We start from the raw sequence: 113,376 nt of genomic DNA, 5'->3' as shown, positions 1-113,376 counted from the left end.
TCAGCCGCCGAGGAATTCCAGCACCGCCGCGGCGAAGGCATCGGCGCGGGTGATGGGGAAGAAATGCCCGCCATCCGGCAGTGCATGCAGCCGCGCGCCTGGGATGCGCGCCGCCATCTCGCGCTGGTGGTGATGTGGGATGATGGCGTCGTCCATCGCGCCAATCACCAGCACTGGCGCGCCCGCGGCCCCGAGCAGCGGCGTGCCGTCATAGGCCAGCAGCGCTCCGATCCGCTCGGCCCAGAGCGCCTGCAACGCCGCCTCCTCGGCGCCCGGCGCCGACCCCGAGGGGCCGAAATCGCCCGTCTCGACCAGCCAGGCCGGCGGATAGGCGAGGAAGCGGCCGAAGCGTTCGTAGCCGGCGAAGTCGAGGCCCCGCAGCACCTCCAGCCGCAGCGTGAAAAGCGCGCGGACATAGGCATCGGCCCGCACCCAGCCGCCGCTCAGCACCAGGCCCGAGAGCGGCAGGCGGCCGCGCGCGGCAAGGGTCAGGGCGATGGCGGCGCCGGTCGAATGCCCGGCCAGCGCGAAACGCCCGAGATCGAGCGCGCCGGCCACCGCCTCCACATCCTCGGCAAGGCGCTCCACCGTGACCGGCAGGCTGCCGCGCGTGCTGGCGCCGATGCCGCGCTGGTCGAAGGTGATGACCTGGTGCCGCGCCGCCAATAGCGCTCCGCTCCGGCCCCAGAAACCCGCGGTGCCGCCAAGGCCGGAGACCAGCAGCAGCGGCGGGCCCTGACCCTCGATCCGCACTGCGATGCTGGCGCCATCCGGCAGTTCGACCTGCATGGCGCGGGCTACCGCAGGTGCAGGTGCATCGGCAGCCCATCCCGCTGGCAGGTACCGACGGGTTGGCCGAGCCTGCCCGGCCGGATGCGGCAGCCGCGCTCCCCGAGGATCATTTGCCCATTCCTTCAGCCGCGCTTGGTCACGGTGCCGAAAACCGTCTCGGCCTCGATCTGCAGCACATCGGCCGGGCGCGGGAAGGGCGCGGGCGGCGGCTCGCCGGCGCTGCGGGGGCGGCCGATGCGTTCGAAGAAGTTCTCCAGCCCGCCGGGCAGGATCAGCCAGAGGAAGGTCAGCGGAGCCTCGCCGGTATTGTGGAAGGCATGCGGCCGGCCGCGCGGGAAGAAGAAGCAGCCGCCGGGCGCCATGGGGTGGCGCGCGCCCTCGATCTCCGCCTCGCCCTGGCCGGACAGGACCAGGATCACTTCCTCGTTCGCGTCATGCACGTGTTCGCGCACATGGCAGCCGGGATCGACCGTCTGGGTGCCCATGGCGAAGGGCGTTTCGGCGCCGGTCATCGCCTGGTCCAGGATGCAGCGGACGAAGCCATTGGCGGGCACCGGCTGCCAGAAGCTGCGGCCTTCCTCGGGGGCGAGGATCACCAGCCGGGCGGGGCTTGGCAACGCGGCATCGGGCATCGCGGGGTCTTTGGCCATGGGGTGCGATTCCTGTCTCCCTCTGCCCGCGAGCTTGCTGGCGGCGGTGCTCCGCCAGGCAAGCCGCGATACCGGGGAGGCCTGCGGAACCTTGCCTTTCTTCCGCCGCGCATGGAAGCCTCGCGGTGTGAAAGGGGCGCGAGCAGACCGGCAGCCGGTCAGAGCCCGCCCAGGTTGCGCGGCAGCCAGAGCGCGATCTCCGGGAAGCCGACCACCAGGGCCAGTGCCACGAACATCGCCAGGATCATCCAGACCACCCAGGGGATGGTGCTTTCCATCGTCACCCCGGCGATCCGGCAGGAGACCATCAGGTTCACCGCGAGAGGCGGGGTGAACTGGCCGATCGCGATCTTCATGGTGAGGATCACGCCGAACCAGGTGAGGTCCCAGTGAAAGGCATTGGCGATGGGGATGAGCACCGGCAGCAGGATCAGGAAGGTGGAGACGCCGTCCAGGAACATGCCGATGACGATCAGCACCAGCATCAGCAGCGCGATGGTGCCGTATTCGCCGAGCCCCAGCCCGACGATCCAGGTGGCGATGGGCTGCACGATGCCGAGCGTCGAGGTGCTCCAGGCGAAGACCGAGGCCAGGGCGATGATGATGAGGATGACGGCGGAAAGCTCACCGGCCTCCACCAGCATCTCGTAGAGGTCGCGCAGGCTCAGCGTGCGATAGACCACGAAGCCGATGAAGAGCCCGTAGAACACCGCCATGACGGCGGCCTCCGTCGGGGTGAAGGCGCCGGTCCGCATGCCGCCCAGGATCACCACTGGTGCCAGTAAGCCCCAGAAGGCTTCCTTGAAGGTCCGCCAGACGGAAAGCGCCTCCCGCTCTGGCGACTTGCCGCCGAAATCCCGCAGCATGGAAATGACGACGATCGGCACGATGATGGCGATGCCGGCCAGGATCCCCGGGAACATCCCGGCCAGGAAGATCGCCGGCACCGAGACCCCCGGCACCAGCACCGCATAGACGATGAAGGCGATGGAGGGCGGGATCAGGATATCGGTCGCCGCCGCGGCGCCGACCGTCGCCGCGATGAAGGAACGGGGATAGCCGTCCCGCACCATGCTCCGCGTCACCACCTGGCCGACCGCCGCCGAGGTGGCCGGGCCGGAGCCCGAGATGCCGCCGATCACCATCGCCACCAGCACCGCCACCGAGGCCAGCGCGCCACGCCCCGCGCCGACGATGGCCGTCGCGAAGCGCACCAGGCGCAGCGCCACCCCGGTGCGGTCGAAGACGCTGCCCACCAGCACGAACATGGGGATGGCGATCAGCGGATACTTGGCGATGCCGGCATAGACATTGGTCGGCACCGCGACGATGGACTGGTCCGCCAGCCAGATCGCCAGCGTTCCCGCCAAGCCCAGCGCCACCCCAATCGGCACGCCGCCGAGCAGCATGGCCACGAAGGCGGCGAAGAGGATGCTGCCGGTCATCTAGCCATCCAGGCCCCGCGCCAGGCGCAGCATCCGGCCGAGCGCCCGGCCGATCACCGCGAGCGAGAGCAGCGGCAGCCAGATGGTGTACCACCATTGCGGCAGGTCCAGCCCGGCCGACATGATCTCGAAGCGGTATTCGTCCCAGGCGAGGCTGGCGCCCCAAAGGGCCAGGATGCCGAACATCAGCACCACCAGCGCCAGCGCCACCCCCTCCGCGATCCGCCGGCCCCTTGGCGGCAGCATCTCGGCGAAATAGCCGATGCGGATATGCCGCCCCGCCGCCGTCGCCAGGGAGGTGCCGAGCAGCGTCAGGATGACCATCAGCGCCACCGAATATTCCTCGGTGAAGGCGAGGCTGACATTCGAGAGATAGCGGATCGCCACATTGGCCGCGGTGATCAGCGCCATCGCCGCCATGGCGGCGGCGATGAGCAACTTCTCCAGCGTGAGCGGCACCCGGGTCGGCGGGTCCGGCGCCAATGCGCCGGGGTCGAGTTCCGCTGTCACGAGACCGCGCTGACCGCCGCCTCCGCCTTCCGCACCAGATCGGCGCCGACGGTGCCGGCCCATTTCTGGTAGACCGGCCGGGTGGCCTGGGCGAAGGCGCGCTTCTCCGCGGCGCTCAGCACCGTTGTCTCGACGCCGCGCCGGGCCAGTTCCTCCAGCGAGGACCGGTCGGCATCCTCCATGCCCAAACCCTTGCGGGTCAGCGCGATCTGCTGCCGCCCGGCCTCCTCGGCGCATTCCCGCACGAGTTGCTGGTCGGCGGCGGAGAAGCTGTTCCAGACCTGCTTCGAGAGGGCGAAGACCAGCGGGTCGTTCACGTAGTTCCAGATGGTGAGGTGCTTCTGCGCCAGCGTGTCCATGCGGAAGGCCAGGAACAGGTTGATCGGGTTCTCCTGCCCGTCCACCGCGCCGGTGGAGAGCGCCGGCTGCAGGTCGGCGAAGGACATCTGCACCGGATTGGCGCCCAATGCCTCGTAGATGTCCTTGAAGATGTTGCCGGCGGCGAAGCGGATCTTCATGCCGCGCAGGTCGGAGGGCGCGCGGATGGCCCGCTTGCTGTTGGAGATCTCGCGGAAGCCGTTCTCGCCCCAGGCCAGCGGCACCACCTCGCGGCGTTCGATCACGCTGAAGATGTCGCGCCCCGGCTCGCCGCGGATCACCGCATCGAAGGCGCGGTGGTCGGGCATCAGGAAGGGAAGCTGGAACAGGCTGGCCTCCCGCACCTGCGGCGAGATGTTGATGGTGGAGAGCACGGCGAAGTCGATCACGCCCTGGCGCATGGCCAGAAGCTCCCGCGTCTGGTCGCCGCCGACCAACTGGCTGCCGGGATAGACTTTTACTTGTATCCGGCCGCCGCTGCGCTGGGTGATCAGGTCCGCCCAGATAAAGGCGCCCTCGGCAAAGGGAATCGGCCGGTTACCGACCACCGAGAGCTTGTATTCCGCCCGGTAGCCCGCCTGCGCCCGCGCCACCACCGGGGCGGCCAAAGGGGCCACCAATCCGGCGAGCACCGCGCTCCGGCGCGTAATTGCTGTGTTCATTGGCCCCTCCCCGAATCGTGGCGATTGCCGGGCTGCACCCGCCCGCCCGGGATGCGATGATGCCCCACCTGGCGCAAGGGGGGAAACAATGGCCGAGAGGGTGCTGGCGATCACGGGCGGGGCCTCCGGCATCGGCCTGGCGGTGGCGGAGGCGGCGCTGGCCGAGGGCTGGCGCGTGGCGGTGGCCGATCGCGATCCGGCGGCGCTGGAAAGGGCACGCGACCTTCTGGACCCCGCCCGCTCCAGCATCACCGCGCTGGACGTGACGGATGAGTCGGCAGTGGAAGCCTGGATCACCGCCACCGCCGGGCAGGGCAGGCTGGCCGGCGCCGTCGCCGCGGCCGGCATCGCCGCCGATATTCCGGCGCTCGACACGCCGACCGAGCTGTTCCGCCGCATCCTCGATGTGAATGTCACCGGCAGTTTCCTGCTGGCCCGCTCGGCCGGGCGGGCGATGCGGGATTCGGGCGGCGGCTCCATCCTCTGCATCGCCTCGGTGACCGGACTGCGCGGGGCAAAGGGGCGGGTGGCCTATGGCGCCTCCAAGGCGGGGGTGATCAACCTGGCGCAGGTGATGGCGATCGACCTGGCGCCTTACGGCATCCGGGTGAACGCGCTCTGCCCCGGCCCGGTCGAGACGCCGCTGGTGGCGCGGCTGCATGGGCCGGAGATGCGCGCGCAGTGGCTGCGCCACCTGCCGCTCCGCCGCTATGCCACGCCGGAGGAGATCACGCCCATGGTGCTGTTCCTGCTGGACGAGGCGAAAAGCAGCTATCTCACCGGTCAGGCCATCGCGGTGGATGGCGGCTATGCCGGCGCCGGGCTGATGCCGCCGGGGAATTGAGAGGACAGCATGGGCCCCGCCACCGCCATGAATCTCGGCCGTCTGCTCACCCAGACGGCCCGCCGCCTGCCGGACCACATCGCCCTGGTCTGGGGCGACCGCCGCTGGACCTGGGCGGAACTGGACGCCCGGGTGGACCGGCTCTGCGCGGCGCTGCGGGTACGTGGCATCGGTAGGGGCGACCGGGTGCTGGTGCATTCCCGCAACACCAACGCCATGTTCGAAAGCATGTGGGCCAGCTTCAAGCTCGGCGCCGTCTGGGTGCCCACCAATTTCCGGCTGACCCCGCCCGAGGTCGCCTATCTCGCCGCCACCTCCCGCGCCCGGGCCATGCTGCGCGACCGCGGCTTCGCAGGGCATGCCGATGCGGTGCGGGGCGCCGGACCGTGGTGCGAATTCGTCCTGGCCACCGGCGATGCCCGTGCCGATGAGGTGGATTACGAAGCGGCGCTGGCTGCCGCCACGCCGCCGTCCCCGGACCATGAGGCGGATGTCGAATACGGCGACCCCGCCTGGTTCTTCTTCACGTCAGGCACCACTGGCCGGCCCAAGGCGGCGGTGCTGACGCATGGCCAGTTGGCCTTCGTCGTCACCAACCACCTGGCCGATCTCTTCCCCGGCGTCACCGAGCGGAGCGCCTCCCTGGTGGTGGCGCCACTCTCGCATGGCGCCGGCATCCACCAGCTCGGCCAAGTGGCGCGTGGCGCCCGCACCGTGCTGCTGCCGGCCGAGCGCCTGGACCCGGAGGAGGCCTGGCGCCTGGTGGAGGAACATCGCGTCGGGAACATGTTCACCGTGCCGACCATCCTGAACGCGCTGGTGGCCCACCCCGCGGCGGGCGAGCGCGACCATTCCTCGCTGCGCCACGTCATCTATGCCGGGGCGCCGATGTACCGCGCCGACCAGAAACGGGCGCTGGAGGTGCTCGGCCCCTGCCTGGTGCAGTATTTCGGCCTAGGCGAAGTGACGGGGAACATCACCGTCCTGCGGCCGGACCAGCACAGCCTGGCGGAGGACCCATCCTTCCCGCTCGGTTCCGTCGGCGCGCCCCGTACCGGCATGGACATTGCCATCCTGGACGAGGCCGGGCGCCGCCTGCCGCCGGGCACGACCGGCGAGATCTGCGTCCGCGGCCCCGCCGTCTTCGCCGGCTATTTCGAGAACCCAGAGGCCAACGCGAAAGCCTTTCGCTTCGGCTGGTTCCATACCGGTGACCTTGGGCATCTCGATGCGCGCGGCTTCCTGCATCTCACCGGCCGCGCCGGCGACATGTACATCTCGGGCGGCAGCAACGTCTATCCGCGCGAGGTGGAGGAGGCGATCCTCACCCATCCCGCCGTGCTGGAATGCGCGGTGGTCGGCCTGCTGCATCCAAAATGGGGCGAGGCGGGCATCGCCGCCGTGGTGCCGCGCCCCGGCGCCGCGGTGACGGAAGCGGAGGTGCTGGCGCATCTCGCCCCGCGCCTCGCCCGCTACAAGCAGCCGCTGCGTGTGCTGGTCTGGGAGGCGCTGCCGAAATCCGGCTATGGCAAGGTACCGAAAACCCTGGTGCGGCAGCGGATGGAGGCAGAGGGGGCGGGCTTCTGACCGCAGCCCCCGCCCTGGTCCGGTGCGGCGCCGGGTGATACCCAGCCGGCCATGCGTGGCATTTCCCTCAGCGTCATCATCCTCCTCGGTGCCCTGACCGCCATCGGGCCGATTTCGACCGATATCTACCTGCCCTCCTTCCCCGCCCTGGGCGCCGAGTTTGGTGCCAGCCCGGCGGCCGTGCAGCGGACCCTGGCCGCTTCCTTCCTCGGCATGGCGCTTGGCCAAGTGGTCTATGGGCCGCTCTCGGACCGCCTCGGGCGGCGGCTGCCGCTCTGCATCGGCATGGGGGTCTTCGCGCTGGCCTCGGTGGGCTGTGCGCTGGCGGATGGCATTCTCGGCCTCACTTGGCTGCGGCTGATGCAGGCGCTGGGGGGATGCGCCGGGCTGGTCATCGGCCGCGCCGTGGTGCGCGACCTGGCGGAGGGTGCCGCCATGCTGCGGCTGATGTCGCAGCTCATGCTGGTTTTTGCCCTGGCGCCCATCCTCGGGCCGCTGCTCGGCGGCTGGCTGGTGACGGAGTTCGGTTGGCGTTCGGTCTTCTGGCTGCTGGCGGGTTATGGAGTTGCCCTGGCGCTGGCCATCGCGCTGCTGCTGCCGGAAAGCCTGCCCCCGGAGCACCGCCAGCATGGCGGTCTGGCCGAGGCGCTGCGCATCTATCTTCGCCTGCTGCGCGACCGCCGCTTCCTCGGCAGCACCTTCAGCGGCACGCTGCCGATGGGCGGGCTGTTTGCCTATATTGCCGGCTCACCCTTCGTCTTCATGCAATTGCATGGCGTGCCGCCGGAACGCTACGGGTTGTTCTTCGGCGCCAATGCCATCGGTCTCATGGTGGTGTCGCAGGTGGTGGGGCGGCTGGCGCATCGGGTGCCGCCGGCGCGGATGCTGCCGGTGGCCCAGGCTGCCGCGGCCGTGGCCGGCGCGGCGCTGCTGCTGACGGCGACCACCGGCTGGGGCGGCTTCCCGGCGCTGGTCGCGACGCTCTTCGCCTTCATCGCCAGCCTTGGCGGCATCATGCCGATCGCTGCGGCGCTGGCCATGGGGCCGCAAGGGCGGGTGGCCGGCAGCGCCTCCGCCGTCATCGGCATGACGCAATTCGGGGTGGGCGCCCTGGCCAGCCTGCTGGTCGCCACCCTGCAGGACGGCACAGCGCTACCGATGGCGCTGGTGGTCGCGCTCAGCGGCGTGGGCGGGTTGATTGTCGGCCGGCTGACGCCGCGCTAGTGGTCCGATCCTGACACTTGGTTCCCAAGTGTCAGGTGGATCGGCCCACAAAATGAACGGCTAGTGGTGCGTGCCAGGCGGTAACAACCGTCTGGCACGCACCACTAGAGCAGATCGCCGCAGGGCGGAAGCGCCCGGAGGCGTGAATCTGCTCTACAAACAACAGGCTACAGCGGCGTGCCGAACCATCAATTCGGCACGCCGCTGTAGCTGGCCCGCACCTGCCCGCGCAGCATGTGCTTCTGGATCTTGCCGGTGCTGGTGCGCGGCACCTCGGTGAAGACCACCTGTTTCGGTGCCTTGAAGCCCGCCAGGTGCTGCCGGCAGAAGGCGATCAGCTCCGCCTCGCTCGCCGTGGCGCCGGGCTTCAGCTCGACAAAGGCGCAGGGCACCTCACCCCAGCGCTCATCCGGCTTCGCCACCACCGCGGCCACCGCCACCGCGGGGTGGCGATAGAGCGCCTCCTCCACCTCGATGCTGCTGATGTTCTCGCCGCCCGAGATGATGATGTCCTTGGAGCGGTCCTTCAGTTGCAGATAGCCGTCCGGGTATTTCACCGCGAGGTCTCCGGTATGGAACCAGCCGCCGGCGAAGGCGGCTGCCGTGGCGGCCTCGTCCTTCAGGTAGCCCTTCATCACCACATTGCCGCGCATCACCACCTCGCCAAGCGTGGCGCCATCCGCCGGCACCGGCCGCATCGCGGCCGGGTCCATCACCTCCAGTCCCTCCAGGGCCAGGTAGCGCACGCCCTGCCGCGCCATCAGCCGCGCCTGGTCGGCGGCTGGCAGCGCGTCCCATTCGGCATGCCATTCATTCACCACCGAGGGGCCGTAGCATTCGGTCAGCCCATAGACATGCAGCACGGCGAAGCCGGCCGCGCGCATCGCCGCCAGCACGGCCTCTGGCGGCGGCGCGCCGGCCACCACGAATTGCACCGGGGCGGGCAGGGCGCGCTTGGCCTCGGCGGGCGTGTCCAGCAAGGTCGCCATCACGACAGGCGCGCCGCACATATGCGTCACGCCATGCTCCGCCATGAGCTCCCACATCGTGGCTCCGCGCACCGCGCGCAGGCAGACATGCGTGCCCGCCACGGCGCAGACCGTCCAGGGGAAGCACCAGCCGTTGCAATGGAACATCGGCAGGGTCCAGAGATAGACGGGATGCCGCCCCATGCCGGAGGACAGCACATTCCCCGTGGCCAGAAGCTGCGCCCCCCGGTGGTGATAGACCACGCCCTTCGGCTGGCCCGTGGTGCCGGAGGTGTAGTTGAGCGTGATCGCATCCCACTCGTCCCGCGGCATCAGCCAGGCGAAACCGGGGTCGCCCCCCGCCAGCAGCGCCTCGTAATCGGTCCCGCCGAGCGTATTGCCGCGCGCGGAGTCCGGGGCCTCCGCATCATCCACCTCCACCACCAGCGGTGGCGACGGCATCTGCGCCAGCGCCACGCGCAGCACGGGCAGGAATTCGCGGTCGGCGATCACCAGCTTCGCCTCGCCATGGGTGAGGATATAGGCGATGGTGGCGGCATCCAGCCTGGTATTGATGGTGTTCAGCACGGCGCCCGCCATCGGCACGCCGTAATGGCATTCGACCATCTCCGGGATGTTCGGCAACAGCGCCGCCACCGTATCGCCGCGCCCGATGCCGCGCGCCGCCAGCGCCGAGGCCAACCGCACGCAGCGCTCGCGCAGGCTGCGATAGGGCCGGCGCAGCGCGCCATGCACCACCGCGATGTGGTCCGGGAAGACCGCGGCCGCGCGTTCCAGGAAGAGCAGCGGCGTCAGCGGCTGGAAATTCGCCGGGTTGCGCCCGAGCCCCGTCTCGAAATCCATCTCCGCCTCCGCTAGCGATGCCGCCATTCCGGTTGGCGCTTGCCGAGGAAGGCGCCGATCCCCTCGGCGGCATCCTCGGCCAGGAGATTCTCCACCATGACAGCGCCGGCCGCCGCATAGGCTTGCGGCAGGTCGAGGCCAAGCTGCCGATTGAAGCCCCGCTTGCCCATGCGCACCGCCACCGCCGAGCGCGCGGCGATGCGCCGTGCCAGATCCAGCGCCGTCTCCAGCACCGCATCCGGCGGCACCACCCGGTTGACCAGGCCGATGCGGTGCGCCTCCTCGGCCGGCACCATTTCGCCGAGCAGCAACATTTCCAGCGCCGGTTTGCGCGGCACGGCGCGGGAGAGCGCCACCGCCGGAGTCGAGCAGAAGAGCCCGATATCCACCCCGGGCGTGCAGAATTTGGCGGCCTCCGAGGCCACCGCCAGATCGCAGCTTGCCACCAATTGACAGCCAGCCGCGGTGGCGATGCCCTGCACGGCCGCGACCACCGGCTGCGGCAGTCCCACCACCGCCTGCATCACCGCGCCGCATTCGGCCATGCATTCGGCGAAGAAGGCCTCGCCGCCATCGGCATCGGCGCGATGCGCGGTCAGTTCCTTGAGGTCGTGCCCGGCGCTGAAGGCGAGGCCATTCGCCGTCAGCACCACCGCCCGCACGCCATCCTCGGCCGCCACCTCCGCCAACCGGGCGCGGAGCGCCGCCAGCATGGCGCGGGAGAGGCTGTTGCGGGCCGCCGGGCGGTTCAGGGTCAGGATCGCGACCGCCCCCTCATCCTGGCGGAGCACGAGTGGCGTATTGTCGCCCTGTGGGGCGGGGGAAATGGACATCGGGCCGGGCCTTCCTTCGCGTGCCGCCAATATGCCGCTGCCGTCCGCCAGGGCAAGCACCACGGCTGATCGGACCCGGGCCAAGCGAACCGCTGCCATTCTCAGCCGGCGGAGGTGGGTTCTGGAATGGCTTGCGGAAGGCGTAACGACCAGCCCCGTCAGGCTGGAGGGCTCCGGCAGTCCCGGCACCTGGCGCTGCCGTCTGGGCAATGGATCGGCATCGCCACGCCGACGGATTGTGGCGGAGGTGGCGCGCCGCATCACCCTTTGGATGCGGCGCGCCCTTTTCGGTGTCAGGCCGGGGTGAACATGGTTGCCGGCGGGCTGTCGCCCTGGGTCGGCTTGAACACCACCTTTACCTTCTGGCCGATGCGCAGCGCATCGAGGTCGCAATCGACGATGTTCGTGAAGACCCGCACGCCCTCATCGAGTTCGACATAGGCAACCGCATAGGGTTCCTTCGTGCGCATCACAGTATAGGTGTAGATCGTGCCGGTGCCCTTCGCCTCGACGAGTTCCACATTGTTGGAAAGCGTGAAGGGCGAACAGCCGCGCGGATACCAGAAATGCCGGCCGGTATCCTTGCAGAGCCCGATCAACAGCCTTCCCTCACGGGCAGCGTCGAAATAGGGCTTGTTGGTCGGATCGACCTGGATCACCGGCAAGGCCCGGTTGGAGGACATCGTTGCCATGGCGATTACTCCCGCTCCAGGATGACGGTTGCGCTGCCGTGCCGCGTGCCGAGCAGCCCGCCCGTGCCATGCGCCAGCGCGAGCGTGCAACCCGGCACCTGCACCTTCGGATGCGCTTCGCCACGCAACTGCCGCACTGCCTCGATCACCTTGGTCATGCCGCCGCGATTGGCTGGATGGTTGTTGCAGAGCCCACCGCCATCGGTGTTGAAGGGCAGCTTACCGACGCCCGAGATCAGGTTGCCGTCGGAGACGAACTTGCCGCCTTGGCCCTTCTCGCAGAAGCCCAGATCCTCAAGCTGCATCAGCACCGTGATGGTGAAGCTGTCATAGATGCTGGCATATTGGATGTCGGCAGGCTTTACCCCGGCTTCCTCAAAGGCACGCGGCCCCGAGAAGCGCGCGCCGGAATAGGTGAGGTCGGTATAGCCGGCATTCTGGTTCTTGGTCGCCTCGCCGGCGCCCTTCACCTTCACCAATGGCCGCTTCAGGCTGCGGGCGATCTCAGGCGTGGTGATGATCAGCGCGCCGCCGCCATCCGAGATCACGCAGCAATCCAGCCGGTGCAACGGGTCGGAGACCATGGGGCTGTTCACCACATCCTCGACCGTCACGACCTTGCGCAGCATCGCATGCTCGTTCCACTGCGCGTGGTGCGAGGCGGCGACCTTGATCCAGGCAAGCTGCTCGCTGGTGGTGCCGAATTCATGCATGTGCCGCATGGCGCATAGTGCATAGGCATTGGCGACGGTGCGGCCATAGGGGATCTCGAAGGGATCATCCGGGACATTCACGCCCCAGCTCCGCGGCGCCGTGCCCGTTGCCATCGCCTCGGCCCGCGGCCGCCCGGCCAGCGTCACCAGCGCGATGCTGCACTTGCCGAGCGCGATCGCCTCCGCCGCATGGCCCACATGCAGCACATAGGAGGAGCCGCCGACATCCGTGCTGTCGAGGTGCTTCAGCTTCGTCAGGCCAAGATAGTCCGCCATGTTCAACGGGCCAAGGCCAGGCGCCGCGCCGGTGCAGAAATACCCGTCGATGTCGTCCTTCTGCAGCCCGGCATCCTGCAGCGCGCCATAGGCGACCTCCGCATGGAGCTGCGCCACCGACTTGTCATCGGCCTTGCGCGTCGGATGCTCGAAGGCGCCGACGATATAGGCTTTTCCGTTGATGCTCATGGGCGCCTCGGCCCTCCCTTCTCAGTCATCAATTCCTCGCTTGCGGAACGCGGCGCAGGGTTCCCTCTCCCTGCCTCCGCGTCAAGCGGGGCGGGCCGTTACAGCATCGCCTCGCCCCTGAGCACGGGCACGCAGCCGCCGCCGACCGTCGCGCGGATCCCGTCGGACACGCGCCGTGCCGTGGCGTGGAGCAGGCTGGGCCGGCCCATCTCCACGCCCTGCAGGATGTCGAAGCGCGCCTCCGCATGACCCGAGAGCGACAGCAGCAGCGCCGCGAGGGGTGTCGCGGCGCTGCCGGTTGCCGGGTCCTCGAAGGTGCCGGAGAGCGGCGAGAACATGCGGGCACGGAGCTGCGCCCCGTCGCCGTCCCGTGCATAGAGATAAAGCGGAAGCCGACCGGGGCCCGGCGCCGGGAAGTCGGCGGCCGCCCGCCGGAACTGTGCAAGATCGGGGACTGCACGGGAAAGCGCCTCGGGCGCGACCTCCGCCACGACGAAGGAATTGCCGACCGAGGCCAGGACCGGCCGGTGCGCAGCCACGATGACGGCGTCGCGGTCCAGCCCGACGCAAGCCGCCAGTGCTTCCGCGGGCATCTCCGGCCCGAGCGACAGCGGCTGCGGCGCCGCGATGGTGGCTCCTGCCGGCGCGGCGCCCGCAGGGTCGCGCTCCACCCGCACCTCGACCAGCCCCGCGATCTCCTCGAACAGCAACACGCCGTCGCGGTCGCGGCCCTGCTGGGCCAAGACCCATCCGGTGCCGACATTCGGGTGCCCCGCGAAGGGCATCTCCGCCCTGCGGTTGAAGATGCGCACCCGCGCCGTATGGGCGGGATCCTCGGGTGGAAGGACGAAGGTGGTCTCGCTCAGGTTGAATTCGGCGGCGAGGGCCTGCATCTCGGCCTCCGACAAGCCGCGCGCATCCGGGAAGACGGCGAGCGGGTTGCCGCCGAAGCGGCGGCCGGTGAAGACGTCGACGGTGACGAAGGGATAGGTTCGCATCGCGCTTCCATCCGGTTGGAATCTCGGGGCCGCTGTCCGGGGGTGTGCCCGCTTCGGAATGAAGCAAAGCTCTTCCGGCCGCGAGTGACCGCAGCCTAGACCACGCTGGTCAGCCCGCCATCCACATAGAGCAGATGCCCATTGACATAGCTGGATGCCTCCGAGGCCAGGAAGATTGCCGCCCCCACCAGTTCCGGCAACTCGCCCCAGCGGCCGGCAGGGGTGCGGTTGCAGAGCCAGTCGTTGAAGGCGGGGTCGGCGCGGAGCGGCGCCGTCAACTCGGTGGAGAAATAGCCGGGCGCGATGCCATTGGCCTGGATGCCGTGCCGCGCCCAATCGGCGCACATCGCCTTGGTCAGCATCATCAGCGCGCCCTTGGTGGCGGTATAGGGGCCGGTGGTCGGCCGCCCCAGCATGCTCATCACCGAGCAGGTATTGATGATCTTGCCGCGGCCGCGCGGGATCATTCGCCGCGCCACCGAGCGGGCGCAGTAGAAGGCGCTGTCGAGATTGGTGGACATGACGGTGCGCCAGGTCTCGTCCGGCATCTGGTCCAGCTGGCCGCGCAGATTGACCCCGGCATTGTTGAACAGGATGTCGATCGGCCCCTGCTCGGCCTCGATTTGCGCCACCGCTGCCTCGACCGCCGCCGGGTCGGTCACGTCGAATGCGGCGGTGACGGCGGTGATCCCATCTTCCGCCAGCAGGGCCGCGGCCGCCGCCAGCCTGGCCGGGTCCCGCCCGTTCAGCACCACCGCCGCGCCGGCCTGCGCCACGCCGCGGGCGAGCGCCAGGCCGATCCCCTGGCTGGAGCCGGTGACCAGCGCGCGCCGTCCCTCCAGGCTGAAAAGCTTGAGCGACATCATCCCATCCCCTGCCACCGGCCGGAGGGTCGCAGGCTGCGGCGGCATGGACAAGCCGGGGTTTGACCCGCCACCAGGGCTGCCCCAATCTGGGTTTCCTGCGCCGGCAATAAGAAGGATGTTCCGCTATGCGTGCCCTCGTGCTCCGCCAGCATGGCGATCTCGACCAGTTGCGGCTGGAGACGGACTACCCGACGCCATCGGCCACCGAAGGGCATGTGGTCATCCGCGTCCGTGCCTCCTCCTTCAACTACCACGATGTCTTCACCGTGAAGGGCATGCCCGGCATCAAGGTGCCGATGCCCGTCGTCATCGGCCTCGACATGGCCGGCGAGATCGACCAGATCGGCCCCGGCGTCACCGGCTGGTCGAAGGGCGACCGCGTCCTGGTCAACCCCATCAATCCGAAAAAGGGGTTGATGGGCGAGATGCTGGATGGCGGCATGGCGGAATACTGCCTGGTCGCCGCCGACCAATTGATCCGCATGCCGGATGGCGTGAGCTTCGAGCAGGCGGCCTCGCTGCCGGTGGCTTATGGCACCGCGCACCGCATGATCGTGACGCACAAGACTATCAAGGCGGGCGACAAGGTGCTGGTGCTCGGCGCCTCGGGCGGCGTCGGCACCGGCTGCGTGCTGCTGGCGAAGCAGCTTGGCGCCCATGTGGTCGCCTGCGCCGGCTCCGAGGAGAAGTGCCAGCGCATGCTGGAGATCGGCGCCGACGAGGCGATCGACTACACCAAGGTCGATTTCTCCAAATGGGCGCAGGAACGCTTCGGCAAGCCGCAGCGCCGGTCCTATGAGGGCGGCGTCGATGTCGTGGTGAATTTCACGGGCGGCGATACCTGGGGGCCGACGCTCCGCTGCGTGAAGCGCGGCGGCAAGATCCTGGTCTGCGGCGCCACCGCCGGCTTCGATCCGAAGGAGGACCTCCGCTACATCTGGACCTTCGAGCTGCAGGTCATCGGCTCCAACAGCTTCTACAACGAGGATTTCCACGCCCTGCTCGGGATGATCCAGAAGCAGGAGATGGCGCCGCTGATCGACACCGTGCTGCCGCTGGACCGCGCACCGGAAGGTTTGGCGCTGATCCGCGACCGCAAGGTCATCGGCAAGGTGGTGATCACTCCATGAGCGACGCGAAGCCCGCACCGCTCACCGTCGAGCAATTGCAGGAACGCCTGCTGCGCGCACCCTTCCACCGCTGGCTCGGCCTCCAGGCCCTGGCGGTGGGGCAGGGCACGGTGGATATCCGCGCCACCTGGCGCGAGGAATGGATCGTCAACCCGGATCGCCGCTACACCCATGGCGGCATCCTCGCCGCGCTGGTGGATCTCGCCGCCGACTGGGCGCTGGGCGCCGCGCTCGGCCGCGGCCTGCCCACCATCGACATGCGGGTGGACTACCACCGCGTAGCGCTGCCGGGCGACCTGCTCTGCAAGGGGCGGATCGTGCGCCAGGGCAGCCAGTTCTCCGTGGCCGAGGCCGAGATCCTGGACGGCGACGGCAAGCTCTGCGCCTCCGGGCGTGGGGTCTATCTGACCGCAGCGCCGAAATAGGCAAATGGGCTTCGCCTTCCGCAATCTCGGCGCGCTGATCGACCGCGGCGCCGACCCGGCGAAACCGGCGCTGATCGATCTCTCCGGCAGCGCCACCCGGGTCGTCAGCTATGGCGAGCTCGGTGCGCTCTGCGATGCGGTGGCGCGCGGGTTGCTGAAACGCGGACTCACGCGCGGCGACCGTGTCGGAATTCTCGCGGCCAATTCCACGGAATTCCTGGCCACGCTTTATGGAGCGCAGCGGGCCGGGCTGGTGGCGGTGCCGGTGAATTGGCGCTTCCCGCCGCAGACTGTGGAGTATGTGCTGCACAACAGCGGCGCGCGGCTGGTGCTCTGCGATGAGGCCCGCCGCGGTGCCGTGCCGGCGGACCTGCCGGCCATCACCTTCGGCAGCGCCGAGTGGCAGGCGCTGCCCGACCCCGGCCCCTTCACCGCGATCACGCCGGAGGAGGCGGAGCCCGCGCTGTTCCTCTATACCTCCGGCTCCACCGGCCGGCCCAAGGGCGTGGTGTTGTCACACCAGTCGCATCTCTGGGTGGTGGAGCAGCGGCTTGCGGGGGCGGATATCAGCCAGGAGCGCGCGCTGGTCGCGGCACCGCTCTACCACATGAACGGGTTGGCTCTGGCGCAGCTTGCCTCCGCGGCGCATATCACCATCATCCTGCTGCCGCAATTCGAGGCGCGCGCCTATCTTCGCGCCATCGGCGAGCACCGCGCCACCTGGATCACCGGCGTGCCGCCGATGATGGCGATGCTGCTGCAGGAACGCGATCTGCTGGCGGCGACGGATACCAGCTCGGTCCGGCATGTCCGTTGCGGTTCCGCGCCGGTCTCCCCGGCATTGCTGGCGGCGATCCAGGCAGCCTTTCCGCAGGCGCGCTTCGTCAATGGCTATGGCACGACCGAGGCCGGCCCCGTGGTCTTCGGCCCGCATCCGCGCGGCCTTCCGACGCCGCCGCTTTCGGTGGGCTGCGCGCATCCGGCGGTGCAGCTGCGCCTCCGCGCCGCGGATGGCAGCCTGGGCGCGGAAGGCGTGCTGGAACAAAAATGCCCGGCCCAGATGAACGGCTACTGGAACCGCCCGGACCTCAAGCCGCCGCTGACCGAGGACGGGTTCTACATCACCGGCGATGTCTTCCGCCGCGATGCGGAGGGCTTCCACTACGTCATCGGCCGGGTGGACGACATGTTCATCTCGGGCGGCGAGAACATCTTCCCGAGCGAGGTGGAGAAGGTGCTGGAGACGCATCCGGCCGTCGAGCAATCCGCGGTGCTGCCGGTGCCGGATGCGATCAAGGGCACCAAGCCCGTCGCATTCGTGGTGCTGCGCGCCGGCATCGCTGCTGATGAAGCGGCTTTGCGCGCGCATGTGCTGGCCAATGCACCGGCCTATATGCATCCACGCCGCGTCTGGTTCCTGGATGCCCTGCCGCTGATGGGCACCAACAAGATCGACAAATCGATCCTGGCGGCCTGGGCGCGGGAACGGATGGGCGACGGCGAGGGCTAGCCCCGCCGCAGGTCCAGCGCCATCAACTCCTCGTCCAACCAGCGGTCGGGCCCGAGGCGCAGCGCCCGGCGCTCGATGCCATAGGTCTCGAACCCCGCCGCGGCATAGAGGCGGTGGGCCGCGGCATTCCCCTCCACGACGGTGAGGCGCAGCACCTCCAGCCGCGCCACCTCCCGCGCATGCAGGATCACCCGCTGCAACAGGGCCTGCGCCACGCCATGCCGCCTCGCTGCCGGCCGCACATACATGCCCCAGAGCGAGCCCTTGTGGCGCGTCTTGGCCGGCCGTTCCGCGAAGAACCCCGCCATTCCGCAGAGCGCGGGCACCGTCCCGGTGCCGAGGCCAGGCGCGGCCGCGCCGTCCAGGAAGGCGCCGAAGATCGCATCCGGCGGGCCTTCCGGAACCTGCGCGGCGAATTGCGCGGCACTCATCCGCTCGGCCTCCTCGAAGGAGGCGCCGAAAGCCTCCGGGTGCAGCCGCAGCGCCTCCAGCCGCAGGTCGCGCAAGGCTGCCGCCTCCCGCCGCAGCAGGGGGCGGATCAGCAGCGGGGCGGCCTGTTGCGGCATGGGACCTCCGGCGTGGCGTGATTTGGATTTAACCGGGGCGGCCGGCCCGGCGCCGTTCAGGCAGCCCCGCCCGCCTCCATCTCGCGCCGCACCCGCACCGCCTCCGACGCCGGATCGAAGGCGACATCCGCCCAGCCCAGCGTCTCGCCCTGCCGCACCGCCTGCTTGAGCGCGAAGCCATGCGCCAGGCCGATCGGCAGCGCACCGAGCGCCAGCGAGCGGGCCGCGGGCACGCAGCGGCCCCAGACCATGGCGCCGCCCTCGCCATCCAGCACCTCGCCGGAGGCAAGGTCGCGCTTGGCGGTCGCCACCACATCGCCGCGCCAGGCTTCGGCGGCGCCGGTCGGCTCGCGACGCAGCGCGGCGGAGGCGACCGAGACGGCGAGTTCCAGCCCGATCAGGTGATAGGGCCGCCACAACGCGGCATACCGGCCGGAAGGGTCGCTATGCACGCCGTATTCGGAGAAGCAGCGGCGGATATAGTCGGTCTCGCCCTCGAAGACCGCATAGACGCCCCAGCGCAGGTCGCCCACCACCTGCCGCCCGTCGCGCTCGAGCGAGGAGACCACCTCCACTTGGCCGCGCGCCTCCAGGATGCCGCCAGCCTCGCGCGGCCGCAGCACCAGGGGCAGGTCCTGCGTGCCGCAGGGCGGGAAATGCAGCCCGTCCGGCGGCGGCGCCAAGCCGGTGGCATTGGCGATGGCCGCCATCTCGATACCGGATTTGGTGCCGTCCAGGAAGGAGTTGAACATCTGCGGGTTCATGCCGCCCTGGCGCGCCGCCTCCGGCGTCAGGCCGTAGAAGCCCCAGACGGTCTCCGGCGTGCTGGCGTGGAAATGCGGCAGGTATTTCGTGCCCTTGCCGGCGGCGACCACCGGAAAGCCCATGGTGCGGATGGTGTCCACCAACTCGCAGACCAGGGCCGGCTGGTCGCCATAGGCCATGGAATAGACCACCCCGGCAGCGCGGGCACGGGCGGCGAGCAGCGGCCCGGCCAGCACATCCGCCTCCACATTCACCATGACGACATGCTTGCCATGCCCGATGGCGGCGAGCGCATGGCGGATGCCGGGGGCGGGAAGGCCGGTGCATTCCACGATCACCTCGATGCGCGGCTCGGCCAGCAGCGCCATGGCGTCCTCGACTAGATGCGTGCCACCGGAGGCGAGCGCGGCATCGAAGGAGGCGGCGGCATGTTGCGCTTCCGGCCAGCCGACGCGGGCCAGCGCCTGGCGGGCGCGGGGAATCGAGAGGTCGGCGATGCCCGCCACCTGAATCCCCGGTGTCCGCGCCGCCATGGCGAGGAACATGGAGCCGAGTTTCCCGGCGCCGATCACGCCCACGGTGATCGGCCGCCCCTCGGCGGCGCGGGCGCGCAGCATGCGGTGCAGGTTCATTCGGGCTCCTTCCCTCCGGTGGCGCCGCTGTAGCGCAACCGGCGCAGCGCGGCCATGCCGGCTTGACGCCGCCGCGCCCGGGCAGAAGCCTTGGAGCAGCTATGGTGCAAGGAGGAGGGACAGCATGCGCGTCGGCGTCATCGGACTGGGCAGCATGGGCATGGGCGCTGCGCTCAACCTGCTGCAGGCACCAGGGATGGAGGTCGTGGGCGTGGACCCGCGGGAGGCGGCGCGGGCGGAATTCACCGCCGCTGGCGGCACTGCCATCCCGCGCGCCGCGGAGATGGCCGAGGGCACTGAAGCCGTGCTGGTGCTGGTGGTGAATGCCGCCCAGGCGGAAGCCGCGCTGTTCGGCGCCGAGGGCTGCGCGCCGCGCCTCGCCGCCGGCGCCGTCATCATCACCTCCGCCACCATGGCGCCGGAGGATGCCCGAAGGCTGGCGGCGCAGGCGGAGGCGAGGGGCCTGCCCTACCTGGATGCGCCGGTCTCCGGTGGGGCCGCCGGCGCGCGGGCCGGGACGATGACGGTCATGGCCTCCGGCCCAGCCACCGCCATGGCGAAGGCGCAGCCGATTCTGGAGGCGATCGCGAAGAAGGTCTGGCTGCTGGGCGAGGCGCCCGGCCTCGGCAGCACCATGAAGGTGGTGCACCAGTTGCTGGCCGGCGTGCATATCGCGGCGGCGGCGGAGGCCATGGCGCTCGGCATCCGGGCCGGGGTGGAGGCGCGGACGCTCTACGAGATCGTCACCAGTGCGGCCGGCAATTCCTGGATGTTCGAGAACCGCATGCCGCATGTGCTGGAGGGCGATGAGACGCCGCGCTCGGCGGTGGATATCTTCGTGAAGGATCTCGGGCTGGTCGGCGACCTGGCTCGAGCGGTGTCCTTCCCGACGCCGCTGGCGGCGCAGGCGCATCAGCTATTCGTGGCGGCGCGGGCGCAGGGGCATGGCGGCAAGGACGACGCCTTCGTGATCCGTGCCTATCAGGCCCTGAGCGGTATCCGCCTGCCTGGCGAGGGCTGACAAGCCGTCGCCGGCGCAACCCGGGGCTTGGGATTCGGGCTTGCATTGATGTTCTTGATTTGTTCATATCTCGCCATGGAGACGCACCGCACCGCCACCGGCTTTCTCACCATCCCGCCGCCTCCCCGGGCCAAGCGAAGGCCACGCGAGCTCACGGGCTGGGACGCCCTGCGGGAAGCCAGTCTGGCTGGCATGCTGGCGCTGGCCGCAGCCTGGACCCTTGCGGAACTGGTGGTGGCGGTGACCACCCCTTAGCGGTCTGAATTCCATAAGCCATTGAATTGTAATCGGAAGCAGCAGGGCCGGCCCGAAAAGGGCCGGCCCTTTCTGCATCCAGTGCGGGAATATCACGTAATATGATGTAATCTAGGGTTGTTCACGAAAGCGCGAGTAGGCATTAAGACGATATGCGATCACGAGCTCGTGATCGTTGCCGCCTACCCCGCCTTTCCGAGGCAGCAACCCGCGAGGTTTCCAATGGACGTGAACATTCTGCTCCGCGGCCAGTCCAACGCCCTGCTCTTTGCGGACCGCGGCGGATTGGACGCGCTGGAGCAAAAGCTGGAAGCCGCGACGGGAGCCGATATCCACATCCTGTCCGAGTACGGGACCGACACCAGCACGATCTACAGCGGCACGGCTTTCCTCGACTGGGATACCGACGGCGAGCAGGCCGGGCTTCTCACCTACCTGTCGCATCAATCGGCCGATATCCGCGACAACCCGACCGTGACGCTCTGGCTGCACAACGAGTACGAGCAGAAGGGCAGCGGCACCAAGGACCAGTGGCTGCGGGAAGTCCGTGCCGATGCCGAACTCGTCCGTGACGTGCTGCATCAGGGGGCCGAAACCACTCCCTACCTGTTCACGCCGGTCCCCTACAATTACGGCCAGAACTGGTCCTGGTACGATGGGATGCTGACGCTCTCCGCGGACGGCTCCTTCAATGCCTCGATGAGCAATGCCTTCGATGGCGCGGCCATGGATGGTGACGGCTACCAGAACAGCAGCCATATGGGTGACGGTGACGTGCGGATGGTCGCGGCCGCGCTGGCCGAGGACCTGCTGCCGATCCTGGCGCCGCTGATGGGCAGCACGTCCATCCCAGCCCCCACGCCCACGCCCACGCCCACGCCCACGCCGAGCGCGCCGGTCTCGCTGACCGCCGGCAAGGGTGCGGACAGCCTGGTGCTGAAGATCAGCCAGGATGCCTATCAGGGCAGTGCCCAGTACACCGTGACGGTGGATGGCAAGCAGGTCGGCGGCACCTTCACCGCCAGTGCGCTGCATGGCTCCGGCCAGTCCGACACCCTGACCCTGAAGGGCGACTGGGCGGCCGGCGCGCACAAGGTGGCGGTGCAGTTCCTGAATGATGCCTGGGGCGGCAGCGCCGCCACCGACCGCAACCTGCATGTCGACAGCGCCAGCTACAACGGCGCGGCGGTCTCCGGCGCGGCACAGGCGATCGAGACGGATACAAAGGCCGGCAGCTTCAGCTTCACCGAGGCCGCCGCGCCGGCCCCCACGCCCGCCCCGGTGCCGACGCCGGTGCCCACGCCGAGCGCGCCGGTCTCGCTGACCGCCGGCAAGGGTGCGGACAGCCTGGTGCTGAAGATCAGCCAGGATGCCTATCAGGGCAGTGCCCAGTACACCGTGACGGTGGATGGCAAGCAGGTCGGCGGCACCTTCACCGCCAGTGCGCTGCATGGCTTTGGCCAGTCCGACACCCTGACCCTGAAGGGCGACTGGGCGGCCGGCGCGCACAAGGTGGCGGTGCAGTTCCTGAACGATGCCTGGGGCGGCAGCGCCGCCACCGACCGCAACCTGCATGTCGACAGCGCCAGCTACAACGGCGCGGCGGTCTCCGGCGCGGCACAGGCGATTGAGACGGATACAAAGGCCGGCAGCTTCAGCTTCACCGAGGCCGCCGCGCCGGCCCCCACGCCCACCCCGGTGCCCACGCCGACGCCGACGCCGAGCGCGCCGGTCTCGCTGGCCGCCGGCAGCGGCGCGGACAGCCTGGTGCTGAAGATCAGCCAGGATGCCTATCAGGGCAGTGCCCAGTACACCGTGACGGTGGATGGCAAGCAGGTCGGCGGCACCTTCACCGCCAGTGCGCTGCATGGCTTTGGCCAGTCCGACACCCTGACCCTGAAGGGCGACTGGGCGGCCGGCGCGCACAAGGTGGCGGTGCAGTTCCTGAACGATGCCTGGGGCGGCAGCGCCGCCACCGACCGCAACCTGCATGTCGACAGCGCCAGCTACAACGGCGCGGCGGTCTCCGGCGCGGCACAGGCGATCGAGACGGATACAAAGGCCGGCAGCTTCAGCTTCACCGAGGCCGCCGCGCCGGCCCCCACGCCCATCCCGGTGCCCACGCCGACGCCGACGCCGAGCGCGCCAGCCCATGGCGATTACAGCGTCGTCCTGGCTGACGATTTCTCCCAGGGATACAAGTGGGAGAATTGGGGCGCACCCTTCGGCGGCGGCGTCTACTGGAACGGCGCCTGGTCCTGGAACCAGGACGATGTGAATGTCCGCGCCGGCGAGATGCAGGTCACCATGACCCGGCACGAGGATGGCTGGTGGACCGGCGGTGGCTTCAACAGCTTCTCCGCTGGCAAGAGCATCACCTATGGCACGGTGGAATTCGATGCCAAGGTTGAGGAGGCGCAGGGCACGCAGGCCGCCATCCTGATGTGGCCGGCTTCGAATGATGTCTGGCCGCCGGAGATCGACATCCTGGAAACGCCCGGCCATGACGTGATGCACACGCTGCATTGGGCCGGCCCGCAAGGCCAGGACGAGTACGATGCCGTGCGGAACCAGAGCTACGACCCCGCGCAGTGGCACAGCTACAAGATGACCTGGCTGCCGGATTTGCTGAAGATCGAGGTGGATGGCAAGACGGTCGCCGAATGGACCGACCCGGACCTCATCCCCGACATCGCCATGGGTTTCGGCGTCATGGGCTATGTCGGCGCGCCGGGCGACTGGATCGGCGGCGCCCCGGATGCTTCCACCCCGGATGTGGTGACGGTGCACATCGACAACGTGGTGATGTCGCAGTGGAATGGCATCGGCTGAATTGAAGGGCGAGGCGGGGATCTTCGCCATTCGCTAACCCGCCAGGGGCAGACTCCCTGCAAACGCAGGAATCTTGCCCTTGGACCTTGCCCCCGGTCTTGAAACCGCCTCCGGTCTCGAACCGGCCATGACCGGCGCGGAGCAGGAACTGCTCCGCGCCGCGCTCGCCGGGCGCTGCGCCGGCCTTGGAATTCGGCTGTGGCGGCAGCACCGGCCTGATGCTGGAAGCGGGGCTTCCCCGCCTCCTTTCAGCCGATACGGATGCCACCTGGCTTGCCCGCGTGGCCGCCGATCCACGCTGCGGCCCGGCCCGTGCGGAGGGGCGGCTGCGGCTGCTGCATATTGACCTGGGCCCGATTGGTGCCTGGGGCTGGCCCGCCGATTCCAACAGCCTGGCCCATTGGCCAGGCTATTGGCGCGACCCTTGGGAGGCGGCGGGGATGGTCGACCTGGTCCTGGTCGATGGCCGCTTCCGCGTCGCCTGCGCGCTGTATGGTGCAGCCCGGCTGGCCCCGGGGGCGATGCTGCTGGTGCATGATTTCTGGCCGCGGGCCGCCTATCAGGCGCCCCTGCTGCGGCATTTCGACCTCTTGGGCAGCGCCGGCACCCTGGCGCTCCTTGCAGCGCGCCGGCCGCTCGATGCGGCGCTGCTGGCCGCCGATCTCGCCGCGCATGGCTTCGATCCGCGCTGAGGTGGATTTTCCGCGGAATCCCGCTTCGTCTTAACGCCGGTTTCACTTCCGCATCGGAGACTGAGCTCGTGGACCCGGATGACCCGGGGCCCGGGAACGGAGGAAAACCCCGATGCCGTTGAATTCCGTGAACACCAATGCCGGCGCCATGGTGGCGTTGCAGTCGCTGAACCGCACCTCCGACGAGCTGACGGCGACCCAGAAGCGCATCTCCACCGGCTACCGCGTGGCGGATGCCAAGGATGACGGCGCCGCCTTCGCGGTGGCCGAGCGGGTGCGCGGCGAGGTGGCGGCCACCACCTCGGCGAATGAGCAGTTGGGCGGGGCGAAGGGCCTGCTCGACGTCACCCAGGCGAGTCTTGAGAACGTCTCGAAGTCCCTGTCCAAGCTGAAGGAGGTGGCGGTCAAGCTGGCCGATGGCACCATCACCGCGGAACAGCGCACCCAGTACCAGTCGCAGGCGAAGGAACTAACCAACAACATCCAGTCCTTCATCAAGGATGCCACCTATAACGGCACCAATGTCCTGAACGACCCGGCGACGCTCGCCAACAAGGTGGTCCGCAATGGGGCCGGCGACACCTATACCTTCAACGGCTCCAAGGCGGCGACCAACATCTTCAACGCGGTTTCGGGCGCCAATGCCTGGACCCGCGGCGATGCCTCCGCCGCGCTCACCAAGACCGGCGCGCTCGGCAAGGCCATCACCAGCACGCTGACGACGATGAACAACTTCGGCAGCTATTCGAACTATGTCGACAGTCAGATCACCTACAACAAGTCGAAGATCGACGCTCAGGAAGGTGGCCTTGGCGCGCTTGTCGATGCCGACCTGGCGAAGGAATCGGCGAAGCTGCAATCCCTGCAGATCCGCCAGCAACTCGGCACCCAGGCGCTGAGCATCGCCAACCAGGCGCCGCAGACCCTGCTCAGCCTATTCCGCTGAGCCAGGCGGCAGGGACGGCAGGATGCCGCCCCGTGCCCTTGCCCCGACGCCGTTCCGCCGCATCCGCGCGTCGCGCCGCGCCGGCGCGCTCCGTTCAGAGTCGCGCCGCGCCGGCGCGCCCCGTCCAGAAAGGCCAGATGCCCATGATGCTCGAACCCAATCCCGCCGCGCAGGGTGCCGCCGCCTATCGCCGCCGCCTGACGCCGAAGCAGATGGAGGCGGAGGTCTTCGCCCGCGCCACCCGCGCCATCCATGCGGCCGGGGAGGGCGAGCCCCTGACCCGCGCCCGCGCCGTGGCCGACAACCGCCGGCTCTGGGATACGGTGCATGCCAGCGTGCTCGATCCTGCCAATGCGCTGCCGGTGGACCTCCGCGCCCGTATCGCCGGGGTTGCCATGGCGGTGATCCGTGAATGCGAGGCGGAAACCCCTGATCTCGGCTTCGTCGCCGAGATGAACGACCAATCCGCCGCCGGCCTTTGGCGCTGAGAGGGCCGATCCACCATGCAGATGGATACCGGCTTCCCGATGGCTCCCGGATCGCTGCCCCCCGCCGCACCGGCGGATGCCGGGCTGGCCGAACGCCTGCTGGACCGTGCCCGCCTGCTGCTGCAGGGGCGGCGCCCGCTGGAGGCGCTGCCGATGCTCGACCGGCTGGACCGATTGCCCGGTCTTGAGGGCGCCGTCGCCATACTGCGGGCAGAGGCGCTGTTCGGCCTCGCCCGGCTGGAGGAGGCCGCGGCGGCGGCCGATACGGCGATTGCGGAAGGTCCCGGCGACCCGCATCGGCTGCAACTCCGCGCCCGGATACGCTTGGCCCGCGGCGAGCGGCCTGGCGCCATCGATGACGCCGCCGCGGCAGTCATGGCGGTGCCCTCCGATCCCGGCGCCAAGGCGGTGCTCGGCGCCGCCCTGCTGGAGGATCGGCGCTTCGACGAGGCTGTCTATTTCCTGGGCAAGGCATTCCGGGCCGATCCCGCCAACCCCATGAGCCAGGCCAGACTCGGCCAGGCCTTCATGCTGGCCGGACGGCATGAGGCGGCAGCCGAGATCATGGCGCATTGTGAACTCCATGCCCCGGCCATGCCCGGCATCGCCGCGCTGCGGGCGCAGAACGCATTGCTCGCCGGCGATGCGGCCCTTGCCGCAACACTGGCGGGGGCGGCACTGGCGCGTGGCGTGGCGGAGGCGTCGGTGCACAGCACCTTGGCGCATGCGCTGGTGGCGGCGGGCCGGCTGATGGATGCCGCGCCGCATTTCACCGCCGCCGCGCGGCTGGCGCCACAGGATCATTACCTCGCCCATCTCGCTGCCGCCGCTTCCGGGACCGCCTCGGACCGTGCGACCGATGGCTATGTGGCTGCGCTGTTCGACGGCTATGCGCCGAGGTTCGAGGGTGCGCTGCTCTCGCTCGGCTATCGCGTGCCCGGGCTGTTCCGGCGCGCGGTGGAGCGGCTGTTGCCGGCTGTCGCAGCCGGGGAGGCGCGGCTTGGCCCGGTGCTGGACCTGGGCTGCGGAACGGGCTTGGTGGGGGTGGCGCTGTCCGACCTGCTGGGCGATCCGCTGGTCGGGGTGGATCTGTCCCGCGGCATGCTGGAGCAGGCCGCCGCGAAGGGGCTCTATGCCGAGCTGCGCCTGGCCGAGATTGGCGCCGCACTGCGGCAGGACACGGGCGCGCATGCGCTGATCGCCGCCGGGGACGTCTTCTGCTATCTTGGGCGATTGGAGGAGGTGCTGGATCTCTGCCGGCAACGGCTGGCACCGGGCGGGCTGCTGCTGTTCAGCGTGGAGCGGGGGCCGCAGGGCAGCGCCTGGCAGCTCGGCCAATCCGGCCGCTACGCGCATGCCCCGGACTATCTGGAAACCTGCCTCGCCGCGGCCGGCCTGGCCGCGCTGGAATGGCGGGAGGAGGACATCCGCCTGGACGCCGGGGGGGCCGGTGCCGGGCCTGATGGTGGCCGCCCGTGCCGCCGGCCACTGAGGTGGCGCTCGCCAAGGGCGCCGGCCTGGCGGCTGGCCAAGGATGCTACCGCCAGGCCATCGCGGCCCTGGCCGCGGGCCAGGCGGAGCAGGCGGTGCCACTGCTGCTGCGAGCCGCAGCCGAGGGCGACGGCGGGGCCTGGTCCGGGCTCAATCTGGGCCTTGCCCTGGCACAATTGGGCCGGCTGGTGGAGGCGGTGCCGCATCTGGAACGCGCCGCGCACGAACTGCCCGAGCTGGCGGAGCCGCATGTCCGGCTCGGTACCATCGCCGGGTTGCGGCGTGAACCGGAACGCGCCGCAACCGCCTTTCGCTCGGCACTGGCGCGCGACCCGGGCCATGTTCCGGCCCTGGCCGCCCTCGCGGCCATCGAGGAGGAAGCCGGGCGCTTCACCGAAGCGGCGGCGCTGATCGCGCGCGCGCGCGCCTTCGATCCGATGGAGCCGGGAATTGGAATTCGCTGCCGCCCGCCTGGCGCTGCATCGTGGCGAGGCCGCCTCCGCCCTGGAAGGCGCGGCAACGGTCCTGACGCAACGCCCGGCCCATGCTGGCGCGGCGCGGTTGCTGGCCGAGGCGCTGCTGGCGCTGCACGAGCCTACTGCGGCACTGGCGGAGGTGGCGGTGCGCGCCAAGGCCGACCCCTTTGTCGCCGGCTGGCCTCTCGCTGCGGCCCAGCTGCATGAAATCGCTGGAGACCCGGCTGCTGCCATCGCCGAACTCCGCACTGCCGAGATGCTCGCCCCCGGCGAGGCGGAGATCCAGGCGGCGCTTGGCCGCATGCTGGCCGCCGCCGGTCGCGGCGCGGAGGCGGAGGCGGTGCTGCGGACCGCCATCATCCATCGCCCGACCGACCTCGATCTGCGTAACCTGCTGGCGACGGTGCTGTGGAAAGCTAACCGCCTGGGAGCAATGCTGGAGATGCTGGATTCGGCCATTGCCGAATTCGGGCTGCATCCCACCCTGCTGATGAATCGTGCCCTGGCCCTGAATGCCCGCGGCGAACAGGATGCGGCGCTTGCGGCGGCGGATGCCGCCGTCGCCGGATCGGAGGGCGGGACAGCCGCCCTGGTCAACCGCATGGCAGTGCTGCCCTATCACCCGGGGCAGGGCCATGCGGCGGTGCTGCTGGCTGCGGGGCAGGACATCGCCGCAGAACTGGGCCCCGTACCGCCGCCGCTGCACCGGCGCCCGCGCGCCCGAAGGGGGCGACTGCGGATCGGGCTGCTCTCCGGCGGACTGGGCGTGCATCCCGTGGGCTGGCTGACCTTGGCCGGGCTGGAGGCGCTGCCAGAGGCCGAATTCGAGCTCGCCGCCTATGTCCTGAAATCCCGGCAGGACCAGCTTGCCGCCCGCTTCCGGGCCCGCTGCGCGATCTGGCGCGAGATGGGTGAGGCGGAGGATGCCACCATTGCCGCCGCCATCGCGGCGGATGGAGTTGACGTGTTGGTCGACCTCGGCGGCTATGGCGAGGGTGGGCGCCCCTTCGTGCTGCACCATCGGCCAGCGCCGGTGCAGGTGAAATGGGTGGGCGCGCAATTCTCGACCACCGGCCTGCCCTGCATCGACTGGATGCTGACCGACCGCTGGGAAACCCCGCCGGAGCATGACTGCTTCTACACCGAGCGGTCGCTGCGCCTGCCCGATGGCTATGTCTGCTACACGCCGCCGCCCTATGCGCCCCCGGTTGCTCCTCTGCCGGCATCGGCGCGGGGCGCAGTGACATTCGGCTGCTTCAACAACCTGGCGAAGGTAACGCCGGCGGTGCTGGCGGCTTGGGCGCGCATCCTGGCGGATCTGCCGGGGTCGCGGCTGGTGTTGCGCACGCCCGTCCTCGGCGAGGCGGCGACGCGGGAGGCGCTGCGCCACCGCCTGGCCGCTGCCGGGCTGCCGCCGGGCCGGGTTCTGCTGGAAGGCGGCCTGCCACATCGCGACCTCCTCGCTGCCTACGGCGGCATTGACATCGCGCTCGACCCTTTTCCCTATACCGGCGGCCTCACGGTCTGCGAGGCGCTGTGGATGGGCGTGCCGGTGGTGGCATTGGCCGGCGACAGTTTCTGCGCCCGGCACGCGCTGAGCCATCTGAGCAATGTCGGCCTACCCGATTGGGTGGCGACGACGCCGGAAAGCTATGCGGCGCTGGCCGTGGCGCGTGCCCGGGACCTGCCGGCACTCGCGGCGCTACGCGAGGGGTTGCGGCCACGCATGCAAGCCTCGCCCCTTTGCGATGCGCCGCGCTTCGCACGGGGATTGGCGCAGGCGCTGCGTTCGGCTTGGCAGGACTGGTGCGATGGGGCGGATCAGGCCGACAGCAGGGCAGGGGCCTCGGCGCGAGCGGCCATCCAGCCCGGCGTATCCCGCATCAGCCCGAGCGAAGCCAGTTGTGCCGGTCCGGCATAGCGCAGGCTGCGCGACGAGTGCAGCCGGAAGGCCGGGTCCGCGTGCAGCGCCGCCAGGTAGCGCCGATACTCGCGCGACCCATCATAATGCGCGCCGCGTGCCACCGCGTCCTCGGCGCGGGCGTGGAAATCCTGCAGGAACTTGAAATGCAGCAGCACGCCGCTGGGTTGTTCGGGCGCCAAGGCCATCGGCGCGAGCATATGGGTGGAGGAGATCAGCCGCGCACCCTCACGCCACCGCACCAGCGGCACCTTCGTCAGGTTGGGCGAGCGTTTCGGCGCCAGCGCCCGGAACCAGGCCGCCGCACGCAAAGGCGGCAGGCGCCAGCCCAGATTGAAAAGCCGCTGGTGCACCTGCCGGGCGGGACGCCGTGGATCGGCTTCCGGGAAGAACAGCCGCTCACGCAGGCCGCCGAATTCCTGGCGGTAGGGGAAGTGCTCGCTCCGCTCCCGCCGCAATTCCCGGCCGTTCGAACCAGGGCGCGACGGCCAGCAGGTCATCGCCGGATGCGAAATCGAGGTCCCGCAGGGGCTGCTCCGGAAAACAGTCGAGCAGCACCGTCGGCAGCGCCTCGGAGCCGATCGCATCGAGATGCGCGCAGAGCGGCCTGAGCCCAGCCTGGTCACTGCCGGGAAACACTAGCAGTTCATCGGCATCGACCACCAGCACCCAATGGCCCCGTGCGTAGCGGTCGAGCAGCGCGTTGGTCCAGTCCACGCCGAAATTCGACCCGGCGTAGCTGCCCGGCGCATCGATCAGATGCACCGAGGGGTCGCGGGCCGCGATCTCCCGCGTGTCATCGCTCGATCGGTTGTCCACCAGGATCGTGCGATCGACGCCGAGTGCCCGCAGATGCTGCAGCGCGGCCGGCAGGCGCAACGCCTCGTTCCGCGTGACCATCAGGGCCAGGATCTCGCCCGACCGTGGTGCTGGCGGTTGGCCGATCGGGGAAAGGCCGTCGGGCAGAGGGGCTGGCTCCGAACGCCGCGCCTCGCCCTCCCCGGCGAGCGCGACGCGCACCGCGTCCGGTTGGGTCCGCAGGTCGAACTTCCGGGCGAAGGGCCGCAGGCTGGCCCGCGCCGCGTCCAGGCCGGGCAGATCGATCACGGCCGGACTGAAATCCTCCATCCGCTGCCAGGAACAAGGGTTCGCCCACCTGCTCCGCGTGGCGGGAGCCGCCGAGCAGGGTCTGGAAGAAGCTCTCATCGGGGATGCGGACCCGGTGGAAGAAGGTCGTGTACCAGGGATTGGCATCCAGGAAGCGCAGCATCTCGCAGGCACAGTCGGCGGTCATGTGCCACCATTGGCTGCCGACCATCGGCGTCAGGCCGCGCAGCCCGCGTGCCAGGTCGCGACGGCCCAGCAGCCAGGCATTGCGGTTCACGCTGCGCCGCAGCCGGGAATGCTGCTCGCGCCCCGGCAGGCCCGGATGCCAGAAGCGGCGCAGGCTCTCGCGCTCCGGCGGCTCCGCGGCGGCGAGGCGGAGATCGATGTGCTGCCGGCCGTCGAACAGGAAGGCGGCGATGCGGGCGGCCGGCTGCACTGGCAAATGCGTGCCGGACAGCAGGCAGACATGCTGCGTCGCTGGATTCCGCAGGGCTTGGCGCAGCAGCAGCAGGCTGGCCTCGATCATGCCGAAACCGCCCCAGGCGATGCGGCGGCTCTCCGCCTCCGGCGCCAGCCAGACGCCTGGCGGCAGTCCTGGCAACAGGGCCTGCCGGACCGCGCGGGCGCGGGCATCGAGATGCAGATAGCAGGCAGCGCCATCATCGCTCAGGCGTTGTAGCAGCAGTGCCAGTTGCGGTGCGTCGTCATGCGCCAGGACAAGGCAGGCGAGGCCCTCAAGGGGAGCGGGCGGCGTCATGCAGCGCGAACCTTGGGGGGAGTATTGGCCATCTCGTCCTTTTCCCATTGGGCCCAATAGGCGGCGATGGAGCTGCGGCCTTCGCCGGTAGCGCGGATGCCGCGGCCGAGCAGCGCAGCGAGCAGGCTCGGCCCGACCCGCTCCGATGCCACCTCGGCATGCGCCACCACCAAGCGGCGTGCCGCCTCGATGAGCCGTCGGCGGGCCAGGGTGAGAAGCCCGGCGAGCGGCAGCCCGGACTCCGCCAGGACCTGCAGGCGGGCCAGCGCGCGGATGCGGGAGGCCGGCAGCAATGCTTCCCAGGCGGTGCCCGGCGACAGATCGAGGCAGCCGGTGCCCCAGGGCTGCTGATCCAGCAGCCCCCAGAGCGCATGGGCCGGATCAGGCAGCAGCGCCCCCCGGATCCCGGCCTTCCGCACCAGGGTGAGCCTGCCAGCCTCGGCGACACAGAGCACCGCGTCACCGGTCGCCTGTGCCGCAATGGCGGAGAGCCGGCTCGCCGGGCAATCCGCCTCGGGCCAGAGCAGCAGGGGCGACCCTAGCCGCGGTGGCTCACCCGTGCCCAGCCAGATGCCGGGACCAGTATCGACCCTCGCCCTGCATGCAACGGTGATGCCCTGGCTGGCCAGCAGGCAGAGCAGCCCCTCCAGCCGCAACTGCCCATCGAGGTCAGCGGCCTCCGGTAGCCCGTGCAGGGTGACGCAACGCACCCGAACAGCCGGGTCCAATCGTAGGAGCTTCGGCACATCCAGCAGGCGCCGCTTGGCCTGTTCCATTCGGCGGGGCAGAGGTGTCCATGGGGTCGGGGATGGGGCCAAGAGGGTTCGTTCCGTGTTGCCGGCGACGAACGCGGTCACGCCGGCGTGGTTCCTGTCATGGCAGCAAAGGCCAGGCACCTCCGCAACGGATGCCATGGCGCCGAATCACGTCGGCCGGAGCCTATGCGGCTTCGGCAGCTTCGGGGTTTCGCCGCAGCCTATGGTGCTTGCGGTCCGGTGCGCCGAACCCGTCGCTGCGTCAAGCGGCCGAGCAGATCGCGGCGGGTGCGACCCAGATCGGCGCGCAGGTCGCGCAGGGCCTGCCGCAATTCCGCCCGTGGCCAGAATGGCTTCACCGGATGCCACAGCATGTTCGGCCGGCTGCCCGGCCGGTAGAGCGGCGGCTTGAACATCAGCGTACCAGGGGCCAGGCCGACATCCTGCATCGAACTGCTGTAGAAGCGTTGCCGCAGCTCCGGAGGCGTGAAGGGACCTTCGCCACCCGGATCGGCGAGGCGGAGCCCGGCCGCGGCGATGGCGCTGGGCCATACCGCCTCCGAATGCCCAGTCCAGCCGTCGCGCCAGGCGGCATCCACCGCACGGATGCCGGCCTGGCTGGCGCGGTAGATCGGCATGAAGGCACAGAGCTGCGCCTCAGGCGGCAGCGGCACGGCCGGAACGAAGCCGGTCCACCAGGCCCAGCCCGGCTGGTCAACCCGCCGCCGCAGGATGGGCGAGAGGAAATCCGCATCCACTGCTTCCAACGGGCCGAAGAAACGGCGCCAGTTGCCACTGAAACGGACATCGTATTCCACCATCCAGTAGTGGTCGTAATCCGGATGGGTCCGGAAGAAATGCAGCATGATCAAGTCGGTATGGCCGCCGTTCCAGATATTCCAATCGGCGCCGCCGCATTTCGAGGTGTAGGGCGCGTAGCGCAGTTCCGGCGTGCGGACCACATGATGTGGGATTTTTTTTAACCGTGCCGGGAGCGGCGCGTCAGGGGCCAAGTGAATCAGGACGCGAGCATCGAATTCCGGCGGCAGTTCGCGCCGCAGCCTGTCGAAGACCCGGGCGCTGCCGCTGTCGAAGAAATGCGTCTGGAATAGAATCGCGGTGCGGCGGGCCATGATGCTCGTTTGCTGCGTAGGTGGATGAAATCTGGATCGGATTGGTCCCGCGCGCCGCTCAAACCCGCGCGAACAGGCATTACGGCGCGAGACGCAGGGGCAACCCTTATGTGATGGAACCGTAGCGAGACGGCGATGCTTGTGCCTTTCGTTTCGTATTCGGCAATGGGAGTCCGGAACCGGTGGGAGAAATGCAAGCTGTGCGCAAGGCAGTGATATTGGCCGGTGGCTTCGGCACCCGATTGATGGAAGAAACCGAGGCTCGGCCAAAACCCATGGTTGAGATCGGCGGTCGGCCCATGCTTTGGCATATCATGAAGCTCTATTCAGACTGCGGCATACAGGATTTCGTCATTCCGCTCGGCTACAAAGGATTCATGATAAAGGAGTTCTTTGCCAATTACCGGCTGCACATGAGCGATGTGACCTTCGACTACGGCCGCAACGATGAAGGCCGCATGACAACCCATGCCGGCCGGGCGGAGGCCTGGAAGGTAACCCTGGTGGATACCGGCCTGCAGACTATGACTGGCGGCCGCCTGCGCCGCCTCCGGGACCATATCGGCGACGCACCTTTCTGTATGACCTATGGCGATGGCGTGGCCAAGCTGGATATCCAGAAGGTGATCGCTTTCCACAAGGCGCATGGCCGTCTTGCAACGGTCACCGCCGTGCACCCGCCCTCCCGCTTCGGCACGCTGGAAATGCAGGGCGAGCAGGTGGCGGCCTTCCGCGAGAAGCCGCAGGGCGGAGACAACTGGATCAATGGCGGCTTCTTCGTCCTGTCGCCTGAGGTGCTCGACTACATCGAGGGCGACCAGACGGTCTTCGAGAAGGAGCCGATGGAGCGGCTCGCCGCCGATGGGCAGCTCATGGCCTATCGCCACGACGGATTCTGGTTCTCCATGGATACCTTGCGTGACAAGAAGCAGCTTGAGGAGATGTGGGCCACCGGCAATCCGCCCTGGGGCATGGGCTGAGATGCGCGGCCCGGCGTCCGAATCCAGGACCGTTCCGGCCCGCCGCGAGCCGGCCGGCTGGCGGGCCCGCGCCGCCGCCGCCTGCCGCTGCTGCGGCGCGCCGCTGACTGAGAGTTTCGCCGATCTCGGCATGACGCCCCTCGCAGATTCCTGCGTCGCGCCGGAGGATGCAGGGCGGATGGAGCCCTTCTATCCGCTGCATGCCATGGTCTGCTCGGATTGCCGCCTGGTGCAATTGCCGGAATCGGAAAGGCCGCAGACGGGCTTCGCCGAGTATCTCTACTACTCCTCGGTATCGGAAGCCTGGCTTCGTCATGCAGGAGCCTATGCGGAGCGGATGGTGGCACTCCATCGGCTCGGCCCGCAGACGCCGGTGGTGGAGGTGGGGAGCAATGATGGCTACCTCCTGCAGTACTTCGCCCGGCGCGGCATTCCGGTGCTGGGGATCGATCCGGCGGTGAACGTGGCGCAATCCGCCATTGCCCGCGGCATTCCGACCGAGGTGATCTGTTTCGGCGCCGCCACGGCGCGCCGGCTGCGGGCCACCCGCGCCGCGCCGGTGCTGATGGCGGCAAACAACGTGCTGGCGCATGTGCCGGATCTGCACGATTTCGTGGAGGGGTTCCGTCTGCTATTGGCCCCTGGCGGGGTTGCCACATTCGAATTTCCGCATCTGCTGCGGCTGATGCAGGGCAATGAATTCGATACCATCCACCACGAGCATTTCTCCTACCTGTCGCTGCTGGTGGTGGAACTGATCTTCGGCCAGCATGGGCTGGTCGTGTACGACGCCGAGGAATTGCCGACGCATGGCGGCTCGCTGCGCTGCTTCGTCCGCCATGTCGAGGATGCCGCGAAGCCGGTGACTGCGGCGGTGGAACGGCTGCGGGCGATCGAACGGGCGGCGGGGCTGGAGGGGCCGGAGGCCTATCGCCGCTTCTCGGAAAGCGTGATCGGGACCAAATGCGCGCTTCTCGACTTCCTGGTTGGCGCCCGCCGTGCCGGGCAAAAGGTGGCGGCCTATGGTGCGCCGGCGAAGGGCAATACGCTGCTGAATTACTGCGGTGTGGGACGTGAATTGCTGCCCTTCACGGTCGACCGCAATCCGCACAAGCAGGGGTTGATGCTGCCTGGCAGCCGCATCCCGATCCGTGCTCCCGAGGCAATCCTGGAGGAGCGGCCGGACTTCGTGCTGATCCTGCCCTGGAACCTGCGGGAAGAGGTGGCGGCGCAGATGTCCGCCATTCGCGGCTGGGGCGGCCGCTTCGTGGTGCCGATCCCAACGGTGCAGGTGTTCTGAGCCTGCCTATTCCGCCGCGGCGGCCATTGGTGGCATCGGGTGCAGGGCACGCGGCATGCGGCGGCCGAGCGCCAGCCAGGCCACCGCGGCGAAGACCAGCGCCCCCCCCCGCCGCCGCCATCACCAATTCCGCCAATGGCGGCACCCGCAGTTCCGCACGCAGCAGCATGACGGCCAGGCTCATGGTGCCGGTCGCCGCCAGCGCCGGGGCGATATGGCGCAGCAGCCAGAGCGGCGATTTCCGCAGCTCATGCAGCACCAGCCAGAATAGCCATGGCGCGATGGCGACTGTGCTGGCGGCCCAGCAGATTGCTACGCCCACCGGCGTTTCGGGCCGCGCTGCCAGAAGCGCCGTCAGTGGCACCACCATGGTGATGGTGGAGACCAGCAGGTTGCGCCGGGTCTTGCCCAGGGCCACGAACAGGCTTCCCGCATCGCCCCAGGTGAAGGAAAAGACCGCCACCCAGGCCACTACCTGAGCCGCCGCCGCCGCTTCGCTCCAGACAGGGCCGAGCAGGGCCTGCACCATGTCGGGTGCCGTCAGCGCAACGCCAGCGGCGATCGGCATGCCGATCAGCGCCTGCAACTGCGCGATCTCGCCATAGGCCTCGGCCAGCCCGGCACGGTCCTTCTGCAGCATCGAGAATCGCGGCAGTGCAAGGCGGGAGGTCGAGCCCCAGACCACGCCGAGCGCCGAATCGACCAAGCGGAAGGCGACGTTGCAAACCGCCACCACAGCCTCCGCCGTCACGATGCCGAGCGCCAGCACGAACAACCGGTAGCGTCCCGCGAGCACGACCACCGACAGGATCTGCGGCCCGGCGACCGGCCAGAGATCAGCGATGGCGCCGCGCGAGAGGCGCGGCCGCAGGACCTGCCGGGAGAAGAGCAGCAGGAGCAGGAATGTGGCCAGCGTCGCGCCTGCCTGCTGCGCCACCATCGCCCAGGCCCCGAGCCCCGCATGTGCCGTCAGCAGCCCGGCCAGCAGGCCGAGCGGCTGGCCCACCAATACCCGCAGCGCGAGAAGCCGATACCGCTGCTGCCGCAGCACCAGCCCGGCGGTGGCCCCCGAGAAGGCCGAGAAAGGCAGCAGCGCCGCCAGCGCGAGTGTCAGCGGCAGCACCAGCGGCGCCTGGGCACTAGCGGCCAGCCCCGGTGCCAGCAGCGCCAGCAGGCCCGCGCCCAGCAACCCGACCAGCACCTGCACGGTGACGGCGCTGCGGGCATGCCGGCCGGTCAAGGCCATCCGCTGCACCAGCGCATCCGTGAACAGCGAGGCGCAGGCGATATCGGCCAGCAGGAAGCCCGCGATCGCCACCGCTCCGGTACCCGCTGCTTCCGGCCCGATCACCCGCGCGATCAGCATCAAGGAGAAGAAGGAGAAGATAGCGGAGGTCGCGGTTTCGGCGAGCACCCAGGCGGACGAGGAGGCGGCAGGAAGACGCAGACGCACCGTATGGAAATTCCTTGGGTTTGGTCGGCACAGGAAGCAGCCGCCGGCTGGCACGGCCCAACATCAGGGTCTCGGGCTATGGCCGCAGCACAAAACTCCGTGGTCAGCCCACCGGTTCCAGCATGAACGGCCTTTCAGCCGCAACTTCACGGAACCGCCAGCACCGGCATGCCTTTCGTTGAAGCGGGACGACACATGCCCATAATCAAGCTGGCGGCGCGCCAAATCTCTAGGCGCTTGGCCGCATCCGCACGATGTTTTGGTCATATTGCGCCGGCGCGGCACATGGTTCGCGCCGGGACCTGCCCCGGCCCCGATACGGCGGAGCAGCGATGAAAGGGGACCGAAACCACGCATGAATGCCATCGATCCCGGCGCCGGAAGGCGTATGTTCCGGCCGCTCGCGCTGCGCTACCGGCAAATTCGGGCAAGGACCGAGGCCCTGGCGGCGCCGCTCTCGCCGGAGGACCAGGCGGTGCAGTCCATGCCGGACGCGAGCCCGGCCAAATGGCACCGCGCCCATACCACCTGGTTCTTCGAAACCTTCCTGCTGTTGCCGCATCGGCCCGGCTACCGGCGCTTCCGCGAGGAATTCGGCTATCTGTTCAACTCCTATTACGAATCCGCCGGACCGCGCCATGCGCGGCCGAAGCGGGGCATGCTGACCCGCCCCTCGACCGCGGAGATCGGCGACTACCGCGCCCATGTGGATGCCGCAATGGCGGAGCTGCTGCGCGACCCGCCCCAGCCGGTGCTGCCGCTGATCGAGCTCGGCCTGCAGCATGAGGAGCAGCATCAGGAATTGCTGCTGACCGACATCCTGCACGCCCTGGCGCAGAACCCGCTGTATCCGCCCTATGATCCCGGCTGGCGCGATCCCGCCGCGGCAGCCGGACCGGCTTCCTACCTGGAGGGGCCGGAAGGGCTGGTCGAGATCGGCTGGGCGGGCGAGGGCTTCGCCTTCGACAATGAGGCGCCGCGGCACCAGGTTTTTCTCACGCCCTACCGGATCACCGACCGGCTGGTGAGCAACGCCGAATGGCTCGATTTCATGGCGGCGGGCGGCTACCGCACGCCCGGGCTTTGGATGAGCGATGGCTGGGCCGCCTGCCAGGCCGAGGACTGGGAGGCGCCGCTGCACTGGCAGCCGGGTGAGGGCGGCTGGCGGCAATTCACCCTCGCCGGGCTGCGGCCGGTCGATCCCGCCGCCCCGGTCCGGCACATCTCCTGGTACGAAGCCGAGGCCTTCGCCCGCTGGGCCGGTCGACGCCTGCCGACCGAGGCGGAATGGGAAGCCGCCTCCGGCCTGCCGGGATTCCGGGATGCCGGGGGGGCTGGCCTGGCAATGGACCGGCAGCGCCTATCGTCCCTATCCCGGCTTCCGCCCCTGGGAGGGTGCGGTCGGCGAGTACAACGGCAAATTCATGGTGGGGCAGATGGTGCTGCGCGGCGGCTCGCTGGCCACCCCGCCCGGCCATGCGCGACGGAGCTACCGCAACTTCTTCCCGCCGGGCGCGCGCTGGCAATTCGCCGGGCTGCGGCTGGCGGAGGACGCGGCATGAGCCAGGCCCTTCTCCGCGGCGCCGCGACGGCCCAGCGGTCCGCGCTGCTCGCCGATGCGCTGGCGGGGCTTTCCGCCGCCCGCAAGACCCTGCCCTGCAAATGGCTCTACGATGCCGAAGGGGCACGGCTCTTTGAGGCGATCACGCGGCTGCCGGAATACTACCCGACCCGCACCGAAACCCGCATCCTCAGGGACCAGGCTCCGGCCATCGCCGAGGCTGTCGGCCCCGGTGCCGCGGTGGTGGAATTCGGCCCGGGTGACGGCGCGAAGGCGGCACTGCTGCTGCCGGGGCTCGCCGCACCCGCCGCCTATGTGCCGGTGGATATCGCCCCGGAATGGCTGGAGGGTGCCGCCTCCCGGGTGGCGGCAGCGCTGCCCGACCTGCCGGTGCTGCCGGTGGTGGCGGATTTTACCCTGCCCTTCGCCCTGCCGCCGGGGCTGGGCAGGGCCCCGAGGCTCGGCTTCTTTCCCGGCTCCACCATCGGCAATTTCGAGCCGGAGGAGGCAGTGGCCTTCCTCCGCCGTGCCCGGACCACGCTCGGGCGCGGGGCGCGGCTGCTGCTGGGCGCCGATCTGGTGAAGGACCCGGCGGTGCTGGAAGCCGCCTATGACGATGCCGCCGGCGTCACCGCGGCCTTCAACCTCAACCTGCTGCACCGGCTGAATCGGGAGGTGGGCGCTGATTTCGACGTGTCCGCCTTCCACCATCGGGCGATCTGGAACGCAGCGCTGGAGCGGGTGGAGATGCATCTGGTGTCGCTCTGGGCGCAGCAGGTGCGGCTGGCGGGGCGGGTGATCCGCTTTGAGGTCGGCGAGACCATCCATACCGAGAGCAGCCACAAATACCGGCCGGAGCGGCTGGCCAGCCTGGCGGAGGCGGCAGGCTGGCGGGCGGTGGCGGCCTGGACCGATCCGGAGCGGCTGTTTTCCGTCTGGCTTCTGGAAGCGGGCTGACGCGGCACCCGGCCGCGGTCAGGATGGGGCCGGAACCGCAGGAATCGCCATGCCCCGCACCGAGATCGCCAGCCATCGCGGCGGCGCCTTCCTCTGGCCTGAGAATAGCCGGATGGCTTTCCGCCAGGCCCTCGCCCTGCCGGCGGAGCAGCTTGAACTGGATGTGCATCTCTCGGCCGATGACAAGGTGGTGGTGATCCACGACGCCACGCTCGACCGCACCACGGACACAACCGGCCCCGTGCGCGGCCGGACCCTCGCGGAATTGCGGCAGGTGCGGCTGCGCGGCACGGGCGGGGAGGGGGTGCCGAGCCTTGCCGAGGTGGCGGCGATGGTCCGCGAGGCGGGCCGGGTGCTGCGGCTGGAGGTCAAGGCGGATACGGCGGGCCGGCTCTATCCCGGCATCGTGCCGCGCTGCCTCGCAGTGCTGGATGCCGCCGGGATGCGCGGCCGGACCGTGCTGATGAGCTTCCAGCCGCTGACGGTGGCGGAGGCGGCCGCCACCGGCGGCCTTGCCCGGCTGGTGCTGCTGCTGGAGGCGAAGCCCTGGCGCGGCATGGGCACGGCCGGCGCCACCGCGCTCTGCCATGCCTGCGGGGCGGAGGAGCTTGGTCTGCCGATCAACGAATGCGATGCGGCGGTCGTGGCGGCGCTGCGGGAGGCCGGGCTCGGCGCCAGCGCCTGGGGCGCGAATGACGCGGCGACAATCCAACAGGCCCTGGCGCTTGGCCTTGATGCCCTGGCCACCGATGATCCACCCTTGGCCTTGCGCCTCAGGGTGTGACCCCATTGCGGATTCCCGGCGCATAGACTGGGGCAACATGTTACGAATACGGCGGGAGCCGTACGAAACGGGGAGAAGGTCCGGGTGGCGGAAGCGGTGCCGATGCTGGAAGCCGTGGGGGTGTCGCTGCGCTTCGGTGGCGTGCGCGCCCTGACCGATGTCTCCTTCCAGGTCCGGCAGGGCGAGATCTTCTCCATCATCGGCCCGAACGGCGCCGGCAAGACCTCCATGGTGAATTGCATCTCCGGGCGCTACCGGCCGACCGAGGGGCAGATCCGCTTCGAGGGCCAGGACATCACCCGGCTGCGCACCAGCCGCCGCGCCGCCATCGGCATCGGCCGCACCTTCCAGAACCTGGCGCTGTTCGGGCACATGACCGTGCTCGACAACATCATGGTGGGCCGCCACCACCTGCTGCACCGCGGCTTCCTGCCCGGCATGCTCTGGTGGGTGGGTGGCGCCGCGCGGGAGGAGATCGCGCATCGACGGGAGGTCGAGGAGATCATCGACTTCCTGGAAATCCAGCATGTCCGCAAGGCGGTGGCTGGGACGCTGCCCTATGGCCTGCGGAAGCGCGTTGAACTTGCCCGTGCCGTGGCGCTGAAGCCGAAGCTGATCCTGCTCGACGAGCCGATGGCGGGGATGAACCTCGAGGAAAAGGAGGACATGGCCCGCTTCATCCTCGACCTCAACGAGGAATGGGGCATGACCGTGCTGATGATCGAGCACGACATGGGCGTGGTCATGGACATCTCGAACCGGGTCATGGTGCTGGATTTCGGCCGCCGCATCGCCGCGGGCACGCCGGACCAGGTGCTGGCCGATGAGCATGTGCGGCGCGCCTATCTCGGCGAGTCCGATGAGGCGGTGCCGGAAGCGCAGGAGGCAGTGCCGACATGAGCGACTTGGCTGACACGCTGCCGAAGCTGCTGCTCCGCAACGCGCGCCTGCATGGCGGTGAAGTGGCGTTGCGGGAGAAGGAATTCGGTATCTGGCGCAGCATCACCTGGGCGGAATACGAGGCAAGAAGCCGGGCCTTCGCCCTGGGACTTCGCGCGCTCGGCCTCGGCATCGGCGACGTGGTGGGGCTGATCGGCGACAACCGGCCCGATTGGGTGATGGGCGAGATCGCGGCGCATGCCATCGGCGCGCGGTCGCTTGGCATCTATCGCGACGCGCTGGACGACGAGGTGGCCTATCTGCTGGAGCATAGCGGCACGAAAGCGGTGTTTGCCGAGGATGAGGAGCAGGTGGACAAGCTGCTCAATATCTCGGGTCGCGTGCCGGGGCTGCGGCACATCATCTATTCCGACCCGCGCGGCATGCGGAAATACGCCGATCCGCGCCTGCTGCCCGCCTCTGAGTTGGTGCAGCGCGGGGAGGCGGCGCATCAGGCGGACCCCGGCGCCTGGGCCGGGCTGGTCGAGGCGACGCGGGGCGAGGAGGTGGCGATCCTCTGCACCACTTCCGGCACCACGGCGCGACCGAAGCTGGCGATGCTCACTGGCGGTGCGCTGATTCGCCATTGCGAGAGCTACCTGAAGGCCGATCCCAAGGGGCCGGAGGATGAATACGTCTCGGTCCTGCCGCTGCCCTGGATCATGGAGCAGATCTACGCCCTCGGTTGGGGCCTGATCGCCCGGATGAAGATCAATTTCGTCGAGGAGCCGGAGACGATGATGGCCGATTTCCGGGAGATCGGCCCCACATTCGTGCTCTTCGCGCCACGCGTCTGGGAGGCGCTGGCGGCGGATGTGCGCGCCCGCGTCATGGATGCCTCGCCGCTCAAGCGCCGCATGTTCGATCTCGGGATGCGCCTCGGGCTGGAGGCGCTGGACCGCGGCGGGCGCTCGGCGCTGGCGGACCAGTTGCTGTTCCGCGCGCTGCGGGACCGGCTCGGCTTCACCAGGCTGACCTCGGCGGCGACCGGCGGTGCGGCGCTCGGGCCGGACACCTTCCGCTTCTTTATGGCGATGGGCGTGCCGCTGCGGCAGCTCTATGGCCAGACCGAATTGCTGGGCGCCTATACGGTGCACCGGCCGGGTGATGTGGATTTCGACACGGTGGGCGTGGCTTTCGACGAGACGATCGAGATGCGCATCCACGAGCCGGACCATAATGGCGTCGGCGAGATCGTGACCCGCCACCCCAACATGTTCTCCGGCTATCTCGGCCTGGCCGAGGCCGCCGATCTGCGCGAGGGCTGGCTGCATACCGGGGATGCCGGCTATTTCGACAAGGCGGGGCATCTGGTGGTGATCGACCGCATCAAGGACATCGCCACCACCAGCCGTGGCGACCGGTTCTCGCCGCAGTATATCGAGAACAAGCTGAAATTCTCGCCCTATGTGGCGGAGGCGGTGGTGCTCGGCGATGGCCGCCCGCATCTGGCCGCCATGATCTGCATCCGGTTCCCGATCGTCAGCAAATGGGCGGAGCGCAACCGCATCGCCTTCACCACCTATACCGATCTCTCGGCGAGGGACCAGGTGCTGGAATTGCTGCGGACGGAGGTTGGCAAGGTGAACGCAACCCTGCCTGAGCCACAGCGCATCCGCAACTTCGTGCTGCTCTACAAGGAACTGGACGCCGACGACGATGAGCTCACCCGCACCCGCAAGGTGCGCCGCGGGGTGATCGGGCGGAAATACGGCGACATCATCGAGGCGATCTATCGCGGCGACCGGAGGATCCCGGTGGATACCACCATCGCCTTCCAGGACGGCACGAAGCAGCGCATCCGCACCACGCTGACGGTCGTGACGATGGGCGAGGGCGCGGCGCTTCCCATGGCGGCGGAGTAGGACGCATGGACTGGTCGCTGCTGCTGCAGCTCACGCTGAACGGGCTGATCGTCGGCGCGCTCTATGGCGTCGTCGCGATGAGCTTCGTGCTGATCTACAAGGCCAGCCAGGTGGTGAATTTCGCGCAGGGCGAATTCCTGCTGGTGGGCGCCTGGGTCTGCTGGTGGCTGCTGACGGACTGGCAACTGCCCTTCTGGGCCGGATTCCTCGTCACCCTGGCCTTCATGACGCTCTTCGGCATGATCCTGCAGGTGGTGGTGCTGCGGCCGCTGATCGGGGAGCCGGTGATCAGCGTCATCATGGCGACGATCGGCCTCGGCATCTTCTTCCAGGCGCTGATGAAGTGGATCTTCGGCGTCTTCGCCAAGCCCTTCCCGCCGATCTTCCCGGTGGAGCGGGTGAACCTGCTCGGGCTGGAGGTGCAGACGGTCTATCTGCTGAGCCTCGGCATCTCCGTGCTCATCATGGCGGGCTTCGCCTGGTTCTTCAGCGTCTCGAAGCACGGGCTGGCGATGCGGGCGACGGCCTTCGACCAGCAGGTGGCGCAATCGCTGGGCATTTCGGTGCCGAAGGTCTTCGCGATGTCCTGGGCGATCTCGGCGGTGGTGTCCTCGGTCGCGGGCGTGGTGGTGGGAGTGGTGAACGGCGTTTCCTCGGCGCTGTCCTTCTACGGGATCAAGGTGTTCCCGGCGGTGATCCTGGGCGGGCTCGACAGCATCATCGGCGCCGTGCTCGGCGGGCTGATCGTCGGCGTGCTGGAGAATTGGGCGCAATACATCGACGCGGAATGGCTGAACTGGGGCAACATGTACACCATCGCGCCCTTCTACGCCCTCATCCTGATCCTGCTGGTCAAGCCCTATGGGCTGTTCGGCACCCGCAACATCGAGCGGGTCTGAACCGATGACCGCCATGACCCCGGCCGGCGACTACCGCAGCACCTATCGGGAGGACATGACCATCTTCCCGACGCGGGGCAGCCGCTACGCGGTCTGGCTCGGGCTTGCCCTGCTCTGCCTGGCGCCGCTGGTGCTTGGGCGCTACGAGCTGGGGCTGCTGATCACCATCGGCTTCTCGGCCATCGCCGCGCTTGGGCTCAATATCCTGGTCGGCTTCACCGGGCAGATCAGCATCGGCCATGCGGCCTTCTTCGGCTTCGGTGCCTTCGCCAGCGCCTGGCTGCATGAATCCGCGCATATCCCGGTGGCGCTCTGCATCCCGCTGGCGGGGCTGATGACCACCGCGGTCGGCATGGTCTTCGGCCTGCCGGCGGCGCGGCTGAAGGGGCTGTATCTCGCCATTGCGACCCTTGCCGCGCAATTCATCCTGGAGGATTTCTTCGCCAGGGCCAGGTGGTTCACCGGCGGCGTCGCCGGCCGCATCACCGAACCCTTCGAGTTGTTCGGCTGGGTGGCGGACCGCGAGGAAAGCTATTTCTACGTGGTCCTCGCTTATGTCGTGGTGATGTTCGTCGGTGCCGCGAACCTCATGCGAACCCGGGACGGGCGCGCGCTGGTGGCGGTGCGCGACCATTACCTCAGCGCCGAGATGATGGGCATCAACCTAGCCTATTACCGCACGCTGAGCTTCGGCATCGCCAGCTTCTATGCCGGCATCGGCGGCGCGCTCTATGCCCATTACCTGCTGTTCGTGAGCGTCGAGGCCTTCAATATTCTCTTCTCCATCCAGTTCCTCGGCATGGTCATCATCGGCGGCCTCGGCAGCGTCATGGGCAGCCTGATGGGGGCGGCCTTCATGGTGCTGCTGCCGGAGGCGGTGCAGATGGCGGCCGATGCGCTCGCGGGCGGCGCCATCGACCGGGCGCTGCGGCTCGGCGCCTCCATCAGCTTCCTGCGCGAGATGGTGATTGGTGCCGCCATCATCCTGTTCCTCGTCTTCGAGCCGGACGGGCTGGCGCGGCGCTGGCGCCTGATCCGCGCCTATTGGAAACTCTACCCCTATTCGCATTGAACGAATCGACGGGAGGCAAGAATGAAGATGCGGCGGACAATCCTTGGACTGGCAGCGGCGCTGGCCCTGGCCCTGCCGGCGGCGGCGCAGCAGCGCATCCCGGTCGGGCACCTGATGGATAATTCCGGCGCCACCTCGGATGTCGGCCTGCCCTATGGCCAGGGCGTGGCGGATACGCTGGCCTGGGTGAACAGCGCCCGCAACGGCATCAACGGCCGGCTGCTGAATGTGCTGGGCTTCGACTATGGCTACCAGGCGCCGCGCGCCGTCAGCCAGTACCAGGCCTGGAGCCGCGACCGGGTGGTGGCTATCCAGGGCTGGGGCACCGCGGATACCGAGGCGCTGGTCCGTTTCGTCACCCGCGACCGTATCCCCTATATTTCCGGCTCCTACTCGGCGGCGCTGACGGATGCCGCGGGCCGCAGCGGGCGCCAGGGCGTCGAGGCGACGCCCTTCAACTTCTTCTACGGCCCCTCCTATTCAGACGCGCTGCGCGGCATGCTGCGCTGGGCGGCGGATGACTGGAAGGCGCGAGGCCAGCAGGGCCGGCCGAAATACGTCCATATGGGCGCCAACCACCCCTATCCGAATTCGCCGAAGGAGGCGGGCGAGACCCTGGCGCGCGAACTCGGCTTCGAGGTGCTGCCGGCTATCGTCTTCGCGCTGACGCCGGGCGACTACACCGCGCAATGCCTGACCCTGCGCAACCAGGGGGCCAATTACGCCTATCTCGGCAATACCGCGGGGTCGAATATCTCGGTGCTGCGGGCCTGCCAGACGGCGGGGGTGAACGTGCAGTTCCTCGGCAATGTCTGGGGCATGGACGAGAATGCCATGAAGGCCGCCGGAGCCGCGGCGAATGGCGTGGTCTTCCCGGTCCGCACCTCGACCGTCTGGGGCCAGCAGGCGCCGGGGATGGAGACGATGCAGCAGATCAGCCGCGTCTCCGACCAGTCCGGCACCACCTATCGGCCGGTGCACTACCTGGCCGGCGCCTGCGCCGCCATGCTGATGGTGGAGGCCATGGAGACGGCGGCTGCGAATGGCGGCGAGGTGACCGGCGTGCGGATCCGGGATGGCTTCTATGCCCGCAAGGACTGGGTGCCGCGGGGCTTCGACGGGGTCTGCGCGCCATCCACTTTCACCGCCGAGGACCATCGCGGCACCATGCGCATAATGCTCTATCGCGCTCGGGTGAATGGCGATACCAGCCAGGGCAGCATCGGCGAGCTGATGCAGGCCGGCACCATGCGGCTGGAGCCGGTGACGACCATCGAGCTTGAGCGCAAGCGCGAACTGCTGGGCTGGTAGGCGCATGAGCGCCGCGCCGGAGGTGATGGCGAGCACGTCGCCGGGGGCAACCCCGGCGACGCAGCCGGCATTGCTGCAGGTCAACAATATCGAGGTAGTCTACAACGACGTCATCCTGGTCCTGCGCGGCCTCTCGCTGGAGGTGCCGCAGGGCAGGATCGTGGCACTGCTCGGCGCCAATGGGGCGGGCAAATCCACCACGCTGAAGGCGATCTCCGGCCTGCTGAAGACCGAGGAGGGGGAAGTCACCCGCGGCGACATCCGCTTCGCAGGTGAGCGGATCGACGGCATCGACCCGCATCTCATCGTCCGCCGCGGCATCTTCCAGGTGATGGAGGGGCGGCGCATCATCGCCGACATGACCTCGCTGGAAAACCTCCGCCTCGGGGCCTTCACGCGGCGCGATGCTGAGGTGAAGCGCGATATCGAGATGGTCTATTCGTTCTTCCCACGCCTCAAGGAACGCACCGGGCTTGCCGGCTATCTCTCGGGTGGCGAGCAGCAGATGCTGGCGATCGGCCGGGCGTTGATGGCGCGGCCGAAGCTGATCCTGATGGACGAACCCTCCATGGGTCTCTCGCCGCTGCTGGTGCGCGAGGTTTTCGGCATCATCCGCCGGCTGAACGAGCAGCTTGGCATCACCATCCTGCTGGTCGAGCAGAATGCCCGCATGGCGCTCTCTGTTGCCTCCTATGCCTATGTCATGGAGCAGGGAAAGGTGGTCCTGGACGGCACGGCGGAGGCGCTGTCCACGAATGAGGATGTGAAGGAGTTCTACCTCGGCGGCCATGGCGCCGACCGCAAGAGCTTCCGCAACCTGAAATCCTACAAGCGCCGGAAGCGTTGGTTGTAAGCCATGCTGCCACAGGGTGACAACTACGAGGCTATCGAGCGTGCATTCCGCTGGCGCATCCCGCCGCGCTACAACATCGCGGCCGATGCCTGCGACCGCTGGGCCGATGGCAGCGGCAGGTTGGCGCTGCTGCATCTGCGCGCGCATGGTGGGCTGGAGCGGATCAGCTTTGATGAGTTGCGCGCGAGGTCCAATCGCCTGGCCAATACGCTGCGGGCGCATGGCATCGTGCGGGGCGACCGGATCGCCGTGCTGCTGCCGCAGGTGCCGGAGGCAGCGGTGGCGCATTTCGCCGCCTATAAGCTCGGCGCCATCGCGGTGCCGCTGTTCCAGTTGTTCGGCGAGCAGGCCCTGGAATTCCGCCTGCGGGATAGCGGCGCGGCGGCACTGGTGACGGATGCGGTGGGGCTGTCGAAGCTCGATGCCATCCGCGCCGGATTGCCAGCGCTGCGCCTGGTCTGCACGGTGGATGGTCCGGGGCAGGGGGGCGCTGGACCTTGCGGCCGAGATGGCACGTGCCAGCGATGCCTTCACGCCGGAGGATACGGCGGCGGATGATCCGGCCCTGATCATCTACACCTCCGGCACCACGGGCAGCCCCAAGGGCGCGCTGCACGCGCATCGGGTGCTGCTCGGCCATCTGCCGGGCGTGGAGATGCCGCAGGACCTGTTTCCCAAGCCGGGAGACCTGTTCTGGACCCCGGCGGACTGGGCCTGGATTGGCGGGCTGCTGGATGTGCTGCTGCCCAGCCTGCATCATGGCGTGCCGGTGCTGGCGCATCGCATGACCAAATTCGATCCGGAAGTCGCCTTTCGCCTGATGGCGGAGCATGGCGTGCGCAACGCCTTCCTGCCGCCGACCGCGCTGAAGATGCTGCGCGCGGTGCCGGACCCGGCGCGTTTCGGGCAGCGGCTGCGCTCCATCGGCAGCGGCGGCGAGACGCTGGGCGAGGAGTTGCTGGAATGGGGCCGCGCCGCCTTCGGCTGCGCCATCAATGAGTTCTATGGCCAGACCGAATGCAACCTGGTCGTCGCCAATTGCGCCTCCATCATGCCGGTGAAGCCCGGCTGCATGGGGCGCGCGGTTCCCGGACATGCGGTTGCCGTGGTGGATGCGACCGGCAATCCGCTGCCGCCCGGCGGCCCCGGCACCATTGCGATCCGCCGGCCGGACCCAGTGATGTTCCTCGGCTATTGGAACAACCCGGAGGCAACGGCGGCCAAATTCATCGGTGACTGGCTGCTGACCGGCGACCAGGGCGCGCAGGACGAGGAAGGATATTTCCGCTTCATCGGCCGCGATGACGATGTCATCAACTCCGCCGGCTACCGCATCGGACCGGGCGAGATCGAGGATTGCCTGTTGCGCCATCCGGCCGTCGCCATGGCTGCCGTGGTCGGGCTGCCGGATGCGCTGCGGGCGGAGCGGGTCGCTGCCGTCATCGTGGCGGCCGCGGGCGTGGTGCCTGGCCCGGCATTGGCGCAGGAGATCCAGGATTTCGTGCGGACCCGGCTCGCGGCCCATGCCTATCCGCGAGAGGTGCATTTCGCCGATACGCTGCCGCTCACGGCTACCGGCAAGGTGATTCGGCGTGACATCCGGCAAAGGCTTGGCAAGCCCGGCGGGGAGGCGGATGTTCCGCCGGCGGACCCCGGAGCGGGGAGGGTATAGATGGCCTCGAACACGGAGACCCCCGGCCTCGATTTCGGCCTCGGCGAGGAGATCGACATGCTGCGCGACAGCGTCCGGGACTTCGCCGCCGCGCGCGTGGCGCCCATCGCTGCCGAGATCGATCGCACGGATGAGTTCCCGCGCCACCTCTGGCCGGAGATGGGCGCCCTCGGGCTGCATGGCATCACGGTCGGGGAGGAATGGGGCGGCGCTGGCATGGGCTACCTGGCGCATTGCGTGGCGATGGAGGAAATCAGCCGCGCCAGCGCCTCGGTGGGCCTGTCCTATGGCGCGCATTCCAATCTCTGCGTCAACCAGATCCGCCGCAATGGGACGGAGGAGCAGAAACGCCGCTACCTGCCGAAGCTGGTCAGCGGCGAGCATCTCGGCGCGCTGGCGATGAGCGAGGCAGGGGCGGGGTCCGACGTCGTCTCCATGCGGCTGCGCGCCGACCGGCGCGGCGACCGCTATGTGCTGAACGGAACCAAGCTCTGGATCACCAATGCGCATTATGCGGAGACGCTGGTGGTCTATGCCAAGACCGAGCCCGATGCCGGGCCGCGCGGCATCACCGCCTTCATCGTGGAGGGTGGCTTCAAGGGATTCCGGCCCGCGCAGAAACTTGACAAGCTCGGCATGCGCGGCAGCCCTACCTCCGAATTGGTCTTCGAGGATTGCGAGGTGCCGGCCGAGAATGTGCTGGGCCAGGTGAACGAGGGCGTCCGCGTGCTGATGTCGGGCCTCGACTACGAACGCGCGGTGCTGGCGGCCGGCCCGCTCGGCATCATGCAGGCGGCGCTGGATATCGTGATGCCCTATATCCATGAGCGGCGGCAATTCGGCCAGCCGATCGGCGAGTTCCAGCTCATCCAGGGCAAGGTGGCCGACATGTACACCGCGCTCAATGCCTGCCGCGCCTATGTTTACGCAGTAGCGCGGGCCTGCGACCGCGGCCAGACCACGCGCAAGGACGCGGCCGGCGCCATCCTCTACGCGGCCGAGGCGGCGACGAAGATCGCGCTCGATGCCATCCAGATCCTGGGCGGCATGGGCTATATCAACGAGACGCCGACGGGCCGGCTGCTGCGCGATGCCAAGCTCTATGAGATCGGCGCCGGCACCAGCGAGATCCGGCGCATGCTGATAGGGCGCGAATTGTTCAGGGAAACAGCGTGAGCATCCTGCAATCCAGCATAGAAAGCCGCGGCGCGGAATTCCGTGCCAATGCCGCGGCCATGCGTGCGCAACTGGCGCAGCTTGCGGAGCGCAGCGCAGTGGCGGCACAGGGTGGCCCGGAGCCCAGCCGGCAGCGGCACCTGTCGCGCGGCAAGCTGCTGCCGCGGGAACGGGTGGAGCGGCTGCTCGACCCGGGCTCGCCCTTCCTCGAACTGTCGCCGCTGGCCGGTTTCGGGATGCATGATGGCGAGGTGCCGGCGGGCGGCCTCATCACCGGCGTCGGCCGCGTCGCGGGGCGGGAATGCGTCATCGTTGCGAATGACGCGACGGTGAAAGGCGGCACCTATTTCCCGATCACGGTGAAGAAGCATTTGCGAGCGCAGGAGGTGGCGGAGGCGAACCGGCTGCCCTGCATCTACCTGGTCGACAGCGGCGGCGCCAACCTGCCGAACCAGGACGAGATCTTCCCGGACCGCGACCATTTCGGCCGCATCTTCTTCAATCAGGCCAATATGTCGGCGCTGGGCATCCCGCAGGTCGCGGTGGTGATGGGAAGTTGCACGGCCGGCGGTGCCTATGTGCCGGCCATGTGCGACGAGGCGATCATCGTCCGCAACCAGGGCACCATCTTCCTGGCCGGCCCACCGCTGGTGAAGGCCGCGACAGGCGAGGTGGTGACGGCCGAGGATCTCGGCGGCGCCGATGTCCACACGCGCCTCTCGGGCGTCGCGGACCATTTTGCGGCGGATGACATGCATGCCCTGGGCATCGCGCGGCGCATCCTTGGCACCGTCAACAGCGTGAAGCATGCATCGCTCGACCTGCGCGCACCGCTGCCGCCGCGCTACGACCCGCAGGAACTGCACGGCATCATCCCGCAGGATGTCCGCCAGCCCTATGACGTGCGCGAAGTGATCGCACGGTTGGTGGACGGCAGCGAATTCGACGAGTTCAAGCATCGCTACGGCGCCACCCTGGTTTGCGGCTTCGCCCGCATCTGGGGCTACCCGGTCGGCATCCTGGCCAACAACGGCATCCTCTTCTCGGAATCCGCCCTGAAGGGCGCGCATTTCGTGGAGTTGTGCAGCCAGCGCGGCGTGCCGCTGCTGTTCCTGCAGAACATCGCCGGCTTCATGGTGGGGCGCAAATACGAAACGGGCGGCATCGCCAAGGACGGCGCCAAGCTGGTTACTGCCGTCGCCACCACCAGCGTCCCGGAATTCACCGTCATCATCGGCGGCAGCTTCGGCGCCGGCAATTACGGCATGTGCGGCCGCGCCTATTCGCCGCGCTTCCTCTTCACCTGGCCGAACAGCCGCATCAGCGTGATGGGCGGGGAGCAGGCTGCCAGCGTGCTGGCCACCGTCCGGCGCGACAATATCGAGGCGCGGGGGGGGAAGCTGGCCGCCACAGGACGAGGAAGAGTTCAAGGCACCGATCCGCGCCCAGTACGAAGCCCAGGGCGATCCCTATTACGCCACCGCCCGGCTTTGGGATGACGGCATCATCGACCCCGCCATGACGCGGGACACGCTCGGCCTGGCGCTTTCCGCCGCGCTCAATGCGCCGATCGCGCCGACGCGCTTCGGCCTGTTCAGGATGTAGGCCGGATGTTCCGCACCATCCTTGTCGCCAATCGCGGCGAGATCGCCTGCCGCATTATCCGCACCGCCCGCCGGCTCGGCCTCCGCAGCATCGCCGTCTTCTCGGAGGCGGATGCGAATTCCTTGCATGTGCAGATGGCCGATGCGGCCTATCCCATCGGCCCGGCCCGCGCTGCCGACAGCTACCTCCGCATGGACCGCATCCTGGAGGCGGCGCGTGCCTCCGGGGCAGAGGCGATTCATCCCGGTTATGGTTTCCTTTCCGAGAATGCCGATTTCGCGGAAGCCTGCCTCGATGCCGGCATTGCCTTCATCGGCCCGCCACCTGCTGCCATTCGCGCCATGGGCAACAAGGCGGAGAGCAAGGCGATCATGGAGCGAGCCGGGGTGCCGGTCGTCCCTGGCTATCACGGCGAGGAACAAAGCGAGGCGCATCTCGCCGAACAGGCCGCACGCATCGGCTTCCCCGTGCTCATCAAGGCCAGTGCCGGCGGCGGGGGCAAGGGCATGCGGCCGGTGCTGCGCGCCGAGGATTTCGCGGCGCAACTCGCCGGCGCCCGCCGCGAGGCCAAAGCGGCCTTCGGCGATGACCGCGTACTGCTGGAGCGCTACCTGCAACGCCCCCGCCATGTGGAGGTGCAGGTCTTCGCCGATAGGCATGGCCGCACCATCCATCTGCACACGCGCGACTGTTCCGTGCAGCGCCGCCACCAGAAGGTGCTGGAGGAAGCGCCGGCGCCCGACCTGCCACCTGCACTGCGCGCCCGGCTGCATGAGGCCGCCATCGCGGCCGCGCGGGCGGTCGGCTATGTCAGCGCCGGCACGGTGGAGTTCATTGTGGAGGGCAAGGATGCCTTCTTCATGGAAATGAACACGCGGTTGCAGGTCGAGCATCCGGTGACGGAGATGGTTACCGACCTCGACCTGGTGGAGTGGCAGTTGCGCGTCGCTGCCGGCGAACCCCTGCCGCTTCCCGAAGCGCCACCGCCGCGGGGCCATTCGGTGGAGGTGCGGCTTTACGCGGAAGATCCGGCGAAGGAGTTCCGGCCCTCCACCGGCCCGCTGCGCCACTTCCACCTGCCGGAGGCCGCGCCCGATCTCCGCATCGAAAGCGGCGTACGGCAGGGCGATGCGATCACGCCTTTCTATGACCCGATGATCGCCAAGCTGGTGGCCTGGGGCCCGGACCGGCCGGCGGCGCTGGCGCGGCTTGGCGCGGCGCTGGCGAAGTGCCGTATCGCCGGCATCACCAGCAATCTCGGCTTCCTGCAACGGTTGGTCGCTCATCCGGCCATGGCGGCGGCGGAGCTTGATACCGGCTTCGCCGCGCGCTTCGTGGCCGATCTCCGGCCGGAACCGCGCCCCGCGCCGCTGCCCGCGCTTGCCGCCACGGCGCTGGAGGTGCTGCTGGCCCCGCTCGCCGCACCGGCGCCAGGCGATCCTTATTCCCCCTGGGACCGCCGCGATGGCTGGCGCCTGCAAGGCGGCGGCACGCGGGTGCTGGCACTGCGCGATGGGACGGAGGCGCATCGCCTGCGGCTTGCGCATCTCGCGGGCGGCTGGCGGCTGGAGGTGGCGGGCGCCAGCGCCAGCCTCGCCGGCCATCGCCTGGAGGATGGCGTGCTGCATCTGGTGCTGGATGGCGTGGCCCGCCGCGTGCCGGTGTTGCGGGATGGCGATGCGGTGCAGGTCTCGCTGGACGGCGCCGGCTGGACGCTGCACCTGGCCGATCCCTATGCGCCGCCAGGTGGCGATGCCGTGGTGGAGGGGCGCCTCGCCGCGCCCATCCCCGGCCGCGTCGTGCAGCTTCTGGTCCGCCAGGGCGAGACGGTCAGCCGCGGCCAGGTGCTGGCAGTGCTGGAGGCGATGAAGACGGAGCTCCGCATCACCGCGCCCGCCGATGGCGTGGTGACGCATCTCGGCTGCGCCGTGGGTGACAGTGTCGAGGAAGGGACGGAGATCGTGACCCTGGAAGCACCAAAGGCCGGTTGACCCGCAAGGCGGCCGCTCAGGCCAGCCCCAGCCTGGCATCCCGTCGGCGCAGCCAGTGCACCAGCGGCAGCGCCGCGAGCACCATCCAGAGCTTGCCCGCCACCTGGCCCGGCAGGTAATCCAGGCTGCCGAAGGCGAGCCAGAGGAATACCAGGCTGTCCACCACCAGCCCGACCAGGCTGCTCGCCGCCACCGCCGCCAGCAGTCCGCGACGTTGCAGGGGCGTATAGACGGCAAGATCCGCCACCTCGCTGAGCAGGAATGCCAGGGTGGACGCAATCACCAGCGCGGGCGGCGCCAGCCACCAGGACAGCACCGCGCCCGCCAGGATCGCGCCCACCGCCCAGCCGAGGCCGAGGCGCCGCTGCACCAGGTCCCGCAGCACCAGCGCCAGACCCACCATCAGCACGCCGGAGGGCGCCATGAGGCCCGGCGCCACCGGGATGAGGCAGGGGCCCTCCGGCACGCAGACCGTGCCGGCATTGCCGATCAGCCAATTGGCCATCGGAATGCAGAGGCCGAAGCCTATAAGGAACAGGAAGCCCTCGGTCCGCCGGCGGGTGGCCGTATCCGTCATGCGTGTCCCTCCTCGGCCGCGCCGGCCTGCCAGGCATCCCAGCCGCGGCGCCTGAGGTCGCAGGCCGGGCAGGTGCCGCAGCCGAATCCCCAAGGGTGGCGCTGGCTGCGGTCGCCCAGATAGCAGCTATGTGTATCCTCGATGATGGCCGAGACCAGTGCCGTGCCGCCCAGGCTTTCCGCAAGGCGCCAAGTGGCGGCTTTGTCCAGCCACATCAGCGGCGTGTGCAGCACGAAGCGATGATCCATGCCGAGGTTGAGCGCCACCTGCAGGGCCTTCAGGGTGTCGTCGCGGCAATCCGGATAGCCGGAATAATCCGTCTCGCACATGCCGCCGATGATGTGCCGGAGCCCCCGGCGATAGGCCAGCGCCGCGGCGAAGGTCAGGAAGACCAGGTTGCGGCCGGGAACGAAGGTATTGGGCAGGCCATTCGCACCCATCTCGATCGCCACCTCCCGCGTCAGCGCGCTGTCGGAAACAGCGCGCAGCGCATCGAGCGCGAGGATATGGTCCTCGCCGAGCCGGGGCGTCCAAGCCGGGTGGTCATGCAGGATGCGGGCGCGAAAGCCGGCACGGCATTCGAGTTCCACCCGATGCCGCTGGCCATAGTCGAAGCCGATGGTCTCGACCCGGGCAAAGCGGTCCAGCGCCCAGGCCAGGCAGGTGGCGGAATCCTGGCCGCCGCTGAACAGCACGAGGGCGGCTTCGCTCATGCCGCTTCCAGCCGGGCTGCCGCCCATCGCGCCGCCTCTGCCACCACCGGGTCCGCATCCTCGGCCAGGCCCTGCGCCACCGGCCGGAGCGTGGCATCGCCCGAATTACCAATTGCCATCAGCACGTTCCGCACGAAACGGTCCCGCCCGATGCGCTTGATCGGGCTGCCGCTGAACAGGGCGCGGAACCCGGCATCGTCCAGCGCGGCCAGTTCTGCCAGTCTCGGCGCGTTTAACTCGGCCCTTGGCGCGAAGGCGGGCTCGCTATGCGCGCGGGCGAATTTGTTCCAGGGGCAGACGGCCAGGCAATCGTCGCAGCCATAGATGCGGTTGCCGAGCGCCGCGCGGAATTCCTCCGGGATTGGCCCCTTGTGCTCGATGGTGAGATAGCTGATGCAGCGCCGCGCATCCAGCCGGTAGGGCGCCGGGAAGGCATCGGTCGGGCAGGCCGTCAGGCAGCGCCGGCAATTCCCGCAATGGTCCGCCTCCGCCTCATCGGCCGGCAGCGGCAAGGTACAGAAGATCTCGCCGAGGAACAGCCAGGAACCATGGCTGCGGGACACCAGGTTGGTGTGCTTGCCCTGCCAGCCGAGCCCGGCCCGCTGCGCCAGCGGCTTCTCCATCACCGGCGCGGTATCGACGAAGACCTTCAGCTCGCTGCCTTGCCAGCGCGCCACCATCCAGCGCGCGAGGGTCTTCAGCCGCTTCTTCACCAGGTCGTGGTAGTCGCGGTTCTGAGCATAGACGCTGATGCCTGCGCGGTCGCGCCGCGCCAGCACCGCTAGCGGGTCCCCCTCCGGCGCATAGGAGAGGCCGAGGGAGATCACGCTCACCGCCTCGGGCCAGAGCGCCCGCGGATGCGCGCGCTGCGCGGCGCGATTCGCCATCCAGCCCATCCCGCCCTGCATGCCCGCGGCGAGGAATCCATCCAGCCGCGCGCGCACCTCCTCCGGCAGATGCGCTTCGGTGAAGCCCACCGTGTCGAAGCCGAGGCGCAGCGCCTCCGCCCGGATCGCTGCCTTGTCGGCAGCCGCGGAGGCCATGTCAGGGGCGCTATCCGCGGCCACGATAGGGCTGCACCTCCTGCGCGGGAATCCAGACGCCGGCGGGTGGCTCGCCGCTCTGGTAGAAAACGTCGATGGGGATGCCGCCGCGCGGATACCAGTAGCCGCCGATCCGCAACCAGGCCGGCGCCAACTCCACGATCAGCCGCCGCGCGATCGCCACCGTGCAGGCTTCATGGAAGGCGCCATGGTTGCGGAAGGCGGAGAGGTAGAGCTTCAGCGACTTGCTCTCCACCAGCCAGTCCGCCGGCACATAGTCGATCACCAGATGCGCGAAATCCGGCTGGCCGGTGAGCGGGCAGAGGCTGGTGAACTCGGGCGCCGTGAAGCGCACGCAGTAGTTCACGCCTGGATGCGGGTTCGGCACCCGCTCCAGCAGCGCATGGTCCGGGCTTGCCGGCAGGCCGGAGGGGCGGCCGAGCAGGGTCAGGCCGGAGACATCGGTGGTGGGACTGCCGCTCATCGCAATTCCTCGCGGTCCTCGGCCAGGCTTTCGGCTGCCGCATCATCAGGGGGCGCATCGCCCGGGGCCCAGCCCTCCTCCAGCGCCGCCGCCTGCGCCTCGAACCGGCCCTCCAATATGGCCATGCGAAGGCCGCGCATCAGGGTCTGGTAGTAATGGATGTTGTGCCAGGTCAGCAGCATCGGCCCCAGCATCTCCTCGGACTTGATGAGGTGGTGCAGATAGGCACGCGAATGCCGGGTGCAGGCAGGGCAACCGCAATCGGGGTCGAGCGGCCGGGGATCCTCGGCATGCCGGGCATTCCGCAGGTTCAGCACGCCGCGGCTGGTATAGGCCCGGCCGGTGCGGCCGGAGCGGGTGGGGATCACGCAATCGAACATGTCGATCCCGCGCCGGACCGCGCCCACCAGGTCCGCCGGCGTGCCCACCCCCATCAGGTAGCGTGGTGCATCCGCCGGCAGCAAGGGCACGGTGCAATCGAGCGTTGCGAACATCGCCGCCTGGCCCTCGCCGACCGCCAGCCCGCCCACGGCATAGCCCTCGAAGCCGATGGCGGTGAGCGCCGCGACGCTTTTCGCCCGCAGCGCCGGGAAGGTGCTGCCCTGAACGATGCCGAACAGCCCATGTCCTTCGCGCGGCACGAAAGCCGCGCGGCAGCGCCCGGCCCAGCGCATGGAGAGCCGCATGGAAGCCGCAGCCTCATCCTCCGTTGCCGGGAAGGGCGTGCATTCGTCGAGGCACATGGTCACATCGGCGCCCAGCAGATGCTGGATCCCGATGCTGCGTTCCGGGGTCAGCCGATGGCGGGAGCCGTCGATATGGCTGCGGAAGGTGACACCCTGCTCATCCATGCTGCGCAGCCCGGCCAGGCTCATCACCTGGTAGCCGCCGGAATCCGTCAGGATCGGCCCGCGCCAGTCCATGAAACGGTGCAGCCCGCCGAGCCGCGCCATGCGCTCCGCCCCAGGACGCAGCATCAGGTGATAGGTATTGCCCAGCACCATGCGTGCCCCTGTGGCCCGCACCGCATCGGCGGTCATGGCCTTCACCGTGCCGGCGGTGCCGACGGGCATGAAGACCGGCGTTTCCGCCTCGCCATGGGCGGTATGCAGCACCCCGGCGCGGGCAGCGCCGTCCCGTGCGGCGGCGGTCCAGTGCAGGGTCATGGCGCGGGGTCCTCGGCCCGGAACAGCAGGCTCGCATCGCCATAGCTGTAGAAGCGGTAGTCCTCGCCGATGGCATGGCGATAGGCGGCCTGCATCCGCGCGGTGCCGGCGAAGGCGCAGACCAGCATGAAGAGCGTGCTTTTCGGCAGGTGGAAATTGGTCAGCAGCGCATCCGCCGCGCGGAAGCGGTGGCCGGGCAGCAGGAAGATGTCGGTCAGCCCGCGGAAGGGCCGCACCGGGCGCAGCGGGTCTTCCACCCCTTGCGCCGCCGTCTCCAGCAACCGGAGCGCAGTGGTGCCGATGGCGATGATGCGCCCGCCCTCCGGCCGGGCGGCGTTGATGAGGTCGGCCGCTTCCGGCGTCACCTCGCCCCATTCGGCGTGCAGGCGGTGCGCGCGCGGGTCGTCGCCCCGCAGCGGCAGGAAGGTGCCGGCGCCGACATGCAGGGTGACGGTGGCCCGCCGCACGCCGCGCGCCTCGATCGCTGCCAGCAGCCGATCCGTGAAATGCAGGCTGGCGGTGGGGGCGGCGACGGCGCCGGGGCGCGAGGCGAAGATCGCCTGGTAATCCTCCCGGTCCTCGGGGCGCGGGCCTTCGGGGCGGGCGATATAGGGCGGCAGCGGGATCTCCCCGGCCCGTTCCAGCGCCGCCGCCAGCACCGCCTGGTCCGGGCCGAAATCGAGGCGCACCGTGCCATCCGCCAGCCGGTCCACCACCCGGGGGGCGAGGTCCGGGGCACCCTCGATGGCCAGCGTATCGCCTGGCCGCAGGCGGCGGGCATTGCGGACCAGCGCCTGCCAGGTGCCCCCGCCCTCGGCCCGGTTCAGCAGGATTTCCAGCACCGCCTCGCCGCGTCGGGCATGCAGGCGAGCGGGGATCACCCTGGTGTCATTCACCACCAGCACATCGCCGGGGCCGAGCAGGCCCGGCAGGTCCTGGATCAGCCGGTCCTCGGGCCCATCGGGCCGCACCAGCAACAGGCGCGCCGCATCGCGCGGCCGGGCGGGCTGCTGGGCGATCAGCCGCTCCGGCAGGGCAAAGTCGAAATCCACCGTCCTGAGGGCAGGTGGCGCGGCAAGGGCTGGGGACTCGGGCACGGCCGGGCGGTAGCGCGCCAGACCGGGGAAGGCAACCCGGCCGCCATCCCCGGGTCGGTATCAGCCGGCGAAGGCCGCCAGCATCCGGGCATGGCTGCGGGTGCCCTGGTGGAAGCAGCGCAGCTCGAATTTTTCGTTCGGACTATGCACCTGATCATCGGCCAGGCCGAAGCCCACCAGCAGGCTGTTGAGGCCGAGCAGGCGCCGCATGCTCTCGACCACGGGGATGGAGCCGCCGCTGCCGATCAGTACCGCGGGGCGGCCATATTCCTCGGCCAGCGCGACGCGGGCGGCGCGGACCCAGCGCGATTCCGCCGGCACCTCGATGCCGGGGGTGGTGGTCAGGATGGTGACCTCGGCGCTGGCATCCGCGGGCAGGCGCTCCGCCACGAAGCGGCGGATGCCCTCGGCGACCCGCGCCGGATCCTGGCCGGGGACCAGGCGGCAGGAGAGCTTGGCGTGGGCCTCCGCCGCGATCACGGTCTTGCTGCCCTCGCCGGTATAGCCACCCCAGATGCCGTTGAGGTCGGCGGTGGGCCGCGCCCAGAGCCGTTCCAGGGCTGCCCGGTCGCGCTCGCCACTCGGGACCGAGAGGCCGATATCGCCGAGATAGGCGCCCTCGTCGAAGCCAAGCGCCGCCCATTCCGCCGCCTGCTGCGGCCCGATCTCGGCGATGCCCTCATAGAAGCCGGGGATGCGGACGCGGCCGTCATCATCCTGCAACTCACCCAGAATACGAGTGAGGAGGTTGATGGGGTTCAGCGCGGAGCCGCCATAGAGGCCGGAATGCAGGTCCCGCCGCGCCGCCCGCAGATCGATCTGGGCATAGACCATGCCGCGCAGCCGGGTGGTGATGGCTGGCGTATCGATATCCCACATGCCGGTATCGCTGATGACTGCGACATCGGCCGCCAGTTCCGCCCGGTTGGCGGCGAGGAAGGCGTCCAGGCTCGGGCTGCCGACCTCCTCCTCGCCCTCCACCAGCACCGTCACCCGGCAGGGCGGGCCGCCGGCGATGGCGTGCCAGGCCCGCAGCGCCTCCAGCCACATCATGGTCTGGCCCTTGTCATCCACCGCGCCGCGCGCCACCACGCGGGGGCCATGCGGGCCCTGGACGATGGCGGGCTCAAAGGGCGGCGAGGTCCAGAGCGCCAGCGGATCGGCTGGTTGCACATCGTAATGGCCGTAGAACAGCAGATGCGGCGCGCCGGGGCCGGGGCCGGGATGGTGCCCGACCACCACCGGATGGTCGGCGGTGGGGCGGAGCCCGGCGGTGAAGCCGATGGCGGCAAGCTGGTCGCGCATCCATTCGGCGGCACGCCTGCAATCCCCGGCATGGGCGGGCTGGGCGCTGATGCTGGGGATGCGCAGCCAGTCGCAGAGGCGCGCCTCGGCGGCCGGCGCCTCCGCATTGATATGGGCAAGGATGGCGGGCAGGTGCTGGGTCATGCGGGCGATTCAGCACGAGCCTGGGCGGAGGGCAAAGCCTGGCTGCTGCCGGGGTCGAACTCGCCCGGGAAATGGCAGGCGGCCCAGCGACCAGGGGTGTGCTCGGCGAGCGGCGGCGGGGTTTCGCAGACTGGGCGGGCAATCGGGCAGCGGCTGCGGAAGGGGCAGCCGGTGGGCAGCACCAAGGTGCCCGGCGGCTCGCCCTGCAGGACCACGCGCTGCCGGCCGCGTTGCGCGCCGACATCCGGCACCGGCACGGCGGAGATCAGCACGCGGGTATAGGGGTGCAGCGGCCGCGCGAAGAGATCGGCGCTGCGCGCGCTCTCCATTACTTGGCCGAGATAGAGCACCATCACCCGGTCGCAGAGATGCCGCACCACCGCCAGGTCATGCGCGATGAACAGGTAGGTGAGGCCGAAGCGTTCCTGCAGATTCAGCATCAGGTTCAGGATCTGCGCCTGGATATTCACATCGAGGGCGCTGATCGGCTCATCCGCCACCACCAGGTCCGGTTGCAGCGCCAGCGCCCGGGCGATGGAGATGCGCTGCCGCTGGCCGCCGCTGAACTCATGCGGGAAACGGGCGGCCCAGGCCGGGTTCAGCCCGACGGTGGAAAGCAGTTCGGCCACCCGCTCCCGCGCCTCGGCGCCACGGCGCAGCAGGCCGTGCGCGACCAGCGGCTCGGCCAGGGTATCGCCGATCCGCATGCGCGGGTTGAGCGAGGCATAGGGGTCCTGGAACACCATCTGCATCCGCCGGCGCAGCGGCCGGATGGCAGCGGCGGAAGCCCCGGCGATCTCCTGGCCATCGAAGCGGATGCTGCCGGCGGTCGGTGTATGGATGCGGGTGATGAGGCGGGCCAGGGTGGATTTACCGCAGCCACTCTCTCCGACGATGCCAAGCGTCTCGCCGCGCGCCACCTCCAGGTCGACGCCATTGACGGCATGCACGACCCGGCGCGGCGAGAACAGGGTCTCGCGGGGGAGGGGGAAGTGCTTCACCAGCCCGCGCACGGAAAGCAGGGGCGCGGCCGCTTCCGGTCTGACGCGCTCCGCCCCGGGCTCCGCGAAACCCGTGCCACCGGGTTTGGGCAGCACCGCGCCCGCCTGCGTCACCCAGCAGCGCGCCAGGCGGCCCGGCGCCACCTCCGCCAGCGGCGGGTGCTGCGTCTCGCATCTGGCGATGCGGAAGGGGCAGCGCGGCGCGAAGCGGCAGCCGGTGGGCAGGTCCAGCGCGTCCGGCGGCGCGCCCTCGATGCTGGTCAGGCGGCGTTCGGCGCCCAGCGGCTGGTCGATGCGCGGCACCGCATTGACCAGCGCCCAGGCATAGGGGTGGCGCGGATCGGCCAGCACCGCCTCGGTGGCGGCTTCCTCCACCACCTCCCCGGCATACATCACCGCGACCCGCGCGCAGACGCTGCCGATGACGCCGAGATCATGGCTGATGAGCAGGATCGCGGTGCCGAAATCCCGGTTCAGCCCGCGCAGCAGATCGAGGATCTGCGCCTGGATCGTGACATCGAGCGCGGTGGTGGGCTCATCCGCGACCAGCAGGGCCGGATCATTGGCGAAGCCCATGGCCAGCATCACGCGCTGGCGCATCCCACCGGAGAATTCATGCGGGAAGCCCGTGACGGTGCGTTCCGGCGTGGTGATCCCCATGCGGCCGAGCAGGGTGATGGCGCGGTGCTTCGCGGCCGCCGGCGTGTGATGGCCATGCGAGACCATATGCTCGGTGAGCTGGCGCAGGATGCGGATGACCGGGTTGAGGCCGGTCATCGGGTCCTGGAAGACCATCGCCATGCGGTCGCCACGCAGCGCCTGCAATTCCTCCGGCCGCATGGCCAGCAGGTCGCGGCCCTGGAAACGCATCTGCCCACCGACGATGCGGGCGGGCTCCTCCAGCAGGCGCAGCAGCGAGAGGGCGGTGACGCTCTTGCCGCTGCCGCTCTCACCGACGATGCCGAGCGTCTCACCGGCGCCGAGGCGGAAGGACACGCCATCCACCGCGCGGACCGGGCCGGCATCGGTCAGGAAGACCGTGCGGAGGTCTTGCACCTCCAGGACGGGCACCTCCAGGACGGGCGGCGCCGTCACCGGCTGCGCGCCTTGGGGTCCAGCCAGTCGCGCAACCCGTCGCCCAGGAAGTTGAAGCCGAGCACAACGGTCAGGATGGCGAGGCCGGGGAAGGTGGCCACCCACCACTGCTCCACCAGCTCCCGTCCCTCGGCCACCATGGCGCCCCATTCCGCCGTGGGCGGCACCACGCCGAGCCCGAGAAAGGAGAGACCCGCGAAGGTGATGATGGCATTGCCCACATCCAGCGTCACCAGCACCACCAGCGGCCCCACCGCATTGGGCGCGATATGCCGGCCGAGGATGCGCGCCGGCCGCAGCCCCAGCACCACCGCCGCCTCCACATATTCCTGGCCGCGCTGCACCAGGGCGAGGGCGCGGGAGAGCCGGGCGAATTTCGGCCACCAGACCACCAGCATGGCGATGACGGTATTGGTGGTGCCGATGCCCAGCGCCGCGGCAATGGCGAGCGCCAGGATGATCGGCGGGAAGCACAGCACCAGGTCGGTCAGCCGCATCAGCGCCTCATCGACCCAGCCACGGGCATAGGCGGCGACCATGCCGACCAGGGTGCCGAACAGCGCCCCCAGCAGCACCACCGCGAACCCCGCCAGCAGCGAGACGCGCGAGCCCCAGAGCAGCCGGGAGAAGCAGTCCCGCCCCAGCGCATCCGTGCCCAGCAGATGCGCCGCCGAGGGTGGCCGCAAACGGTTCGCCACATCCACGAAATCCGGGTCGTAGGGGGCGATCCAGGGTGCCAGCAGCGCCACCAGCAGCCAGCCCAGCACGATGGCGGCGCCGATCCCGGCCAGCCCGTAGCGCCGCCAGGCCCGCTGGCCCCGCGTGGGCACGGCCGGCAGGGCCAGCCCCGCACCGCTCATCGCCGCACCCGCGGGTCAAGCAGCGCATAGGAGAGATCGACCAGCAGGTTCACCAGCAGGGTCGAGACGCTGACCACCAGCGTGATGCCCATGATGGCCGGGAAATCCAGGGCGGCGGCGCTGCGGAAGGTGTAGCGGCCGAGGCCGGGCCAGGAGAAGACCGTCTCCGTCATGACGGCCCCGGCCAGCAGGTTGGCGAAGGCCAAGCCGCCCAGCGTCACCACCGGGATCAGCGCATTCGGCAGGATATGGCGCAGCACGATGAAGCGTTCCGGCAACCCCTTGGAGCGGGAGACGCGCACATAGTCCTGGCCCATCGCCTCCAGCATCGCCGCCCGGGTGGTGCGGGTGATCAGGCCGATGGTGGCGGCGGCCAGCACGATCGAGGGCAGCACCAGATGCGCCGCCGCGTCATGGAAGGCCTCCCAGTCGCCGGCGAGGATGCTGTCGACCAGGAAAAGCCCCGTCACATCGGGCGGCGGAAAGGCGATGGGGTCCAGCCTTCCGGGACCGGGGGCGATCTGCAGGCCGCCATAGAACAATGCCAGCATGACGAAGGCGAGCCAGAAAGTGGGGGAGGAGACGCCGATCAGCGACACCATCCGCGCCGCCGCATCCACCCAACTGTCCCGCCACACCGCGGCGGCGATGCCGAGCGGGATGCCGGCGGCCAGTGCCAGGATAAAGGCGATGGTGGCGAGTTCGATCGTCGCCGGCGCGTATTGCAGGATATCCTCCAGCACCGGCCGCTGCGAGGCGATGGAAGTGCCGAGATCGCCGTTCAGTAGCCCCCGCAGGAACAGGCCGTACCGCTCCCAGAGCGGCAGGTCGAGGCCCCATTTCGCCCGCCATTCCCGTACCGTTTCCGGGTTGCTGGCGGCGATATCGCCCAATTGCGCCAGCACGGGATCGCCGGGGACGGTATTGGCGATGAGGAAGACCACCAGGGTCGCCAGCACGGCCATGACGGCCGCGCCGAGCAGGCGGCTGGCCACATAGCGGATCACGCGGCGCGGATTCCGATGGCTGCCATGGAGGCTTCTCCCGATGCGGCTTGCCTGTAGTCTAGGGCAGATCGCGGACGGACGTGAACGTCCGGGAGCGTGGAGCCGCTTATACCGAACGGAGGTAGAGCTAGGATGATATTCTGGTAGGAGATGGTCGGACTAGATGGCGTAACGGACCGGCCACTGGCGTAGGTGGCGAGGGCTTACGCTCAACTGGTCGTCGCAACGCCTGCCTGAGCCGATCGCAGCGCCTCGTCAAGCGCTTCGGCTGGCGTTCTCCAGCCGAGCGTCTTGCGAGGCCTGGCGTTGAGCGCCGCAGCCACAGCTGCGAGCTCTTCGGCGCTGTGCGCGGTCAGATCGGTCCCTTTTGGGAAGTACTGCCGTAGCAGCCCGTTCGTGTTCTCGTTCGTGCCGCGCTGTCAGGGGCTGTGTGGGTCACAGAAGTAGACCTGCACACCGGTATCGATTCGCAGCTGCGCGTGCTGGCTCAGCTCCGCACCTTGATCCCAGGTCAAGGATTGTCGCAGCTGCTGGGGCAGCGTCCTGATCGAGCGCGTGATGGCGCCGCATACCGCCACGGCACCATGGCCCGCCAGGGCAGGCCCGTTTTTCACCCGATCACCCCCCCCCGTGTCCCGCCATGCGCGGCAGGTGGAGCAACAGGGTGAACCGTGTCGTCCGCTCGACCAGCGTGCCGATCGCCGAACTGCCCAAGCCGAGGATCAGGTCCCCCTCCCAGTGGCCTGGCACCGCCCGGTCGGCCACCTCCGCCGGCCGTTCGCTGATCATGACCTCGGGCGTGACATGCGACTTGCCCCGTCCGCGGCTGCGCGCCCGCGGCACCCGGAGCGCCCGCCCGGTCCGCAGGCAGGCGGTCAGCTCACGCCGCAGCGCGCCGCGCCCCTTGTACGTACAGCGCCTGGTAGATGGCCTCATGGCTGATGCGCATTGTCTCGTCACCAGGGAAGTCGAGCCGCAGCCGTCGGGCAATTTGCTCGGGGCTCCACGCCCTCGCCCACCGGCGGTGCTGCCGGCGCCCGTGCCGACGGCCCCTCCAGGGCACGACGGGCCCGCCAACCGAAGCCCCGCCCGGACCGGCAACCGCACCCGCGAGCCGGTCCTGAACATACTTCCGCAACGTCGCGCGCACAGCCAGCTTCGCCGGCTTTGGCCGACGCGCCGCCCGCTCGGCATGCCACTGCGCCGTCGTGGCCCGGTACTCCAGACCGCCGCTACGCGTGGCTGCGTTCCGTCGCAGTTCACGCGAGATCGTCGAGGCGTCCCGCCCCAGCCGCCGGGCCGTCTCCCGCACCCCACAGCCCTGCGCCCGCAACAGCGCAATCTCCTCGCGCTCCGTGAACAACAGGTACCGCTCCGAAGGTGGCTTCGCCGATGGTGCAAGTATCTTTGGTGGCATGCCGCCCGCCTCCCGGAACCAGCGGAAGCCTACTGGCGGCGACACGCCTGCACCAATCGCCGCGTCCTCGCTCGACAGGCCCGTCGCAATCGCCGCCCAGAACTGCCGCCGGTTCTCGCGCTGAGCCACGCCTGGCCGCCCAGGTGACCGCCCCAACACCGCTCGCAGTGCTCGTTCCGAACGCCGCCGACCTGCCATCACTGACCGTCCCAACCAGAGTGTTGCGACGACCACTTGAATCCACCTTGCCCGCCCCGGTCGCTATGATGGATGAGGCCGCCCTTCAGCGGACGGCGGTCGTGCAGCGCCTGATCGAGGGCATCGAGGACGAAGTCCGCATGCGCCGTCCTCGACACCCGCCAGCCGACGATGCGGCGGGCGAAGACGTCGATGATGAAGGCCACGTACACGAAGCCCTGCCAGGTGGCGACATAGGTAAAGTCCGACACCCACAGGGCGTTCGGATGCGGCGCCTGGAAGTGCCGGTTCACCTTGTCCGCCGGGCAGGGCGAGGCCTTGTCGGCGATGGTGGTCCTGGCTTCCTTGCCGCGAACGGCGCCGCGCAGGCCCATCCGCCGCATCAGGCGTTCCACCGTGCAGCGGGCCACCGTGATGCCCTCCCGACCGAGCTGCCGCCAGACCTTGCGCGCGCCGTAGACCCCGAAGTTGGCCTCGTGCACCCGCCGGATCTGCGCCATGAGCACCAGGTCCTGCCGGGCGCGCGGCGAGGCTTTGGCTGGATCGGCCCGCTGCGCGACATGGGCGTGGTAGGTCGACGGGCGATCGGCAGCACCCTGCAGATCGGCTCGACACCGTAGACCTCACGATGTCCGTCGATGAAGGCGATCATGGCTTCGAGCGGCGGTCGAGCTCCGCCATCGCAAAATAAGCCGACGCCTTGCGCAGGATCTCATTGGCCTGGCGCAGCTCACGGACCTCGCGCTCCAGGGTCTTGATCCGCTCGCGCTCCTCCGTCGTCGCACCGGGTCGCTGGCCGCTATCACGCTCAGCTTGCCGAACCCACTTGCGCAACGTCTCGGCCGTGCAGCCGATCTTCGCCGCGATCGAGCCGATGGCCGACCACTGCGAGGCGTGGTCACCTCCGTGATCCAGCACCATCCGCACCGCCCGTTGCCGGATCTCAGGCGAAAACCGATTCGACGTCTTCTTCGTCATGACCCCATCCTCTCAACAGGTAGGGCCTCCGGCAAACTCGGGGCGGTTCAGTAAGCGCGGCGACGAGGCCCGTGTGGCTCGCGTTTGACGGTCAGCCGTTGTGGTTGGGCGCCCAGCACCACGGCATGAGCTCGTCGATGTGGCCGTTGGGCCAGCCGTTCACGAGGCGGGTCAGCACGTCAGTGAAGTAGCGCTGCGGGTCGACGCCGTTCAGCTTGCAGGTCTCGACCAGGGAGGCCACGGCCGCCCATCTTGCCCCGCCATCGTCGCCGGAGGCGAATAACGCGTTCTTTCGGCTGAGACAGATCGGCCGAATGGCGCGTTCCACGGTGTTGTTGTCGAGCTCGATCCTGCCGTCATCCAGGAACCGCACCAAGCCGTCGCGATGGTTCAGCGCGTAGCGGATGGCCCCCGCGGTGGGGCTGCCGCCGGGCAGGCGTGCCAGTTGCTCCGAGAGCCAGGCGAACAGCGCCTCGACGAGGGGACGGCTCTGTTCCTGCCGGCCCACTCGACGGAGGTCAGGTGGCTTGCCGCGCAGCTCCGTCTCGACCGCGTAGAGGGCAGCGATGCGCTTCAACGTCTCCTGGGCGATCGGCGCGGTCTTGCCCCTCGCCAGTTCGATGAATTCCCGCCGCACATGGCTCCAGCAGAATGCCAGCGTGATGCCGCCATCCGCCGCGGCCAGCGTTTTGTACGCACCGTAGCCGTCGCATTGTAGGATGCCCTGGTAGCCGGCCAGCAGTGCTTTTGCATGCTCGGCGCCGCGGCCCGGCGCGTAGTGGAACACCACCGCCGGCGGGTCCACTCCGCCCCAGGGCCGGTCATCGCGGGCGATTGCCCAGGCATAGCCCTTCTTCGTCTGACCGCGCCCTGGGTCGAGGACCGGCATGGTGGTCTCGTCGGCGAACAGCCGCAACGAGCCGAGCAGGATCTCGCGCATCCGCCGGACCACGGGGACGATCTCCGTCGCACCCGTGCCGGCCCAGTCGGCGAGCACCTCGCGGCCGATCTCGATCCCCTGCCGCGCCAGGATCTGCGACTGGCGATAAAGCGGCAGGTGGTCGGCGTAGCGGGAGACCAGCACATGCGCGACCGTTGCCTCGGTCGGCATGCCCCCCTCAATCAGGCGGGCCGGCGCGGGCTCCTGCATGACCACGCCGGGGCAGGCGCGACACGCCAGCTTCGGCCGCTTCGTCACGACGACGCGGAACTGGGCGGGGATCACGTCCAGCCGCCTGGCGGTGTCGCTGCCGATCTCGACCAGCGGGCCCTGGCAGCAGGGGCAGGTCGTCGCCTCCGGCGCCAGCACCTGCTCGACCCGTGGCAGATGCGCCGGCAGGCCGCCGCGGCCCTCGCGGCGACGCTTGGTCTGGTTATCGCGCAGCGTCGGAGACCGCTTGCCCGCCTCGGCCGCGTTGCCAGCCAGCGTCGCCTCGATCTCCTCGAACGCGAACAGCAACTGCTCCTCCGGGAGACGCTCGGACTTCGTGCCGAACTGACGGCGCTTGAGCTTCAGCAGCAGGTGCTGCAGGCGCTCATTCTGGCTCGCCAGTGCATCACGCTCGGCGGTAATGCTCCCAAGCTCGGTGCTGAGCGTGTCGCACCTCGCCAGCGTCTCGATCAGCAGCGCGCGCAGCGTCGCAGCATCCTCCGGCAGGCTCGGCGTGTCGTCATCCGCGGCGCGCATCGTGCCGCCGATTCTATGCAGGGACGCTCGGCGTGGGAATCTCCCGCGTGGCCTGGACGCGTCGCCAATCAATGCCGTCGAACAGCGCGGCGAACTCCACCGGCGTCAGGCGGACCACGCCGTCCACGATCACCGGCCAGCGGAACGTGGAGGCCTCCAGTTGCTTCCAGACGAGGACCAGGCCGCTGCCGTCCCAAAGCAGGATCTTGATCCGGTCGGCGCGCCGCGACCGGAACACCAGCACCGCGCCCGTAAAGGGATCGGCGCCCAGCACCTCGACGGCGAGCGCGGCCAGGCTGTGCGCGCCCTTGCGGAAGTCGACCGGCTTGGTGGCCAGCAGGATCCGCGCCCCGGCGGGCGGCGCGATCATGCCGCTGACGCTCGAATGGCCCGCAACACCGCCGTCAGCAGGTCGACGTCAGTGCCGGGCGTGACGCGCAGAACCGCGCCGGCCACCCCCACCTCGATTGATGGTGGCGCAGGCAATGGCAGAGCCGCCTCGGGCGCACGCACCGGCGTCTCCGCCACGACCGGCACGAAGCTCAGCGGCGCCACCGCCGCGCGCCGCATCTCCCGACGCCACGTGAACACCTGCTGCGAACTGACCTGCCAGCGTCGCGCCACATCGGCCACCACCGTGCCCGGCCGCAGCGTCTCCGCCACGATCCGCGCCTTGTCGTCCTCAGACCACTTCCGCCGTCGGCCAGGCCCGGTCAGAACCTCTACACGCCGATAGCCGCCGTCCTTCGCGTCATCGTTAATGTCGACCATAATGTCGGCCCGAAGCTCCATGCTCCACGCCGAACCAGCACATCTACCCACCCCGCAGGAAGACGGGCCTCGACGCCGCGCTTACAGTGGGGGGCACGGAAGAGGAGTTGATCCTCTCGCTGCGCCGGGAGCGACGGCTCGGGGTCAAGCGGCTGCGGAATGAGCTGCGCCGTCTGCATGGCCTCCAGTTGTCGCCCTCGACGTCCACAAGGTCCTGGTGCGGCACGATCTCGGCGTGCCGCCGCGGCGGAAACGGAGGCGGCACCGGCCGAAACGCTACAGCCGGCCGGTGCCGGGCGACCGGGTGCAGATCGGCAACTACAAGATCCGGCCTGGGTTGTACCAGTTCACCGCCATCGACGACTGCAGCTGCTACCTGGTAGCGGGCCTCGCCCGCCCCCCGAGTGCCGCGGCGGCCTTGTTGTCCCTCGACCAGGTGCTGGACGAGATGCCATTCGCGATCCAGCGGGTGCAGACCGACCGTGGCGCCGAGTTCTTCGCGGAGAAGGTTCAGCGTCCCCTTATGGCCGAGGCGATCAGGTTCCGCCCCATCCCGCCTCGCTCGCCGCATCTGAACGGCAAGGTGGAGCGAGCGCGGCGCACCGTGCTCGAGAAATTCTGGGCTGCCGCCGACGCGCGTGCGCCCGACATCAGCGAGCAGCTCGCGCTCTGGGTGCACCATTACAATTGGGATCGCCTACACGAGGTCCTCGGCGGCCTCTGCCCGATTGGCCGGGTGTGCGAGCGTGCAGCCAAGACGCCGCTTTGGGGCCAGCCAGTGCGGCTTACGACCCGGCGGGGGAATACCTTCAGGTCCGCGAGTATGCCATTGAGTTGGCGTTACGAAATTTGAAATGATGTCTTTGGACGGCACAGTTCAGCACTTCCCGCACATTCACCGTCCGAGGACGGCCGCCCCGCTTGGCAGGCCGGATCAGCGGTTGCACCAGCGCCCATTCAGCATCGGTCAGATCGCTCAGATAATGAAGCCCGCGCCGATCACAGGCACGACGGTGTTCCGGCTTCCACATGCAGCACCGCCAAATCCAGTGCCGCAGACAGCAACATAACCGATTCAGCCGATTCAACTTCTTTGATGTCGGTTCCCGTCGCGTTCCAGACGAGAGCAATGCCGGTGTCGGCACCGTCGGCAAGCTCAATAGTGACCTTGCGTGCCGCGCCAGCGTAGGTGATGGGATCTTCGTCGCCGCCATCAAGGATGTCCAGCCCAGCCCGCCGACCAGCGTGCCGCTGCTGCCCGCGCCGCGCACGCAATAGTTGGCATTCCTGTCACCCTGGATTGCGTCGCCAAGGGCAGTGCCGATCACGCAATTTTGGCCAGACTTCGCATGCCTACCTTGAGGGTGCGCGCCCGGTCATTGAAATTCGACACGGCTGACTGATAAGGATCCAAGAGCAGCGCGAAAGGTTTCGAGAGGCGCACGCTTTAGCCGAAGGTGGACATCCGCAGCGATAGGGACATGGAACGGCATACTCGAGTAATGCCGCACCAAGTGGCTCAGCATGGCTATGTGGAGCGAGAGGGTCCGGCCTGGCATGCCGATCGCGATCTCCGCCTCGACATCCGTTCCTATGCTTCCGCCCTGAAACTCAAGAATGTAACGCCCAGGTTCAAGGCGACCAAACTGGATGGAAGCGCCGGCCTCGATTTCTTCCGGTCCTTTGCCCCGTGCGATACCGCCGCCAGAGCTTAACTCAGGTAGCCTCCAGTCGATGTTGCGCGTCGCTACCTTGCGTCCGTGGAGATAGCGGACGCCCTTCGTGTTGCGCGGATGCACGTAGAGGACATTGCTGATGCCCTGCGCCGCGGCCGCCGGATCAAAGCGCCCATAGGTTGACAGGTCAACGCCTGAATAGCCTAGGCTCGAAAGCAGAGCATGCAGTTCCATGACACGGCTCGTGACTTCCAGAACCAGCGGCGGCGGCGATGGGCGCTCAAGCTGCATCATGAATCCCGCCAGGGCATCGAACTCACCGCCTTCAATGTCCATTTTCACCACGTCTGGTACTAGGCCCGAACGTGCGCAGAACGCGTCGAGAGTGACGGATGGCACGAAAGCGTCAGGCGGTCCGGCCCGGAGTTGCGCCAGGCTGTCGGCGACCGCGGAGCCCCCATAATAGAAGCCAAGCAGCTGTCCGTCCTCGCCTGCGACTGCAACCGGCACGACGTTAACGTTCACGGCATGCAGCGCCGCCAGATTGTAGTGCAACTGAGCCAGATTTCGCGGGCTTGCCTCGAAGGCAACGACCCTGCCTGTTGGGCCCACATGCTGCGCTGCCATGGTAGCTATGCCGCCGATGTTCGCGCCAACGTCGAAGACGACATCGCGCGCCGCGCAGAGGTCCTGGAGCGCCAACTGCACCGTGGCTTCATACCAGACAGGTGACTCCCACGGCGGCGAGATGGTGAGAGACAGCGTCACAACACAACGTCCATCGAACAACCCTCCGGAAATTGGCCAGTGCTAGATCTAGGGGATCGTCTGTCACAGCCAGCGGCGTCTGAGTATACATGCTAGCCCGGATCATGCACGAGGGCTGGCGGGCATGGTGCAAGCCTTTGACCAGCAATAGGAATTGGTTGCGACACCCATATCCAGCCGCTTCCGGAGCCCATGCCCGCCAAAGTTGAAGCTACGCCGCCGCTGCCCGGCCTGTCACCCGTCGCGGGCAAATCTCTCATCACCCGCTTCGACGGCGGGCAGCTTTCCTCCGATGCGAGCGTGCTGGCGCTGCGCGAGGTCGAGCAGCGTCTCGGCATTGCCGAGCGCCTGGCCGCCGGCATCGACGACCCGCGGCTGGCGGAGCGGGTCCGGCATGAGGTAGCCGACATCCTGCGCTTCCGCATGCTGATGATCTCGGCCGGCTATGAGGATGCCAACGACGCCGATAGCCTCCGGCGCGACCCGGCTTTCAAGCTGGCGCTCGGGCGTTTGCCGAGTGAGGTCGGGGAGTGTCGGGATTTCCGTGTGCGGCTGAGCGGTTGCACACCGTCACGCCATGGCCCTGGTGAATCGCTCGCCGAACAGAACGGCGAATTGTGCCTTGGCCATGGCCCACTCACGCGGCGGCATGATCCAGGCCTTCTCGGCCCGGTTCAAGACCAGAAACAGCAGCTTCAGGGCGGCCTCGGTAAGTGGGGCAAAACCTGTGGCGTTCAGGCGTTCTGGCAGCGCGCTCTGACCAGGTCGGGCAGGTACGGGATGGTGGGCTGGCCGGCGATGCCGAGCCGGGCGCCGAGGTAGTCCCAGAAGCTGAGGCCGAGCTTGGTGCAGGTCTTGGCCAGGCCGAGGAAGGCGTCACGGCAGTCGCGCCCCATGTCGCTTCGGGTGCCGCCGCTGATCTTGCGCCGGGTGACCTGGGCACGGATGTCGTTTTCCGATCCGTTGGTGTGCAGCGGGATTTCGGGGTGGTCCAGCCCCTGCAGCAGTTCCACCTTGTTGGCGTGCAGGCGCTCGAGCAATCGGTCGAGCACGACGAAGCCGGTGCGGCGCTTGAAGATGCGCTCGAAGCGTACCCGCAACTCGGCCCGGCGGCGCCGGCTGGGCTCTCGTTGGTACGCCTTCAGGTCGGCGTAGTGGATTTGGGTTTGCCCCGTCTCGGTGGCTCTTCCGCAGGAAGCGTGGTTCAAGCGGCGAGGAGCACGCGGCGCCTGAGGAGATCGAAGCTGCTGCGTCCGAAGGTCTGGCGCTTCAACATCTTCAGCTTGCCTACCTGTCCCTCCGTTTGTCCGCTGCTCCATGAAGTAGTGAGAGCGGCTTTCACCGCCGCCCCGTCCTGTTGAAGGCTGGCGGCAAAGGTGGTGATGGCGGCCACACCGCTCCTCCTGGCGTCCCGGAGCCAGCCGTCGAGGGTGGTAATCGGTGCGCCGCACCGCGTCTTGGCGCTGACACAGCAGCTACGCAGGAGGTCTGCGAGCCGGCGGACCAGCCCGGCGACGGTGGCAGCTTCGGCGTCCTGCTCCAAGCGGGCGATGGCCGCAGCTTCCTCCTCGCTGAGCTGGTCCCTCGGCCGCGTCAGATACCAGGCGAGTTGCTTCGGCGAGGGGAGCGCCGGTGCACTGTCATCCCCAGGAGATGGCGCGGCCGGCAGCGCTCCTCCTGCGCGCTGTGGCGTGTGTTTCGAGCGTGTCGTTCGTCGCGGGCCCAGCCAGCGGTGGACCTGTCTCGCCGTTCCGCGGAATCCGCGGTCACGCAGTTCGCGCCACAGCGCCATCGCGTTCTCGCATCCGGTCGCAAGTCGTGCCTCCAGGTGGTCGAGGTAGGGATCCAGAATACTGGGACCGGGAGGCCGGACCGCCCGCTCCGGAAAGCTCTCGGCATCGGCGAACTTCCGCACCGTCCCGCGAGCCAGCCTCATGCGGCGGCTGATGGTGAGCAGCGGTTCGCCGGCCGCGATGCGGCGCCGAACCTCATCGTAGAGCGCCTTCCAGCGCGCCCGGCTATCGGCGCTGGCCGCCCGCTCGGCCTGGCTGCGTGGGAACGCGCTCGTCCGCCGCGCCGGGCCAGGCGGCCGACGCGGGATGGGCGGCAGGCGCCGGAGCCTGCCATGCACCCCGGCCAGCCAGCGCTCGGCCATCTGCCGAAGGTTCAGCAGCAGGTGCCAGCGATCGGCAACCTGCACGGCCCGGGGCGCCCCGAGCCCAATGCCGCGGGCGTACTCGGTCGAGCGGTCACGCGCGACGATCCGGATCCCGCGATGGCGCCGGAGCCAGTCGGTCAGCGTCGGGGCACTCCGGTCCGGCAGCAGGTCGATGACGCGATGCCGCTCCAGGTCAACCAGGATCGTCCCATAGGTCTGGCCCTTGCGCCGGGCCCAGTCGTCAACACCAAGCACATGCGGAGCCTGGCAACGCGGCAGGGGCAAGCGGCGCACCAGGCGCAGCACCGTGTCGCCGCTGGTCGGCATCCCAATTTGCTGCAGCATGCGCGCGCCCGCCTTGCCACCCATGGCAACGCCAACCCGTCCCTGCGCCGTCGCCAGCCGGTCAGTGCGCTGCGCCCGCGGCGCGATCAGGCTGGGCAGTCGCTCAACAAAGGTCCGCCGCGAGCATGCCGGATTGCGGCAGTACAGGCGCCTCACCTGAAGTTGGAGGCGTACCTGGCGGCCAAGGCAGGGCAGGTCGGCAGGGTGCCGAACCGTGCGGCTGTGGACAGCATGGCTCGCCTCACCACAATCCGGACAATGGCCGTTCCGCTGCCGAGCCTCAGCAGCGATTTGGATGTTGCTCGCGTCCGGGTGGGTGACCTCCCGGATGCGGCATCCTGGCAGGAGATAAAGGTCCGTCATTCCGAATATTACCGCCCGGCCGGCGGCGCCGCAGCCAGCCGCAGCGCACCGGCCAGCACCAACCACGCTTCCTGCGGAAGAGCCGTCTCGGTGGACATCCACGAAGCTTTCGCGTGAGGTGTCCCCCAATGCCCAAAACCCATCCTGCGTACGCGCCGGAGTTCCGGCGCCAAATGGTCGAGCTGGTCCGTGCCGGACGCGACCCGGCCGACCTTGCCCGCGAGTTCGAACCCTCCGCCCAGGCCATTCGGAACTGGGTGGCTTCTGCCGACCGGCAGGAGGGTCGGCGTGAGGTGAAACCTGCCCCCGCCGAGACCGGCCTGAATGCCACCGAGCGCGAGGAGCTCGCGCGGCTCAGGCGCGAGAACAAGCAGCTGCGCCAGGAGCGCGACATTCTCTCTCGAGCGGCGGCCTGGTTTGCCCGCGAGACCGGGACGATCCCGTCCGGGTCTTCGAGTTCATGAAGGCAAACCAGGCCTCCTTCCCGATCACCCGGATGGCCCGCCTGCTCGGCGTCTCGCGCGCCGGCTACTACGCTTGGCTCGGTCGGCCTCTGTCGGCCCGTGCCGAGGAGGATGCGGCGCTGCTGCGGCGGATCCGCACCGTGCACGCGACCTCGCGCCAGACCTACGCCGCGCTTACGGTGCATGCCGCCCTGCGCTCTGCCGGTATCCGGCACGGCCGCAAGCGCATTGCACGGCTCATGCGCAGCACCGGGCTGGTCGGTGCCAGCCATCGCCGCGGCGGACCGGTGACAACCCGCCGTGACGACAGCAGCAGGCCGGCGCCGGACCTGGTCGACCGCAACTTCACGGCCAGCGGTCCCCCCCTATGGCAGGGAAGTTGTCCGGCGCCTTGAGATGATCTCTCATTTCCAGAGGGGCGGGACGGAGGGATGATTTGGCCTACTCGACGGAACGCCGCGCGGCGGTTCTGAGGAAGCTGGAGCCGCCGAACGCGGTGCCCTTGCGGCAGCTGGCCAAGGAGGAAGGGATCTCCGAGGCAACGCTGCACACCTGGCGCCGCGAGGCTCGCCGCCAGGGGCGGCTCCTGCCCGATGCCGACGCCGGCCCGGAGGGTTGGACGTCGCGCGACAAGTTCGCCGCCGTTCTCGAGACCGCCGCCCTGAACGAGGCCGATCTCGCCGCCTACTGCCGCCAGCGGGGTCTCTACCCCGAGCAGATCCAAGCCTGGCGGACCGCCTGCGAGCAGGCCAACGACTGGGACCGCGCCAGCAGCCAGCGGCTGGGCCAGGCGACTAAGGAGGAGAAGAAGCGCATCAAGGCCATCGAGCGGGACTTGGCGCGCAAGGAGAAGGCGCTGGCCGAGGCGGCGGCGCTGCTGGTGCTGCGAAAAAACGCCGCGGCGATCTGGGGGGGACGGCGAGGACGCATGATCAGCACCCCAGATCGCCAGAACGCCATGGCGCTGATCGACCAGGCTGTCGCGGCCGGCGCGCGCCGCGCCCAGGCCTGTGCGGAACTCGCGCTCGATGAACGGACCTGTCGCCGCTGGCGGGCCCGGGACGGCGCGCCCGAAGACCGCCGCCCGACGGCGCCTCGGCCAGCACCGGGCAACAGGCTGTCCGAGGCGGAACGCCAGGCCGTGCTGGAGGCCTGCAACAGCCAGGCCTTCAAGAGCCTGCCGCCAAGTCAGATCGTGCCCCGCCTCGCAGACCAGGGCCGCTACATCGCCTCGGAAGCAAGCTTCTACCGCATCCTGCGGGCTGAGGGTCAGCAGCACCACCGTGGCCGGGCGAGGCCGCCGGCGCGTCGCCAACCGCCGACCAGTCACCGCGCCCGCGGCCCCTGCGAAGTCTGGAGCTGGGACATCACCTGGATGCCCGGCCCGATCCGGGGCGGGTTCTTCTATCTCTACCTCATCCTCGACGTCTACAGCCGCAAGATTGTCGGCTGGGAGGTCCACGAGCGCGAAGCCGCCGAGCTGGCCGCCGAGCTCGTGCGCCGCGCGGTCTGGGCCGAGGGCTGCCTCACCCGCCCTCTCGTCCTGCACGCCGACAACGGCAGCCCGATGAAGGGCGCGACCATGAAGGCCACCCTCGAACGGCTCGGCGTCATCGCCTCCTACAGCCGCCCGCGCGTCAGTGACGACAACCCGTTCTCCGAAGCCCTGTTCCGTACCTGCAAGTACAGGCCGGACTGGCCAGCATCGGGGTTCGCCAGCAGGGAGGACGCGCAACACTGGGTCGCCCGTTTTGTGGCCTGGTACAACCACGAGCACCGCCACAGCGCGATCCAGTTCGTCACGCCCAGCGCCCGGCATGCAGGTGAGGATCGCGCGCTCCTCGAGCGTCGGACCGAGCTCTATACCGAAGCTCGCGCCGCCAACCCCGCGCGGTGGTCACGCCAAATCCGAAACTGGGCGCCGGTCGGCGACGTCTGCCTCAACCCCGAGCGCGACATCAGCGACCACGAAATCAGAGACGCCGCCTGATGGGCACCGGACAACTTCTTTGACAAATACCGAGATTGCGCTGCTGCGAGCCCAGGGCTGTGGAGTGCGAGAGGTTGCCCGGCGGCTGCGACGGGCGGCATCGACGGTCTCGCGCGAGCTACGGCGCAATGCGGCCACGCGCAGCGGCAACCTGGAGTACAGGGCCACGACGGCGCAGTGGCATGCTGAGCGGGCGGCGCGGCGTCCGAAGCCGGCGAAGCTGGTGACGCACCCGGCGCTGAGGGCGTATGTGCAAGATCGGCTGGCGGGTGCCGTGGTCTCTCCAGGCGGGGCTACGGTGCCCGGACCGGCGGTGCCGTGGAAGGGCCGGCGGCATGGACCGAGGCAGCCTCGGCGCTGGGCGAGAGGATGGAGCCCGCAGCAGATCTCGCGGCGGCTGCGGCTCGACTTTCCTGGCGATGGTGCGATGCGGATCAGCCATGAGGCCATCTACCAGTCGCTCTACGTCCAGGGCCGCGGCGCGCTGCGCCGCGAGCTGACGGCCTGCCTGCGAACCGGGCGGGCGCTGCGCGTGCCGCGGGCGCGGAGCCGGGGGGCGCGGCAAGTCGCATGTCGCGCCCGAGGTGCTGATCAGCCAGCGCCCGGCGGAGGCGGACGACCGGGCCGTGCCGGGGCATTGGGAGGGAGACCTCATCCTTGGCCTTGGCAGCTCAGCAATCGGCACCCTGGTGGAGCGCACGACGCGGTTCACGATGCTGCTGCACCTGCCCCGCATGCCGGGTCATGGAGAGGGAACGCGCGTCAAGAACGGCCCGGCGCTGGCCGGGCATGGGGCGGAAGCGGTGCGCGACGCCATCACCCGCATGATCACCACCCTGCCGGAGGCGCTGCGCCGGTCGCTGACCTGGGACCAGGGGGCGGAGATGAGCGAGCACGCCCGGCTGCGGATCGACACCGGCGTGCAGGTGTACTTCTGCGAGCCGCACAGCCCGTGGCAGCGTGGCACGAACGAGAACACCAACGGGCTGCTGCGGCAGTACTTCCCGAAGGGGACTGACCTGAGCGCGCACGGCGCCGATGACCTCGCGGCCGTGGCTGCGGCGCTCAATGGCAGGCCTCGCAAGACGCTCGGCTGGAGAACGCCAGCCGAAGCGCTTGACGAGGCGCTGCGATCGGCTCAGGCAGGCGTTGCGACGACCAGTTGAGCCTGGGCAATATACGTCCCTGGCGTTCGGCAAGCGCTGCAGAGAAGCCGGCATCCGGCCGTCCATGGGTTCCGTCGGCGACGCCTATGACAATGCCCTGTGCGAGAGCTTCTTCGCCATCCTGGAATGCGAGTTGCTCGCGCGACGCCGCTTCGCCTCCCACGCCGAAGCGCGCATGGCAACCTTCAGCTTCATCGAGGCCTGGTACAACCCAGCCAGGCTCCATTCATCGCTGGGCTACCGATCGCCCATGACCTACGAAAAAGAGGAGCATCAAGCCGCCACAGCAGACCCGTAATCAACCAAGCCCATCAACTGTCCACCAGAGCGGGACAAACCCAAACCCACGCGTCGATCGCTGGAGCTCGCTCCGGGTCAGCAGGGACCGTGTGAACGAGGAGATCGATAGCGGGCCAACTGCCGAACTGTAGTAAGCTTCCGAAGCCGCAGACGGGCTTTGGTCCAACACTCACACCCCACTACTCCATAGGACCCGATCTAAAAACGGCACGAGCTTTGCGAACTGGGTCTCCCAGCTCAGGTCGTTCTGTGCCTCGCGGCAGCCCAGGACAAGTCTTTCCAACTCGCCGCCCCTGATGATCGCTTGGGCCTTCGCCAGTGCTTTGAGCAGGCTTGTGAGCGTAAAATCCTCCATGGCGATGCCACACCGATAGCGGTGCACGAGGCTAACGCACTGGGGATGCGGCGCGACGATCGGTGGCACGCCCGCCGCTATGGCATCGAAGAACTTGTTCGGAGCTGCGAAACGGGTTGACTCTTGATCTGGCGCGTAAACAACGAGAGAAAAGCAGTAGTGACTCAGTCGATCGAGATAAGCACGTCCTGCTGGTGTGTAGCCGTAATACGAGACCCTTGACTGTCGGTCCTGCAGGTCTGCAAGCACCTGCTGCGGATCAGGATAGCCATCGATAAGGCCAAACATGTCAATCGGCACGTGATCGAGAGCACCGCCCAGGAACCAGTCACCAAAGGTGCGGGCACGGCTAATTGTACCACCGTAGAACAGACGCCCGTTCCGCTCGCTGGTATTCTTCCATTCTACATCGGCAAATGAACTATTAAACAGGATTCCCTTGGGCACCGTCCAAAGACCCAGCCGAGGTGCATCAAGGAGCGCGCGGTTCTCCTCAGGGAAGATGATAAAATCGATCTTATCGGCGATGGATTGGAAGAGCCGCTCCTCCGCAGGCATGTGTCCGTCGGTATGTTCGTATGCGTAATAAATAACGGCACGCGGCCGGTAGGCGAGCCTCGCTAGGACGGGCGCAGGAATGAAGGCGAAGAACACTATCACATCCGGTCGGGTGCGGTTGAGAGCATCAAGCAGCGCCAGGCAAAATTCAGTCCTTCCCGCCGGCCAGTGTGGGTGGGTGGCGGTATAGATCCGACGAACGTTGACGCCCGGGGCATTGATCTCGACGGGTGGACGTTCGGGTTGGTCCGGCTCGTAAAGGTCGGCGGCAACATTCCAATGCTGCGCCAGCGACTGGGCGAGACTCAGCACCTGAGGCGAGCCATACCCGACACTCACGTCGGAAAGGATGGCAAGACCGCGGATTTGGGGCGCTGCACGCGCCGTCATTGCACCGTCCCCAGTTCCTGCGGCAAATCAAATGCCGCGCCCTTGGCGGCAATCCAATCCGCAACGGCTTCTTCGGCAGCTATGTTCCAGTCGATGGCAGGCCGCGCGTCCTCAGTCATCTGCTTTACCAGTTGTGAAGGATCGCCCGCTTGGCACCAAAACCGCCGCATGCTGGCCACCATCGCCAGATAGGCTGCACGATGAACGTGAACCTCTCGGATTGCAGTGGCGAGTCCTGGTGCGGTCCAAGGGCACATGACAACGCCGAAGCTCCGGGGAATCGCCGCCGTGCCACGGATGCCGAAGATCTCCATGCTCGTAATGGCCAGCGGAAAGTTGTGGCCAACGCAGCTGACCGTGGTTCGCACGTATTCTGCGTCAGCCGGCACATCGACCAGGACGCGCAAATCAGATCGAGAGGCGATGATGCCTTCGTCGCACTCCCCTACCAACTCACCCTTCGAGTTCCAAAAACTGAGGCCGACCTTCAGGAACTTTTCAATGTCGCCGGCCAACCGCTCTTCAATCCTGACCAGGATTTGGCGAACTCCTGACGTAACGGCGACCGGGCTGAGCGAACACGTTGCCCCACTGTCTGCTACGACGAAATGTCCGAGCGACACGATAGCGCTCCCGCATTTGAGCGAATCCTCAGCGGCGCGGAGATACGCTTGGCGGAAGGGCTCCGCCTGGCTTGCCATCCAGCTGCCGGCGGAGACAATCGCCGCGCGCCCCGCGACTAATGCCTCCATGAAGACGCCTGACGACCTGGCGAAATACCGGATCGGGTCATAGGGCATCAGTACCGCGTCGATGCTCTCAAATAGAGAGAGATACTCCGTCCCCTGGAATGGGCCGAACACCAAGTTGCGCCACTCCTGTGGTAGGCTCTGCAGTCGCAGATATCCGCGGGCGGACCCCGCGTCACCGCCCGGCACGTTGAAGTTGGACTGTATGGTAAAATGTGGCCGCACAGTTCCTTGGACCAGGTCACGCGCGGCGTCGATGGCCTCGCTGATGATCGGAAATCCCTTCTCCTCCCGCGCATCGCCGAAGTACCCAAATCGTGTTTCGGCGTGCTCGGGGGGGCAACGGCGAGGCGGCAAAGCTGGGTCCAACAGGGATTGGCGCAGTTTCAAATTGGGCAACGCGCAAGCCATTGTACTGATCGGTGAGCAAGTGAGTGTCCGTGTATAGGCGGACATCGCATTCAGCGGGAAGCGTCGATAGGCGCGACAAGGTGACGCGCATCCGGCGGACCTCGACTGTGTCGTTCTGGCTGGCGTAGGTGCTGGGGCGCCCTTCATAGAGATTGCGCCGAAACATCAGCCGCCATCTGAGATCACGGGCAATCGGAAGGCGATGGCAGAGTTCGAGAACGCCTGCCAGTTCCGCATCCCCCACCGTCGGCACGAATACCAAATCGCCTGGCCCCATTTCGGCTTCGTGCAGCAACCTCTCAAGATCGGCAGCGAAGTCTCGTCCCGGGCTGCTGGACATCCGCCGCGTCATCCAAAGGGAGCCAACAAGCAGGGCCATGGGAATCGCGAAGAGACCCACAAGCGCCAGGGCCATGAGAACCACTGCCCGGGCAGCGCGCCAGAGGCGCGGAAACGACGAGCGTAGGGACCTCAACTGCGCGAAGACGCGTTGGGCGAAGAACCGCCCACGACGAAAAATGCGAATGGCTATCCACGAGAATGCGAGGCCAATCTGCGGAACGCCAATTGTGCCGTGCCCACCCGCAAATAGGTCGAACGTCGCGGGGGACGGGCGTTGCATCTCACGCCCCCGCATGAATGAGAGGCCTAACCTAGTGTATCGAAGGCGAGTGTAAACGCGAGTCCGGATCAGCCCGAGCCGAGCGCGCCACGCTCGCAGCCTCCCGCGAGGTCCAGGCGAATCAGCGAAATTGACCCAAAAGGTGTTTCGGAAGGCGCGAACAGCGCTCACCGGACAATCCGCGCCCAGCTCTGCGGCATTGTTGACACCGATGATTGGATTGAGGCCAAGCTCTAGAGCTGCGCTCGACGTCCTCGCGGCGTATTCGAAGTAATGACCGCCAAGATCTAGAATTGTGGGATCCGCGATCAAGAATTTCCTTTGTGGGCCACTTATTCCTTTCACGTCATGTATTCCTGTGTGCTGGACGCCAGAAACGGTAGCTACTAACCTATGTTCTAAAGCTTCGAGATGACCCACCTTGTCACTGGAGTACCTTCTGCTATTAAACCCTGGTAACATGGGCTGTGTTGGCCTGCAAGCCGAAGATCGGTTGCAGGAACTTTGCTTTGGAACACCCTGGAGGAGCGCATCGTGGCCTGCAAGAGGAGAGCGTCATCGTGACATGTTACGATGGCCGACCGCGAAAGATCATGGTTGTGTTTGGCACGAGGCCGGAAGCCATAAAGATGCTGCCCGTGATCGCCGAGCTTCGTAAAAGACCTACCCTCGCGGTGATCGCCTGCTCAACGGGCCAGCACCGTGAAATGCTTCAGCAGGTAACCGAGGCATTCGCGCAACCCTGCGACATGGATCTTGGCATCATGGTCTCAGGCCAGGGGCTTACCGCGCTTACCTCGCGTGTGCTGTTGGCGATGAGCGAGGTCCTGGAACGGGATCTCCCTGACCTTGTTCTGGTGCACGGGGACACTACCACTGCCATGGCGGCTGCCGTTGCGTCGTTCTACGCAGGGATACCGGTCGGCCATGTCGAGGCGGGCCTGCGATCCTTCGATCTCCAGCGGCCGTGGCCGGAAGAGTTCAATCGCGTCACCGTGGACTCAATTGCCACCTTGATGTTCGCCCCTACCGAAACCGCAGCTGCAAACCTACGGAGGGAGTACAATCAAAGCGGCCGCATCTTGGTTACGGGCAATACCGGCATCGATGCGCTGCTCACAATTGCTGCGCGACTCGAAAGCGATAAGAAACTCGAGGCCGTCACGGCCGGCCAATTCCGGTTCCTTGATCCGTCGCGGCGTCTGGTGCTGGTCACCGGCCACCGCCGAGAAAGCTTCGGGGCAGGCTTCGAAGGTATTTGCGAAGGCTTGGCTGAGATCGCCGAGCGCGACGACGTGGAAATCGTTTATCCCGTCCACCTCAATCCTAATGTTCGAGCGGTCGTGCACCGCAAGCTAGCCGGCAGGCCGAACCTGCACCTTATAGAGCCTGTGGGCTACGTGGAGATGGTATGGCTGATGACGCGTGCGACAGTGCTGGTGACTGATAGCGGCGGCCTTCAAGAGGAAGGGCCAGCGCTCGGCAAACCGGTGCTCGTCATGCGCGACGTCACCGAGCGGCCCGAAGCCCTGGCGAGCGGTGTGGTCAAATTGATCGGGACAGACCCGCGAAAGATCTCCAGCAGCGTCTCCCAGCTGATTGATGACCCGGTTGCCTACGCGAGCATGGCGCGACGCGTCTTTCCCTACGGCGACGGTCACGCGGCTCAACGGATCGTCGATGCCGTCGAAGACTGGATGTGCTGCGATGCGGGCGCCGATCCCAAACCCCTCAGGGGTGCAACCTCGAAATAATTCGGTGCAGCTCTATTTCGAGTAGCGCAGGTCCCTGGACCAAGTGTTGCAGTCGGTCTGCCCCTATTGATCCGGCCTGGGTAATCTTGGGCTATGCAGCGTAGCGAAAGGTCCTATGCCCGAAGAAGCTGCGGACGCGATCGGGTAGCTTCGACAGCTTGCGCATGTGGCCGATGGCGGCACGCTTGAGCTGCGCCTTGCTGCGTGCCGGCTCCTGGCGGGTGACCGCCTGCTTCAGGTCGCCGTTGACGCCCTCGTCCGGATTGAGCTCGGGGCTGTAGCCGGGGAGGTAGAACACCTCGATCTCGGCCTCGCGCCCGACGAGCCAGTCACGGACCTTGGCCGAGCGATGGACCGGCAGGCGGTCGAGGATGAGGACGACTTTCTGGCCGGCATCCCGGACCAGACGGGCGAGGAAGCGGAGCAGGTCCGGTGCCGTGATGGCGCCGTCCAGCACCATCCAGCGTAAGCGGCCGTTTGAGGCCCGTCTTCCCGCGATGTGGGTGAATGTGCTGGGTCAGTCTGGAGCAGCAGGCTTCCGGATGACGTTATGGATAGCGTTAAGGACGACGCCAAGGGTGTCGGTTATCGGCGGGTCGAGGTTCTGACGGGGCCTGGCCGGCGGCGGAGTTGGTCTGACGACGAGAAGGCGAGGATCGTCGCTGAGACGGCGGAGTTCGGTGCGAAGGTGACCGAGGTTGCCCGTCGTTGGCAGGTAAGCCCGCAGCAGGTCTTCGATTGGCGCCGGCAAGCGCGTCGTGCGCTGGCGGAGGCCACTGCGCCGGTGACACCGAGCTTCGTGCCGGTCGTCTCCGGACCACCGGCCCCAACTCTTGAAGCGGGGGGTGCAACGGTGCGCCAGGCGCCCTCGATCGAGTTGCAGCTGGCCGGCGTGGTGCTGCGCATTGCGCCTGACACCGATGAGGCTCTGCTGACGACGGTGCTGCGCGCGATCCGGGCCTCGGCGGCATGATCGCGCTGCCGGCCGGTGTGCGGATCCTGCTGGCGAGCAAGCCGGTGGATTTCCGGAAGGGCGCCCACTCCCTGGCAGCGCTGGCAGCCGCGGAACTCGGCACCGATCCATTCTCGGGCGTGGTGCTGGTGTTCCGCTCGAAGCGATCCGACCGGGTGAAGATCCTGACCTGGGATGACAGCGGCCTGGTGCTGATCTGGAAGCAGCTGGAGGCGAGCACCTTCCGCTGGCCGCCGATCGTGGATGGCACGCTGCGCCTGACCGCAGTCGAGTTCGCCGCGTTGTTCTCCGGGATCGATTGGCGACGCGTGCAGGCGACACGGGAGATTCCCAAACCGAGCGTGCCCGCATAGAATCGGCGGTACGATGCGCGCCGCGGACACCGACACGCCGACACTGCCGGAGGATCCCGCAGCACTGCGCGCGCTGCTGGTCGAGACACGGGTGCTGGTCGACACGCTGACTGCCGAGCGCGACACGCTGTCATCCAGATGCGACAGCGTGACCGCCGAACGCGACGCGCTGGTCGAGCGGAACGAGCGTCTCCGCCACCTGCTACTGAAGCTGCAGCGCCAGCAGTTCGGGCGGAAGTCGGAGCAGCTGACCGACGAGCAACTGCAGTTCGCCTTCGAGGAGATCGAGGCGACGCTGGCCGAGAATGCCGCGGAGGCGGGCAAGCAGTCGCCGGCGACCCGCGAGCAGCAGAAGCAACGCCGCCGGGCCAGCCGCGGCCGCCTGCCCGCGCACCTGCCGGAGATTGAGCAGGTGCTGGCGCCGGAGGCGACGACCTGCCCCTGCTGCCAGGGCCCGCTGGTCGAGATCGGCAGCGACACCGCCAGGCGGCTCGATTTGGCACGTTGATACCCTCCTCAATCTCGTGGGTAGGTCGAGAGATTAATGTGGCGAAGTTCTCCCCGAATAAGCTGCCGGAGCGCATCGATGGTCGCGGGTTCGTCGGGGAACAGATGGAGTTGGTACTTCGATCCGCGAGTGACGGTGATTCGCCCCGTGCGGATCCGGTGGTGGATCCATGCCTCCGAAACGCCGACCGCTTCGGCAAGCTGCGGTATTGTCAGCGCCCCCTCTACCCGGCGGCGCAGTTCCGGCCGGTATCGGATGCCCTGGGCGAGACGCAGCTTGCGGACCGTGTTCACCAGGACAGGTCGACCGTGGGCCAGGCGGTAGCCGCGCTCATTGAGAGTCGCGGCGATTTCGGCGTCAGCGGCTCCGGACCTCGCCATCGTCGCTACGCACCTCTCGATCTCGGCGATGCCGGACAGTTCGCGCAGGGCATGCCCGCCGGTGTCGGCAACCAGGTCGCTCCAGTCGCCGCCACTCCAGACGATCCGGACATTCACCCGGTCTGCTGCCGTGCGCTCCAGGACGACTTTCTCGATGAGGCACCGCAGCAGCGCCTTGCGCTGCGCAGGCGCGAGGCCAGGGTCTGCCCAGAGTGGCGGAAGGCTCTGCTGGATTTCCAGCAACTGCATTCGCAGCGTGGACGACGCAGCGCTGGCCGAGACCTTAGCGCCCTGGGATTCGAGGTCCATCCGATCATGGGCCGCCAGTGCTGCCTCAGCTGCGCGCAACTCGCTGAGGGCGGCCTCCCAGCGACGCTCCAACTCCGAGGCGACGAGGCGATTGTCCGGATCCACCTTGTCGAACTGGCGTTCCGCCAGGAGCGCGCGGTAACGGAGCCGTTCGATCTGCTGCGCGGCTGCGCGCCTGAGCGCGGCCTCGTTCTCGCGCCGCGTCGCCTCCGCCCGTTCGAATGCGTCCACCTCGGCCGGCGCCACGGCCTCGAGGAACGCCGAAGCCACCAGCGCATCCACCGGCGCCACGAGTACGTTCTGGCAGCGCGGCAGGCCCTGGTCGTTCTCGAGACTACGGCAGATGTAGCGCGCCCGGTTGTGGTACTGCACGGTCATCTTGCGGCCGCAGATCCCGCAGTGGACGAGGCCGTGCAGGAGGGCTGCACCGTCGCGCGGCACGCCCCGCGTCCCCTTGCGACAGTAGTCAGCGTAATTATCTTGCAGCGTGGCCACGATCGCCTCGTGCGTCTCCCAGCTAATGTAGGCAGGAAATCGATCCCGGACGACGACGCGCCATTCGGCTCGCGGGCGCGTGCGGGCCTTGGCGCGACCGCCGTCGGGCGGGCGCACCGCAGCTGTACGCCCGTAGACGAACGCGCCCGCGTAGGCCGGCTGCCGCAAGATACTGCAGATCGCATGCTTGGTCGGTGCGCGCCAGCAGAGGCCACCCTGGGGCCCCTCGCGCCTGGGCAGGGCGAGTTGGCGGGCCAGCAGCACCCGAAGTACCGCCTGGGCCGACCGGCGATCGAGGAAAGTGGAGAATACCAGCCGGATGCGATCCGCCACCTCGCGGTCGGGCGTGATGACGACCACCCCCGTGGGGTCGCGTTCGAGGCCGACCGGCAGCGGCAGCGCCAGGTCGCCACGGCCGGCTTTGGCGAGCAGCCCAGCGGTGAGCCGGCCACGAAGCGTGTGCATCTCCACCTCAGAGATCGTGCCCTTGAGGCCAAGCAGCAATCGGCCATTGCCGGTGGAGGGATCGTAGACCCCGTCCCTGTCGGCGATGAGGCAACGGCGGTACCCGCACAGATCGAGCAGGGGGTACCAATCGGAGCAGTTCCGGGTCAGTCGGGTGACCTCGTAGGAGAGCACGATGCCGACCTCGCCCAGGCCTACGCGGGCGAGCAATTCCTTGAAACCCGAGCGGTTGGCCGCGGTCGTGCCGCTCTCGCCTATGTCCTGGTCGATCACCTCGACATCCGCCTCGCGCCAACCGAGATCAACGGCGCGTTGGCGCAGCGCGTACTGCAGGCGTAGGCTCTCCCCGTTGCTCAGCACCTGGTGCGGCGTGGATTGGCGGACATAGATCAGGGCGCGCCGTGACAGGTGCGCCGGCGTGATCAGATCGGAGTGCATCACTCATCTCCCGCAGCGCCGATGCGAGCGCGGCAAGGGCGTACTCGCGTCGGGCGTCCGACAGGCGGGACCAGACTTCTCCGGGACGGATGCGCATGCCAGCGCCTCCCTGATCTCTCGGACGCGGGCAAGGAGAGAGGCCACGGCGTCGCCCGTGAGCTTGCTCCGCGGCGCATCAGCAGCGACGCGGAGACTCGTGCTGGAGATCGGGATCATCAGCAGCGCTTTGCCACCGTGCCTCACGTAAACGTGGCCACGGGTGAGGCGCGAGCCGGTCATGGAAACCAGCGGTAACTCCTTGCCGAACAGCGGATGACGCGGGTCGGTGACGCGCACCGAAACGTCCTCCGCCTCCGCAGCGCCCACCGCATCGGCAGGGGCATCAAGAGATGTTGTCGCTGGACGTGATCCCCGCCCAGTTCCGCGTCGTCGTGACGAAGCGGCCGAAGCTGGCGTGTCGCGCCTGCCCCGGCGTGGTCATGCAGGAGCCCGCGCCGGCCCGCCTGATTGAGGGGGGCATGCCGACCGAGGCAACGGTCGCGCATGTGCTGGTCTCCCGCTACGCGGATCACCTGCCCCTGTATCGGCAGGCGCAGATCCTGGCGCGCCAGGGGATCGAGATCGGCCGCGCGGTGCTTGCCGACTGGCTCGGCACGGCAGCCCGCGAGATCGCGCCCGTGGCGCGACGTATGCACGAGCTCCTGCAGACCTCGCCACGCCTGTTTGCGGACGAGACCACGATGCCGGTGCTCGACCCGGGGCGCGGTCAGACGAAGAAGGGCTATGCCTGGGCAATCGCCCGCGATGACCGGCCCTGGGGCGGCACCGATCCACCGGCTGTCGTGTTCCACTACGCGCCAGGCCGCGGCGCCAAGCATCCGAAGGCGCTGCTGGCCGATTACCAGGGCATCCTGCAATGCGATGGCTACGCCGCCTACAAGACGCTGGCCGCGGCCAAGGAGGGCATCACCCTCGCGTTCTGCTGGTCGCATGTACGAAGGGGGTTCATCGAGCTGGCCAAGGGCAACACCGCGCCGATCGCCACCGAGACGCTGCAGCGCATCGCCGCGCTCTACGCCATCGAGGCCGAAATCCGCGGCAAGCCGCCGGAGACCCGGCAGGCCGTCCGCCGGGCAAAGACCAAGCCACTGGTCGATGCGCTGTTCGCCTGGTTCGAGGACCAGCTCGCGCGCCTGCCCGGCGGCAGCCCGACCGCCAAGGCGATCCGCTATCCGCTGAACCACCGCGAGGGCCTGATCCAGTTCCTCGACGATGGCAGGATCGAGCTCGACACCAATGTGGTCGAGCGCGCCATCCGGCCCGTGTGCCTGAGCAGAAAGAACTCACTCTTTGCGTCCGGCGATGACGGCGGAACGCGGTGGTGCGCGGCAGCCTCGCTCGTCGAGACATGCAAACTGAATGGCGTCGACCCGCAGCGCTACTTCACCGACCTGCTTACCCGCCTGGTCAATGGCTGGCCCAACGACCGTATCGACGAGCTGATGCCCTGGTGCTAGGCCGACTCGCAGGAGCCGCCCTCCTCAGCTGAGGGCGCCAAGGGTCCGTAGCCGCCGCTTACCATCCAGCGCAGCTCGCCCTTGTTGGTCACCGCCGAGATCAGGCCGAGGTTGGCCCGCTTGTGGTTGACCCGCACCTCTGGCGTGCGGCCCCGGGGCGCGTAGCTGCGGCCGCGCACGTCATCAGAGCGCAGGCCGGTCTCATCACCCCAGAAGACAACGCCACCCTCGGCTTTGGCCCGGGCGGCAATCGCCGGGTAATCGTGCCGCAGCCAGCGCCGCACCGCTGCCGGGTCCTGCTCGTAGGCCCGTCGCAGCGGCTTCTGGGCGGTGAAGCCCCAGCGCGCCAGGTAGGTGCCCATGGTGCGCACCGCCAGCCGCACCCCGAAGCGCTGCCAGATCAACTCCCGCACCGCGGCTCGGCTCCAGAGCGCAAACGGCAGGCCCAACTCGTCAGGTGTGTGGCGCTGGATCAGGACCTGGGCCTCCAACTCCTCCTCGGCGCCAAGGAACCGTCCATGCCCCGGCTCCGGCCCGCGCGGACCAGTCTGCAGCCCGGCCGCGCCCCGCTCAGCGTAGCGCTTGGGTTTGTCCCGCTCTGGTGGACAGTTGATGGGCTTGGTTGATTACGGGTCTGCTGTGGCGGCTTGATGCTCCTCTTTGTAAGTGGGGCAAAACCTGTTGCGAGGGTGCGGTTTGCCCTTCCCAGGTGTCGGCTGGTCTGATTCCCTCGGGAGCATGGTCCCGCCTGCCGATCCTGACACGCTGTCGCCGGCCGAGCTGAAGGCGCTGGTCAGCGCCCTGCTCGGCGAGGTGGCGGAGCTCGAGCGGATTGTGGCGGCGCAGCGCGAGGAGATCGCCCGCCTCAAGGGACTGAAGGGTCGGCCCGCGATCAAGCCGAGCGGGATGGAGCAGGCGAGCGAGCCGACGCCGCCGCGCGAGCGCCCCGACCGTCGTGGCCGCGGCAAGGTGGTGCCGCGGGTGGCGGTGGAGGCGCGGGTGCTGCGGGCCACGGTGCCGCCCGGCTCGCGGTTCCAGGGCTACCAGGACTTCCTGGTGCAGGACCTCATCATGCGGACGGAGGCGGTGTGCTACCGGCGCGAGCGCTGGCTGACGCCGGAGGGGCGGCTGGTCGTTGCGCGCTTGCCGGGCGGGGTGGATGGCCATTTCGGCCCCGAACTCCGGCGCTACGTGCTCGCCCAGTACCATCAGGGGCAGACCACCGTGCCGCGGCTGGTGGCGCAGCTGTGGGCGGTTGGGATCGCCATCTCCAAACGGCAGGTCATGCGCCTGCTGATCGCCGGTCAGCAGCCGTTCCTGGACGAGAGCCAGGAGGTGCTGCGAGCCGGACTGGCGAGCGCGGCCTGGATCACGGTTGACGATACGGGCGCGCGGCACCGGGCGGTGAACGGCGCCTGCACGCAGATCGGCAACGCCCACTTCGCCTGGTTCGGCACCACGGCCAGCAAGAGCCGGCTGAACTTCCTGGAGCTGCTGCGGGCCGGGCACGGCGACTACGTGGTGAACGCCGAGGCGCTGGCCTACATGCGCGAGCGCGCCCTGGCCGGGCCGGTGATCGCCCGCCTGGAAGGCCATCCGCAGCGCGTCTTTGCGAACCAGGCGACCTGGGCCGCGCACCTCGAGCGGCTCGGCATCCGCAGCATGGAGGACAGCCTCGCGCCGGCGCGCCTGGCCACCGAAGGCGCGCTCTGGGGTGCCATCAAGGCACATGGCCTGCTGCCGGGGACGGTGATCGTCAGCGACGATGCCGGCCAGTTCGCCGTCGGCGAGCACGCGCTCTGCTGGGTGCATGCCGAGCGTCTCGTCCACAAGCTCGACACCTTCACCGACCAGCAGCGGACTTCCCAGGCGCGCATCCGCGAGCTGATCTGGTGGTTCTACGCCGACCTGAAGGCGTACCAACGAGAGCCCAGCCGGCGCCGCCGGGCCGAGTTGCGGGTACGCTTCGAGCGCATCTTCAAGCGCCGCACCGGCTTCGTCGTGCTCGACCGATTGCTCGAGCGCCTGCACGCCAACAAGGCGGAACTGCTGCAGGGGCTGGACCACCCCGAAATCCCGCTGCACACTAACGGATCGGAAAACGACATCCGTGCCCAGGTCACCCGGCGCAAGATCAGCGGCGGCACCCGAAGCGACATGGGGCGCGACTGCCGTGACGCCTTCCTCGGCCTGGCCAAGACCTGCACCAAGCTCGGCCTCAGCTTCTGGGACTACCTCGGCGCCCGGCTCGGCATCGCCGGCCAGCCCACCATCCCGTACCTGCCCGACCTGGTCAGAGCGCGCTGCCAGAACGCCTGAACGCCACAGGTTTTGCCCCACTTACTCCTCTTTTTCGTAGGTCATGGGCGATCGGTAGCCCAGCGATGAATGGAGCCTGGCTGGGTTGTACCAGGCCTCGATGAAGCTGAAGGTTGCCATGCGCGCTTCGGCGTGGGAGGCGAAGCGGCGTCGCGCGAGCAACTCGCATTCCAGGATGGCGAAGAAGCTCTCGCACAGGGCATTGTCATAGGCGTCGCCGACGGAACCCATGGACGGCCGGATGCCGGCTTCTCTGCAGCGCTTGCCGAACGCCAGGGACGTATATTGCCCAGGCTCAACTGGTCGTCGCAACGCCTGCCTGAGCCGATCGCAGCGCCTCGTCAAGCGCTTCGGCTGGCGTTCTCCAGCCGAGCGTCTTGCGAGGCCTGCCATTGAGCGCCGCAGCCACGGCCGCGAGGTCATCGGCGCCGTGCGCGCTCAGGTCAGTCCCCTTCGGGAAGTACTGCCGCAGCAGCCCGTTGGTGTTCTCGTTCGTGCCACGCTGCCACGGGCTGTGCGGCTCGCAGAAGTACACCTGCACGCCGGTGTCGATCCGCAGCCGGGCGTGCTCGCTCATCTCCGCCCCCTGGTCCCAGGTCAGCGACCGGCGCAGCGCCTCCGGCAGGGTGGTGATCATGCGGGTGATGGCGTCGCGCACCGCTTCCGCCCCATGCCCGGCCAGCGCCGGGCCGTTCTTGACGCGCGTTCCCTCTCCATGACCCGGCATGCGGGGCAGGTGCAGCAGCATCGTGAACCGCGTCGTGCGCTCCACCAGGGTGCCGATTGCTGAGCTGCCAAGGCCAAGGATGAGGTCTCCCTCCCAATGCCCCGGCACGGCCCGGTCGTCCGCCTCCGCCGGGCGCTGGCTGATCAGCACCTCGGGCGCGACATGCGACTTGCCGCGCCCCCCGGCTCCGCGCCCGCGGCACGCGCAGCGCCCGCCCGGTTCGCAGGCAGGCCGTCAGCTCGCGGCGCAGCGCGCCGCGGCCCTGGACGTAGAGCGACTGGTAGATGGCCTCATGGCTGATCCGCATCGCACCATCGCCAGGAAAGTCGAGCCGCAGCCGCCGCGAGATCTGCTGCGGGCTCCATCCTCTCGCCCAGCGCCGAGGCTGCCTCGGTCCATGCCGCCGGCCCTTCCACGGCACCGCCGGTCCGGGCACCGTAGCCCCGCCTGGAGAGACCACGGCACCCGCCAGCCGATCTTGCACATACGCCCTCAGCGCCGGGTGCGTCACCAGCTTCGCCGGCTTCGGACGCCGCGCCGCCCGCTCAGCATGCCACTGCGCCGTCGTGGCCCTGTACTCCAGGTTGCCGCTGCGCGTGGCCGCATTGCGCCGTAGCTCGCGCGAGACCGTCGATGCCGCCCGTCGCAGCCGCCGGGCAACCTCTCGCACTCCACAGCCCTGGGCTCGCAGCAGCGCAATCTCCTCGCGCTCCGCAAACAACAGGTATCGTCCCGAAGGCGGCTTTGACGACCGCCCGAGCGTCGATGGTGGCATCCCGCCCGCCTCCCGAAACCAGCGGGACCCAACCGCCTCCGACACCCCCACGCCGATCGCCGCGTCCCAGCTCGACTGTCCCGCCGCAATCAACGTCCAGAAGCGCCGCTGGTCCTCACGCCGGGCTACTCCCGGGCGGCCTGGCGAAGGAGACTTCGCCCGCAAAGCCCGATCCGAACGCCGCCGACCCGCCATCGCAACCACCCTCCGCCTTGGTGTTGCGACGACCACTTGAATCCACCTTGCGACCCCTGATCCGAGTGGTGAATGACGCCGCGCGGCCGGCGTTGGCCGACGGCCATGTCGAGCGCATCGAGCACCAGCTCGGTGCGGAGATGGTTGGCGGTAGCCCAGCCAACGACCTTGCGGCTCCAGACATCGAGCACGACGGCGAGGTAGAGGAAGCCGGCTGCCGTGGGAATGAACGTGATGTCTGCGACCCATAGCTGGTTGGGACCGCTGGCCGTGAAGTTGCGGTCGACCAGGTCCGGCGCCGGCCTGCTGCTGTCGTCACGGCGGGTTGTCACCGGTCCGCCGCGGCGATGGCTGGCACCGACCAGCCCGGTGCTGCGCATGAGCCGTGCAATGCGCTTGCGGCCGTGCCGGATACCGGCAGAGCGCAGGGCGGCATGCACCGTAAGCGCGGCGTAGGTCTGGCGCGAGGTCGCGTGCACGGTGCGGATCCGCCGCAGCAGCGCCGCATCCTCCTCGGCACGGGCCGACAGAGGCCGACCGAGCCAAGCGTAGTAGCCGGCGCGCGAGACGCCGAGCAGGCGGGCCATCCGGGCGATCGGGAAGGAGGCCTGGTTTGCCTTCATGAACTCGAAGACCCGGACGGGATCGTCCCGGTCTCGCGGGCAAACCAGGCCGCCGCTCGAGAGAGAATGTCGCGCTCCTGGCGCAGCTGCTTGTTCTCGCGCCTGAGCCGCGCGAGCTCCTCGCGCTCGGTGGCATTCAGGCCGGTCTCGGCGGGGGCAGGTTTCACCTCACGCCGACCCTCCTGCCGGTCGGCAGAAGCCACCCAGTTCCGAATGGCCTGGGCGGAGGGTTCGAACTCGCGGGCAAGGTCGGCCGGGTCGCGTCCGGCACGGACCAGCTCGACCATTTGGCGCCGGAACTCCGGCGCGTACGCAGGATGGGTTTTGGGCATTGGGGGACACCTCACGCGAAAGCTTCGTGGATGTCCACCGAGACGGCTCTTCCGCAGGAAGCGTGGTTGGTGCTGGCCGGTGCGCTGCGGCTAGCTGCGGCGCCGCCGGCCGGGCGGTAATATTCGGAATGACGGACCTTTATCTCCTGCCAGGATGCCGCATCCGGGAGGTCACCCACCCGGACGCGAGCAACATCCAAATCGCTGCTGAGGCTCGGCAGCGGAACGGCCATTGTCCGGATTGTGGTGAGGCGAGCCATGCTGTCCACAGCCGCACGGTTCGGCACCCTGCCGACCTGCCCTGCCTTGGCCGCCAGGTACGCCTCCAACTTCAGGTGAGGCGCCTGTACTGCCGCAATCCGGCATGCTCGCGGCGGACCTTTGTTGAGCGACTGCCCAGCCTGATCGCGCCGCGGGCGCAGCGCACTGACCGGCTGGCGACGGCGCAGGGACGGGTTGGCGTTGCCATGGGTGGCAAGGCGGGCGCGCGCATGCTGCAGCAAATTGGGATGCCGACCAGCGGCGACACGGTGCTGCGCCTGGTGCGCCGCTTGCCCCTGCCGCGTTGCCAGGCTCCGCATGTGCTTGGTGTTGACGACTGGGCCCGGCGCAAGGGCCAGACCTATGGGACGATCCTGGTTGACCTGGAGCGGCATCGCGTCATCGACCTGCTGCCGGACCGGAGTGCCCCGACGCTGACCGACTGGCTCCGGCGCCATCGCGGGATCCGGATCGTCGCGCGTGACCGCTCGACCGAGTACGCCCGCGGCATTGGGCTCGGGGCGCCCCGGGCCGTGCAGGTTGCCGATCGCTGGCACCTGCTGCTGAACCTTCGGCAGATGGCCGAGCGCTGGCTGGCCGGGGTGCATGGCAGGCTCCGGCGCCTGCCGCCCATCCCGCGTCGGCCGCCTGGCCCGGCGCGGCGGACGAGCGCGTTCCCACGCAGCCAGGCCGAGCGGGCGGCCAGCGCCGATAGCCGGGCGCGCTGGAAGGCGCTCTACGATGAGGTTCGGCGCCGCATCGCGGCCGGCGAACCGCTGCTCACCATCAGCCGCCGCATGAGGCTGGCTCGCGGGACGGTGCGGAAGTTCGCCGATGCCGAGAGCTTTCCGGAGCGGGCGGTCCGGCCTCCCGGTCCCAGTATTCTGGATCCCTACCTCGACCACCTGGAGGCACGACTTGCGACCGGATGCGAGAACGCGATGGCGCTGTGGCGCGAACTGCGTGACCGCGGATTCCGCGGAACGGCGAGACAGGTCCACCGCTGGCTGGGCCCGCGACGAACGACACGCTCGAAACACACGCCACAGCGCGCAGGAGGAGCGCTGCCGGCCGCGCCATCTCCTGGGGATGACAGTGCACCGGCGCTCCCCTCGCCGAAGCAACTCGCCTGGTATCTGACGCGGCCGAGGGACCAGCTCAGCGAGGAGGAAGCTGCGGCCATCGCCCGCTTGGAGCAGGACGCCGAAGCTGCCACCGTCGCCGGGCTGGTCCGCCGGCTCGCAGACCTCCTGCGTAGCTGCTGTGTCAGCGCCAAGACGCGGTGCGGCGCACCGATTACCACCCTCGACGGCTGGCTCCGGGACGCCAGGAGGAGCGGTGTGGCCGCCATCACCACCTTTGCCGCCAGCCTTCAACAGGACGGGGCGGCGGTGAAAGCCGCTCTCACTACTTCATGGAGCAGCGGACAAACGGAGGGACAGGTAGGCAAGCTGAAGATGTTGAAGCGCCAGACCTTCGGACGCAGCAGCTTCGATCTCCTCAGGCGCCGCGTGCTCCTCGCCGCTTGAACCACGCTTCCTGCGGAAGAGCCACCGAGACGGGGCAAACCCAGAGTTGCTGTTCGAGGTGTTCAGCCAGCGCTACGAATACGGCTCCACCATCGTCACCTCAAACCTGCCGTTCGAGGAATGGACTACGGTGCTCGGCTCGGAGCGTCTCACCGGCGCCTTGCTCGACCGGCTCACCCACCATGTCCATATCCTGAGCATGAACGGCGAGAGTTACCGCCTGGCCCAGTCCACCGCCCGGCGCCGCCCGCCGGCCAAGACAGCACCAGCCGACGCCGCTGCAGGTCAGCAAATGGACCGCGACACCGGCGAGATCCTGCCCAGCTAACCACCGAAGGATCCAGCCACAGACCTCGCCGGGCCCCGATCGGGGCCCGGCGAGGTCTGCTGCCGCTCCGCCATCAATGGCCTGGTTTTACTCCGCCGCGCTGGCCTGGTTTTGCTCCGCCGTTGACAGTTGTCGTCCATCCGCCCGGCCAGGACGGTGGACCGCCCGGCATCGAGCTGGCCGGGGACCTTCTCGCCATGCTCCACGCAGGCGGGGTCAGCCGACCCCAGGACCCGTTGAGCACCAACCTTCTCAGCACCTTCACCAGTTCGGTAAAGGCGGGTATGGGAGCATGAATCTGCCCTGCGAACCAAGAGCTGCGGCGGATTGGCGTTCATGCCTGAACGCCAATCCGCCGCAGCCTCCGCGAAACCGAGAGGAACAGATGACAGGCAGGATCGGGCGATGAGCAACCGGCTGCGGGTCTACCTCACCCATACCGGGGATGCCCTCGCGAATTATTATGGCGAGCGGGCGCTCGCGGCGCTGCGGCAGGTGGCGGAAGTCCGGCTGAACGGGACCGGGCGGCACCTGGCGGGCCGCGAATTGGCCGAGGCCGCGGCCGGCTGCCAGGCCATCATCTCCTACCGGCAATCACCGGGCGAGGCCGCCACCTTCGCGGAGGCGCCCGACCTCGTTGCCTTCCTGCGCTGCGCCGTGGATATCCGCAACATCGATCTCACCGCCGCCAGCGCGGCCGGCGTGCTGGTGACGCAGGCAACGCCCGGCTTCATCCCCTCGGTCGCCGAACTGGTGCTCGGAATGATGGTGGATCTGGCGCGGGGCGTCGGCGCGGCCGCCGCCAGCTATCATCGTGGCACCGTGCCGGAAGCGCGGATGGGCCGGCAGCTTGCGGGCGCAACGCTGGGCATCATCGGCTATGGCGCGATCGGGCGCTATCTGGCGCCGCTTGGCCTGGCGCTCGGGATGCGGGTGCTGGTGGCGGACCCGCATGTGCGGCCAGAGGACGCGCGGCTCCAGCATGTTCCATTGCCGGAACTGCTGGCCGGCAGCGATGTCGTGGTCTGCCTCGCCGTGGCGACGGCGGAGACGGAAAACCTGATGGATGCGGCCGCCTTCGCCCGCATGAAGCCGGGCGCCCTCTTCGTGAACCCCTCGCGCGGCAACCTGGTGGATGAGGCGGCGCTGCTGGCGGCGCTGGAATCAGGCCATCTGGCCGGCGCCGCCATGGATGTGGGCCGTGCCCCGGACCAGATGCCCTCGCCGGCGCTCGCGGCGCATCCGAAGGTGATCGCCACGCCGCATATCGGTGGGCTGACGCCCGAGGCCATCGAGCACCAGGCCATGGACACGGTGCGCCAAGTGACGGCGCTGGCGGAAGGCCGGCTGCCGGATCATGCCGTGAATCCTGCGGCGGCGCATCGGCTGGCCCGGCTCGGCATCCGCGCCTGAGCAGGGGTGGGGCGCCGCGTCACCGGCTGGCGTCCAGCGCCGCCTGCAACATATAGGCCGCTGCCGCCCGGTCCACGCTCTGCGCCCGCTTTGCCCGGCTGAGATCCGCCTCGCCCACCAGCATCCGGTTCACCGCGGCGCTGGAGAGGCGCTCATCCCAGAGCGCCGCCGCCAGGCCGGTGGCCTCGGACAGCGCCATGGCCCAGTCCTTGGCCGCCTGCGCGGCCGGGCCGAAGGACCCGTCCATGCCGAGCGGCAGCCCTACCACCAGGCCCCCGGCCCCCTCCTTGCGGGCGATGGCCAGAACCTCCGCCGCATTGACCCGCAGCTTGCCGCGCGTAAGTGAGCCATAGGGGGTCGCCAGCATCAGCAGCACATCGGACAGCGCCAGGCCGATTGTTTTTGAGCCCGGATCAAGGCCGATCAGCCGCTGGCCGCGCGGCAGGGCGGAACGGAGGGCGCCTATGTTGAACAGGGGCATGGGCGCCGTTATAGCCCTATCCGCAGCAGACCACGGAAGTGCCGCATGTCCCTCGATACCGCCACGGTGAGGCGCATCGCCTCGCTCGCCCGCATCCGCATGGGGGAGGAGGAGGTCGGCCGCATGCAGGCCGAACTCAACGGCATCCTCGGCTGGATCGAGCAATTGCAGGCGGTGCCGACCGAGGGCGTCGAGCCCATGGCCGGGGCCGGGGCCGTAGCGCTCCGGCTGCGGGAGGATGTCGTGACCGATGGCGGCATCCGGGAAGCGGTGCTGGCCAATGCGCCGGACCCCGAGGGCGAGTATTTCGGCGTGCCGAAGGTGGTCGAGTGATGCATCCGACCGATTTCACCCTGCGCGGTGCCGCCGAGGCCCTGTCCGAGGGCGCCATCAGCGCGGTCGAACTGACCCGGGCGCATCTCGATGCCATCGAGGCGCTGAACCCGCGCCTCAACGCCTATGTCACGGTGGCCGCGGACCAAGCCCTGGACCAGGCCCGCGCCAGCGACGAGAGGCGGGCGCGGGGCGAGGCGGGGCCGCTGGAGGGCCTGCCGCTCGGCATCAAGGATCTCTTCTGCACCAAGGGCCTGCGGACCACGGCCGGCAGCCGCATCCTCGGCAATTTCGTGCCGCCCTATGAGAGCACCGTCTCCGCCAACCTGTTGCGGGACGGGGCGGTGTTCCTGGGCAAGCTCAATCTCGACGAATTCGCCATGGGCTCCTCCAATACCAGCTCGGCCTTCGGGCCGGTGGAGAATCCCTGGAGCCGCCGGAACCACCCGGATACGCGGCTGGTGCCGGGCGGGTCTTCCGGCGGCTCGGCCGCGGCGGTGGCGGCCCGGCTGGCACTGGGGGCGACGGCGACCGATACCGGCGGCTCCATCCGCCAGCCGGCGGCTTTCTGCGGCATCGCCGGCATCAAGCCGACCTATGGGCGATGCAGCCGCTACGGGATCGTGGCCTTTGCCAGCAGCCTCGACCAGGCCGGGCCGGTGGCGCGCACGGTGGAGGATTGCGCCTTGCTGCTGCGAAGCATGAGCGGCTTCGACCCCAAGGACAGCACCAGCGCCGATATGCCCGTGCCGGACTTCGCCGCGGCCTGCGGGCGTTCCATGAAAGGGCTCCGCATCGGGGTGCCGAAGGAGTACCGGCTGGAGGGAATGCCACACGAGATCGAGGCACTGTGGCAGCAGGGGCTGGAGTGGCTGCGCGAGGCCGGCGCCGAGACGGTGGAGATCAGCCTGCCGCACACGAAATACGCGCTGCCGACCTATTACATCGTGGCTCCGGCCGAGGCTTCCTCGAACCTCGCGCGCTATGACGGCGTACGCTACGGCCTGCGGGTCGAGGAGCGGGACGGCGACCTGAAGGACCTGTACGAGCGCACCCGCGCCGAGGGATTCGGGGCGGAGGTGAAGCGGCGGATCATGATCGGCACCTACGTGCTCTCGCACGGCTATTACGATGCCTATTACCTGAAGGCGCAGAAGGTGCGGGCGCTGATCAAGCGCGATTTCGACGAGGCTTTCGGCAGGGTGGACGCCATCGTGACGCCGGCGACGCCCTCCGCCGCCTTCGGCATGCATGAGAAGACCGATGATCCGGTGACCATGTACCTGAACGACGTCTTCACGGTGACCGCGAATCTGGCGGGTTTGCCGGGGCTCGCGGTGCCGGCGGGGCTGGATGCGCAGGGGCTGCCGCTGGGCTTGCAGGTGATCGGCCGAGCCTTCGATGAGGAGACGGTCTTCGCGGTGGGTGCGGCGCTGGAACGGGCGGCAGATTTCACGGCGCTGCCAAGCGTGAGGGCAGGCGCATGAGCTACACGATCGAGGGCCGCACCGGCCCCTGGGAACTCGTCATTGGCCTTGAGGTCCATGCCCAGGTCATCAGCCAAGCCAAGCTGTTCAGCGGCGCCGCCACCGCCTTCGGCGCCGGGCCGAATACCCAGGTCAGCTTCGTCGATGCCGGCTTCCCCGGCATGCTGCCGGTGATCAACGGCGAATGCGTGGCGCAGGCGGTGCGGACGGGGCTCGGCCTCAATGCGCAGATCAACCTGTGGTCCCGCTTCGACCGCAAGAACTACTTCTATGCCGACCTGCCGCAGGGCTACCAGATCAGCCAATTCGCGCATCCGATCGTCGGCACCGGCGTCATCGGGATCGAGCTGGCCGATGGCAGCAGCAAGGAGATCGGCATCACCCGCCTGCATCTGGAGCAGGATGCCGGGAAGTCCCTGCACGACCAGCACCCGACGAAGAGCTTCATCGACCTCAACCGCTCCGGCGTCGCGCTGATGGAGATCGTCTCCGAGCCGGATATGCGGAGCCCCGAGGAGGCCGGCGCCTACCTCACCAAGCTGCGGCAGATCCTGCGCTATCTCGGCACCTGCGACGGCAACATGGACGAGGGCTCCATGCGGGCCGATGTCAATGTCTCGGTCCGCAAGGCGGGGGAGGGGTATCGCACGCGCTGCGAGGTGAAGAACGTCAATTCCATCCGCTTCGTCATGCAGGCGGTGGAGGCGGAGGCCCGCCGCCAGATCGAGATCTGGGAGGAGGGCGGCGAGGTGCACCAGGAAACCCGCCTCTTCGACACTGGCCGGGGCGTGACGCGGAGCATGCGCAGCAAGGAAGACGCGCATGACTACCGCTACTTCCCGGACCCGGACCTGCCGCCGCTGGTGCTCGATGCCGCCTGGGTGGAGGAGCTGCGCGCGGCACTGCCGGAACTGCCGGATGCCAGGCGTGCGCGGTACGTCGCCGAATACGGGCTATCGGCCTATGACGCGCATGTGCTGGTGCTGGAGAAGGAAACCGCCGCCTATTACGAGGCGGTGGCCGCCGGGCGCGACCCGAAGCTCGCCGCCAATTGGGTGATGGGCGACCTCTTCGCGGCGCTGAACCGCACCAGGCGGGACATTGCCGATTCTGCCGGTCTCGGCCCGCGATCTCGGCGCGCTGCTGGACCTGATGCAGGACGGCACCCTCTCCGGCAAGCTGGCCAAGGAGGTCTTCGAGGCGATGGTGGAAACCGGCCAGGCGCCCGGCGCCATCGTCGCGGAACGCGGCCTCCGCCAGGTCACCGACAGCGGCGCGATCGAGGCGGTGGTGGATCAGGTGCTGGCCGCCAATGCCGGCAAGGTGGCCGAATACAAATCCGGCAAGGACAAGCTCTTCGGTTTCTTCGTCGGCCAAGTGATGAAGACCATGCAGGGCAAGGGCAACCCGGCGCTGGTGAACGAGGTCATCAAGCGGAAGCTGGCCTGAGGCGGCCTGATGACCGCAGGGCCGCATGGCCCGGAGGTCTGAATCGGGCCGAAGATACAAGGCCGGCCGATGCGGCAGCCCCCCGGGGGTGGGGGCCGCCGCGCCGGGCTGGCTTCAGGCGGGTTGCAGCAGGCCCTGGTTGGTTTCCTTCGCCATGCCGGGGATCAGCAGCGCATCGGCCAGCGCCCAGGTGCCGGTGGTGACGAAGCCGAGCAGGCCGAGGCCGCTCCAGATCAGCGGCACCGAGACCAGGGTGATCGCGGCCATGCCGGCCGCACTCAGGCCGCGGCCGAGATACAGCCGATGCACCCCGAACAGGCCGAACAGCGCCCATAGCAGATAGGCCAGCCCCACCGACTTGTGGTGGGCGGCTGGCGAGATGACGGCATCCATACGCACTTCCCCCCTTGCGGTGGCCCGCGCTGCCGGAAGCGGTGCTTCCGGCCCCTCAGCGCCCCCACCGCGCCCTGCAAAAATGCAACGGTGGCAGTGCATTGGGAAGCTGTTTCGGAGGAATGCATCGCGAAGCCGCGGGCGCGTGGCTGCGCCGCCACGCTGTGGCCCGCTCGCCTCGCCGGCGCGGCTCCGCTAGCCTCGCACCAGGAGACGCAACCGGAGCCTGTGATGATCGAACTCCATACCTGGAATACCCCGAACGGCCGCAAGATCAGCGTCGCGCTGGAGGAGATGGGCCTGCCCTACAGCGTGCGGACGGTGAATATCGGGAAGAACGAGCAGTTCCAGCCGGACTTCCTGAAGATCAGCCCGAACAACCGCATCCCGGCCATCATCGACCCGGAGGGGCCGGACGGGCAGCCGATCAGCATCTTCGAAAGCGGCGCCATCCTGCTGTATCTCGGCGAGAAGACCGGGCGCTTCCTGCCGCGCGACCTGCGCGCCCGGGTGCCGGTCTATGAGTGGCTGATGTGGCAGATGGGCGGCTTCGGCCCCATGCCCGGCCAGGTGCACCACTTCCTGCAGGTGGAGAGCCCCGAGGACCGGCGCTATGGCCTGGAACGCTACAGCAAGGAAACCCGGCGCCTCTACGGCGTGCTGGACCGGCGGCTGGAGGGGCGGGATTTCGTGGCCACCGCGGGCGAGCCGAGTGTCGCCGATTTCGCCATCCTCGGCTGGGCCTGGCGGCATGAGCGCCACCAGGTGGATCTGGCGGAGTTCCCGAATGTCCGCCGCTGGTACCAGGCGCTGATGGCGCGGCCGGCGACCCAGCGCGGCTTCGAAGTGGCGCTGTCCTGAGAGGCCGGGAGGGGCGCAAGGGAGGTTTGACGCCTTGCGCCCCCGCCTGTATGAGGCGCTCTCGCATACGTCGTGAGCCTGTCATTCCTGCGGAGGGGTGGCCGAGTGGCTGAAGGCGACGGTTTGCTAAACCGTTATAGGGGGGTCAACCTCTATCGTGGGTTCGAATCCCATCCCCTCCGCCATTCCAATGACTTACGAAAGTCATCCACAGGGGCCATTTAACGGTTTTCCGGCCACTGTGCCGACCTTTGTGCCGACCCCTCTCCGACGTGTGCCACTGTTCGGACACCGAATCGCTGCTGCTGGCACGGATCTGGTCCACATACCGAGGCACCGGTCCTGCTCTGACCGGGACCGGAAGTCGTCACGCCCGCCGCTGCAGCATGATGTCGGCCAGCGGGGGTAGCGACCCGAACAGGTTCGGATCCCGGGTATAACGCCGCTGGGCACCTTCACCACGAAGAAAGCGTGTATAGACCTCGGTGGTCCGCACGCTCGAATGGCCCAGATGCTCCATCAGCCGGTAGATGCAGGTCGGGTCATCGGTCAGGGACGCGATGGCGAAGGCATGTCTCAGGTCATGCAGACGGAACCTGGCCAATTCGACGGGTGCCCGACCCTGTGCTGCAGCCTCCCGGTTCTCCCGTCCCTGCCGTTGTCGGCGCCACTGTCCATAGCGGGTGCTGACCACGGCGCTGTCGAGCGAGAGGCTGGGGAACAGGCGCCCCCTGAGCGGCAGCCGAGGCAACATGTCGGCGGCCCGGCCGAGGTCGATGGTCCGCGTCTTCAGGCCATGGCTGTTGCGCTTCACCCCACGGCGTAGGGTGGCATGCCGGCCGTCCGGGTGGATGTCGCCGCGTTCGATGGCTAAGCCTTCAGCGAGGCGCATGCCGGTCTCCCGTAGCCACCGGATCAGGTCGGCTATGTCCTCGGACCAGGTTGCCACCTCTTCGAACAGCGCCTGTACCTCCGCATCGACGGGTGGATTGAGCAGGTCGGCATCGCGGCCAATGTATGTCTTGCGGTCGAAGTTGCGGGCTGGGTTGATCTCGATCCAGCCAAGGGTTGCGGCGACGCTCAGCACCCGGGACCAGGCGGTGAGGTCGTTGCGGATGGTGCTCGATGACAGGTCGTCCTCCCGGCGTGCAATGACGAAGTCGAGCACCGTCGCCGTGGTGATCTCGGTCAACACTGTGCCCTCGAGGGTCTCGCTGAGTTGGATGAGGCTGGTTTCGTAGCGGGCCGCCGTCCTCGCCGACAGCGAGCCACTCCGCACCAGCGTTTCCTGTATAGCCAGATATGCCTCGACGGCATCCTCCCACTTGTGGATCGGCTCGGGACCGCGCCCCTCGCGCTGGGCGGCGGCGTCCCTCAGGAGCCGGTCCCGCGCCCGCCGCGCCGCTTTAACATCAGTCGTCCGTAGCGAAACGCGCTGCTCGATGCCGGCGAGGACATAGCGGCACCACCAGGTTTCGCCACGCCGGTAGAGGTTGTGGTCGGGGTCGGGCTTCTTGGGCTTCGGCATAGCCGGGTTTGCTCGTTCACGTTCTGGAGCCAGCCGCGAGGCTCCGCGCCACCTAGGGGCGGGCGGGCCGGACAGGGCTCCTCAGGTTGGAGGTGCTGGTTGGAGTTCTGTTCGAGGTATCGGCAGATCGCGCCGACGGTGGTGGTCCAGGTCCGGCCGACCCGGCTACCGGGCAGGCGGCCGTCGGCAAGGAGCGCCTGGACCATGCGTACCGAGACGCCGAGGAGGGTGGCAGCCTGGGCGGTCCGGATGCGCGGCTCGGGCATCTGGCCCGCGGCTACGCTGCCAGAAAGCCCGTGCTGAGGTGGGGTCGGCCCACTGTCACTGGCCGGAAGAGCGTCATGACCACACTGCGCAATGCGGTCGGCCTGCATGCAGGACATAGGGGATGGTCCGACCGCCCGTCGTGGGTTCCGGCACACCGGAGCCTCTCTTCGGATGCAGCCCACCTCCGGCAGCACGAAGGCGGGTGCATCCGTTCAACGGATGTCACTCCCGCGCCTTCTGACGCTGCCGACAACCCGGGCTGCGCATGCCTCGGCGAGGCCGGGCATGTCCGCGGGGTGTCGTAGATTCCTGTTACACCGACGCTTCCGCCTTCCGCAATCTTGCGTGGGGGCTCATCAAAAGGTTCGTGGTGCCGGAGGGATCAGGGGCAGGACCGGACATAATGATTTCCACCGAACCGTCTTCCTTTCCCGGCCCAGCCGGGGGCCGCCCGTGATCAGCCGCGCTAGCAATCGATGATGCAGCAGCGCGGGCCGTGCGCATCGCGTAGTCGCGCGCCGCATTCGCGAGCATGCCGCGCGCTCGCTCGCCCGCGAGGACGACGCGCGCGGCGGCGGCAGCCTCGCCGCCACGGGCCAGGATCCTGCGGGCCATGGCGTAGTCAGCCCGGGAGCGGTCGATTCGAGCGCCGGCCGGAAGCGCAGCGGCGAGCCATCGCCGCGCCGCTGTGGCCTCCCGCATGGCCCAGGGGTCATTTCCCGCGGGGACGCTGAGCGGTGCCGGACCGGGATCCCGGACGTGGCGGGCTGCCTCGGCCAGCAGCGCAGGGCCGGCAGGATCGACGCCCGGGCCAGCCTGGCGGAGCAGCACAAAGGGGGGCGGTGCCGTCGCCTCGCCGGTACTTTTCTTTTTGATTCGTAGTGCCGGCGAGCCGCCCCAGCTGCTGCGCGCTGGCCGCGCCCAGGTCGCCGCCAAAGCGGCGCGCCAGCAACCGTGCGGCGGCCGCCGCGAGCGGAGCGGGTATCTCCTCCGCCGATAGCGTGATCCAGGCCTGGTAATTTGCCTTTGATGTTTCGACGATCGCGGCAGCAGTGTGCGTAGCGGTGAGCTCGGCCACGGCATCCGGGCAGAGGTCGTCGACCAGGACGTGACGGTTGGCGAGCGGGCGGCAATAGACATGGCAGCCCGCCGCATTGCGGGCCCGGATCCAGCCGAGCGCGGCCAGGAATCCGGCCGCATCGAACCGCCGGCACAGGGTCGGCCCCGGCTCGTCCGCCGGCACCAAGCGCAGGTCAAAGCTCGCGGCCGGCAGCGCAGCGAGCCACCGGTCGACAGCCAGGCGCGTGCGATCACGCGCCAAGGTGGCGGAGTGCGCCGCGCTCATGCCGCGACCTCCTCGCTGGAGTCACAGCGCATCCGGCGGAGTGCCGCCGGCCAGGAGCCGGCGGCAGGAGTGCGTCGGGTCATTCGCTGCCCGCCGAGGCCGGAGCCACGGAAAAAGGCGGTCGCGGCCGCGAGCGATCGCTCTCCAGTCTGGTTCGCGCCGAAGGCCAGCACGACTTCGCGCACCCCGGCCTCAATCAGATTGGCCGTGGTTTCGGCTGATGCGGCTGTCCAACAGCCGGCCAGGCCGACGTAGATGGTATCACGGCGCGCCCCGTCGAGTGCCCGGGCGCACAGGGCCGGCAGGGGGCCGCAGGCGAGAAGCAGGCGGGCGGGGACCGGGTCGAGGTGCCAAGACCGCACGCAGCCTTTGTGTAAGCCCGAAGGGTAGCCATAGCGCAGCGTGCCGTCGCGGCCGGGCGCGATGCGCTCCCAGCCCAGGGCAGTGCCGGCAGCATCACGGTGCAGCGCCAGCAGAGAATTGCCTTGCAGGCGCAGATCTTCGCCGAAGCCGATGAGGTCCGGATAGGATAGGCCGATCCGGTGGATCCAATGCGGAAGTGTGGAGGGCATAATCAGTTCCGAATGTCAGAATGTGGTGTGGCGTGCGGTGTCTCGACCGCGCCGGCACCATGCGGGCGAGCGCAGGCGCGGTGTTCGGCACCGTGGTGGAGTAGGAGAGCAGGTGTGATCCTGCCGTAATGGTCACGAGAGATGTGCGGGCCGGCGGTGGAGGCCGGCATCACGGACTTTCCGTGCCGGATCGGCGCAAATTGATCGGGCCGGCTGTCACGGATTACACAGACCTTCGTCCTTACTGATCAGCGAGGCGATGTCCGCCTCGGTGTCAGGAGGACTGAGATGCCTGGATTGCTGAAAATGCAGCGTCGTGCCGTGCTGATCGGGGAGGCGCCGCTGGTTGATGGGGCCGTCCCCTTCGCACCCGGCACGGCCACCCGAAGTGCGCTTGCCGCGCTGCTGAACGTGCCGGAGGCTGTGCTCGAGGAGCATGTCGAGCTCCGCAACGCGTTGGCGACCGCGCAGCCGCCGCGCGGCTGGGGCCGCGCCTTTGACCTAGCGGCCGCACGCCGTGCGATAGTGGCCATGCATGCCGCCACCGCATTCGGGGGGGGCCGATGTTGTGTTCCTCGGCTGGCGCGTGGCCGCTGTCGCGCGGCCCTGCTTGCGGCACCTTCCGCTGCTGCGGGGTGTATGGGGTACCGATGGGCGTGGTGGACGCGCAGCCTGGGTCCGGCATCCCGCCTACAAGGCTGCTAGCTTGGCAGAGATGCGCCGGGACTGGTTGGCGCTTGGGCTCGCCGCCTGAGCGCGGGAGTGTGCCGCATCGGGCTCATGCACTGCGGCGCGAAGCTCGCGCCGGGCCCGGGCGAGGGCCTGGCGGGCCGCTTCGCCCATGCGGTTCCGGTCCTGGATGGCGGCCAGCAGGACGGCCTGGCGGCGTGGGGCCAGGCTTCGCACCGCCCCCGCCACGGATTGCAGCATCTGGCGCGCGGTGGTCGTCCGCTCCGGGTCGGGCAGGGGATCGGCCACTGTCGGAAGCTCCTCGACGGCCTCGACTATCGGGCGACACCGGGCACGGCCCCGGAGATCGGCGGCAAGGTGGCGCAGGATGACCATCAACATCGGCACGAGGGCCCGCACGGTGTAGCCGGATGGCAGCCCGGCATCGGATCCATAGGCGATCCAGCAGCGGAGCAGGAGTTCCTGGCGCAGGTCGTCCGACCCCATGCCCAATCGAGCTAGGGTCCGCGGCAGCGCCGGATCTGTGGCGGTTGCCCTCGCTACGAGCCGAGTGGTCAGGGGGATGACGTCCGCATCGGCGTCCGCTCTCCGGGTAAAGGAGGCCGCAGCGAACAGAGACGCCGCGAGCAAAACCTTCGTATTTAACACGAGAATGTCTCCAGCCGGGAAGCCCGTCACGGCGTGGCATGCGGTCCTTCCCACCGCCGCCGCGTCCGACGGGCCGTCTCGGGCACCCGGTGCGCATTGGCAGCACCGGGTGCGGCTTGTGTCAGTGGGTCAGGAGATACGCGGCGCTGTACAGTCGATTGGCCGCCGCTCTGGCGCGCGCGCCACCCGCACGCGCCAGCTGCCGTCACCCACAGGCTCGACCTGATGCATGGCGCGGCGGAATAGCTCCTCGAGCGATCCGCCGCAGGCACGCAGTGCAGTGTGGGCGATCGAGGGCAGCGGCTCCAGCTCGATCGGCGCATGCACCACGGCGCAACCGGCCGCGGGCAGTTCAGCAACAGCAAGGCGATCGCCGCTCGGGCCGAGAATGAGACGGGCGCGGTCGAGACATGCGGCCTCACCGCCCGGGGCGCAGACCATGGCAGGACCATGCGCACCGAGGGGTGCGCCCCACAGCTGCCCCACGGCCATTGGCCATGGGGCGGTATCCTCGAGCATGCGCCACCACGAAATCAGTCGGGATGCCGTAGGCTCCTCAGCGTCGATGATCAGCGCAGCTCCGCCGGCCAAGGCACCGGACAAAAGGGGCTCGGATGTGCTTTCGGGTGGCATGCCCTCGCCGAGGGCCGCCATTGCGGCATTCCAGATGGCGGCGTTGGCGCAAGTGAAACGCTGGCGCGCAAAGCGGCGCGCGACCTTGCGGGTGAATGGGAGAGACAAGTCGTTCTGAGTATAACTCATTTCCATGGTTTCCGGATTGATATTTAGGCATCCAGGTTCCACGGTGGCCTCCTCATCCGGCCGCCACCGCGCACCCGGCACCCGAGTGACGGGGCGCGGTGGCGGCGGATGGGGAGGCTAATAAATGCGAATTCTCGCTGGCGCGGATCGCCTTCCATTGATGCTAGCCGGGAACGAAGCGGCGGGCCAGTCAAGCGCCTCCGCGGTTCCGGCCTGTAACGTCTACTGGTCCTGTCCCATGGCGTTTTCGAGTCGGTACCGGAGAGGTCGGCCACCCAGGGTCGGGGCCAACCGTTCGAATCTCCTCCGGTGCTCCAGTCGGTCCTTCCCAGAACATTCTCCACAGTACCGGCGCCGCGCTGAGCCGCAGGTTTCCTGCGGTTTTCGGCAGACACCTTGAGGGTGCGCCTCCGGAACGAGGGCGGGTTTTCTCTCCAAAGTGCCGGAGAATCTCCAAACCTTGAGGGTTGGCCGATTTACCCAACAAGGTCTAACGCCTTGTTTTTACAGCACCTCTGGCATGCCTTCCCGGCCGCAATTCAGCGTAATCACCATCCGACCAAAGAAACAGAGAACGGAGAACGTCGCTTCGGCCCCGAGCTAGTCCTGCGACCGGGTGAAGATTACTGCCGTCTCACAAGACCTCCCGTCAGCGCACTCCGGCCCAGAAATCGCCTGGCTCCTGCTGCAAGGGTGGCGGGGCGCCCTGCGGCATGGATGGCGCGGCCTGTGCCCGGCGGTGAGCTCCGGCGCCCGACGCAGGCAGGGGCGGCCGCGGCTTGTCCCAGTCCTTCGTAACTGCCCAGATATCGCCCGGCTCCTCGGTGAGGGTGCCGCGGCGGGCCGCAGCCGCCGCTGGAGCCTTCCGCGCGGCCGCCGCCTCGGTGTTTTCGGGCGCGCGGGCCTCACCGGACGTGATGCGCGCGCCTGTCGCTGAGTCCCCGGTGATCGGCGGAGAGCTAGGGCCGTAGCGCCCGGTCTGGCCGACACAGGACGCCAGGAATAGCGCAAAGGCAAGGATGAGCGGGCGGACAGGGATCATGGCGGGAGGTCTAGCACCGCCACAGCCAAGCATCACACGGTCAGAGGACTAGCCGCTCTTATTCGCCGGGCGGGATTGGCAGGGGCGCCCGCGGGCTGATTTGAGCGGCGGGCATGCGGCCGCATCCGCTTTCGGCGGTGTGGTTGGGCTCGGACGGGCGGCGTTGGAGGTTGCTGGACGAGAGACGTAGTGGGGCGCTGGCCCCCTTGGTCATGGCCCGGCCGGGTGGAAGCTGCGGGCGAGGCCGCGGAACAGCACTGCATGTGGGCAGGCTGCGGCGAAGGCGATGCGCACGCGGCTGGTGGTCTCGATGATCCGGCCCGCGATCTTGAGCAGGTGCAGCCTAAGGGTGGTGAACTCGGCGGCAGCCAACTCATGCGTCCTGGGGATCCGGTCGCGCAAGGTCAGCAGCAGCCAATAGGCGGCGGTGTGCAGGACCAGGCGGACCTGGTTGGCCAGGGGCGAGCGGCAGGACGTGCGGTCGGAGGCGAGCTGGGCCTTGTGCAATTTCACCAGGTTCTCCATCTACCCTCGTAGAGACGTCTGAAGAGCAATTTGCGGCGACGCAGCAGCCCCGGCTGGGGCGGGCGGCGTTTCTGGCGCTGGTCCATTGGATCGCGCGGCGCCGTGAGACAAGCTCCCCCAACGGCGGTCATGACCTGGACGAGGCTGCCGGCGCCAGCGCGCCGGCGGATTGCCGTGCTGCTCGGTCAGCTCGCCCGTCGGGCCCTGGCGGCCGCCCAAGAGGATCACGGCCATGACCGCCCTCCGTCCCGCGAGGAGGGGCGCGATGGCACTCTCCGAGAAGATTCAGGGCCGCCACCATGACCGCCTGGCCATTGTCTATGTCCGGCAATCCACACTCCGGCAGGTCGAGCAGAACCAGGAATCGACACGGCTGCAGTACGGGTTGGTCGAACGCGCCTTTCAGCTCGGCTGGGCCCGCGAACGCGTGGAGGTCATCGATGATGACCTGGGTCGCTCCGGCAGCACGGCGACGCACCGTCCAGGGTTCCAGCGCCTGGTAGCCGAAGTGGGTCTGGGCCATGTCGGGCTGGTCCTCGGCGTGGAGATGTCGCGCTTGGCGCGCTCGTGTCGGGACTGGCATCAGTTGCTGGAGATCTGTGCCCTATTCGGGACGCTTCTGGCGGACGCCGATGGCGTGTACGATCGGTCATGTTGGTGCCCTCATTTGCTCGCGTTCGGTGCGAAGTTGGGGTGATCGGCATTACCTGACTTCAGCGTCTGCAGGGCGGCTATGGTCTCCTCGGTGTCAGGAAACAGGTAGCGTTTCGCCGCGGCATCGCGGGCGATGACGATCGTCCCGTTCCAGATCCGGCGCTCGATCCAGCAGCGTGACACCTGCAGCCGCCTGGCCAGCTCGGCCATGGTGAGCCACCCCGGAATGTGTCGTGGATGCGTCCGGCTGGCACTTCGCAGAACCCGATGACGCTGGCGAAAGACCTGCACGGTCCGCGCCAGGACGTGGTTGCAGCGGGGCGAGCGGTAACCCTCCCCGGTCAAGACCTTGGCGACCTCTGCGTCAGTCAGGCCCTGGCGGGCCAGCTCGAGGATCCGCGTCTGCATTTCAGCGCCACGGGAGAGGGCATGCAGGGCATACACCCTCGGTTCGACCCGCTCTTCAGAAACCTCGCCACCTCGCCAGACAATGCGGATGTCAATACGCTCAGGAGTAAGCGCGGCGACGAGGCCCGTGTGGCTCGCGTTTGACGGTCAGCCGTTGTGGTTGGGCGCCCAGCACCACGGCATGAGCTCGTCGATGCGGCCGTTGGGCCAGCCGTTCACGAGGCGGGTCAGCACGTCAGTGAAGTAGCGCTGCGGGTCGACGCCGTTCAGCTTGCAGGTCTCGACCAGGGAGGCCACGGCCGCCCATCTTGCCCCGCCATCGTCGCCGGAGGCGAATAACGCGTTCTTTCGGCTGAGACAGATCGGCCGAATGGCGCGTTCCACGGTGTTGTTGTCGAGCTCGATCCTGCCGTCATCCAGGAACCGCACCAAGCCGTCGCGATGGTTCAGCGCGTAGCGGATGGCCCCCGCGGTGGGGCTGCCGCCGGGCAGGCGTGCCAGTTGCTCCGAGAGCCAGGCGAACAGCGCCTCGACGAGGGGACGGCTCTGTTCCTGCCGGCCCACTCGACGGAGGTCAGGTGGCTTGCCGCGCAGCTCCGTCTCGACCGCGTAGAGGGCAGCGATGCGCTTCAACGTCTCCTGGGCGATCGGCGCGGTCTTGCCCCTCGCCAGTTCGATGAATTCCCGCCGCACATGGCTCCAGCAGAATGCCAGCGTGATGCCGCCATCCGCCGCGGCCAGCGTTTTGTACGCACCGTAGCCGTCGCATTGTAGGATGCCCTGGTAGCCGGCCAGCAGTGCTTTTGCATGCTCGGCGCCGCGGCCCGGCGCGTAGTGGAACACCACCGCCGGTGGATCGGTGCCGCCCCAGGGCCGGTTATCGCGGGCGATTGCCCAGGCATAGCCCTTCTTCGTCTGACCGCGCCCTGGGTCGAGGACCGGCATGGTGGTCTCGTCGGCGAACAGCCGCAACGAGCCGAGCAGGATCTCGCGCATCCGCCGGACCACGGGGACGATCTCCGTCGCACCCGTGCCGGCCCAGTCGGCGAGCACCTCGCGGCCGATCTCGATCCCCTGCCGCGCCAGGATCTGCGACTGGCGATAAAGCGGCAGGTGGTCGGCGTAGCGGGAGACCAGCACATGCGCGACCGTTGCCTCGGTCGGCATGCCCCCCTCAATCAGGCGGGCCGGCGCGGGCTCCTGCATGACCACGCCGGGGCAGGCGCGACACGCCAGCTTCGGCCGCTTCGTCACGACGACGCGGAACTGGGCGGGGATCACGTCCAGCCGCCTGGCGGTGTCGCTGCCGATCTCGACCAGCGGGCCCTGGCAGCAGGGGCAGGTCGTCGCCTCCGGCGCCAGCACCTGCTCGACCCGTGGCAGATGCGCCGGCAGGCCGCCGCGGCCCTCGCGGCGACGCTTGGTCTGGTTATCGCGCAGCGTCGGAGACCGCTTGCCCGCCTCGGCCGCGTTGCCAGCCAGCGTCGCCTCGATCTCCTCGAACGCGAACAGCAACTGCTCCTCCGGGAGACGCTCGGACTTCGTGCCGAACTGACGGCGCTTGAGCTTCAGCAGCAGGTGCTGCAGGCGCTCATTCTGGCTCGCCAGTGCATCACGCTCGGCGGTAATGCTCCCAAGCTCGGTGCTGAGCGTGTCGCACCTCGCCAGCGTCTCGATCAGCAGCGCGCGCAGCGTCGCAGCATCCTCCGGCAGGCTCGGCGTGTCGTCATCCGCGGCGCGCATCGTGCCGCCGATTCTATGCAGGGACGCTCGGCGTGGGAATCTCCCGCGTGGCCTGGACGCGTCGCCAATCAATGCCGTCGAACAGCGCGGCGAACTCCACCGGCGTCAGGCGGACCACGCCGTCCACGATCACCGGCCAGCGGAACGTGGAGGCCTCCAGTTGCTTCCAGACGAGGACCAGGCCGCTGCCGTCCCAAAGCAGGATCTTGATCCGGTCGGCGCGCCGCGACCGGAACACCAGCACCGCGCCCGTAAAGGGATCGGCGCCCAGCACCTCGACGGCGAGCGCGGCCAAGCTGTGCGCGCCCTTGCGGAAGTCGACCGGCTTGGTGGCCAGCAGGATCCGCGCCCCGGCGGGCGGCGCGATCATGCCGCTGACGCTCGAATGGCCCGCAACACCGCCGTCAGCAGGTCGACGTCAGTGCCGGGCGTGACGCGCAGAACCGCGCCGGCCACCCCCACCTCGATTGATGGTGGCGCAGGCAATGGCAGAGCCGCCTCGGGCGCACGCACCGGCGTCTCCGCCACGACCGGCACGAAGCTCAGCGGCGCCACCGCCGCGCGCCGCATCTCCCGACGCCACGTGAACACCTGCTGCGAACTGACCTGCCAGCGTCGCGCCACATCGGCCACCACCGTGCCCGGCCGCAGCGTCTCCGCCACGATCCGCGCCTTGTCGTCCTCAGACCACTTCCGCCGTCGGCCAGGCCCGGTCAGAACCTCTACACGCCGATAGCCGCCGTCCTTCGCGTCATCGTTAATGTCGACCATAATGTCGGCCCGAAGCTCCATGCTCCACGCCGAACCAGCACATCTACCCACCCC

At 68.6% G+C, this 113,376-nt stretch carries 94 protein-coding genes, 1 tRNA gene, 21 pseudogenes and 1 other annotated feature (1 of these 117 running past the window's edge); of the genes and pseudogenes, 52 read left to right on the top strand and 64 right to left on the bottom strand.

The annotated features are described in order from the left end of the window. From KSF81_RS18105 to dctP, 5 genes are all read right to left on the bottom strand, one after another. Nucleotides 1–789: an alpha/beta fold hydrolase gene (locus KSF81_RS18105; RefSeq protein WP_217380156.1), complete on the bottom strand. Its 789-nt coding sequence runs from the start codon at nt 787–789 to the stop codon at nt 1–3. Nucleotides 790–914: 125 nt separating this feature from the next. Next, the gene (locus tag KSF81_RS18100; RefSeq protein WP_254453602.1) at nt 915–1,442 is read right to left on the bottom strand and encodes a cupin domain-containing protein; all 528 of its coding nucleotides are present in this window, start codon (nt 1,440–1,442) and stop codon (nt 915–917) included. 158 nt (nt 1,443–1,600) lie between these two features. Continuing rightward, on the bottom strand, nt 1,601–2,887 hold the full coding sequence (locus tag KSF81_RS18095; protein WP_217380155.1) for a TRAP transporter large permease: 1,287 nt from the start codon (nt 2,885–2,887) through the stop codon (nt 1,601–1,603). Next, nucleotides 2,888–3,397, bottom strand: coding sequence for a TRAP transporter small permease (locus KSF81_RS18090; protein ID WP_309139608.1), 510 nt, complete (start codon nt 3,395–3,397; stop codon nt 2,888–2,890). Next, the gene (dctP, locus tag KSF81_RS18085; protein WP_217380153.1) at nt 3,394–4,437 is read right to left on the bottom strand and encodes a TRAP transporter substrate-binding protein DctP; all 1,044 of its coding nucleotides are present in this window, start codon (nt 4,435–4,437) and stop codon (nt 3,394–3,396) included. Before dctP ends, KSF81_RS18090 begins: the two co-directional genes overlap by 4 nt. 88 nt (nt 4,438–4,525) lie before the next feature. On the opposite strand from dctP, the gene KSF81_RS18080 reads away from it, so the two are divergent. Genes KSF81_RS18080 through KSF81_RS18070 form a run of 3 tightly spaced genes read left to right on the top strand, consistent with a single transcriptional unit; the run spans nt 4,526 to nt 8,092 of the window. Beyond that, nucleotides 4,526–5,281, top strand: coding sequence for an SDR family NAD(P)-dependent oxidoreductase (locus KSF81_RS18080; RefSeq protein WP_217380152.1), 756 nt, complete (start codon nt 4,526–4,528; stop codon nt 5,279–5,281). 9 nt (nt 5,282–5,290) lie between these two features. Further along, a complete protein-coding gene (locus KSF81_RS18075; protein ID WP_217380151.1) occupies nt 5,291–6,868 on the top strand; it encodes an acyl-CoA synthetase in 1,578 nt (525 codons plus the stop codon). A 51-nt stretch (nt 6,869–6,919) separates the two neighbouring features. Next, complete coding sequence (locus KSF81_RS18070) at nt 6,920–8,092, top strand: multidrug effflux MFS transporter (RefSeq protein WP_217380150.1); 1,173 nt, start codon at nt 6,920–6,922, stop codon at nt 8,090–8,092. Between the two features lie 188 nt (nt 8,093–8,280). On the opposite strand, the gene KSF81_RS18065 is transcribed toward KSF81_RS18070, so the two are convergent. From KSF81_RS18065 to KSF81_RS18040, 6 genes are all read right to left on the bottom strand, one after another. Continuing rightward, nucleotides 8,281–9,951, bottom strand: coding sequence for an acyl-CoA synthetase (locus KSF81_RS18065; RefSeq protein WP_254453601.1), 1,671 nt, complete (start codon nt 9,949–9,951; stop codon nt 8,281–8,283). Then, nucleotides 9,936–10,757, bottom strand: coding sequence for an enoyl-CoA hydratase (locus KSF81_RS18060; protein ID WP_217380149.1), 822 nt, complete (start codon nt 10,755–10,757; stop codon nt 9,936–9,938). The genes KSF81_RS18065 and KSF81_RS18060 overlap by 16 nt, the downstream gene beginning before the upstream one ends. Before the next feature lie 293 nt (nt 10,758–11,050). After that, nucleotides 11,051–11,449: a Zn-ribbon domain-containing OB-fold protein gene (locus KSF81_RS18055; protein ID WP_254453600.1), complete on the bottom strand. Its 399-nt coding sequence runs from the start codon at nt 11,447–11,449 to the stop codon at nt 11,051–11,053. A gap of 5 nt (nt 11,450–11,454) precedes the next feature. Then, nucleotides 11,455–12,627 carry a thiolase domain-containing protein gene (locus tag KSF81_RS18050; protein WP_217380148.1) on the bottom strand — a complete coding sequence of 391 codons (1,173 nt, stop codon included), beginning with the start codon at nt 12,625–12,627 and terminating at the stop codon, nt 11,455–11,457. A gap of 98 nt (nt 12,628–12,725) precedes the next feature. Then, nucleotides 12,726–13,625 carry a PhzF family phenazine biosynthesis protein gene (locus tag KSF81_RS18045; RefSeq protein ID WP_217380147.1) on the bottom strand — a complete coding sequence of 300 codons (900 nt, stop codon included), beginning with the start codon at nt 13,623–13,625 and terminating at the stop codon, nt 12,726–12,728. A 95-nt stretch (nt 13,626–13,720) separates the two neighbouring features. Beyond that, on the bottom strand, nt 13,721–14,491 hold the full coding sequence (locus KSF81_RS18040) for an SDR family oxidoreductase (protein WP_217380146.1): 771 nt from the start codon (nt 14,489–14,491) through the stop codon (nt 13,721–13,723). Between the two features lie 125 nt (nt 14,492–14,616). Here KSF81_RS18040 and KSF81_RS18035 point away from each other — a divergent pair, with 125 nt between their 5' ends. The 3 genes from KSF81_RS18035 to KSF81_RS18025 are packed head-to-tail and all read left to right on the top strand — an operon-like array spanning nt 14,617 to nt 17,556. Beyond that, on the top strand, nt 14,617–15,621 hold the full coding sequence (locus KSF81_RS18035; RefSeq protein ID WP_217380145.1) for an SDR family NAD(P)-dependent oxidoreductase: 1,005 nt from the start codon (nt 14,617–14,619) through the stop codon (nt 15,619–15,621). Further along, nucleotides 15,618–16,046: a PaaI family thioesterase gene (locus KSF81_RS18030; protein ID WP_217380144.1), complete on the top strand. Its 429-nt coding sequence runs from the start codon at nt 15,618–15,620 to the stop codon at nt 16,044–16,046. Before KSF81_RS18035 ends, KSF81_RS18030 begins: the two co-directional genes overlap by 4 nt. 4 nt (nt 16,047–16,050) lie before the next feature. Continuing rightward, nucleotides 16,051–17,556, top strand: coding sequence for a class I adenylate-forming enzyme family protein (locus tag KSF81_RS18025; RefSeq protein WP_217380143.1), 1,506 nt, complete (start codon nt 16,051–16,053; stop codon nt 17,554–17,556). Here the strand turns inward: KSF81_RS18025 and KSF81_RS18020 are convergent. Both KSF81_RS18020 and KSF81_RS18015 read right to left on the bottom strand, forming a co-directional pair. Continuing rightward, entirely contained in the window at nt 17,553–18,122 is a 570-nt protein-coding gene (locus tag KSF81_RS18020) for a GNAT family N-acetyltransferase (protein WP_217380142.1), read from the bottom strand. The two genes, KSF81_RS18025 and KSF81_RS18020, sit on opposite strands and share 4 nt — an antisense overlap. A gap of 56 nt (nt 18,123–18,178) precedes the next feature. Further along, complete coding sequence (locus tag KSF81_RS18015) at nt 18,179–19,519, bottom strand: NAD(P)H-dependent oxidoreductase (protein WP_217380141.1); 1,341 nt, start codon at nt 19,517–19,519, stop codon at nt 18,179–18,181. A 124-nt stretch (nt 19,520–19,643) separates the two neighbouring features. Between KSF81_RS18015 and ltnD the strand changes: the two genes are divergently transcribed. From ltnD to KSF81_RS17975, 9 genes and pseudogenes are all read left to right on the top strand, one after another. Then, on the top strand, nt 19,644–20,540 hold the full coding sequence (gene ltnD / locus KSF81_RS18010) for an L-threonate dehydrogenase (protein ID WP_217380140.1): 897 nt from the start codon (nt 19,644–19,646) through the stop codon (nt 20,538–20,540). A gap of 45 nt (nt 20,541–20,585) precedes the next feature. Continuing rightward, the gene (locus KSF81_RS18005) at nt 20,586–20,795 is read left to right on the top strand and encodes a hypothetical protein (protein WP_217380139.1); all 210 of its coding nucleotides are present in this window, start codon (nt 20,586–20,588) and stop codon (nt 20,793–20,795) included. Nucleotides 20,796–21,017: 222 nt separating this feature from the next. After that, nucleotides 21,018–23,627: a carbohydrate-binding domain-containing protein gene (locus tag KSF81_RS18000; RefSeq protein WP_217380138.1), complete on the top strand. Its 2,610-nt coding sequence runs from the start codon at nt 21,018–21,020 to the stop codon at nt 23,625–23,627. 185 nt (nt 23,628–23,812) lie between these two features. Then, nucleotides 23,813–24,319: a hypothetical protein gene (locus KSF81_RS17995; protein ID WP_217380137.1), complete on the top strand. Its 507-nt coding sequence runs from the start codon at nt 23,813–23,815 to the stop codon at nt 24,317–24,319. A 112-nt stretch (nt 24,320–24,431) separates the two neighbouring features. Then, nucleotides 24,432–25,265: a flagellin gene (locus tag KSF81_RS17990; RefSeq protein ID WP_217380136.1), complete on the top strand. Its 834-nt coding sequence runs from the start codon at nt 24,432–24,434 to the stop codon at nt 25,263–25,265. Between the two features lie 143 nt (nt 25,266–25,408). Beyond that, nucleotides 25,409–25,753 carry a flagellar biosynthesis regulator FlaF gene (locus KSF81_RS17985; protein WP_217380135.1) on the top strand — a complete coding sequence of 115 codons (345 nt, stop codon included), beginning with the start codon at nt 25,409–25,411 and terminating at the stop codon, nt 25,751–25,753. A 15-nt stretch (nt 25,754–25,768) separates the two neighbouring features. Then, nucleotides 25,769–27,052: pseudogene (locus KSF81_RS17980) on the top strand (methyltransferase domain-containing protein); the annotation flags it as partial. A 176-nt stretch (nt 27,053–27,228) separates the two neighbouring features. Beyond that, nucleotides 27,229–27,624, top strand: a pseudogene (locus KSF81_RS32275) (hypothetical protein); the annotation flags it as partial. A 70-nt stretch (nt 27,625–27,694) separates the two neighbouring features. Next, nucleotides 27,695–29,641, top strand: coding sequence for a tetratricopeptide repeat protein (locus tag KSF81_RS17975; RefSeq protein ID WP_217380133.1), 1,947 nt, complete (start codon nt 27,695–27,697; stop codon nt 29,639–29,641). Here KSF81_RS17975 and KSF81_RS17970 read toward each other — a convergent pair. The 5 genes and pseudogenes from KSF81_RS17970 to KSF81_RS17950 form a co-directional block, all read right to left on the bottom strand. Further along, nucleotides 29,542–30,099, bottom strand: a complete 558-nt coding sequence (locus KSF81_RS17970; RefSeq protein WP_254453599.1) for a hypothetical protein — start codon at nt 30,097–30,099, stop codon at nt 29,542–29,544. The two genes, KSF81_RS17975 and KSF81_RS17970, sit on opposite strands and share 100 nt — an antisense overlap. Then, complete coding sequence (locus KSF81_RS17965; RefSeq protein WP_309139607.1) at nt 30,041–30,748, bottom strand: glycosyltransferase family 2 protein; 708 nt, start codon at nt 30,746–30,748, stop codon at nt 30,041–30,043. Before KSF81_RS17965 ends, KSF81_RS17970 begins: the two co-directional genes overlap by 59 nt. Before the next feature lie 112 nt (nt 30,749–30,860). Then, a pseudogene (locus KSF81_RS32270) lies at nt 30,861–31,505 on the bottom strand (beta-1,6-N-acetylglucosaminyltransferase); the annotation flags it as partial. Beyond that, entirely contained in the window at nt 31,502–32,281 is a 780-nt protein-coding gene (locus KSF81_RS17955) for a hypothetical protein (RefSeq protein ID WP_217380129.1), read from the bottom strand. The pseudogene KSF81_RS32270 and the gene KSF81_RS17955, both read right to left, overlap by 4 nt. Nucleotides 32,282–32,481: 200 nt before the next feature. Further along, complete coding sequence (locus KSF81_RS17950) at nt 32,482–33,393, bottom strand: DUF3405 domain-containing protein (RefSeq protein WP_217380128.1); 912 nt, start codon at nt 33,391–33,393, stop codon at nt 32,482–32,484. 200 nt (nt 33,394–33,593) lie between these two features. Between KSF81_RS17950 and rfbF the strand changes: the two genes are divergently transcribed. Then, complete coding sequence (gene rfbF / locus KSF81_RS17945; RefSeq protein ID WP_309139606.1) at nt 33,594–34,373, top strand: glucose-1-phosphate cytidylyltransferase; 780 nt, start codon at nt 33,594–33,596, stop codon at nt 34,371–34,373. A gap of 1 nt (nt 34,374) precedes the next feature. Then, nucleotides 34,375–35,673 carry a class I SAM-dependent methyltransferase gene (locus KSF81_RS17940; RefSeq protein ID WP_217380126.1) on the top strand — a complete coding sequence of 433 codons (1,299 nt, stop codon included), beginning with the start codon at nt 34,375–34,377 and terminating at the stop codon, nt 35,671–35,673. Between the two features lie 499 nt (nt 35,674–36,172). Here KSF81_RS17940 and KSF81_RS29975 read toward each other — a convergent pair. Beyond that, nucleotides 36,173–37,087 (bottom strand): annotated as a pseudogene (locus KSF81_RS29975) (oligosaccharide flippase family protein); the annotation flags it as partial. A gap of 427 nt (nt 37,088–37,514) precedes the next feature. On the opposite strand from KSF81_RS29975, the gene egtB reads away from it, so the two are divergent. The 12 genes and pseudogenes from egtB to KSF81_RS17875 all read left to right on the top strand — a co-directional run bounded on the left by egtB (nt 37,515) and on the right by KSF81_RS17875 (nt 53,811). Further along, nucleotides 37,515–39,644, top strand: coding sequence for an ergothioneine biosynthesis protein EgtB (egtB, locus tag KSF81_RS29970; protein ID WP_254453597.1), 2,130 nt, complete (start codon nt 37,515–37,517; stop codon nt 39,642–39,644). A gap of 49 nt (nt 39,645–39,693) precedes the next feature. After that, nucleotides 39,694–40,428 (top strand): glycerophosphodiester phosphodiesterase family protein, encoded by a 735-nt coding sequence (locus KSF81_RS17925; protein ID WP_217380124.1) that lies wholly within the window; start codon nt 39,694–39,696, stop codon nt 40,426–40,428. A 102-nt stretch (nt 40,429–40,530) separates the two neighbouring features. After that, a complete protein-coding gene (locus KSF81_RS17920; RefSeq protein ID WP_217381753.1) occupies nt 40,531–41,328 on the top strand; it encodes an ABC transporter ATP-binding protein in 798 nt (265 codons plus the stop codon). Then, entirely contained in the window at nt 41,325–43,232 is a 1,908-nt protein-coding gene (locus KSF81_RS17915) for a long-chain fatty acid--CoA ligase (RefSeq protein WP_217380123.1), read from the top strand. Before KSF81_RS17920 ends, KSF81_RS17915 begins: the two co-directional genes overlap by 4 nt. 5 nt (nt 43,233–43,237) lie before the next feature. Then, nucleotides 43,238–44,131, top strand: coding sequence for a branched-chain amino acid ABC transporter permease (locus KSF81_RS17910; RefSeq protein WP_217380122.1), 894 nt, complete (start codon nt 43,238–43,240; stop codon nt 44,129–44,131). 4 nt (nt 44,132–44,135) lie between these two features. After that, the gene (locus KSF81_RS17905) at nt 44,136–45,203 is read left to right on the top strand and encodes a branched-chain amino acid ABC transporter permease (protein WP_217380121.1); all 1,068 of its coding nucleotides are present in this window, start codon (nt 44,136–44,138) and stop codon (nt 45,201–45,203) included. Between the two features lie 27 nt (nt 45,204–45,230). Then, entirely contained in the window at nt 45,231–46,514 is a 1,284-nt protein-coding gene (locus tag KSF81_RS17900) for an ABC transporter substrate-binding protein (protein ID WP_309139604.1), read from the top strand. A 25-nt stretch (nt 46,515–46,539) separates the two neighbouring features. After that, nucleotides 46,540–47,367, top strand: coding sequence for an ABC transporter ATP-binding protein (locus KSF81_RS17895; protein WP_254454112.1), 828 nt, complete (start codon nt 46,540–46,542; stop codon nt 47,365–47,367). 3 nt (nt 47,368–47,370) lie between these two features. After that, nucleotides 47,371–49,039: pseudogene (locus KSF81_RS17890) on the top strand (acyl-CoA synthetase). Beyond that, the gene (locus tag KSF81_RS17885) at nt 49,040–50,215 is read left to right on the top strand and encodes an isovaleryl-CoA dehydrogenase (RefSeq protein ID WP_217380118.1); all 1,176 of its coding nucleotides are present in this window, start codon (nt 49,040–49,042) and stop codon (nt 50,213–50,215) included. Continuing rightward, nucleotides 50,212–51,820: pseudogene (locus KSF81_RS17880) on the top strand (carboxyl transferase domain-containing protein). Before KSF81_RS17885 ends, KSF81_RS17880 begins: the two are co-directional and overlap by 4 nt. A 5-nt stretch (nt 51,821–51,825) precedes the next feature. Continuing rightward, the gene (locus KSF81_RS17875) at nt 51,826–53,811 is read left to right on the top strand and encodes a biotin carboxylase N-terminal domain-containing protein (RefSeq protein ID WP_217380117.1); all 1,986 of its coding nucleotides are present in this window, start codon (nt 51,826–51,828) and stop codon (nt 53,809–53,811) included. Nucleotides 53,812–53,827: 16 nt separating this feature from the next. Here KSF81_RS17875 and KSF81_RS17870 read toward each other — a convergent pair whose 3' ends face one another. The 15 genes and pseudogenes from KSF81_RS17870 to tnpA (KSF81_RS17795) form a co-directional block, all read right to left on the bottom strand. Further along, nucleotides 53,828–54,388: a VUT family protein gene (locus KSF81_RS17870; RefSeq protein WP_217380116.1), complete on the bottom strand. Its 561-nt coding sequence runs from the start codon at nt 54,386–54,388 to the stop codon at nt 53,828–53,830. Beyond that, entirely contained in the window at nt 54,385–55,101 is a 717-nt protein-coding gene (gene queC, locus KSF81_RS17865) for a 7-cyano-7-deazaguanine synthase QueC (protein ID WP_217380115.1), read from the bottom strand. Before queC ends, KSF81_RS17870 begins: the two co-directional genes overlap by 4 nt. Further along, on the bottom strand, nt 55,098–56,144 hold the full coding sequence (queG, locus tag KSF81_RS17860; RefSeq protein ID WP_217380114.1) for a tRNA epoxyqueuosine(34) reductase QueG: 1,047 nt from the start codon (nt 56,142–56,144) through the stop codon (nt 55,098–55,100). Before queG ends, queC begins: the two co-directional genes overlap by 4 nt. 10 nt (nt 56,145–56,154) lie before the next feature. Then, nucleotides 56,155–56,628 carry a preQ(1) synthase gene (queF, locus tag KSF81_RS17855; RefSeq protein WP_217380113.1) on the bottom strand — a complete coding sequence of 158 codons (474 nt, stop codon included), beginning with the start codon at nt 56,626–56,628 and terminating at the stop codon, nt 56,155–56,157. Then, nucleotides 56,625–57,794, bottom strand: a complete 1,170-nt coding sequence (gene tgt, locus KSF81_RS17850; RefSeq protein WP_217380112.1) for a tRNA guanosine(34) transglycosylase Tgt — start codon at nt 57,792–57,794, stop codon at nt 56,625–56,627. Before tgt ends, queF begins: the two co-directional genes overlap by 4 nt. Further along, nucleotides 57,791–58,891, bottom strand: a complete 1,101-nt coding sequence (gene queA, locus KSF81_RS17845) for a tRNA preQ1(34) S-adenosylmethionine ribosyltransferase-isomerase QueA (RefSeq protein ID WP_217380111.1) — start codon at nt 58,889–58,891, stop codon at nt 57,791–57,793. Before queA ends, tgt begins: the two co-directional genes overlap by 4 nt. 60 nt (nt 58,892–58,951) lie before the next feature. Further along, nucleotides 58,952–60,340 (bottom strand): dipeptidase, encoded by a 1,389-nt coding sequence (locus KSF81_RS17840; RefSeq protein WP_217380110.1) that lies wholly within the window; start codon nt 60,338–60,340, stop codon nt 58,952–58,954. Further along, the gene (locus KSF81_RS29965) at nt 60,337–62,436 is read right to left on the bottom strand and encodes an ABC transporter ATP-binding protein (protein ID WP_309139601.1); all 2,100 of its coding nucleotides are present in this window, start codon (nt 62,434–62,436) and stop codon (nt 60,337–60,339) included. The genes KSF81_RS17840 and KSF81_RS29965 overlap by 4 nt, the downstream gene beginning before the upstream one ends. After that, nucleotides 62,433–63,296 (bottom strand): ABC transporter permease, encoded by an 864-nt coding sequence (locus KSF81_RS17825; RefSeq protein WP_217380109.1) that lies wholly within the window; start codon nt 63,294–63,296, stop codon nt 62,433–62,435. The genes KSF81_RS29965 and KSF81_RS17825 overlap by 4 nt, the downstream gene beginning before the upstream one ends. After that, on the bottom strand, nt 63,293–64,303 hold the full coding sequence (locus KSF81_RS17820; RefSeq protein ID WP_217380108.1) for an ABC transporter permease: 1,011 nt from the start codon (nt 64,301–64,303) through the stop codon (nt 63,293–63,295). The genes KSF81_RS17825 and KSF81_RS17820 overlap by 4 nt, the downstream gene beginning before the upstream one ends. 209 nt (nt 64,304–64,512) lie before the next feature. Then, a pseudogene (locus tag KSF81_RS17815) lies at nt 64,513–65,918 on the bottom strand (IS30 family transposase). A gap of 47 nt (nt 65,919–65,965) precedes the next feature. Further along, nucleotides 65,966–66,896, bottom strand: a pseudogene (locus tag KSF81_RS17810) (IS3 family transposase); the annotation flags it as partial. Continuing rightward, nucleotides 66,497–66,612 (bottom strand) — a sequence feature (AL1L pseudoknot). (Overlaps the previous pseudogene by 116 nt.) A gap of 91 nt (nt 66,897–66,987) precedes the next feature. Then, the gene (gene tnpC, locus KSF81_RS17805) at nt 66,988–68,583 is read right to left on the bottom strand and encodes an IS66 family transposase (RefSeq protein WP_217380107.1); all 1,596 of its coding nucleotides are present in this window, start codon (nt 68,581–68,583) and stop codon (nt 66,988–66,990) included. Between the two features lie 13 nt (nt 68,584–68,596). Continuing rightward, entirely contained in the window at nt 68,597–68,953 is a 357-nt protein-coding gene (gene tnpB, locus KSF81_RS17800; RefSeq protein ID WP_217377503.1) for an IS66 family insertion sequence element accessory protein TnpB, read from the bottom strand. Then, a complete protein-coding gene (gene tnpA, locus KSF81_RS17795) occupies nt 68,950–69,375 on the bottom strand; it encodes an IS66-like element accessory protein TnpA (RefSeq protein WP_217380106.1) in 426 nt (141 codons plus the stop codon). The genes tnpB (KSF81_RS17800) and tnpA (KSF81_RS17795) overlap by 4 nt, the downstream gene beginning before the upstream one ends. Before the next feature lie 196 nt (nt 69,376–69,571). Between tnpA (KSF81_RS17795) and KSF81_RS31575 the strand changes: the two genes are divergently transcribed. Then, nucleotides 69,572–70,207: an integrase core domain-containing protein gene (locus KSF81_RS31575; RefSeq protein WP_217380105.1), complete on the top strand. Its 636-nt coding sequence runs from the start codon at nt 69,572–69,574 to the stop codon at nt 70,205–70,207. 22 nt (nt 70,208–70,229) lie between these two features. On the opposite strand, the pseudogene KSF81_RS17785 reads toward KSF81_RS31575, so the two are convergent. The 3 genes and pseudogenes from KSF81_RS17785 to KSF81_RS17775 form a co-directional block, all read right to left on the bottom strand. Continuing rightward, nucleotides 70,230–70,385: pseudogene (locus KSF81_RS17785) on the bottom strand (IS5/IS1182 family transposase); the annotation flags it as partial. Beyond that, nucleotides 70,354–70,629: a hypothetical protein gene (locus tag KSF81_RS17780; protein ID WP_217380104.1), complete on the bottom strand. Its 276-nt coding sequence runs from the start codon at nt 70,627–70,629 to the stop codon at nt 70,354–70,356. The pseudogene KSF81_RS17785 and the gene KSF81_RS17780, both read right to left, overlap by 32 nt. A 101-nt stretch (nt 70,630–70,730) precedes the next feature. Further along, nucleotides 70,731–71,798, bottom strand: coding sequence for an FkbM family methyltransferase (locus KSF81_RS17775; RefSeq protein WP_217380103.1), 1,068 nt, complete (start codon nt 71,796–71,798; stop codon nt 70,731–70,733). A gap of 192 nt (nt 71,799–71,990) precedes the next feature. On the opposite strand from KSF81_RS17775, the pseudogene KSF81_RS17770 reads away from it, so the two are divergent. Then, nucleotides 71,991–72,329, top strand: a pseudogene (locus tag KSF81_RS17770) (transposase); the annotation flags it as partial. Nucleotides 72,330–72,368: 39 nt separating this feature from the next. Here KSF81_RS17770 and KSF81_RS17765 read toward each other — a convergent pair. The 3 genes and pseudogenes from KSF81_RS17765 to KSF81_RS17755 all read right to left on the bottom strand — a co-directional run. Continuing rightward, nucleotides 72,369–72,515: pseudogene (locus KSF81_RS17765) on the bottom strand (IS256 family transposase); the annotation flags it as partial. A gap of 17 nt (nt 72,516–72,532) precedes the next feature. Continuing rightward, complete coding sequence (locus KSF81_RS30950; RefSeq protein ID WP_217380102.1) at nt 72,533–73,117, bottom strand: transposase; 585 nt, start codon at nt 73,115–73,117, stop codon at nt 72,533–72,535. Next, nucleotides 73,003–74,664, bottom strand: a complete 1,662-nt coding sequence (locus KSF81_RS17755) for an ISL3 family transposase (RefSeq protein ID WP_217380068.1) — start codon at nt 74,662–74,664, stop codon at nt 73,003–73,005. The genes KSF81_RS30950 and KSF81_RS17755 overlap by 115 nt, the downstream gene beginning before the upstream one ends. A gap of 128 nt (nt 74,665–74,792) precedes the next feature. Between KSF81_RS17755 and KSF81_RS17750 the strand changes: the two genes are divergently transcribed. The 5 genes and pseudogenes from KSF81_RS17750 to KSF81_RS17730 all read left to right on the top strand — a co-directional run. Then, on the top strand, nt 74,793–75,128 hold the full coding sequence (locus KSF81_RS17750; protein WP_256444243.1) for a transposase: 336 nt from the start codon (nt 74,793–74,795) through the stop codon (nt 75,126–75,128). Beyond that, nucleotides 75,125–75,523, top strand: a complete 399-nt coding sequence (locus KSF81_RS17745; protein WP_217380101.1) for an IS3 family transposase — start codon at nt 75,125–75,127, stop codon at nt 75,521–75,523. The genes KSF81_RS17750 and KSF81_RS17745 overlap by 4 nt, the downstream gene beginning before the upstream one ends. A gap of 41 nt (nt 75,524–75,564) precedes the next feature. Beyond that, the gene (locus tag KSF81_RS17740) at nt 75,565–77,118 is read left to right on the top strand and encodes an IS3 family transposase (protein ID WP_217377310.1); all 1,554 of its coding nucleotides are present in this window, start codon (nt 75,565–75,567) and stop codon (nt 77,116–77,118) included. A gap of 19 nt (nt 77,119–77,137) precedes the next feature. Beyond that, nucleotides 77,138–78,284: pseudogene (locus KSF81_RS17735) on the top strand (IS30 family transposase). 4 nt (nt 78,285–78,288) lie between these two features. Further along, nucleotides 78,289–78,582: pseudogene (locus tag KSF81_RS17730) on the top strand (transposase); the annotation flags it as partial. Between the two features lie 171 nt (nt 78,583–78,753). Here the strand turns inward: KSF81_RS17730 and KSF81_RS17725 are convergent. Together KSF81_RS17725 and KSF81_RS17720 are read right to left on the bottom strand one after the other, a co-directional pair. After that, nucleotides 78,754–79,887, bottom strand: coding sequence for a glycosyltransferase (locus tag KSF81_RS17725; protein ID WP_217380100.1), 1,134 nt, complete (start codon nt 79,885–79,887; stop codon nt 78,754–78,756). After that, a complete protein-coding gene (locus tag KSF81_RS17720; RefSeq protein WP_217380099.1) occupies nt 79,884–81,092 on the bottom strand; it encodes a glycosyltransferase in 1,209 nt (402 codons plus the stop codon). Before KSF81_RS17720 ends, KSF81_RS17725 begins: the two co-directional genes overlap by 4 nt. Nucleotides 81,093–82,262: 1,170 nt before the next feature. On the opposite strand from KSF81_RS17720, the gene wecB reads away from it, so the two are divergent. Further along, the gene (gene wecB / locus KSF81_RS17715) at nt 82,263–83,423 is read left to right on the top strand and encodes a non-hydrolyzing UDP-N-acetylglucosamine 2-epimerase (protein WP_217381751.1); all 1,161 of its coding nucleotides are present in this window, start codon (nt 82,263–82,265) and stop codon (nt 83,421–83,423) included. 91 nt (nt 83,424–83,514) lie between these two features. On the opposite strand, the gene KSF81_RS17710 is transcribed toward wecB, so the two are convergent. Next, a complete protein-coding gene (locus KSF81_RS17710; protein WP_309139731.1) occupies nt 83,515–83,922 on the bottom strand; it encodes a transposase in 408 nt (135 codons plus the stop codon). 51 nt (nt 83,923–83,973) lie between these two features. Between KSF81_RS17710 and tnpA (KSF81_RS17705) the strand changes: the two genes are divergently transcribed. From tnpA (KSF81_RS17705) to KSF81_RS17695, 3 genes are read left to right on the top strand one after another with little or no spacing between them, the layout of a single operon-like run. Next, nucleotides 83,974–84,396 carry an IS66-like element accessory protein TnpA gene (gene tnpA / locus KSF81_RS17705; RefSeq protein ID WP_217380097.1) on the top strand — a complete coding sequence of 141 codons (423 nt, stop codon included), beginning with the start codon at nt 83,974–83,976 and terminating at the stop codon, nt 84,394–84,396. After that, nucleotides 84,393–84,749, top strand: a complete 357-nt coding sequence (tnpB, locus tag KSF81_RS17700) for an IS66 family insertion sequence element accessory protein TnpB (protein ID WP_217378135.1) — start codon at nt 84,393–84,395, stop codon at nt 84,747–84,749. Before tnpA (KSF81_RS17705) ends, tnpB (KSF81_RS17700) begins: the two co-directional genes overlap by 4 nt. A 13-nt stretch (nt 84,750–84,762) precedes the next feature. Then, a complete protein-coding gene (locus KSF81_RS17695; protein WP_217378134.1) occupies nt 84,763–85,257 on the top strand; it encodes a hypothetical protein in 495 nt (164 codons plus the stop codon). An 8-nt stretch (nt 85,258–85,265) separates the two neighbouring features. On the opposite strand, the gene KSF81_RS17690 is transcribed toward KSF81_RS17695, so the two are convergent. Beyond that, complete coding sequence (locus KSF81_RS17690) at nt 85,266–87,344, bottom strand: recombinase family protein (protein ID WP_217378044.1); 2,079 nt, start codon at nt 87,342–87,344, stop codon at nt 85,266–85,268. A gap of 368 nt (nt 87,345–87,712) precedes the next feature. Between KSF81_RS17690 and tnpC (KSF81_RS17685) the strand changes: the two are divergent. After that, a pseudogene (gene tnpC / locus KSF81_RS17685) lies at nt 87,713–88,861 on the top strand (IS66 family transposase); the annotation flags it as partial. 50 nt (nt 88,862–88,911) lie between these two features. On the opposite strand, the pseudogene KSF81_RS17680 reads toward tnpC (KSF81_RS17685), so the two are convergent. Beyond that, nucleotides 88,912–89,445 (bottom strand): annotated as a pseudogene (locus tag KSF81_RS17680) (IS630 family transposase); the annotation flags it as partial. 154 nt (nt 89,446–89,599) lie between these two features. On the opposite strand from KSF81_RS17680, the gene KSF81_RS17675 reads away from it, so the two are divergent. Continuing rightward, a complete protein-coding gene (locus tag KSF81_RS17675; protein ID WP_217380096.1) occupies nt 89,600–91,180 on the top strand; it encodes a transposase in 1,581 nt (526 codons plus the stop codon). 21 nt (nt 91,181–91,201) lie between these two features. Here the strand turns inward: KSF81_RS17675 and KSF81_RS17670 are convergent. The 4 genes and pseudogenes from KSF81_RS17670 to KSF81_RS17655 form a co-directional block, all read right to left on the bottom strand. Continuing rightward, nucleotides 91,202–91,552: pseudogene (locus KSF81_RS17670) on the bottom strand (transposase); the annotation flags it as partial. Then, nucleotides 91,476–92,877, bottom strand: a pseudogene (locus KSF81_RS17665) (IS30 family transposase). The pseudogenes KSF81_RS17665 and KSF81_RS17670, both read right to left, overlap by 77 nt. Next, nucleotides 92,808–93,500 (bottom strand): IS3 family transposase, encoded by a 693-nt coding sequence (locus KSF81_RS17660; protein WP_254453369.1) that lies wholly within the window; start codon nt 93,498–93,500, stop codon nt 92,808–92,810. Before KSF81_RS17660 ends, KSF81_RS17665 begins: the two are co-directional and overlap by 70 nt. Beyond that, the gene (locus KSF81_RS17655) at nt 93,497–93,832 is read right to left on the bottom strand and encodes a transposase (protein WP_256444243.1); all 336 of its coding nucleotides are present in this window, start codon (nt 93,830–93,832) and stop codon (nt 93,497–93,499) included. The genes KSF81_RS17660 and KSF81_RS17655 overlap by 4 nt, the downstream gene beginning before the upstream one ends. 128 nt (nt 93,833–93,960) lie before the next feature. Here KSF81_RS17655 and KSF81_RS17650 point away from each other — a divergent pair, with 128 nt between their 5' ends. The 3 genes and pseudogenes from KSF81_RS17650 to KSF81_RS17640 all read left to right on the top strand — a co-directional run bounded on the left by KSF81_RS17650 (nt 93,961) and on the right by KSF81_RS17640 (nt 97,363). Further along, a complete protein-coding gene (locus tag KSF81_RS17650; RefSeq protein WP_217380068.1) occupies nt 93,961–95,622 on the top strand; it encodes an ISL3 family transposase in 1,662 nt (553 codons plus the stop codon). A 43-nt stretch (nt 95,623–95,665) separates the two neighbouring features. Then, nucleotides 95,666–95,950, top strand: a pseudogene (locus KSF81_RS17645) (ATP-binding protein); the annotation flags it as partial. Nucleotides 95,951–96,355: 405 nt separating this feature from the next. Then, nucleotides 96,356–97,363 (top strand): NAD(P)-dependent oxidoreductase, encoded by a 1,008-nt coding sequence (locus tag KSF81_RS17640; RefSeq protein ID WP_217380095.1) that lies wholly within the window; start codon nt 96,356–96,358, stop codon nt 97,361–97,363. Nucleotides 97,364–97,382: 19 nt separating this feature from the next. Here KSF81_RS17640 and ruvX read toward each other — a convergent pair whose 3' ends face one another. Further along, the gene (gene ruvX / locus KSF81_RS17635) at nt 97,383–97,844 is read right to left on the bottom strand and encodes a Holliday junction resolvase RuvX (protein WP_217380094.1); all 462 of its coding nucleotides are present in this window, start codon (nt 97,842–97,844) and stop codon (nt 97,383–97,385) included. A gap of 45 nt (nt 97,845–97,889) precedes the next feature. On the opposite strand from ruvX, the gene gatC reads away from it, so the two are divergent. From gatC to gatB, 3 genes and pseudogenes are all read left to right on the top strand, one after another. Beyond that, nucleotides 97,890–98,177 (top strand): Asp-tRNA(Asn)/Glu-tRNA(Gln) amidotransferase subunit GatC, encoded by a 288-nt coding sequence (gene gatC, locus KSF81_RS17630; RefSeq protein ID WP_217380093.1) that lies wholly within the window; start codon nt 97,890–97,892, stop codon nt 98,175–98,177. Continuing rightward, nucleotides 98,177–99,664 (top strand): Asp-tRNA(Asn)/Glu-tRNA(Gln) amidotransferase subunit GatA, encoded by a 1,488-nt coding sequence (gene gatA, locus KSF81_RS17625; protein WP_217380092.1) that lies wholly within the window; start codon nt 98,177–98,179, stop codon nt 99,662–99,664. Before gatC ends, gatA begins: the two co-directional genes overlap by 1 nt. Continuing rightward, a pseudogene (gene gatB / locus KSF81_RS17620) lies at nt 99,661–101,113 on the top strand (Asp-tRNA(Asn)/Glu-tRNA(Gln) amidotransferase subunit GatB). The gene gatA and the pseudogene gatB overlap by 4 nt, the downstream one beginning before the upstream one ends. 114 nt (nt 101,114–101,227) lie before the next feature. On the opposite strand, the gene KSF81_RS17615 reads toward gatB, so the two are convergent. Continuing rightward, nucleotides 101,228–101,506 carry an NINE protein gene (locus tag KSF81_RS17615; protein ID WP_217380091.1) on the bottom strand — a complete coding sequence of 93 codons (279 nt, stop codon included), beginning with the start codon at nt 101,504–101,506 and terminating at the stop codon, nt 101,228–101,230. A gap of 231 nt (nt 101,507–101,737) precedes the next feature. On the opposite strand from KSF81_RS17615, the gene KSF81_RS17610 reads away from it, so the two are divergent. After that, on the top strand, nt 101,738–102,367 hold the full coding sequence (locus KSF81_RS17610) for a glutathione S-transferase family protein (protein WP_217380090.1): 630 nt from the start codon (nt 101,738–101,740) through the stop codon (nt 102,365–102,367). Nucleotides 102,368–102,458: 91 nt separating this feature from the next. Next, nucleotides 102,459–102,552, top strand: a tRNA-Ser gene (locus tag KSF81_RS17605). A 182-nt stretch (nt 102,553–102,734) separates the two neighbouring features. Here the strand turns inward: KSF81_RS17605 and KSF81_RS17600 are convergent. The 8 genes and pseudogenes from KSF81_RS17600 to KSF81_RS17570 all read right to left on the bottom strand — a co-directional run. Next, complete coding sequence (locus KSF81_RS17600; RefSeq protein ID WP_217380089.1) at nt 102,735–103,895, bottom strand: tyrosine-type recombinase/integrase; 1,161 nt, start codon at nt 103,893–103,895, stop codon at nt 102,735–102,737. A 116-nt stretch (nt 103,896–104,011) separates the two neighbouring features. Further along, nucleotides 104,012–104,161: pseudogene (locus KSF81_RS32265) on the bottom strand (helix-turn-helix domain-containing protein); the annotation flags it as partial. 713 nt (nt 104,162–104,874) lie between these two features. Next, nucleotides 104,875–105,507 (bottom strand): DNA-primase RepB domain-containing protein, encoded by a 633-nt coding sequence (locus KSF81_RS17595; protein ID WP_217380088.1) that lies wholly within the window; start codon nt 105,505–105,507, stop codon nt 104,875–104,877. After that, nucleotides 105,504–106,079 (bottom strand): hypothetical protein, encoded by a 576-nt coding sequence (locus tag KSF81_RS17590; protein WP_217380087.1) that lies wholly within the window; start codon nt 106,077–106,079, stop codon nt 105,504–105,506. Before KSF81_RS17590 ends, KSF81_RS17595 begins: the two co-directional genes overlap by 4 nt. A gap of 216 nt (nt 106,080–106,295) precedes the next feature. Beyond that, nucleotides 106,296–106,517 (bottom strand): hypothetical protein, encoded by a 222-nt coding sequence (locus KSF81_RS17585; protein WP_217380086.1) that lies wholly within the window; start codon nt 106,515–106,517, stop codon nt 106,296–106,298. 252 nt (nt 106,518–106,769) lie between these two features. Further along, on the bottom strand, nt 106,770–107,447 hold the full coding sequence (locus KSF81_RS17580; protein ID WP_217380085.1) for an RNA polymerase sigma factor: 678 nt from the start codon (nt 107,445–107,447) through the stop codon (nt 106,770–106,772). A 99-nt stretch (nt 107,448–107,546) separates the two neighbouring features. Continuing rightward, entirely contained in the window at nt 107,547–108,221 is a 675-nt protein-coding gene (locus KSF81_RS17575; protein ID WP_217380084.1) for a hypothetical protein, read from the bottom strand. A gap of 1,210 nt (nt 108,222–109,431) precedes the next feature. Next, a pseudogene (locus tag KSF81_RS17570) lies at nt 109,432–109,743 on the bottom strand (transposase); the annotation flags it as partial. A 268-nt stretch (nt 109,744–110,011) separates the two neighbouring features. On the opposite strand from KSF81_RS17570, the gene KSF81_RS17565 reads away from it, so the two are divergent. Beyond that, nucleotides 110,012–110,443, top strand: coding sequence for a recombinase family protein (locus KSF81_RS17565; protein WP_217380083.1), 432 nt, complete (start codon nt 110,012–110,014; stop codon nt 110,441–110,443). Here KSF81_RS17565 and KSF81_RS17560 read toward each other — a convergent pair. Beyond that, nucleotides 110,410–110,610, bottom strand: coding sequence for a hypothetical protein (locus tag KSF81_RS17560; protein ID WP_217380082.1), 201 nt, complete (start codon nt 110,608–110,610; stop codon nt 110,410–110,412). The two genes, KSF81_RS17565 and KSF81_RS17560, sit on opposite strands and share 34 nt — an antisense overlap. Before the next feature lie 57 nt (nt 110,611–110,667). On the opposite strand from KSF81_RS17560, the gene KSF81_RS17555 reads away from it, so the two are divergent. Beyond that, complete coding sequence (locus KSF81_RS17555) at nt 110,668–110,952, top strand: hypothetical protein (RefSeq protein WP_217380081.1); 285 nt, start codon at nt 110,668–110,670, stop codon at nt 110,950–110,952. Between the two features lie 3 nt (nt 110,953–110,955). On the opposite strand, the gene tnpC (KSF81_RS17550) is transcribed toward KSF81_RS17555, so the two are convergent. The 4 genes in view from tnpC (KSF81_RS17550) to KSF81_RS32260 are tightly spaced (at most 13 nt apart) and all read right to left on the bottom strand, a layout consistent with a single transcriptional unit that may run on beyond the window. After that, a complete protein-coding gene (tnpC, locus tag KSF81_RS17550; RefSeq protein ID WP_217377502.1) occupies nt 110,956–112,551 on the bottom strand; it encodes an IS66 family transposase in 1,596 nt (531 codons plus the stop codon). A 13-nt stretch (nt 112,552–112,564) separates the two neighbouring features. After that, nucleotides 112,565–112,921, bottom strand: coding sequence for an IS66 family insertion sequence element accessory protein TnpB (gene tnpB / locus KSF81_RS17545; protein WP_217377503.1), 357 nt, complete (start codon nt 112,919–112,921; stop codon nt 112,565–112,567). Further along, nucleotides 112,918–113,322, bottom strand: a complete 405-nt coding sequence (tnpA, locus tag KSF81_RS17540) for an IS66-like element accessory protein TnpA (protein ID WP_217380080.1) — start codon at nt 113,320–113,322, stop codon at nt 112,918–112,920. Before tnpA (KSF81_RS17540) ends, tnpB (KSF81_RS17545) begins: the two co-directional genes overlap by 4 nt. After that, on the bottom strand, nt 113,274–113,376 hold the 3' portion of the coding sequence (locus tag KSF81_RS32260; protein ID WP_375293335.1) for a lytic transglycosylase domain-containing protein. The gene runs 569 nt beyond the window's last position; only the last 103 of its 672 coding nucleotides appear in the window; the start codon falls outside the window, past its right edge — the gene reads right to left on this strand; it ends in the stop codon at nt 113,274–113,276. The genes tnpA (KSF81_RS17540) and KSF81_RS32260 overlap by 49 nt, the downstream gene beginning before the upstream one ends.

It is taken from the genome of Siccirubricoccus sp. G192 (genome assembly GCF_019084075.1).
Taxonomy (GTDB): Bacteria; Pseudomonadota; Alphaproteobacteria; order Acetobacterales; family Acetobacteraceae; genus G192.
Note: the sequence above shows the minus strand (reverse complement) of the source record. Positions and strands in the feature narration are given on the sequence as shown.

Bases quoted from the DNA above. Each gene is read 5' to 3' on its own strand.
- KSF81_RS18105 (WP_217380156.1), bottom strand. From the start codon at position 789: ATGCAGGTCGAACTGCCGGATGGCGCCAGCATCGCAGTGCGGATCGAG.
- KSF81_RS18100 (WP_254453602.1), bottom strand. From the start codon at position 1,442: ATGGCCAAAGACCCCGCGATGCCCGATGCCGCGTTGCCAAGCCCCGCC.
- KSF81_RS18095 (WP_217380155.1), bottom strand. From the start codon at position 2,887: ATGACCGGCAGCATCCTCTTCGCCGCCTTCGTGGCCATGCTGCTCGGC.
- dctP (WP_217380153.1), bottom strand. From the start codon at position 4,437: ATGAACACAGCAATTACGCGCCGGAGCGCGGTGCTCGCCGGATTGGTG.
- KSF81_RS18080 (WP_217380152.1), top strand. From the start codon at position 4,526: ATGGCCGAGAGGGTGCTGGCGATCACGGGCGGGGCCTCCGGCATCGGC.
- KSF81_RS18075 (WP_217380151.1), top strand. From the start codon at position 5,291: ATGGGCCCCGCCACCGCCATGAATCTCGGCCGTCTGCTCACCCAGACG.
- KSF81_RS18070 (WP_217380150.1), top strand. From the start codon at position 6,920: ATGCGTGGCATTTCCCTCAGCGTCATCATCCTCCTCGGTGCCCTGACC.
- KSF81_RS18065 (WP_254453601.1), bottom strand. From the start codon at position 9,951: ATGGCGGCATCGCTAGCGGAGGCGGAGATGGATTTCGAGACGGGGCTC.
- KSF81_RS18060 (WP_217380149.1), bottom strand. From the start codon at position 10,757: ATGTCCATTTCCCCCGCCCCACAGGGCGACAATACGCCACTCGTGCTC.
- KSF81_RS18055 (WP_254453600.1), bottom strand. From the start codon at position 11,449: ATGGCAACGATGTCCTCCAACCGGGCCTTGCCGGTGATCCAGGTCGAT.
- KSF81_RS18050 (WP_217380148.1), bottom strand. From the start codon at position 12,627: ATGAGCATCAACGGAAAAGCCTATATCGTCGGCGCCTTCGAGCATCCG.
- KSF81_RS18045 (WP_217380147.1), bottom strand. From the start codon at position 13,625: ATGCGAACCTATCCCTTCGTCACCGTCGACGTCTTCACCGGCCGCCGC.
- KSF81_RS18040 (WP_217380146.1), bottom strand. From the start codon at position 14,491: ATGATGTCGCTCAAGCTTTTCAGCCTGGAGGGACGGCGCGCGCTGGTC.
- KSF81_RS18035 (WP_217380145.1), top strand. From the start codon at position 14,617: ATGCGTGCCCTCGTGCTCCGCCAGCATGGCGATCTCGACCAGTTGCGG.
- KSF81_RS18030 (WP_217380144.1), top strand. From the start codon at position 15,618: ATGAGCGACGCGAAGCCCGCACCGCTCACCGTCGAGCAATTGCAGGAA.
- KSF81_RS18025 (WP_217380143.1), top strand. From the start codon at position 16,051: ATGGGCTTCGCCTTCCGCAATCTCGGCGCGCTGATCGACCGCGGCGCC.
- KSF81_RS18020 (WP_217380142.1), bottom strand. From the start codon at position 18,122: ATGCCGCAACAGGCCGCCCCGCTGCTGATCCGCCCCCTGCTGCGGCGG.
- KSF81_RS18015 (WP_217380141.1), bottom strand. From the start codon at position 19,519: ATGAACCTGCACCGCATGCTGCGCGCCCGCGCCGCCGAGGGGCGGCCG.
- ltnD (WP_217380140.1), top strand. From the start codon at position 19,644: ATGCGCGTCGGCGTCATCGGACTGGGCAGCATGGGCATGGGCGCTGCG.
- KSF81_RS18000 (WP_217380138.1), top strand. From the start codon at position 21,018: ATGGACGTGAACATTCTGCTCCGCGGCCAGTCCAACGCCCTGCTCTTT.
- KSF81_RS17990 (WP_217380136.1), top strand. From the start codon at position 24,432: ATGCCGTTGAATTCCGTGAACACCAATGCCGGCGCCATGGTGGCGTTG.
- KSF81_RS17985 (WP_217380135.1), top strand. From the start codon at position 25,409: ATGATGCTCGAACCCAATCCCGCCGCGCAGGGTGCCGCCGCCTATCGC.
- KSF81_RS17955 (WP_217380129.1), bottom strand. From the start codon at position 32,281: ATGGAACAGGCCAAGCGGCGCCTGCTGGATGTGCCGAAGCTCCTACGA.
- KSF81_RS17950 (WP_217380128.1), bottom strand. From the start codon at position 33,393: ATGGCCCGCCGCACCGCGATTCTATTCCAGACGCATTTCTTCGACAGC.
- KSF81_RS17940 (WP_217380126.1), top strand. From the start codon at position 34,375: ATGCGCGGCCCGGCGTCCGAATCCAGGACCGTTCCGGCCCGCCGCGAG.
- egtB (WP_254453597.1), top strand. From the start codon at position 37,515: ATGTTCCGGCCGCTCGCGCTGCGCTACCGGCAAATTCGGGCAAGGACC.
- KSF81_RS17925 (WP_217380124.1), top strand. From the start codon at position 39,694: ATGCCCCGCACCGAGATCGCCAGCCATCGCGGCGGCGCCTTCCTCTGG.
- KSF81_RS17920 (WP_217381753.1), top strand. From the start codon at position 40,531: ATGCTGGAAGCCGTGGGGGTGTCGCTGCGCTTCGGTGGCGTGCGCGCC.
- KSF81_RS17915 (WP_217380123.1), top strand. From the start codon at position 41,325: ATGAGCGACTTGGCTGACACGCTGCCGAAGCTGCTGCTCCGCAACGCG.
- KSF81_RS17910 (WP_217380122.1), top strand. From the start codon at position 43,238: ATGGACTGGTCGCTGCTGCTGCAGCTCACGCTGAACGGGCTGATCGTC.
- KSF81_RS17905 (WP_217380121.1), top strand. From the start codon at position 44,136: ATGACCGCCATGACCCCGGCCGGCGACTACCGCAGCACCTATCGGGAG.
- KSF81_RS17900 (WP_309139604.1), top strand. From the start codon at position 45,231: ATGCGGCGGACAATCCTTGGACTGGCAGCGGCGCTGGCCCTGGCCCTG.
- KSF81_RS17895 (WP_254454112.1), top strand. From the start codon at position 46,540: ATGGCGAGCACGTCGCCGGGGGCAACCCCGGCGACGCAGCCGGCATTG.
- KSF81_RS17885 (WP_217380118.1), top strand. From the start codon at position 49,040: ATGGCCTCGAACACGGAGACCCCCGGCCTCGATTTCGGCCTCGGCGAG.
- KSF81_RS17875 (WP_217380117.1), top strand. From the start codon at position 51,826: ATGTTCCGCACCATCCTTGTCGCCAATCGCGGCGAGATCGCCTGCCGC.
- KSF81_RS17870 (WP_217380116.1), bottom strand. From the start codon at position 54,388: ATGACGGATACGGCCACCCGCCGGCGGACCGAGGGCTTCCTGTTCCTT.
- queC (WP_217380115.1), bottom strand. From the start codon at position 55,101: ATGAGCGAAGCCGCCCTCGTGCTGTTCAGCGGCGGCCAGGATTCCGCC.
- queG (WP_217380114.1), bottom strand. From the start codon at position 56,144: ATGGCCTCCGCGGCTGCCGACAAGGCAGCGATCCGGGCGGAGGCGCTG.
- queF (WP_217380113.1), bottom strand. From the start codon at position 56,628: ATGAGCGGCAGTCCCACCACCGATGTCTCCGGCCTGACCCTGCTCGGC.
- tgt (WP_217380112.1), bottom strand. From the start codon at position 57,794: ATGACCCTGCACTGGACCGCCGCCGCACGGGACGGCGCTGCCCGCGCC.
- KSF81_RS17840 (WP_217380110.1), bottom strand. From the start codon at position 60,340: ATGACCCAGCACCTGCCCGCCATCCTTGCCCATATCAATGCGGAGGCG.
- KSF81_RS17825 (WP_217380109.1), bottom strand. From the start codon at position 63,296: ATGAGCGGTGCGGGGCTGGCCCTGCCGGCCGTGCCCACGCGGGGCCAG.
- tnpC (WP_217380107.1), bottom strand. From the start codon at position 68,583: ATGCGCGCCGCGGATGACGACACGCCGAGCCTGCCGGAGGATGCTGCG.
- tnpB (WP_217377503.1), bottom strand. From the start codon at position 68,953: ATGATCGCGCCGCCCGCCGGGGCGCGGATCCTGCTGGCCACCAAGCCG.
- tnpA (WP_217380106.1), bottom strand. From the start codon at position 69,375: ATGGAGCTTCGGGCCGACATTATGGTCGACATTAACGATGACGCGAAG.
- KSF81_RS30950 (WP_217380102.1), bottom strand. From the start codon at position 73,117: ATGGAGCAGCGGACAAACGGAGGGACAGGTAGGCAAGCTGAAGATGTT.
- KSF81_RS17755 (WP_217380068.1), bottom strand. From the start codon at position 74,664: ATGACGGACCTTTATCTCCTGCCAGGATGCCGCATCCGGGAGGTCACC.
- KSF81_RS17750 (WP_256444243.1), top strand. From the start codon at position 74,793: ATGCCCAAAACCCATCCTGCGTACGCGCCGGAGTTCCGGCGCCAAATG.
- KSF81_RS17745 (WP_217380101.1), top strand. From the start codon at position 75,125: ATGAAGGCAAACCAGGCCTCCTTCCCGATCACCCGGATGGCCCGCCTG.
- KSF81_RS17725 (WP_217380100.1), bottom strand. From the start codon at position 79,887: ATGACGGCGCGTGCAGCGCCCCAAATCCGCGGTCTTGCCATCCTTTCC.
- KSF81_RS17720 (WP_217380099.1), bottom strand. From the start codon at position 81,092: ATGTCCGCCTATACACGGACACTCACTTGCTCACCGATCAGTACAATG.
- wecB (WP_217381751.1), top strand. From the start codon at position 82,263: ATGGTTGTGTTTGGCACGAGGCCGGAAGCCATAAAGATGCTGCCCGTG.
- tnpA (WP_217380097.1), top strand. From the start codon at position 83,974: ATGGATAGCGTTAAGGACGACGCCAAGGGTGTCGGTTATCGGCGGGTC.
- tnpB (WP_217378135.1), top strand. From the start codon at position 84,393: ATGATCGCGCTGCCGGCCGGTGTGCGGATCCTGCTGGCGAGCAAGCCG.
- KSF81_RS17695 (WP_217378134.1), top strand. From the start codon at position 84,763: ATGCGCGCCGCGGACACCGACACGCCGACACTGCCGGAGGATCCCGCA.
- KSF81_RS17690 (WP_217378044.1), bottom strand. From the start codon at position 87,344: ATGCACTCCGATCTGATCACGCCGGCGCACCTGTCACGGCGCGCCCTG.
- KSF81_RS17675 (WP_217380096.1), top strand. From the start codon at position 89,600: ATGGTCCCGCCTGCCGATCCTGACACGCTGTCGCCGGCCGAGCTGAAG.
- KSF81_RS17660 (WP_254453369.1), bottom strand. From the start codon at position 93,500: ATGAAGGCAAACCAGGCCTCCTTCCCGATCGCCCGGATGGCCCGCCTG.
- KSF81_RS17655 (WP_256444243.1), bottom strand. From the start codon at position 93,832: ATGCCCAAAACCCATCCTGCGTACGCGCCGGAGTTCCGGCGCCAAATG.
- KSF81_RS17650 (WP_217380068.1), top strand. From the start codon at position 93,961: ATGACGGACCTTTATCTCCTGCCAGGATGCCGCATCCGGGAGGTCACC.
- KSF81_RS17640 (WP_217380095.1), top strand. From the start codon at position 96,356: ATGAGCAACCGGCTGCGGGTCTACCTCACCCATACCGGGGATGCCCTC.
- ruvX (WP_217380094.1), bottom strand. From the start codon at position 97,844: ATGCCCCTGTTCAACATAGGCGCCCTCCGTTCCGCCCTGCCGCGCGGC.
- gatC (WP_217380093.1), top strand. From the start codon at position 97,890: ATGTCCCTCGATACCGCCACGGTGAGGCGCATCGCCTCGCTCGCCCGC.
- gatA (WP_217380092.1), top strand. From the start codon at position 98,177: ATGCATCCGACCGATTTCACCCTGCGCGGTGCCGCCGAGGCCCTGTCC.
- KSF81_RS17615 (WP_217380091.1), bottom strand. From the start codon at position 101,506: ATGGATGCCGTCATCTCGCCAGCCGCCCACCACAAGTCGGTGGGGCTG.
- KSF81_RS17610 (WP_217380090.1), top strand. From the start codon at position 101,738: ATGATCGAACTCCATACCTGGAATACCCCGAACGGCCGCAAGATCAGC.
- KSF81_RS17600 (WP_217380089.1), bottom strand. From the start codon at position 103,895: ATGCCGAAGCCCAAGAAGCCCGACCCCGACCACAACCTCTACCGGCGT.
- KSF81_RS17595 (WP_217380088.1), bottom strand. From the start codon at position 105,507: ATGAGCGCGGCGCACTCCGCCACCTTGGCGCGTGATCGCACGCGCCTG.
- KSF81_RS17590 (WP_217380087.1), bottom strand. From the start codon at position 106,079: ATGCCCTCCACACTTCCGCATTGGATCCACCGGATCGGCCTATCCTAT.
- KSF81_RS17585 (WP_217380086.1), bottom strand. From the start codon at position 106,517: ATGCTCCTCGAGCACAGCCTCCGGCACGTTCAGCAGCGCGGCAAGCGC.
- KSF81_RS17565 (WP_217380083.1), top strand. From the start codon at position 110,012: ATGGCACTCTCCGAGAAGATTCAGGGCCGCCACCATGACCGCCTGGCC.
- KSF81_RS17560 (WP_217380082.1), bottom strand. From the start codon at position 110,610: ATGGCCGAGCTGGCCAGGCGGCTGCAGGTGTCACGCTGCTGGATCGAG.
- KSF81_RS17555 (WP_217380081.1), top strand. From the start codon at position 110,668: ATGACGCTGGCGAAAGACCTGCACGGTCCGCGCCAGGACGTGGTTGCA.
- tnpC (WP_217377502.1), bottom strand. From the start codon at position 112,551: ATGCGCGCCGCGGATGACGACACGCCGAGCCTGCCGGAGGATGCTGCG.
- tnpB (WP_217377503.1), bottom strand. From the start codon at position 112,921: ATGATCGCGCCGCCCGCCGGGGCGCGGATCCTGCTGGCCACCAAGCCG.
- tnpA (WP_217380080.1), bottom strand. From the start codon at position 113,322: ATGGTCGACATTAACGATGACGCGAAGGACGGCGGCTATCGGCGTGTA.